This is a genomic window from Fontibacter flavus, assembly GCF_042432905.1.
Lineage (GTDB): Bacteria > Bacteroidota > Bacteroidia > Cytophagales > Cyclobacteriaceae > Fontibacter > Fontibacter flavus.
This window is the reverse complement of the sequence record NZ_JBHLWI010000028.1, coordinates 1-115,343: the sequence shown is the minus strand read 5'-3', so window position 1 is coordinate 115,343 and position 115,343 is coordinate 1. Positions and strand designations below refer to the sequence as shown.

The following is a 115,343-nucleotide window of genomic DNA, read 5'->3' as shown; positions in this document are numbered from 1 at the left end:
ATCGCCGCCAGATAATAACCTGTAGACTGCACCATCCCCGACAAAGCTGCAGTAGTCCTTTCATTCCTTGTCCTTAGCCCGATCAGGGTATAAGCCAAGGACACGCTGGAACCCAAGCTAATACCCACTAAAGCTAAGCCAATATAATTGACCCATAAAACCTCCAAAAAGAGGCTGGAAAATCCAATCAGGTACATGACTCCTAAAACCCAGACGATACCGACCTGATCCTTAAACTTGACCGCAATGATCGGCGCCAAAAATGAACCCGAAAGACCGATGATCTGCATCAAAGACACTAATAGCCCCGCCTCCACAGCACTGAGACCTCTGGCAATCATCATATCGGGCAACCAGGATATCAAGGTAAAAAACAATAGTGATTGCACACCCATAAACAAACTCACCTGCCAGCCCAATCGCGTTTTCCAGACATTTACCTTAACTTCATCCTCAGACCTATTTCCAGGGGCAACCTGGAACTTTAATTGCGGAATCCATACGATGATGCCCAGGAGCAACAAAACAGACCAGGAAAGCAAAGAGCCCCTCCAACCCAATCCAAGGTCGATGGCCAATGGTGCTGAAATTCCTGAGGCAATTGCCGCAAACAACGTCATCCCTGTGGTATAGGAGGCTGTGACGATACCGATCTTGGAAGGAAGCCTATTCTTGATCAGGGGGATTAACAGCACGTTACAGATCACTATTCCGATACCGGTCAGCCCTGTTCCCAAAAACAATATTTCGGCACTTCCCAGGACCCTGATGATGGTTCCCGCCAATATCAACACCAAAGCCAGCAAAATAGCCAAAGAATTGCCCAGCTTTTTCCCAATTGCTGCTGAAAAAAGCGAAAAAGTAGCAAACGTGAGTAAAGGAAAGGTGGTCAGAAAACCCGCCCACCCATTACTCAGACCCAAATCCTCCCGAATCATGGGAATCAAAGGGCCTACAGCGGTAATGGATGGGCGAAGGTTGAAGGCAACCAAAAGGATTCCCAGGAAAAGTACCCAGGACTTTTGATACAAAGGCTGACTGTTGGACATGTTTTATGGATATATATTCCTATGTGTAAAAACGAACCTACAAGCTCATCCCCTAATTCAAGTATTGGACTCTACCAAATCCTTGACACAATCTATCCATTTGTCCCTAGAGTTGAGACTTGGTACCAAATCCCATCTTTTCCCACCAAGTTCTTCAAACTCTTCTTTATATTCCTCACCCACTTCAATGGTTGTTTCCAGACAATCTGCAACAAAGGCAGGAGAGAATACCAAAACTTTTTTAATTCCCTTCTCGGCAAGTTCTTTGATGACATCTTCCGTATAAGGTTTGATCCAAGGATCTTTACCCAAGCGTGACTGGAAGCAAGTGACCACTTTATCCTGTGGTAATCCCAATTGATCAGCAATCAGCCTGGTCGTATGGAAACACTGCCCTCTATAACAAAACTGGTTTTTCTTGGTGTAATTGCCACAGCATTTGTCGCTAAGCTGACAATAGCCATCGACGGAACCTTTTCTGATCTGTCTTTCCGGCAAACCATGATAGGAAAAAAGATAGGTGTCGTATTCCTCTTTTTCCATCAATTCCTTACCCAATTCTGCCCAGGCTTCCAGAAACAAGGGGTGATCCACAAAATTGTTGATAAAAGTAATGTTAGGGATAATCTGCCAGGTTCTGGCAATTTCCATCACCTTATCCACCACCGAACCGTTGGTAGCAGAAGCATACTGAGGAAACAAGGGCAATACGATGATCTTCTTCACATTGGCCTTATTCAACTTCAGCAATCCTTCCTCAATACTTGGAGATTGGTACCTCATGGCAATTTCCACCTGGTATTTCTCCATATCCAGTTTCTTGACCAATTTTTCCTTCAGGTCTTCGGTATGGAAAAGCAACGGAGATCCTCTTTCCGTCCAGAGTTTCCTGTATTCCTTTGCAGATTTAGGAGCCCTGAAAGGCGCAATAATCAAATTCACCAACATCCATCTGGGAATGAAGGGAAAATCAATCACTCTCCCATCCATCAAAAATTCCCGTAAATATTTCCTCACATCTCCGGTTGCCGTGCTATCCGGTGTACCAAGATTTACCAAAAGAACTCCCGTTTTTGCTTTATTTTTAGTCATTATCCTTTTAAGACAAGTATATGTACATTTGAAAACCAAAAGTAAGCCCTTTGGTTAGAAAATACCAATCGTTTATTTGTATGGCACATAGTTAAAAATCTTATATCTGACCATATTTAGTACATAGGCTAACATGCTGCATAAAATACTTTGAATCCAAGCCCAATTGGCTTAATTTTCACTTTTTAAATCAAACCCCTTGTAAACATCATGAGCGAGACGATGACACTGGTCCTGAATCACAGGCAAATTACTCAAAAAATCACGCGAATGGCTTATGAAATATATGAGCGCAACGCTTCTGAAGAGATGTTGTTCATTGCCGGGATATCCGGTATGGGCAAGAAACTGGCAGATTATCTCGCTAAAAGTTTACAGGAAATCTCCCCAATCCAAACAAAAGTGATTGAAATCCATTTGGACAAAGGTGATATCAACCGTGATGGCGTGCAACTTTCAGAGAGCGTTGATCTTAAAAATCATAGCATCATCATTGTGGATGATGTCCTCAATACCGGCAGAACACTCATTTATGCGCTGAAACCTTTTCTGGATGCCTCAGTCAAGAAAGTGGAAATCGCTGTTCTGGTCAATAGAAGCCATAAGCAGTTCCCTGTTTCACCGGATTACACAGGACTTGAACTTGCCACCACGTTAAGTGAGCACATCACTGTTAATTTATCTAACGAAAATCACACCGTCCATCTTCACTAATATTCGACATGTCTGTACACCAATCATCCAATATCAAAAGAATCACCACGCATATCCTGCAGGAAATGAAAAACAATGGAGAAAAAATCTCCATGCTCACTGCCTATGATTACTCCATGGCCGCTCTAATTGATGGAGCGGGAATAGACATCATTCTTGTAGGTGATTCTGCTTCCAATGTGATGGCTGGTCATGAGACGACCCTACCCATCACCTTAGATCAAATGATCTACCATGCCACATCTGTTGTCAGGGCGGTGAAGAGGGCTTTTGTGGTGGTGGACATTCCCTTTGGTTCTTATCAGGGAAATAGCTCTGAAGCGCTTCGCTCTGCGATCAGGATCATGAAAGAATCCGGTGCCCATGCCATTAAAGTGGAAGGGGGTGCGGAAATCAAAGAATCAGTCATCAGAATTCTGAGTGCAGGCGTGCCAGTTATGGGACATTTGGGCCTTACCCCACAATCCATCTATAAATTTGGCACCTATACCGTAAGAGCCAGAGAGGAAGCCGAAGCCCAAAAACTATTGGATGATGCCAAATTACTGGAAGAGTGCGGCTGCTTCGCCATCGTACTGGAAAAAATACCAGCCAGCCTTGCCAAAAAAGTAGCAGAAACTGTCAGCATTCCTGTTATTGGAATCGGAGCAGGCGGAAATGTAGATGGTCAGGTACTGGTTGTCCACGACATGCTGGGCATCACACAGGAATTCAAACCAAGGTTTCTGAGACAATATGCCGATCTTCAAACCATCATCACGGAAGCGGTTCAGCATTACATACAAGATGTAAAAGCCAAAGATTTTCCAAATGAAAATGAGAGTTACTGAAAAATCAGTAACTCTTTTTATTTGATGCATTTTGAAATAAACTCATTCCTTTTTCTAATGAATTTTTTATATCTTATTTGATTGATCCTTTCACTTGACCTATGAAAAGCCCAGCCTATCATCAAATATTGTTGTCAATTTGCTTTTTTCTACTTCCTACTATAAACACCCCCGCTCAAAACCAAATAGCACTAGACAGCTTGAAGGAAGTAATTCAAACTACAAAGCTGGATAGTGTCAAAGCTGAAGCCCTGATGGACCTGGCTTGGCAAAAGATGTATTCAGATTCTCCCGGAGCGCTAAAAGCTGCCCATCAAGGTGTGGCCATATTAGGCAAGGTTAACAGCTTGCGGATCGAAGGATATGCCTATACTGTAATCGGTGTGGTGCATTGGGTGGCAGCATCATATGATTCTGCAGCTTACTATCTTAACAAATCTGCTGATGCCTACATCCGCAATAAAGACCTTCGTGGACTTTCTGCTGTATATAACAATCTCTCTCTGATCTATCAAAACAAAAGCGACTACCCTAAGGCACTTTCTTTTGCGACCAAAGCTCTTGAGACAGCAGAGCAGATCGGTAATGAACAGATGACTGCTAATGCACTTTTTACTGTTGGAAACATTTATTACCTCATGGAGGAAAACGAAAAGGCCTTAGATCGATTTAGAAAAGCCCTTTCCATTAAAGCTAAACTGAACGACAACCAAAACATCCAAAAAATCTATCTAAATCTGGGATCTACATTCCATAACCTCAAAGAACTGGATTCAGCAGCCTACTACTATGCCCAGTGTGTGCAGAAATCAGAAGTATTAGGCGATCTAAAAGCTTTGTCCATAGCTTCTACTAATCTGGGCAACCTTGCCATGGATAACAATGAACCAGGCAAAGCACTCATCCATTATCAAAAATCAGCTGAAATCTATCAGAATAACCTCCAAAATGACTACGATCACAGTCTTCTCTTGCATTCGCTCGCCAAAGCACACATGCAATTGGGGAATTACACTATGGCAGAAAACTTTGGAAAACAATCTCTAGCCCTTTCAGAAAAAATCGATGATGACAAGAGACTGGTTGCCGCTCACACAGTACTGAGTGAAATCTATGAGAAAAAAGGGGATTACAGAAATTCGCTGGCCGCCTATAAACAGGCTCAATCTTTCAGAGACAGCATCTTCAATATAGAAAAGGCAGGGCTTTTGGCAGATATTGAAACGAAATACGAAACAGAGAAAAAAGAGGCACAGATCATCCTTCAGGAAGCTGAAATAGCTGAGCAAAAAGCCAATAACCAAAGAAATTTGATCTTAATATTTTCTCTTTTCATCATCTTAATCCTAGTCTCAGTACTTTTCCTCCTCAATCAAAACCGACAGAAAAAAACTCGCCTGTTACTCATTCAACAAAAAGAAATTGAAGTGAAAGAGGCTTATATCAATGCTGCATTGGAATCACAGGAATTGGAAAGAAAAAGGTTTGCGCAAGACCTTCATGATGGCTTTGGCCAACTTATTTCAGCCCTTCGAATGAACATCTCCAATCTAAAGCATATGGAAAATGATTTGGTCACCAAAAGCAAAACAGTAGATCAAAGCGAAAAAATCTTACAGGAGATGCATACAGAAATAAGGAGTATCGCCTTTAACCTGATGCCAGCTACTTTGATCCAATTTGGACTAAAGGAGGCTGTAAATGAATTTGCACAAAGACTCAACAGCACAGGAAAAATCAAAATCTTAGCCGACACACAAGAACTGTATGGAAGACTTACGGAGCTTCAGGAAATCTCCCTTTATCGGGTGATTCAGGAATGGGTCAATAATATCATCAAGTATGCACAGGCTAAAGAAATCACCATACAATTGGTAAGACATGATGAAGAGCTTAGCGTTATAATTGAAGATGACGGAAAGGGATTTGATCCTTCCGATTTGGAGCAATCCGAAGGTAATGGATGGCGAAATATCCAATCCAGACTTCACAGAATCAAAGCAGATTTTGAAGTTGACAGTCAACCAAACCGCAAAGGATCCAATCTGATAATCGATGTACCGGTGGCGCAACTAGAAGAGGATCCAGTGATAGAATCGATAGTAAAATAAATACCCACCAGCACGGATTTATTAGAACCTCTGTGGAGTGTAACTTGCTGAAATGTTGGCAAAACTTCTCAGGACATTCAACTTCAACAAAAACATAAGGACCATGAAAGTATTTCTGGTAGATGACCACGCCATTTTATTGGATGGGATCAAGAGCATTTTGAGTCAGGAGGAACAGTTGCAGATTATTGGTGAAGCCAATAATGCGGAGGCCGCTGTAGACTTTATAAAATACCATGCAGTAGACTTATTGATCACAGATTTTAGCCTTCCGGGAATGGATGGCCTTGCTTTGGTTCGTTTGGTAAAAAAAATCAGCCCCACTACTAAGATTATCTTACTTAGCATGCATGACGAAGTCCACTTGGTCAAAGAAATCCTCAAAGAAGGCATAAGCGGTTATGTACTCAAAAATGATTCCCACAAAGAGCTCCTTCAGGCAATTGCTGCTGTCAAAGAAGGTAAAATCTACCTGAGCAATGACATCAATAAAATCATCATCAACAGCCTGCAATTCCCTGATGAGGAGCGCATGCTTACTGACAGGGAAAGGGAAATATTGAAGTTGATTGCACAGGAATGCTCCAACAAGGACATTGCCGAAAAACTTTTTATTTCAGAGCGTACAGTTGAAACTCATAGAAAAAACATCTTTCGGAAAACCAAAACCAATTCTTTGGTGGGGTTGATCAAGTTTGCTTATGCCAATAACCTGATCTAAACCCATTCCCGAATTATTCTTCCCTGAAAAAATCAGATAGCCCTTTTGTTTCCCTGAAAATAGAGGAAAGACCAAAAACAAAAAAACCTAGGCTTTCGCCTAGGCTTCGGTCAGTAAGTCACTTACTTACCTTTGGCCCCAACGACCAATGCTTTTGCAAATTCTTTTGAATACTGGGTAAAAAGATCCTTTGCGGCAGCAATGTAATCTTCCTTGCTCATTTCTACTATTCTTGGATCGAAATCAACATTCGGCGCACTCAAGGCAAAGAATTGCTTGAACAGGCTTTCAGCCTTACTCTTATCCGAATAAATATTGGCATTGTATTCTTTTTCGGACACAAACTCTCCTACCAAGCTTGCTGGTCCTGAGTTAGGCCCTCCTTTAGGTGTAATAAAATCCACAGTATTATAAGTGATTCTCATTTTTGGTAAAATTTTCATTTCTGCTGTAGTGGATTTCCTTTTAACCCCTGCGTCAAGCTTGACATCCAATTCTACAGTCGAAAAATCAATGGTTAGGTTTTGTAAAATCATTCCAGCGTTTGTTTCAGCATGGACTTTCTTCATCATACCGTAAAAAGCAGGACCTCCACCTTTCATCATAGATTTTTCATCAAACATAAATAGGGTGTTGTCTGGATAAACTTTGATTGTTCCAAATCCCACATCATCAGGATTGGCCTTGCTCTGCTTCTTATCTGTCTTGTCTGAATACTTTTCCTTTACTTTCTGAAAACTTTCCATCTTATCGACTTCCTCCATTTTCAAAATGTTCAGACCCGCCTTTTGGATTTCATTTTCGAGAATAGCATGGAAATCATTGGCCAATACCTGAAAATCTTCCACCTCCATACCTGCATTTAAAATAGTGGTAACCCTAGCCGAACCTGACTGTCTTCCGCCATACTGCCCCCCTTTACTATGGGCAGCCATGCTGTTTGCAAATGCACTCAAGCCGGATTCTTGTTGGACTTCCTTAGTTTCAACATAGGTCTCAAATGCTATTTGCATTTGTGGAATGTAAAAAGATTCTTGATTTTTCAGAGACTTGTTGTAAAAACCTTTCGCTCCAAATCCAGTAAACATTTCTTGAGCCAGCAGCGCACTTGCTGAAAACGCAAAGACTGCTGCAGATAGAATAAATTTTTTCATGATTTTTCGGTTTTCGTTGGGACAATAATTATTTGTCCAAAATTGTAAAAAGCGATATCATGAGACTATACCTTTAAAATAGTATTTTGATGTACCCACTAGTACGGATACCAAAGAAAAAAATTTCAAAACTTATTTTCTAATAACTATTTTTTTATTTAACCGACCTCCTTTTTCATTTGTCAATTGCAGAATATAAACGCCTGGGGCCAAGAAACCTGCCTGAATCTCCCTTTCCTGATTGCTGTCAACCGGGATGTTGTCAAACATCACCTGTCCCAACATGGACACCAAAGAGGCTGTGGCATTTTGTGAGGCTATAATTTTGAAATCCCCATCAGATGGATTCGGATAAACCCTTACCAAAAACGATTCCTCACTGGGACTCGGTAAATCTGATGCGAAGGCAAGATATTCGAGTCCACCGGATGTATTGCCCAGCAACAAGTCGTGACCAGCAGAAAAAGGCTGCCTTAATGACGTGATCCATGTATTTCTGCCAAATCTACTTTGACTATTTTCACCATTGAAGAGCTTTAGCTGAACAGAGACCCGCTGAGACTGATTCATAAAATCAGGTATAAACACCAACACTCCTCTTTGATCCACCGCATACATAGATGGATTGGTATCCTGAAGTACATGGACCGTCAAGTTTCGGCTGGCAGGATTATCTGAATAACCTAAAAAATCCCTACTGACTAAGCTGGCTGTTCCTGTACCAAAGTCCATCTCAAAAAGCACAAGTTCCCCGGTCTGTCTGGCCAGCAATAAATAATCCTTTCCGGCATAAGTAAACAGCTCCACATGATCCAAGGCTCTGACTCCTGTCACCGGTAAAGTCAACTCTTTCATGGTAGCAACATCATTTGAATTACCAAAAAATATCTTTCGCTGCAACTGGAAATTAACCGTATCCACTCCAGTCACCCAATAGGTGTTTTGGCGGGAGACATTCTGGTATTCAAAGTACTGAAGGTCTGTCAAATCCAGCGTCGAAAGGTTAAGGTAGTCAACTTCCACTAGTTCCCATTGATCACCCTCTACCAAAATCTTATACCCTACACCCACCACTTTTCCTTCCAGGTTACTGTTTGATGTCAATATCAACTCTCCTGCATCCCTGAAGCCTTTGAAAAACGGCCTGGTGTTTTCTCCCAAATCAAAAATTTCAGACTGTAGAAATGGTTCCGCTCCCCCACCTTCACTTGAGATCCTGAACATATTTCTGGAATAATCCGCTTCAAATACACCTGCGATAGATGAGGAATTGATACTGACAACTAAATTATCCCTCCATAAATACGAGGCATGAAAAATCGGGAATTCAGGCAATTTACCATATCCGGGCAGCTCCAGCGCAAATTCATCAAATAATGGTTCTGCATTAGTCCCTTTATTGGGGAGGTAATACAAAGTCCTGCATTCATCCCTACCTACCAATAAATCAAAAAAACCGTCTCCATTAAAATCTTCATACAAAGCGGAATGTCCTCCTGCATGTTCAATACGAAGGTTTACCTCCTCTTCGACTATTCTCCCCATCGGCAACCCCGCACAGGTAATCCCAAAACTGATCTGTCCACAGGCACAGATTTCAAACCTGCCCCATCTTGACTCAGGAAATGCAAAACCGTCTATATCGGCTACTCCCTTCCTCTCCACACTGGTATTCTTATACATCTCCAAATAATCCCCTACCACAAAATTGAAAGCCACAATATCCAGGTCTCCATCTCCATCGATATCTTTGATGACCGGGATATCCAATAAATTGGCCTGTACATTGGAGCCATTGTCCAGACGGAGGAAATTCTGAGCAACCTCCCATTGAGGGAATGGACTTCCCGCAGGACTGATATTTCTATATGCCTTTATCCCAAAAGGATTACTGGTAAAAAGGTCTTTTCTACCGTCACCATCATAATCAGCCAATACCAGAAAACCGTTGACATCTGAAGGAAAATAATAGCTCATTTCAGGAATAAACTGAAATTCTTCCCCTTCTACTTTAAATACCAAAATTCTCCTGGCATTGATATCCCAAATGACCAACTCCTCCTGACCATCCCCATTAGTATCCATTTCCTGAAATTGAGCGGCATTGATCCCAACTGCAAAAGGCATTGGTATCGCCTCTCCTTCCCTATTTAATCCACGGGTTTGGTCAAAGGAGAAAGTCTGTTGGGCATCCACCCCAAAACTTATAAAAATCATTGACCATAAAAACAGATATTTCATCTATCTCAAATTTGAATTCCTCAAATTAAACGATAGATTTTTACATAAGATGTTTTTTAAAGCTTTAATTTTATGCGTCAACAATGCTGATATGAGAACAGAACAACTTTATTCCCATTTTCTACAATCCACGGGTGTAAGCACAGACACCAGAAAAATCGACAAGGGCAATATTTTCTTTGCACTCAAAGGACCTAACTTTAATGCCAATGATTTTGCAGCGAAGGCCTTGGAAATGGGAGCATCCTTAGTAGTGGTGGACGAAGAAAGGGTTTTGATTCCAGGTGATGAGCGCTATTTTTTGGTGGATGATGTATTGAAAGCATTGCAGCTCTTGGCCAATCACCACAGAAGACAGCTGGAGATTCCTATCATAGGCCTGACTGGAAGCAACGGAAAAACAACCTCCAAAGAACTGTTGCATGCCGTGCTGAAGCAAAAATTCAAAACTTCAGCAACCGCTGGCAATCTGAATAACCATATCGGTGTACCATTGACCTTATTGTCCATCCCAAAGGACACAGAAATAGCCATCGTGGAGATGGGGGCAAACAAACAGGGGGATATCCAAGAGCTTTGTGATATCGCTGAGCCTACCCATGGCTTTATCACGAACATAGGCAAAGCTCATCTGGAAGGTATGGGCGGACCTGAAGGAGTCTTGAAAACCAAAACAGAACTGTACCAGCACCTAAGAGCCAATATGGGTACTGTTTTTATCAATTCTAAGGATCCTATCCTTTCCAACATGGCCAAGCGATTTATCAATCCGGTAATGTATCCTGCCAAAGGAGACTTTTGTGAAGTGGAATTTGTAGGAGCAGATCCATTTGTAAAATTCAAGGTGGAAGGCGATGAGCGTGAGCACTTGAGTTCTTTGATTGGTGCCTATAATTTCGGAAATATCGCCACCGCTATCACTATTGGAAAATTCTTTGGAGTAACTATGGACAAGGCTATAGAGGCTGTAGTCAATTACAAGCCATCCAATATGCGCTCGCAGTTGCTGGAAAAACGCTCCAATCTGATCATCCTGGATGCCTACAATGCCAACCCTTCCAGCATGGAAGTGGCCATCAATACTTTTGGCCAAATGACCGGCAAAAAATATAAAATGGTCATCTTAGGAGATATGTACGAATTGGGCGACAGTACAATAGAGGAACATAAGAAATTGGGCGAACTGGTCGCGAAGCATAATTTTGATAAAATCTGTTTTACGGGTAAACATATACAAGTCGCCCTGACCACTGCTCCTATAAGGTCTCTGTACTTCCCAGATCCTTTTTCATTCAGAAACTGGCTTCAGGACTCCAAACTGGAAGATCATTTGATCCTGATCAAAGGCAGCAGAGGAATGAAATTGGAGGGTTTGGTGGATTTTATTTGATATATTCAGTAGGAGAAAAACCTTGGAAATTGATTCACATTCCAACCAAATCGGTTTTGTTTTGTTTCTCATTTAAAGAACTTCATCATGAGCAAAAACTATCTTCCTTTTCTGACCGAACTCGCAAAAAACAATCACAAAGACTGGATGGATGCCAACAGGGATTGGTATCAAAAGGTCCGTTCGGAATTTTTAGAAGATGTTGAAGAGCTGTTGAAGGGCATCAGCCTTTGGGAACCTGAACTTTCTACTTTCAAAGCCAAAGACTGCGTATTCAGGCAAAACAGAGATATCCGTTTTTCGGCCAACAAAAACCCTTACAAAACCAATTTTGCGGCCTACTTTGCTGTAGGTGGCAAAAAATACAACGGCCCTGGCTATTACCTCCACATTCAACCGGGACAGAGCTTTCTGGCAGGCGGAATTTGGATGCCTCCTGCCGATATCCTCAAGAAAATCCGTCAGGAAATTGACTATTCGGGCAAAGAACTCCAGTCCATCTTGGAGGAACCTGAGTTTAAAAAATCATTTGGGGCGATGGAAGGAGAGCAGCTGAAAACTACCCCGAAAGGTTTTGATGCTGAGCACCCATTTATTGATTTTTTGCGCTTCAAAAGCTTTATCGTCTCCGCTCCCCTCACCGATAAGGAAATCAGCTCAGGCGAATTCAAAGAAAAAGCGATAGAAAATTTCAAAAAAATGAAACCTTTCCATGATTTCCTCAACAGGGCAGTGGATGAAGCGGAAAGCGGAGAAGGTTTATTATAAAAGCAAAATCCCCAAACCTGATTCTGCTTGGGGATTCTTTTATGTCTAGGGCAAGTGTTAAGCCAAAAGAAGCACTTCAATCATCACTGCTACGCCATCTTCTTTATTGCTCAACGTCACCCGGTCAGCTATAGATTTGACTTCTTCCCTCGCATTGCCCATAGCAACTCCCAGGCCTACGGCCTGCAGCATCTCCATATCATTATAATTATCCCCAAAGGCCATCACTTCATCCATGCCAATCCCAAACTTCCGTTCTAATAACAATGCAAGCGCAGAGGCTTTAGATATTGTCTTGGGGGCAATTTCGATGTATGTGTCTTTGGATCTATATAGGTGCAGCGCAGAACCTAAATGCTGTTCAGCCTGCCGATAGAAAAGTTCAATTTCCTCCGCAGCCCCCATACACATCACTTTATGGGCTCCTTTCATCCCCGACTTCCACATTTCCAAAACCTGATCCAGCTGTTTAACAGTTGGTTCTACCCTAGTGTTCCTCGCTTCCCTTTGTGCCCAATAGTCCATCTCTGGTTCATACCATTTTTCACCCTGATAAAGGCTCACGTGTATTTCGGTTCCACGTGCGATATCAACCAAAGCCTCACAATGTTCCAGTAAAATCGGTGTATCATGGACTACCTCCTCTTGCTCATCATGGATGACAAAACCACCATTATAACAAATCAAAGGTTCTCCCAATCTACCCATATCCTGTTGTAAATGGCGCATCGCATCAGGCATCCTGGAAGAAGCAAGGATGATGGGAAAATCCTTGGGCAACTTGGCAATGGCCTGAAGTAATCTAGGGGACAACACCCTATCCCCATTTAATAACGTACCGTCAATATCGGTACAGATGGCATTAATCTTCTGCATGAAGTCTTTTGAAATCTGTGGGCAAAATTATCAAAAGGGCTGGACATTTCTCTGTAAACTCCCAAGTAATCCCCTTTCCAAATCACAAAAATGAAAGTCTGCTTCAATTTTATCTCATTTGCTCACACAAAATTCGAAAGACCTATGATACAGTATAAAGATTATTTTTAATTGAAGTCAAAATCATTAAAAACCCCTGTCACGGCGCCAACTCCCATCAGGATCAGGAAAATAATACCCAGCCCAAAAGCTACTGCGTACCATAGCAGTTTTGCTTTTGCCCAGTTGGCTTTATTGGGATTTCCATTTTTATCAATGGCCCATACGACTAGCATAATCAGTCCTAAAATAGGAATATTGGCTATAAAAATGCTTAAAAACCAGTCTCCTGTATTCACAGGTGGATGTTTGAATTCTTGATTAAAGTCCATATGATTTTTGGTGTTTATTGTAAGAGATCCTCCACTTGAAAACTATATTCGCTCATGGCCATGTTGTCAGGCTGAAAAGGATCTGTCTGTATGAAGACAATCCTGATAGTCTGGTATTCATAGATTTTGGAATATTCCTTTGCATAGAGTTCGGCACATTTCCTCGCGAGGTTCTCCTCACTGTAATGCATATCCGGTCCTTTGCCATTGATAAGCCGCAACTCTATCTCAGCTTGGGTTTCACCATCAAGATGCTGCTTGGACATACTGACCTCTACCCTTTCAAAATTACCCAAGGCCAAAATTTCAGGAGAAGGGAAATATCCTACTCCAGCCATTTTTTCCATCCCCCACATGGCTCCTTTAATCAGGTTTTCGGGATCACAGGCACAGGAGGAAAGCATCCCTGCAATCAAAGCAAGAAGAACTGTTTGCTTTTTCATAAATCCCAAATTTAAGACCCTTACCGAGCTGCCACTGCCTCAATTTCAATCAAGAGATCCGGATTTGCCAAGGCATACACAGCAATGGTTGACCTGGCCACCTTATTGGGGTTTTCAGCATTATTGAAATATTCCCCATAAGCCCTGAACCAAGCATCCCAATCGATTTGGCCATTTTTATCAGGAGCAAGATAAACTCTTAAAAAGAATACCTCTTCCATGGTAAATCCTGCCTCTCCTATTGTCTCCTTGATCCTTTCCAAAATACCAATACTTTGTTCATACGTATTTCCATAACGCATGTAAGTACCTGGCTCGGCGTTTTCATCTTTTACCGGTGCTACCAATCCTGAAGTATAGAAATACTCCTTACCTTCAGGAATATAAACCCCTCTTAAAATACTTGCGTCAGGCCTATCGTACCTGACAATAAAATCTTCTTGTTCCTCTTCTTGCTGGACTTTTTCGTTTCCATCTTGCTGATTGCATGAAGCTAAAACAGCAAAGGAAAACAGCAGAACAAACAGTTTATTCATAGCATTTATTGTTTATATAAATTCAAAAAGGGCCTGCACCAACAGGCCCTACAATCAAACATTTCTGATCATTACTCAAATCACCATTATGATTGAGCCAATTTAAGGCAGTTCAAATATCCGATACCGGCCAAATTGCCTCAGACTTCTTCCTTACCGACCGTTTCCAATTCCTTTTCCTTATTCTTTACCCTAAGAATGAAATCACTCAAGACATTCATATAATTGATAAAGGCATCATATGGCGTTTCATAATGGCTGAAATACGAGTGCACAGCTCCATCAGAAAAGAACTTCGTACACATGTAATAGAAATGATCCGATGTCTGCAGGTAATTCCAGTCTCTTTGGATTTCGGGATTGTCAATCTTTTTGACCTTTGCTTCCAGCTCATAAAGCTTGGAAAAAGCCTCATTTTGCAGGTCGTTCCCCAGCCATGCGGTCAAATCCCTTTCTTCATCCGCCCAGGAAATCGGTACAGGAACATTGATTTTAGCTATTGGCTTTGCCGCTCTTGCGACTTCAGTAGTCGTACTGAAACCGAAATTGGTATGGTTAAATACGGCTGCAGGAAGACTTTTCATAAATTCAAAGATGCCTGTTTCCGCCCATTGATGCTCTCCAAAGGTTTCATAATCCATAAACAGGTTTAAAACTTCCTGTTCTTTTGGAATTGCATTGATCCAGTTGACAAATTTTTCAGTTGTCAATGGATAATCAGACCAAGTTTTATTACTGAAGCGGAAAGCAATGTCATCACTTAACTGAAAATTTTTCAACAAAATTTTCAGGTTAGGGTCAATGGCATTCTGATAAACAAAGTTTGGACTTTTCCATCCAAGGATATGCTTGGCACCTTCTGTCAACATGGCTTCATATCCCATCTCTGCCACCATTGAACCAATTTTGTCAGAATAGATCAACTCAGTATTCCTGAATACCTTTGGTTGGTATCCATTAAACAAACGCTTGATTTTTGCCTGATGACTTTCTACGCTTCTTTTAAACTCAGCAGGACTGACCAGTGAGCAAAGCGCATGGGCATCAGTCTCACTCAAGAGTTCTACTTGTCCTGTATTCACCAGTCTCTGAAAACTCTCCAGCACATCTGGGGCATAGGCTTCAAACTGGTCCAGACAAACACCTGAAATGGAAAAAGTCACTTTGAACTTCCCATGATTACTGTTGATCAGGTCTAACAACAATGCATTCATGGGTAGATAGCATTTTTGAGCGACTTTTCGGATGATGCTTTTGTTACTGTAATCATCCCAGTAATAATGGTCATCGCCTATATCAAAAAAACGATATGGCTTTATTCTGAATGGTTGGTGTACCTGAAAATAAAAGCAAATGGTTCTCATGGTTGTTCTTGGTGTAATTTTTCGTAAACAGTAACTAGTTTGGCAGCAACATGCTCCCACTTCAAATTTTTCAGTTCCTCACTTCCCAACTCCTTGAACATCTTCGCAATACTTTCATAATGAAGAAGTCCAAAAATAGCATCTGCCATGGCATCCACATCCCAAAAGTCAATTTTGATGGCATTGCGAAGCACCTCAGCTACTCCGGACTGTTTGGATATGATCACAGGGGTACTGTGTCTTACGGCTTCAAGGGGAGCGATACCAAAAGGCTCAGACACAGAAGGCATCACATAAACATCTGATATGGCATACATATCGTCCACGTCCTGTCCTTTCAAAAATCCGGTAAAATGAAAGCGTGTCCCCATTCCCAACTCGGCTACCCTTTCCACCATTTTATTGAGCAGATCTCCATTACCTGCCATCACAAATCGTACATTGGGATCACGTTCGATCACTTTTTTTGCTGCCTCCACAAAGTATTCAGGCCCTTTTTGAAAAGTGATCCTTCCTAAGAATGTGACTATTTTTTCAGGCACATTCTTTTTAATGGTAGAATGAATGATACTGGCATCCAATACCGCATTGTGCAGCACACTGACTTTATCAGGATCTACCCCATATTTTTCGATCACAATCTTTCTGGTCAAGTGACTTACCGCTACGACATGGTCTGCAGCCAATAGGCCTGCTTTTTCCAATTCGTATACCGGACCTTGTCCTCCACCTTCTCCAGCACGGTCAAATTGTGTAGCATGGATATGGGCGATTAATGGCTTTCCTGACATTTCTTTCGCAGCTATGCCTGCAGGATATGCCAACCAATCATGGGCATGGATAATATCATGTTCTTTGGATTTGGCTATCTGGGCAGCGACCAATGCATATCTGGAAACTTCCTTCATCAGGTCTTTTCCATACTTCCCACTGAATTCAAATTTGTTGGAAAATACACTCTCATCCACATCTGTACGATCGTGTAGCGCATAGTCAGTGTACTTTTTAAACTCTTCCGGTCCAAGATAAGGAACCAGGAAGCTGCTGACTTCCAAGTAGGTGAGGTTTTTCCAGATATTCTTGAATTTCTTCTCCCTATAATCTATGGTGACATCACTGGCACTCACAAAATCCGCTAAAGGTTCTTCATCTCCCCACAATTTAGGCACCACAAAAATGATATCCTGCTTGTGATGGACTAGGCCTTTGACCAGTCCATAACAGGCTGTACCCAAACCTCCGGAAATATGTGGTGGAAACTCCCACCCAAACATTAAAACCTTCATAAAAATCTATTTAAATTTTATTCACTAAATGCATAATTCTCAACAACTCACCTACACTCCAGGCTTGAGAGATAGATCCTTTTGGACGGTGCGGAGGATCTCCATCGTAGATCTCAGCCACTGTCCCCACACCATATTGGGTCATCACCCCGTCAAAGCCTTTGATGATTTTCTCCACGAAATGCTTCCCTGACTTTCCATGCAGCTTGATATAGCCATCTACAAAGTGACCTAAGAGCCAGGCCCAAACTGTTCCGTTGTGATATGCCTGATCTCTGGAGAACTGATTCCCATGGTAATATCCTTTATAACTGGGATCATCGGGGGCCAAAGAACGTAAACCCCTACTTGTCAACAACTTTGATTTGACAATTTCCAAAATGGAATCCATTTGAGCTTCCTCCAATGGGGAAAAGGGCAAAGATGTCGCGAAAATCATATTTGGCCTGATCGCCCAATCCTTATACGTACCATTGACATAATCCGCTAAATACCCTCTCTTTTCATCCCAAAAAACTTCATTAAAGGAGTTTTTCACTTGTTCCGCAAGTTCTTTTACCTCTTCATCACCAGTGAGTTCATGATAAAAACAAAGGGCATTGTACCAAAGGGCATTGATCTCTACTGGAGAACCTATCCTCGGTGTGACAGGGCCATCTGAATTAACCGCATCCATCCAGGTCAGAGCAAATCCTTCCTGTCCGCCCCAAATAAGCCCATTGTCCAACATATGAATATTGTAGTCTGTTCCTTTTCTGAAGCCGTCTATGATCCCTTTCATTTTACCCAGATACTTGGATTTAATGATTTTTGGATCCCCACCGAAATTCATGAATTGTTGCAAAGACCAGAAAAACCATAAAGGCGCATCCATAGAAGCAAGGTTTCTCATCACTCCACTGCCCACATTTGGAAAAAGCGGACCATGCAAATCAGCCACCATCGTATCCATGATATCTAAAAATGTCTGCTTGTCACCCTGAGTTAAGACCAGTCCAGGGCTGGCAACAAAGGTATCTCTCCCCCACCAGCCAAACCATGGATACCCAGCAATGACATGCGTTTTACCATCCCGTCGTTGAATAAACTGACCTGCTGAATTGATCAGACAGTTTTCAAAATTATTTCTTGGAACCCTACGGGCAAGTTCTTTTTCAAAAGCACGCTGACGGGTACTTGGATCTGCTTCAGTTAGACCCGCCGAGAAAATTACCGATTCCCCCTTCGAAATATCAAATTCAAAATATCCGGGAAAGTAAAGGTCTTCCTGATATTCATAACCCCGCTCCCTTTCCATGATATACTCAAAATTGTAATACCACTCCGGTTTTGAATGAAACTCATTGGTTTTTGAAAGCTGGAGAAATAAAGGAGAGTACTGTGGATACAGTTGAAATTCCGCACCATTGGCAACAGACTTAAATCCCTTGTTGAGCTGATCATTGGCCTTCATCAAGTGATGGTAGCCCCTGAAGGCGAGAAATGGCTTTATCTGGATTTTGGTAGGTGAGTGCGCATCTAAAAGGGTATAACGGATCATCACCCTATCCCTATTGGTGTCCAAAATCAGCTCCTTCTGCAACAACACGCCGCCTACCCTGTAGGTGAGCTTTGGGATAGGCTCTGAATCAAAATCCTCTAAATATTTATGACCTCTGGGAGAGTAATTTCCGGGAAACTTGCTGATGCCAAGATTGAAACTTGCTCCGTGTTGAATTACTGTCTCGTGAACTGTAGAAAGCATCACGTGAAGCTGCTCATCTATTTGTGGCTGTGGAACCACTAAAAGACCATGGTATTTTCTAGTGTTACATCCTATAATGGTAGTACTCGTATAGCATCCTCCTCTGTTCGTTCTGATGATTTCCCTTTCCAGGGAGTAATTAAGGTTAATTAATTGGGTCTTATCAAAGTGGATATAACTCATGTTTTAAAAATTTTGAGATTTGCATAAAAATACTTTTTTAAGCGTGAAAGAAAAATAAAATGGCACAAAAATAAAGGTTATGTTTCCATAACCTTTTGTATTTTTTTCATCAGGAGCTCAATCCTTCTTTTTGCAATTCCTCAAAGTTCTTAAGAGACTCTTCAAACTTGGACACATAAAGCTTTACGACTTTCAGGTCTACAGGTCTAATCTTCGGGAATTTTGGCGAAGCTTTAAATAGTGTAAACATGCCTTTGTTCAATTTTTAATAACAGTTAGACAAAATTTATGCCATTTGGGTTCATTGCATCACATAAAAACTAAAAAACCCCTTCTTTAAAGGGGTTTTTTAGTAGGGTGGAAGACCGGACTCGAACCGGCGACCTCTGGTGCCACAAACCAGCGCTCTAACCAACTGAGCTACAACCACCATTTTAAACATTTTCAGGGGCTTTCCCCTGAATGGAATGCAAAGGTAATGTTTCGGTTTTTTCTAAGCAATACTCAGTCCTGTATTTTTCTGGAAAATTTTAACCTTTGTCCTTTTTGTTCTTCATAGAATGTCCCGTTTTCGTACGCCAAATGTCCGGATACTATGGTATGGGTTACTTTTGACCTGAAAGTATGGCCTTCAAAAGGAGACCAGCCGCATTTGGAAAGTATATTATCTTTCTCCACTGTCCATGGATTATCCAAGTCAACTACAACCAAATCGGCATGATATCCCGGTCTCAAATAGCCTCTTTTTTCGATTTCAAATAAGATAGCGACATTATGACACATTTTTTGGGCAATTTCCTCCAGCCTTATTTTCCCGGCATGATACATATCCAGCATAGCGACCAGAGAATGCTGCACCAATGGCCCTCCTGAAGGCGCAGAGGTATACGGCTTGCTCTTTTCCTCTAAAGTGTGTGGTGCATGGTCAGTGGCAATCACATCGATATGTCCATCTAAAACACCTTGCAGGATCCTGTCCCTATCTTCTTTGGATTTGACAGCAGGGTTCCATTTGATCAGGTTTCCTTTTTCTTCATAATCCTCCTCCGAAAACCACATGTGATGGATACAAGCCTCAGCAGTAATTCTTTTTTCCTCCAAAGGAAGCGTATTGTCAAATAGACCTACCTCCTTTGCTGTACTGATGTGCAGAATATGGAGTTTGGTACCGTATTTCCTCGCCAGATCCACTACCTTTTTTGAGGCATCATAACATGCTTCAGCAGTCCTGATTTTAGGGTGAAATTTCACAGGGATATCATCTCCATATTCCTTTTTGTAATGATCCAGATTCTCTTTGATGATGTTGTCATTTTCGCTGTGTGTGGCGATCAATAGTTTACACTCTCTGAAAATCCTGTCCAGACTTTCAGGATTATCTACCAGCATATTTCCGGTAGAAGAGCCTTGAAATACCTTGACACCACAGACATTTTCAGGATCGACTTTCAGTATTTCTTCTATGTTATCATTGGTGGCACCAAAAAAGAAAGAGTAATTGGCCAGTGATTTTTCAGAGGCAATACGGAATTTATCCTCCAATAATTCAATTGTAACGGTTTGGGGAACGGTATTGGGCATTTCCATATAGGAGGTAATCCCTCCTGCTACTGCTGCCTTGCTTTCTGTGTAAATGTCCGCTTTATGGGTCAATCCAGGTTCTCTGAAATGAACCTGATCATCAATAATTCCTGGAAAAATATATTTTCCACTGGCATCAATGGTTAAATCTGCTTCAAATTCGGAGAGGTCTTTTCCCATGTTATAGATCAATCCATCCTTGATCAAAATATCAGAACGGGTAATCTTGCCTTCATTTACTATATTTGCACCGGTAATTAATATACTTTTCATCAATCTCTGTGATTTGAATGGTTTATTGATTTCTTAGACGCAAAACCCAATTGTTGGTTGTCAATAAATTCAACCCGTTTAAACACAAAAGTGTTCGATTCACAATTCTTTTCTGCACCTTTCAAAAATACTAAAACATGTCCGATAGCCCTTCAACTTTTGAAAATTTTAAATTGAATAAACAACTTTTGGAAGCTGTGGCTGATGCTGGCTATACCAAACCTACTCCTATACAGGAAAAAGCCATTCCTTTGGCCTTGGCAGGACATGATGTGTTGGGAATCGCCCAAACAGGCACGGGAAAGACAGCTGCATATGTGCTGCCCCTCTTGATGAAAGCCAAATACGCACAGGGAATGCACCCTAGGGTATTGATTCTAGCGCCCACAAGAGAATTGGTCATGCAGATTGAGGAAGCTGTCACTACTTTCGGAAAGTATACCGATCTCCGCTATGTATGTCTTTATGGGGGCTTGGGACCGAAGACGCAAATTGAAAAGTTACAGCAAGGTGTGGATATTGTCATTGCTACGCCTGGCAGATTCATGGATCTCTATAAAAAAGGAGAAATCTTCACCAAAGAGATCAAAACCATGGTGTTGGATGAAGCTGATAAAATGCTGGATATGGGTTTCATGCCCCAAATCCGGTCTATTTTGGAAATAATTCCGGTCAAAAGACAAAACCTGTTATTCTCCGCAACTTTCGGCAGCAAGGTTGAAAGGCTTTCACAAGAGTTTCTTGAATTTCCGGAACGTATAGAAGTAGCTCCTCAGGCCACCACAGCAGAGACCATACATCAGGTCAGATACTTTGTTCCAAATATTAAAACCAAGATCAACCTGTTGATGCACCTTTTGGAAGACGAGAGTTTTTCCAGAGTGATTATTTTTTGTAAGTCAAGAAAGAATGCAGAATCTGTATTCAATTACTTGGAAAGAAAAAAATTGGGAGAAATCAGGGTAATCCATGCCAATAAAGGGCAAAACACCCGGATCAATTCTATGGATGATTTCAAATCAGGTGAAGTCAGGATCCTTGTAGCTACAGACGTAGCAGCAAGGGGATTAGATGTCAGCATGGTAAGTCATGTGGTCAACTTTGATGTGCCGTTGATCTATGAAGATTATGTTCATAGGATCGGCCGCACAGGAAGGGCCGAAAACGAGGGTATGGCCGTGACCTTCATCAACCCTGCGGAAGAATACCATTTTGAAAAAATCCAGGATATCATCCGCATGGAAGTTCCTACTGTTCAGATTCCTTCAGAAGTAAATATTTCCCCTACTCCATTTGAAGAGAAACAAGGTTACGAAAGGGAAATAGATGGACAAAAAAGAAGGGAAAACCCTGACTTCAAAGGTGCTTTCCATGAGAAAAAAACCAAGCATAGGCCCAAGACAGAGCAGAAGAAAGAGAAAAGAGGCAATAAAAACTCCAAAGCCAAAAGAAACCGTAACCAGCTTAAAAGTCAGGGGAAGTATAAGAATAAATAAAGGATGAGGTGTAAGGCGGAAGGCGGATTTCAAAATTAACTTTAGAATTAAGTTCGCCACCCGCTTTTCATATCCTTAATATTAGTGAATCCTCTTCATAATACTCGAGCAATTTTCTACACAAACTTTATTCCCCTGGGGAGATGAAAGGTTTAATATGTCGTTTTGCCTTTTATCCTGTTCCAAAAATTCCGTGAACTTAGCCATCATTTCACCTTGATAATCAAACTCACAGTCAAAAGAAAATTCAATCTTTTGCAGTACGGGGTCATATTGATACTCACCTGAGTTACACTCCTCAAATCTTGTATAGATAAAAGTATTGTTATCAAACAAACTTAGATAATATCCATCTTCCACCTCAAACCAATCATAGGCAGGAGGATTCATTGAAGCATCCACCAAGTTGAATGAACGGTCAAGTTGCCAGGTTCCTATGATTTTTTTGGAATAGTCTAAAGTCTCTGGAACATTATCCTCTATCCCGCAAGCAGAAACAAAAAAAGTGATCAGGAGTACTATCGAAAAAGCTTTTGTTCTCTGCATATTTAAATTCTAAACTTCTTAAAACTACACCTAATTCATTAGATATCCAAAAAATCCTTCTTGCAGTCCTTAGCTCATCGGCATAGTGGTTTGGTTATGACCTCGACGTTTTCCATTTTCGAATTTCAAATATTAATGAAATCCTTCATTCCATTATAACTTTGCATATCCGCCTTTCGAAATCCGAAATCTTTTGTCTTAAGTCTTGATTCTCACCTCTAATCCCTCGGCGGATTGATCATAATATGTGCCCTATGTGTTCCTGGATCCATGATCCAGGGCATGGCCGGACCTGATGGTCTAAGTGGCAAACCCGTACTTGCTGCTGTGGCCCAAGGAATATAGACCACATATCTGAGGTAAGTATCTTTAACTTCCCCGGTCTTTTCATTGTAATCTGCAGCATCTGCCGTCAACACAAACAAGATTGAACCTGGATTTGGCATTTTCAGTTTGCCGCTTTTGGCTTCCGCCTCTCTGATATCAAATATTTCCTGAGAAGTCTTTCCTTCCTTCTTCAATTGTCTTCCCCTTTCCATAAAAGGGTCAAGATCTTTGTGGTAACAGGAAACATTGAATCCTGGGCTACTTGGATCATCCGACAAACAGATGAGGGTATTTGTTCCTTTTTTCAGGACTATAAAACTCCCCTGTGCATCATAGCCATATACCGATGCCCCTTCTTTCAATTCATCCGGAGCAGCCATAAGGGCAGTTTTAATCTGAATATCCTTACTGGAAATTTGTTGGGCAGAAGCAAAGCTGACCAGCATCAAAAGGGTAAATAATGGAAGGTATAATTTCATAGTAGCTAATCTAGGGTTGACTTGAAGATAGCATATTTATCTGAAAGGAAAAAGACCTGCAGAACTTACCGTCCTGCAGGTCTTTTAAGCTTGACTTTTTCTATCCAAAGGCAAATACCTTCAAGATTATCTATCCAATCTGGTATTGGTACCATCTACAGGAGTTCTCTGCTCTCTGTTGGCTAGATCCCAAGCCGTATGGAATATAAGCTTGGCTCTTTTAGTCATCAAAGGAAACTCTATTTTATCCACTGTATCGGTATGCTGATGGTAATCATCATGTACACCATTGAAGAAGAAAATCACAGGGATGTTGTGCTTCGCAAAGTTGTAATGGTCAGATCTGTAATAGAATCTGTTCGGATCATCTTCTGCATCATACCTGTAATCCAAAATCAGGTTGGTATAAGTGATGTTGTTGTATTCATTGATCACTTTCAGATGAGATGAAAGCATTTCAGATCCGATAACATAGATATAATCCTGATTTTCAGCATCCTGATACTCATAATCAATCCTACCCACCATGTCGATATTGATATTATTTACGGTGTTTTCCAATGGGAAAATCGGATTATTGGAATAGTACTCCGAACCCAAAAGACCTTTTTCTTCACCGGTCACATTCAGGAACAAAATACTTCTTTTTGGCTTGAAGCCATCTTTGGCGGCAGTTGCAAAGGCCTCCGCAATTTCCATAACCGAAACAGTTCCGGAACCATCATCATCAGCACCATTGTTGATCCTGCCCTGACTGTCAATACCGGTATGGTCATAATGGGATGAGATTACCAAAACTTCTTCTTTTTTATCCGTTCCTTCCAAGAAAGCCAACACGTTCTCTGTTGGTACAGGTTTGTTTTGCTTTTTCACCTGATACGAGACTTTTTGAGACTTGATGGATTCCGGGTTGTTCTTTGCAGCCTCTTTCAATATTTCTACAGGCGTTTCAAATAAGGCGCCCATTTTCTCTGTGCTTACCAAGAAAATCGGTTCCTGCTTGGTAGGCTGTTCAAAGCCCAATCTACCTCTTGTGCTCAAAGATTTATACCAATTGGCCATACGGTCAAAGTTGGCCTGACCTTCCATGGTCACAATCACGATACCGGCAGCACCGGCATTCATCACTTCAGGCACCACAGTCTGTGCCCTGCTACCAACTGCCCAAAGACCTACAAGTTTGCCTTTTACATCTACTTTTTTAAGGTTTTCCTCATTGGCCAAGCCTAAAAACACCAAATCAGTTTTGGCCACTTTAGTCATATCGGCATCTCCGATGAAGATAAAATCCTCATTGTTCACCAATTTTTGCTTGCCAACTGTCAAGCTTATATTTGGATAAGAAACTGAAGAAAGGTTGAATTTCTGGAAGTAACTACCATCTACAGGACCTTTTAGTCCTAATCCACTGTAGAAATTAGCCAAATATTCTGCGGCCATTTTTTGGCCTTTAGCACCAGTATCCCTGCCTTCCATTTCATCTGAAGCCAAAATACTGAGATGTTTTTCCAAGTCTGCTGCGGTGATGGTTGACGCATATTTCATTGCTGTTGCATCCTGTGCACTGGCATTAAAAGACAGCATCAGCCCAAGAGCTCCTGCAAATAAAAATCTCTTTTTCATACGTTACATTAAGGTTTATCGAATTTAGGCTCTAAACATAAAAATTATTCCTAAAACATTAAAACCGTTTATCAATTTGGGTGTTTATACCTCTATATTTATTGGGCATAAAAAAACAATATCTTTCAATAATTCATACCTTTGCACTACGAAAATTCAATGAGGATATAACCCAAATAATTCTCCTACCATATTCGATTATGAAAATTAATCTCAATCCCTCCACAAAGTTTGAAAACAGACATAATGGCCCTTCTTCAGAAGAAATCTCCCACATGCTTAATGCCATTGGAGCTGCTTCATTAGACGAGCTGATCGATCAAACTATCCCAAAATCCATTCAATTGGAAAAGCCTTTGGATCTGCCTCAGGCAAAATCTGAGGCGACGTTTTTGAAAGAGTTCAAAGAGTTGGCTTCTAAAAACAGGATCTTCAAATCATTCATCGGCATGGGCTACTACGATACCTTTGTACCGGGAGTGATTTTGAGAAATATTCTTGAAAATCCAGGTTGGTATACCGCATACACCCCTTATCAGGCTGAGATTGCTCAAGGAAGGCTTGAAGCATTGATCAATTACCAGACCATGGTAATGGAACTGACGGGCATGGAGATGGCCAATGCATCCCTTTTGGATGAGGCTACTGCAGCTGCTGAAGCCATGACCATGCTGGACGCATCCAAGCCAAGAGAAAAGAAAAACGCCAATAAGTTTTTCGTAGACGAGAAAGTATTCCCTCAGACCAAGGATCTATTGATCACCAGGTCTGCACCTATCGGCATTGAGTTGGTGATTGCACCTCTTTCTGAACTGGATCTGACAGACCCAAATCTGTTTGGTGTCATGCTTCAATATCCTAACCTAGACGGTGAAGTGATCGATTACAGCGCATTGGTAGCTACAGCTAAGGAAAATAACGTACTGACTGCATTTGCTACAGACCTTCTGAGCTTGACGCTTCTAACTCCTCCAGGGGAGATGGGTGCTGATGTAGTAGTAGGTACGAGCCAAAGATTGGGCGTTCCTATGGGCTATGGAGGTCCTCACGCTGCATTCTTTGCGACCAAAGAGGCTTATAAAAGACAAGTTCCTGGTAGAATCATCGGTGTCTCTATCGACAAGGATGGCAACAAGGCCTACAGAATGGCTTTGCAGACCAGAGAACAACATATCAAAAGAGAAAAAGCTACTTCCAACATCTGTACTGCACAGGTATTGTTGGCGGTGATGTCCGGCATGTACGCAGTTTACCATGGTCCAAAAGGCCTAAAGGAAATTGCGACAAGAACACATGGACTTGCCCAATTGACTGCCAAAGCCTTGAAAGAAATGGGCTTTGAACAGAGCAATACCAATTTCTTTGACACCATCAAAATCAAAGTGGATGCTGTGCAGCAATCCAAAATCCAGGCTTTCGCCCTTTCTGCTGAAATGAACTTCAGGTATGAAGAAGGTGCAATTTTATTGGCCTTTGATGAGGTGAAAACATTGGAAGATGTGAAAGATGTTGTGGAGGTTTTCGCTAAATCCACGAATCAAAAAACACAGCTCAACTGGGATGCCCTGATTGACAGTCTGGAAATCAACCTTCCTACAGGTTTGGGTAGAAAATCAGAATTCCTTACCCATCCAGTTTTCAATCAATATCATGCTGAGCATGAGATGTTGAGATATATCAAGAGATTGGAAAACAAAGATCTTTCCTTGGTTCATTCTATGATTTCATTGGGCTCTTGTACCATGAAATTGAATGCCACCACCGAAATGATCCCGGTTACTTGGCCGGAATTTGGTCAATTGCATCCATTCGCACCACAAGATCAGGCAGCTGGTTATTACGAAATGTTCCAAAATCTGAGAAACTGGTTGACTGAAATTACCGGTTTTGCCGATACTTCTTTGCAACCTAACTCCGGTGCACAAGGTGAATATGCCGGTCTGATGGTTATTAGGGCATATCACCAAAGCAGAGGTGACCACCACAGAAATATTGCTTTGATTCCAACTTCAGCACATGGTACCAACCCGGCTTCTGCGGTAATGGCAGGCATGAAGGTAGTGCTGGTAAAATGTGATGAGAGAGGCAACATTGATGTGGAAGATTTAAGAGCCAAAGCAGAAGAACATAAAAATGAGCTTTCTTCTCTGATGGTAACTTACCCATCTACCCACGGTGTATTTGAAGAAGCGATCCAAGAAATATGTCAAATCATCCATGACAATGGAGGACAGGTTTATATGGATGGCGCCAATATGAATGCACAGGTAGGTCTGACCAGCCCTGGTAGAATCGGTGCTGATGTTTGTCACCTGAACCTACACAAAACATTCTGCATCCCTCACGGTGGTGGTGGACCTGGCATGGGCCCAATTTGTGTAGCACAGCACTTGGCTCCTTTCCTACCTGGAAACCCTGTGGTCAAAACAGGTGGAACACAGGCAATCAATGCGATTTCCGCAGCACCTTTTGGCAGTGCTTCAATCCTACCGATCTCCTATGCATACATTGCAATGATGGGCGGTGAAGGCTTGACCAATGCTACCAAAATTGCCATCCTGAATGCCAACTATATCAAAGCCAGATTGGAAGCACATTATCCAATCCTGTACTCAGGTTCCAATGGAAGAGCAGCCCACGAAATGATTTTGGATTGCAGAGCTTTCAAAGAAGTAGGTGTAGAAGTGGAAGATATCGCCAAGCGTTTGATGGATTATGGCTTCCATGCTCCTACTGTTTCCTTCCCTGTAGCCGGTACTTTGATGGTAGAGCCAACAGAGTCTGAGACTTTGGCTGAACTTGACAGGTTCTGTGATGCCATGATTGCCATCCGTTCTGAAATCCAGGAAATCTATGACGGCAAAGCAGACAAGGAAGATAACGTATTGAAAAACGCTCCGCATACAGCAGGTTTGGCCTTGGCTGACACCTGGAACTTCCCTTACAGCAGAGAGAAAGCGGTCTATCCACTACCATATGTGAAAGGCAACAAATTCTGGCCTACAGTAAGAAGAATTGATTCTGCATACGGTGACAGAAACTTGGTATGTAGCTGTATTCCGGTAGAAGAATATGCAGAAACTACAGCAGAATAAGCTGTTTTGAATAGATAAAAAAAGCCGATTGGGGAATCCAATCGGCTTTTTGTTTGGTATAAGTGCAAGATGTAGAACAGGGCGAAAGTGGAATTTCGAAAGGCGAAAGTCGGAATTACAAAATACCCCTTCCGAAATCCCTCTTTATAGATATTTGGTCTTATATCTTGTATCTAGGGTCTCGCTTCTCCCTACTCAATCCTTCACTTCCTCATAATCGACATAATCCCCACCCTTGATTTCTTTGGATCTTTTTTCCTGATATTCCCGGGGAATATGGTCTACATTCACGTCACCTTTTCCGCCTCCTCTTCTTCTTCTTTCTTCTTCTCTTTGCAGGTCATTGGCGTGATTGACAAACTGACTCAGTTTGCTTCTTAAAAAAAACTGCAGGAGCTTAGAGAAAATCCAAGAAAGCGCAATAGCAATTAAAAGAAACTTAAATATAAATCCCATGTTTAGACTTTCAGATGTGAGAAGTTAGACATAAGACCGCATTTTTTAACAAAAAGACAGACATAAGATGTTGTTGAAAATGGTTTTTCAACCCAAATCTTATGTCTTGTATCTTTTGTCTTATGTCTTTTACAAACTTCCCTGGTTCCGTAATTATAATTTTATCTACTCAAATACAGATTCCTTTCGGCATAAATCTTCAGGAAATAATCATCCATCAAATCATCGATGAAATAGATCGCCTCTCCCGTAGACTTCATCTCAGGCCCTAATTCCTTATTGACATTCGGGAATTTGTGGAATGAGAAAACAGGTTCCTTGATAGCATAACCCTTTTTCACTGGTTTGAATTCAAAATCAGTTACTTTTTTCTCACCCAACATCACTTTTGTCGCATAATTCACGTAAGGCTCCTGATATGCTTTACAGATAAATGGAACGGTTCTGGATGCCCTAGGGTTGGCTTCGATGACATAAACCCTGTCATTTTTTATCGCAAACTGAATATTGATCAAACCAACCGTTTTGAGTGCCAAGGCAATCTTATGGGTATAGGTTTCTATCTGACGCATAACATAATCACCGAGGTTATACGGAGGGAGTACCGCATAAGAGTCTCCAGAGTGAATACCTGCAGGTTCAATATGCTGCATAATACCGATGATATAGACATTTTCTCCGTCACAGATAGCATCAGCTTCAGCCTCAATCGCACCTTCTAGGAAATGATCCAACAGGATTTCATTATTCGGAATATCTTTGAGCACATTGACAACATGCTCTTCCAGTTCCTTCTCATTGATCACGATCTTCATGCCCTGACCACCCAATACATAAGATGGCCTTACCAACAGCGGGAACCCAATGGTTTTACACAATTCCAAAGCCTCATCTGTGTTGTGGATAGTACCGAACTCAGGGTAAGGCACCTCATTTTCTTTCAGCAAGGTGGAAAATCTGCCTCTATCTTCCGCCAAATCCAAAGCCTCATAACTGGTACCAATGATAGGGATACCGTATTTGTCCATCTTTTCGGCCAATTTCAGTGCTGTCTGTCCTCCCAGCTGAACAATCACCCCAATTGGGTTCTCCTGAAGGATGATTTCATAAATATGTTCCCAGAATACCGGTTCAAAATACAGCTTATCAGAAATATCCGGATCCGTGGAAACAGTCTCAGGGTTACAGTTGATCATGATGGTTTCATACCCACACTCTTTGGCAGCCAATACTCCATGCACGCAGGAATAATCAAATTCAATTCCCTGACCAACCCTGTTTGGACCTGAACCCAGAACCACCACTTTTTTCTTATTGGATGGTACGGATTCATTCTCTTCCCCAAAAGTGGAATAGTAATAAGGAGTCTGAGCCTCAAATTCCGCTGCACAGGTATCTACCAACTTATAAACCCTTCTGATCCCCATCTCAGTGTATCGCTTGTTGAACACCTCAGATTCCAAGCAACCCAATAAATGTGCGATCTGACGGTCTGCATAGCCCTTCTTCTTGGCCATATCCATCAGCTCTCTTGGGATGTTGTTAATATTGAATTTTTCAATTTCAGCTTCAACGTGGATCAGCTCTTCAATCTGCTTAAGGAACCATTTATCGATTTTGGTCAAATCCTGAATTGTTCTGAAGGATATTCCCAATTTGAAAGCATCATAGACATGGAACAGTCTGTTCCAACTTGGATTGGCCAGGCTGTACAATAACTCTTCCTGATTTCTTAATTCTTTACCGTCCGCTCCAAGACCATTTCTTTTGATCTCCAATGACTGACAGGCCTTTTGCAGGGCTTCCTGAAAATTGCGACCAATGCCCATGACTTCACCCACAGCTTTCATAGAAAGGCCTAGGCGACGGTCTGAGCCTTTGAATTTATCGAAGTTCCATCTTGGGATTTTAACGATCACATAATCTATGGCAGGTTCAAAAAATGCAGAGGTGGTTCCTGTAATGGAATTGGATAACTCGTCCAAGTTGTAGCCAATGGCCAATTTAGCAGCCACTTTGGCAATAGGATATCCGGTAGCCTTGGATGCCAACGCTGAGGATCGGGAAACCCTAGGGTTGATTTCAATACCGATGATTTCAGAATTGTCAGGGCTGACCGCAAACTGCACATTACATCCTCCGGCAAAGTTTCCGATACTGTTCATCATGGTGATGGCATAATTCCTCATGCGCTGATACACGGTATCCGGTAAGGTCATGGCAGGGGCAACGGTGATAGAGTCACCTGTATGTACGCCCATAGGGTCAAAGTTTTCGATAGAACAGATTACAATCATGTTCCCGATATTGTCCCTCATAACTTCCAGCTCATATTCTTTCCAGCCCAAAATACTTTGCTCGATCAAGACTTCATGAACTGGAGATGCTTGCAGACCTGCTGAAAGCAATTTCTCAAAATCCTCTGCTTTTTCTACAAAAGCACCACCTGCACCACCTAGGGTATAGGAAGCCCTGATGATCAGTGGGAAACCGATTTCCTGTGCGATTTCTTTACCTTGAAGGAAGGAAGTGGCGGTATCCCCTTTACATACCCCTACACCGATTTTCTCCATCAAAGCCTTGAACTTCTCTCTGTTTTCAGCAGTATCAATAGCATCGATATCCACACCGATCATTCTGACACCAAACTTTTTCCAGATACCTGCCTTATCACAGTCGATAGCGAGGTTAAGAGCAGTTTGACCCCCCATAGTAGGAAGGACTGCATCAATATCCGGATGTTCTTGTAAGATTTTGATGATGGATTTTTTTTCGAGTGGCAGCAAATACACATTATCTGCTGTCACTGGATCAGTCATGATCGTAGCCGGATTGGAGTTGATCAAGGTAACTTTGATACCTTCTTCCCTGAGTGACCTGGAAGCCTGAGAACCGGAATAATCGAATTCACAAGCTTGTCCGATGACGATGGGGCCTGAACCAATGAGTAGAACGTGTTTGATGCTGGAGTCCTTAGGCATTCTAAATGAGGTTTTAAAGAGGGTTAAATACTGATGGCTAAATTGGTGCAAAATTAGGGAAATAATTTAAAGTAGCCCGATTGAATCCAAAAAACATCAGGAAATATGGGGATTAATTCAGAACCTACCCATTACTCTTTCATTCCTTTCCATAAAGGCCAAAAAATTCCTCCATCTGACTTTCGACATCTGACTTTCGAAATCCCTATTCAATCCGGTCCTTCAGACCTCTGATTCATCTTGGTTGCACCCTATTCCCAGGGCTTCTCCCTGGGCTGTCACAGAGCCGCCCTTCAGGCCTTTTCCAAAATCCCACTTAATGAAACCCTTAATCCCTTAAATCCTTAATGGTTCAAACTTCCGCCTTTCGACATCCGCCTTCCCTACACCCTCCACTTAAAACTTTTCTCATCAATCGCCCGCATGGTACACAAAACCCCATCCAAATGGTCATATTCATGTTGGATCAATTCGGAAATAGCCCCTTCCATTGTCCAAATTTGTTTCTCCCAGTTTTCATCGAAATATTCCAAAGTCAGGGACTGATGCCTTTTTACCTTGACAAAAAGATTGGGAAAACTCATACAGTCATCCCACAACTCAAACATCTCCTCGCTGGCATGGAGGATTTTAGGGTTGATGACAATGTAAGGTTTATCCAGATTGAGATAGAAAAGCCGCTTCATAATCCCCAACTGAGGAGCTGCAATGCCTCTACCAAAACCATATCTCCTTCGGATATCTTCCATGGCTTCATGCAGGTCTTTCACCCAATCCATGACCAAAGGAAGTTCTTCCTTTTTGACTGGCTCGCAGACTTCATACAACCTAGGATCACCTAGTTTAAGGATGTCTTCTACTGTTTTCATGGTCACAATTTAAAAAAATAAAACCAGGGCATTTACTGCTCCTGGTTTTATCTTTGGAATCCTTATCCAATTTCAATTTTTAAGACTATGAAGTGACTTGCTAATTCCCTTATCACATCCTGAAAATACTTGACACTTTTTATTCTTTTGACTTAATAATTCAACCTTGTCTTCCGCCAGGCAGGCATTTTAGGGTTGGAATTCTCGAAAATTATAATCATCCATTGCTACAGGGATTCTCCCATGGCAAATACCACTATGTGTATTCAATCATTTCGTGATTTTCTATCTCCGTAATCCACCTTTTAACTTTCGGAATTCTCCCTGTCTGACTTCTTGTATCTTATATCTCAAGTCTTAAATATGCAAAGCCCTATTATCCGTAGCTGCCAAACAAGCTTCTTTGAAGGCTTCGGTATAGGTTGGGTGCGCATGGGACATTCTGGCGATATCTTCAGCAGAAGCCCTGTACTCCATTGCCACCACTGCTTCCGCGATCATATCAGCAGTTCTTGGACCTATCATATGTACACCTAGGATCTCGTCAGTTTCGGCATCCGCCAACACCTTCACCAAGCCATCTGTATCCATCGAAGCTCTTGCTCTACCAGAAGCCATAAATGGGAATTTACCAGCTTTATATTTGATACCTTTTTCTTTCAGTTGCTCTTCGGTGTAACCTACGGAAGCCACTTCAGGCCAGGTGTATACTACGCCAGGAATCAAAAGGTAATTGATATGTGGTTTTTGTCCGGCGATGCTTTCTGCAACAAAGACCCCTTCTTCCTCTGCCTTATGCGCCAACATGGCACCTTTCACCACATCTCCGATTGCATAGATATTTGGCACATTGGTTCTCAGGTGGTCGTCTACTTCAACCTGTCCTCTTTCGGTCAATTTCACTCCAGCAGCTTCTGCATTCAGACCATCTGTATATGGTCTTCTACCAATGGAAACCAACACGTAATCACCTTTGATTTCAATGATTTCCCCTTTTCCATTATCTGCCTTGACAATGACTTCTTTTCCTTTATTCTCCACTGAAGTCACTTTATGTTTCAGGTAAAAGTCAAAACCAAGTTTCTTCAATGATTTCTGAAGCTCCTTGCCCATCGTTCTGTCCATGGAAGGAATCAAGGCATCCATAAATTCCACTACGGAAACTTTTGCACCAAGACGTCCATAAACAGAACCCAGTTCCATACCGATTACCCCACCACCGATCACAATCAGGTGCTTGGGCACTTCCTTCATTTTCAGGGCTTCCGTGGACGTGATGATGCGATCCTTGTCGATGTTGATAAAAGGCAGAGATGCAGGTTTTGAACCGGTAGCGATGATAATATTCTTGCCTTGGATATTCTCAGAAGTACCATCTTCTTTGGTCACTTTGACAGTGTTTTTGTCCACAAAGGAACCCAAACCATGGTGTACATCGATTTTGTTTTTCTTCATCAAAAACTGTATCCCTTCAACATTTTGCTTAACCACATCTTCTTTGCGGGCAATCATTTGCTTGAGGTCCACTTTCAGACCGCTCAGGTTGATCCCGTGGGTTTTGAAAGTATGGGCAGCATTATGGTAATGCTCTGAAGAGTCCAACAATGCCTTGGAAGGGATACAGCCTACATTCAGACAGGTACCACCTAATGTGGAATATTTTTCAATAATGGCGGTTTTCATACCTAACTGTGCTGCTCTGATGGCCGCCACATATCCTCCAGGTCCTGAACCGATTACTATTACGTCGTACATATTTAAGACTATTAGATGTTGGATACTAGACGCTAGACCAGTATCTTGATAAACTATCAAATTCACGTCAGTTAAAAGACATAAGGCCACTAATCAGACCTTATACCTTTTTTGGAGAAGCCTTCGCAAGAAACATTTCATTTGACAAGAAACCGCTCTTGGTTCTTGCCTCTTGCTTCTTGTTTCTTAAATCTAGCCTCTCGCTTCTCGCCTCTCGCCTCTCTTAAACTCCAAACAACAACCTCGTCGGATCTTCTAGAAGCTGCTTCACTCTTACGAGGAAGCTTACAGACTCCCTGCCATCGATGATCCTATGGTCATATGAAAGCGCCAAGTACATCATAGGACGGATTACCACCTGTCCATTTTCAGCCACTGGTCTCTCCACGATGTTATGCATCCCTAAAATAGCAGACTGAGGCGCATTGATGATCGGAGTGGACATCATAGAACCGAAGATACCACCGTTGGTGATGGTGAAGGTTCCACCAGTCATTTCCTCAATGGACAATTTATTGTCCCTGGCTTTAGTAGCCAATCTTACCACTTCCTTCTCAATCTGCTCGAAGCTCATAGTCTCCGCATTTCTGATCACTGGTACCACCAAACCTTTTGGTGCGGATACCGCAATTGAAATATCGCAGAAATCATTGTATACGATCTCATTTCCATCAATCATGGCATTGACTGCCGGCCATTCCTGAAGGGCCACACAAACTGCCTTGGTAAAGAAGGACATAAAGCCAAGGTTGACACCATGTTTCTCTTTAAACTGATCTTTGAATTTCTTTCTCAGTTCCATGATTGGAGCCATATTCACCTCATTGAAGGTGGTCAACATGGCTGTTTCATTTTTCACTGAAACCAATCTTCTGGAAACAGTTCTTCTCAAAGAAGTCATTTTCTCTCTTCTGCTTTCCCTAGAGCCAAATACTTTTGGAGCAGGAGCTGCTTCTTCCGCTTTTGAAGGAGCGGGTTTGGCAGCCGCTTGAGGAGCCACCTGAGGTTTTGGTTGTGCGCTCAAAGCATCTTCTTTAGTAATTCTACCATCTTTTCCTGTACCTTGAATATCCGCTGGATTCAGGCCTTTTTCAGCAATTATTTTAGACGCTGCAGGAGAAGCATGTCCTGTGGCATAAGTTTCTGATCCGGATGGGGCTGCTGCTGCACTTGATGCTGGTTCAGAAGAAGCATGAGCAGAAGTTGGCGCACCACCTTCTACTACTTCGATCTTACAGATCAGTCCGCCGATTTCTAAGGTATCACCTTCTTGGGCCACATGCCTCAAAATTCCGCTTGCTTCGGCAGGCAATTCAAAAGTTGCTTTATCGGAATCTACCTCTGCGATAATTTCATCCAATTCCACATAATCACCATCCGCTTTCAACCAAGAAGCCAAGGTAACCTCAGTGATGGACTCGCCCACCGTAGGGACAATCATTTCTTTGATTTCGCCCGTTTTACCTCCACCGGAAGCTGCCGAAGATTCTTTCTTTTCAGCTACTGGGGCTGTAGTACCAGCACCGGCACCTTCTTCAATCACACAGATTACTGCACCGATTTCTAAAGTATCGCCTTCTTGAGCTTTAATTCTCAATGTTCCCGCAGATTCAGCGGTCAACTCAAAAGTAGCTTTATCAGATTCCAGTTCACAGATAACTTCATCCATGGCTACCTGGTCACCGTCTTTTTTAAACCATTGTCCAATGGTTACTTCTGTGATAGATTCCCCAACTGCAGGGACTTTCATTTCTAGGCTCATTGTTTTTCTCTTTTACCCCCAAACTCACCGAAGCAAGCCCAAGGTTAATTTAATATGTTTCGATTTAAATTAAACCTAAGCCCTGTTCTCTAATGAAAACAGGGTTTAGGGGTTTTATGAAAGTTTTAATGCTTTATTGATAATGGTATTCTGTTCTTGAACGTGGACTTTATGATAACCTGTGGCAGGAGAGGCAGAAGTTTTTCTGGCAATCAGATCCATTGGTACCTCTTTGTACAACATTCTCAATATATAGTTCCAGTACCCCATGTTTTCCGGTTCTTCCTGTACCCAGACTACTTCTGCACCTTTGTAAGCTTTCAAAGCTTCAATAATCTGCTTCTTAGGAAGTGGGTGTAGCTGCTCTACTCTGATGATGGCCACATCTTTTACTTTTTCTTTTTCCCTCGCTTCTTCAAGATCATAATAAATTTTTCCGGAACAAAGGATTATACGCTTCACATCTTTAGCCTTCACGGTAGAATCCAGAATAATTTCCCTGAATCTTCCGTGGGTGAATTCTTCCAATGGAGATACTACCTTAGGATGTCTCAGCAATGATTTTGGAGACATCACCACACATGGTTTTCTAAATTCCCAAGTAAGCTGTCTTCTCAATAAATGGAAGAAGTTGGAAGGCTCGGTAATATTGGCCACTACCATATTGTATTCTGCGGATAATTGCAGGAATCTTTCAGGACGTGCATTGGAGTGCTCAGGTCCCTGGCCTTCATAACCATGCGGCAACAACATCACGATACCATTCATCTTGCCCCATTTGGATTCAGCAGAAGATATGAATTGGTCGATCATGGTCTGGGCACCATTGGCGAAGTCACCAAATTGTCCTTCCCAAATAGCCAAAGTATGAGGATTGGCCATGGCATAACCATATTCAAAGCCCAAAACTGCATATTCAGAAAGCAGGGAGTTATAGATATGGAACTGCCCCTTACTGTCTTTCAGCTCTTTCAGGAAATTATAAGGCTTGTTGGTATTGGAATCATGTACCACGGCATGTCTGTGGGAGAAAGTACCTCTTTGTACATCCTGACCGGTGATCCTTACAGTTTTGCCCTCTAAAAGCAAAGAACCATAAGCCAAAAGTTCAGCCGCGGCCCAGTTTAGGGACTTAGATGTGAAGTACATGTCTTTTCTTTGCTTCAGCTGTACTTCAATCTGCTTGATCGGTTTGAAACCTTTTGGAATGGTGGTAAGTGCATCTGCCACTTTTTCTACCATTTCCAAAGTAATTGCTGTTTCCGGAGACTGCTCAAAATCTTCAGGAGTGGATCTTCTCAGTGATTGCCATTCTTTTTCAAACTTGGTGAATTGGTAAGGAAGAGGTTTTTCTTTTACCATGTTCAACCTGTCCTGAAGCAAATTGCGAAATTCTTCATCCATCTGCTTGGCTATCTTGGCATCGATATCCCCTCTTTCTGTCAATCTTTTTACATAGATTTCTCTAGGGTTTGGATGCTTGGAAATGATGTTGTACAGCTCAGGCTGGGTGAATTTAGGTTCGTCAGACTCGTTGTGTCCATGTCTTCTGTAACATACCATGTCCACAAATATGTCCTTATCGAATTTCTGACGGAATTCAGCGGCCAATTTGGCTGCAAACACTACTGCCTCAGCATTGTCTCCATTGACGTGGATAACCGGTGCATCAATAATTTTCGCAACGTCGGTACAGTAAATGGATGTTCTGGCATCATCAAAATCCGTCGTAAAACCAACCTGGTTGTTGATGACAAAATGCACGGTACCTCCGGTATTGTAACCTTTAAGGCCTGCCATTTGGGTCACTTCATATACGATACCCTGGCCTGCAACGGCCGCATCACCATGGATCAAAATCGGAAGTGCCTTTTTGGAATTGCCTTTATGCTGGGAATCAATTTTCGCCCTAATAAATCCTTCCACCACTGGATTGACTGCCTCGAGGTGTGAAGGGTTTGGCGCTAACTTTAAATTTACTTTTTTATCTCCTGTGGTAATAATATCCGAGGAATAACCCATGTGGTATTTCACGTCCCCATCACCCATTGTCAAATCCGGTTTGGCAGTACCTTCAAACTCAGAGAAAATCTGCTCATAGGTCTTGCCCATGATGTTGGACAAAACGTTCAATCTTCCTCTGTGGGCCATACCGATCATCACTTCTTCCACTCCTAAGTCAGCTGAATGGTTGATCACCGCATCCAAAAACGGAATGGTACTTTCACCACCTTCTAAGGAAAAACGCTTTTGTCCCAAATACTTGGTATGCAAAAAGTTTTCAAAAACTACCGCTTGATTCAGTTTAAATAAAATTCTTTTTTTCTCATCCACAGATGGATTGAAAGCTAATGCCTCTTTTTCAATTTTGGTTTTCAACCAATCCAACATCTCAGGATCCCTGATGTAGAGGTATTCAAACCCTAAAGCACCTTCATAGATGATTTTTAAGGCATCTACGATTTTAGAAAGTTTAGCTGTACCAATACCGATTTCTTTACCGGCCTGAAATTCAGTATTTAAATCATTTTGATCCAAACCGAAATCAGTAATGTCCAAAAGAGCTTTTCTGTCCCTTCTCTCCCTTACCGGGTTGGTTTTAGACCTGAGGTGGGCTCTTGACCTGTAAGCATGGATCAAAGCACGTACTTTAATTTCTTTTGGTAGCTGCTCCATATCCATGATGGTTCCTGGCGTTGCCAAAGAACCATTTTTAGCAGGTTGGGCAGCAACACCATTGTTGGTTTTCGCAGCACCACCATCCTCATCTTCACCAAATTTGGTTATGGCAAACTCAAAGCCATCAAAAAATGTCTTCCAACTTGGGTCTATTGATTCAGGATTGGTCTTGTATTCAGCATATAGCTCATCGATGTAAGCCACATGCGCATTGGAGATGTAGGAGAATTTATCCATGATAGATTTTTAGCTAACTATACAAAGGTATATCGAATAAATAATGTTTGAAAACTGTATATTCGCTTATACAAATGTATTTGATTTTCTATTAGATAAGGTCTGAAAATAATCCGATATAAAATAAGGCAGTTGAAGAAAAAAGGGGGATCTTTAAAATTTTCTTTTGCATTTTCCTATTCAGCCATACTTCTTACGGAAGTCAAATATCTATAGTGTTTAGCATCATAAAAAAATTAAACCCAAAGGCATAAAAAAAGGGAGTCAAAAACTCCCTTTTCTATAATATTTAGCTTTATCAGCCTCCATAACCTGGATTTTGTACCAGATTTGGATTGGCATCCATCTCTCTTTGAGGGATAGGAAGCACCATTCTTGGATCATTGAATTGATAAAGCGTTTCAGAAGAGTTGTCTCTTACAAAACCTTTCAATCGCTTCACATCATGAACAGCATGTCCTTCATGGGCCAATTCAACTTTTCTTTCAGCCAAGATGGCTTCCAAAGTTACAGCAGTCAATGGAGCAAGACCTACTCTTGCCCTGATTCTGTTCACGTCGTTCAATGGCGTATCTCCCACTGTCGTTCCTAACCTAAAGTTAGCCTCAGCTCTGGTGAGGTATAATTCAGCCAACCTCATAACTTTGACGTTTTTGAATTGATCTCTCCATTTGGCAGTACGCAATTCCCCTGCACCGGAGAAAAACTGATTCAATCTCGCATCACCGGCTTCATAGAATGTCAAGTGCTCATCGAGGACAGCCACATCACCACCTCTTGCACCAAACTCAGGAAGAGAATAGAACAAGAACATGTCATTTGAAGGATCCTGAGGATTTACCTGAATGGCAAACAGATCTTCATTGGAATCATTATCTGTATTGAAAGCATCCATGTAAACTGGCACAAGGCTTTTGCCATTGGCAGTAGCTGCAGTAATGGCTCTATTAACAGCTTCTCTTGCTGCATCATAGCGCTCCATTTGCATATATACCCTAGAAAGCTGGGCTGCAGCCACATAATTTCTAGCCAGGAAGCTATTAGAAGCAGGAAGTAAACTCTCTGCTCTTGTCAGATCATTCAGGATTTGTGTGTACACTTCCTCAACCGTATTTCTGCTCACAAAGCTTTCATCAGTTATGGCTCTTGTAGGCGTCAACACCAATGGTACTCCAAGATTACTGCCAGTATTTCCTGCTGTATAAGGAAGAGCAAACAGCTTGATCAATTCAAAGTACATGGAGCCTCTGATAAACAAAGCTTCTCCTTCAATTCTGTCCCTATCAGCAGCATTCACCACATCCAAAGCAGAAAGTACGTTATTACTGACGTTGATGGCGCGGTATGCTGCAGACCAAGTACCTTCTACAAAAGAGTTGTTCACAAAAATCTGCTTGTTGTACATCTCTCGTGGTTGGTTGAAAGTACCTTCCCATCTTATTTCACGATTGGAACCCAGCATTTCAGAATACAGTTGAATCCTACCGCCGTACAATTGGACACTACGCATTTCAGAGTAAGCACCCAACAAAACCCTTTTCACATTAGAATCATTGCTCAAAGCCAGATCCTGGTCAATACTTTGAAGAGGGGGAAGCGTCAATTGGTCATCACAACTACTGAAAACAGCAGTCAAACCGAACAATGCGATTACTATATATTTTTTCATCTTCTTCCTATTTAAAATCCGACATTAATTCCCATTGAGAATGTTCTGGCCTGCGGAGCAGAATAGAAGTCATTTCCTTGGAACACGTTGTCCGCCAAATAATCAGCATTTACTTCTGGATCCCATCCTCTATACTTGGTGAAAGTCAACAAATTTTGACCAGTAAAGAAGACCCTGAAGCTGCTCACTTTGAATTTCTCCAACTGAGCCTTGGGCAATGAATAACCCAAAGTCAAAGTTCTCAATCTTAGGTAGCTTCCATCTGACAAATATCTACTGGAAGCATTACAACCGTTACATTCACCCAATCTAGCTTGAGGAATATTGGTGATATCACCCGGCTGTCTCCATCTTGCCATTTGGTCCCTGGTAGAGTTATCAAACCAGTCCCCGTTTGCAGCGAAGAAACCTCCACCGCCGTCGTAGATGTCATTCCCAAATACACCCTGGAACAAGAAACTCAAGTCGAAGTTTTTGAAGGTCAGGTTATTAGTAATACCTCCGATAAATCTCGGGTTCGGGTCACCCACAAACATTCTTTCTGCTTCATTGTAGTCATTGGTGGTTTCAGTTCTCTCGGCATTGGCATAATACAAGGCATCGCCATTGTTTGGATCAACACCTGCATAAGCCGGACCATAGAATACACCAATAGATTGGCCTATAAATACGCCGTTAAGGAACCTTGAAGAAGAAGGAGGAATAGATTCCTGACCTGGAGCCAATTCCCTTACACGGTTGATGTTTCTGGCAAAATTGATGGATGTATTCCAGGTGAAGTTCTGATTCGTAATATTCGCAGAGTTCAACACGAATTCAACACCATAGTTCTGCATCCTACCAATATTCTGTCTTTGTACTGAGAAACCGGAAGTAGCAGGCACAGGCACGTTCAACAATAAATCTGTGGTATTTTTGTCATAGTAATCAATCTCACCTGTGATTCGGTCTCTGAACAAGGCAAATTCAACTCCAATATCCAACTGGGCTGTTTTTTCCCAAGTCAGGTTAGGGTTAGGGATCTGTGTAGGTCTCAAACCCGGAATCAAGGCATAAGAAGCTGATCCATAAAGACCCAAGTGATCAAAATTTCCGATTTCAGCATTACCCGTCAGACCATAAGAACCTCTTAACTTCAATAAGCTAAGGGTTTCATTACCTTTCAGGAATCCTTCCTCAGAAAGAATCCATCCTACTGAAGCAGCTGGAAAGAAACCATATTTGTTGTTTTCACCGAATCTTGAAGAACCATCCACTCTGGCACTCAAAGTTGCCAAATACTTTTCATTGTACTTGTAGTTTACTCTGGTAAAGTAAGAAAGGAAAGAAAAGTTGGTTTGTGAAGAAGATCCACCGATGATTTCAGCAGCAGAAGCCAAAGTTCTCAATTCATCCAATGGAAATTCCTGACCTTCCACAAAGGTGAAATACTGATCAGATCTTTGGAAAGACATACCACCGATGGCTTCAAAATTATGACGCTCAGCAAACACCTTACTATAAGTAAAGTAATTATTGGTATTGTAGTTCAAAATTCTGGTCCACCTTGATCTACCAAAACCATTTGTGGACAAACCTAAGTTGGTTCTTGATCCAAAGAACTGCTCATCATTCTGATTGAAGATATCCACGCCAAATTCAGATCTGAATCTCAGATTTGAGGTCAACTTATATTCACCAAATACATTGGTGATATTTCTGAACGTTGTATTCAACCATTCTGCATTCTCCGAATCAATCAAGTTATTGTAGTAAGTAGCGGTAGGTCTGTCATACAATTGTCCATTCAGATCACGGATTGGCGTAATTGGTGCCAAGGCAACCAACTGAATTGGATTGTTAAACTGATTATCATCAGACAACCTGTTGTTCTGCGTTCTACTTAGACCAAAATTGGCTCCAATCGTGAATTTATCTGTAACTGTATGATCCAAATTCAAACGACCTGAAATTCTTTCAAAGTCATTTCGGATCATAATACCGGTCTGCTTGTCATAGGCTCCAGAGAAGAAGAACCTGGTCTTGTCATCACCACCCGAAGCGGAAAAGTTCACATTTGTCGTACCTGCCTTAGGATTGAAAGCCTGCTTTTGCCAGTCAGTATCAGTCTCCAATGTTCTCCAATCAGACCATCCTGAGTATCTATCCAAACGGCTATCTACAAACTGAAGATCAGAACCTGGATAATCAGCAGGATTATTGATCGGGTCAAAACCCAATCTAAGATCATTGTTGTAACCGGCTTCCCTCATCAATTCAACATATTCACCGGCATTCAAAAATTCCCTCAAACGGGTTGGCTCAGAGATACCTCTTTGAATTCCTACATTGAATTTGGTCTTTCCTTTAGCTCCGGATTTGGTAGTGATCAACACCACACCGTTCGCTGCACGGGCACCATAGATGGCCGCAGCCGATGCATCTTTCAATACTTCAAATGACTCAATATCGTTGAAGTTGATATCCGACATTGGGTTATAGTAACCAATACCGCCGCCGGTAGTCATTGGAATACCGTCAATCACATATAGAGGATCATTACCACCGGAAATAGAGGTAGTACCTCTTACTCGGATCTTGACACCTTCACCTAGCTTACCGCTTGATGATTCCACGAATACACCAGCCATTCTTCCCTGAAGGGCCTCCTGGAAGTTAGGAACTGGAATAGAGGCCAGGTCAGCTCCCTTTACTGAAGCGACGTTACCGGTAAGGTCACCTTTGGTAGTACTACCATAACCAACAACCAATACTTCTCCCAATACTTTGGAATCAGGCATCAATGTTACGTTGATTTGTTGATTGTTACCGACAACAATTTCCTGGGTAACAAAACCAACAAATGAATATGCCAGGGTTTCACCTGGACCTGCTTGGATAGAATACTTTCCATCCAAATCTGTAATCGCTCCTCGGGTAGTTCCCTTCACCAGAATGTTCACCCCTGGTAATGGGAAGTTATCCTCTCCGGAAATTACAGTCCCTGAAATTTGCCGCTGTTGCGCTGATGATTCATGAGAAACAACCAACACGAAAAGCGCAATCACAAAGAGTAGAGCTTTTCTCATAGAGATTTGGTTTAGTTTGACGATTTATTTGATAATAGAATTCAAATTTACCCAAAAAAACATCAATAACCTTTTTAAATAAGGACTAGAGGACTATTTAAAACACAAGTGCAAAATAATGGTGATATCAATTTTACCTATTTTCCTAGGTTTGAAAGATAGGAGACAAAATCAAAAAACAAACCTAAAATCAACTCCGAATCAACTAAAAATAAGGACAAAAAAAAGCAGCGCCCAAAGAGCGCTGTTTTTTTTGTATGAAGAAAGTTTACTAGTTCAATTATCTCAAAGTAGATGGCCAAGGCTTGCCTTCATTTGCAAACAATACCACTCTACCGGTCTCATTGGATCCATTTACCCAAGTGAACACCAATTCAGATCCATTGTTGCTGATAAAGTTAAAGGTATAGCTATCACCATACTTATCTGCACCGGTGAAGGAAAGGATACCACAGGCATCATTCAACCTGACGTTACCACCAAAGGTATCGCCATAACATGGCCAGAAACCAAATGTTGCATCAGAAACAGTATAAGCTGTTGAGTTAGCTACTGGAGTCAAGGTAACAGTACCTTCTATTGTACCGGCACAAGCACCATAAACTGACTGCATTTCTGAAGACTGATATCTGTAAGTACCGCCCAAATCAGTTGGACAGATCACATTACTTTGATACAGGAATGGAGAAGCGTAGAAGAAACCACCAGCTACGTCAGCAGAACGGTTGGTCCAATCAAATGTTCTTCCAAATTTGTCAGTCACATAAAGTCTTACCTCAAATGAATCACCACCTTGCATCTGTGCAGCAGTAATACCTGACGCAGACATCATTTCATTAGCAGTGATTTCAAAAGAAGTCCTCATGTAAGTTTGTGTAGGATGGTTAGGGTTTTCTGAAGCCTTCTGAAAATCAGAAAGGCTCAGCGTTTTGATCAACACATCATTTACATTACTTTCGGTTCCAGCTGGTCTGTATTCCAAACCAACACCTGGGATCAACCTTCTATGTCTTACCTTTATCTCAACACTTTGCAAAGTGTTCCCACCTTCCGCATCAACTGCCTCCAAAGTCAAGCTAATTTTGGAATTAGCCAAATCGAAGAAGTTCAAATCAGTGGACCTCTGAATAGTACGGAGGTATAAGGCGGTATCAAACGTTTTGTATGGTATATTAGGATCTACAAAGTCCACGCAAGAGGTAATGACTACCAACAGGGACATCAAGAATCCAAAACCTATTTTTTTCATTTTCATAATTTCTGTGATTTATAGATTAATACACCCAACCATTACCTTCAGGGTTGGTATCCCAGAATACACGTTCTCTTTGAGAAGCCTTTTGTTGCGCTTTGTTATTGGTTACCTCGTGATTGTTCGGATAGAACAATGATCTTGGGAAGTCGCCAAAATTTGTCAACAAACCTGGCTGCATGCCATCAGGTTGCCCTGTTCTTCTGTACAAGTTGTAAGACTCGTTACCGTTACCGAATAACGCGATCCAATACTCTCTTCCAATAAAGTACATCTTTCTGGCAGCAGGAGCTGCGTCGAACTCATTAAGAACATATGTTACGTAGTTATTAGAAGCAGTGGTATAACCTGCTGCAGCTTGGAAAGTATTGATTGCACCGGCTTCAGAAGTAGAGACAGCGAAAGCTCTAACGTAAGCAAGGGACTTTCTCATGCCACTTTCTAAATAAGCTCTTGCATCACCATTTACTCCAGACATGGTTTGAATAGCTTCCGCAATCATAAAGTCTACATAAGCAGGCAACATGATCGGTTGTATACCAGCTCCTCCTGCACCTGCACCAGCTGCTACGCCAGCACCGGCATTGTTGTCAAAGCGACCACCGGCAGGATAAACACCCCAAGCAGTTCTTCCCAAACCATCCGGTGGAATACCTTCTGCATTCAGGTGATCTCTACCCCAGTAACCTCTATCACCTGGTAAGCAAAATGGAAAACCACCTGCCAAATAATGTCCTGGTGCAATTTCACTGATACATCTCAATTGATCAGGATCAGTTGGATTAGCAGTAACTTGTCTGTAGAAATAGAATCTTGCTCTTGGATCATCGAAACCTTTCTCTTCAGTCAAGTGATACATATACCAAGTGGACTGGTAATCACCGCCACCACCTGGCTGATACTGACCTGCATATCGAGGATGTCTAGCATCAGGGTCAGTCAGGTTAGTACCATATTTGAATACAAACTCCTGTCCTGGTTGGATGAAATTGTTCTCAGCAATCAAGGCATTGATCGCTGCAGCAGATCCAGAAGCATCAACCAATTTTCTGTTTAGATGTAGTTTCAACTGCAAGGAGTTAACCAATCTAACCCAATTGGCCCAAGTACCCCCATAGTACATATCCTGAGGTGAGCCCAGTGAAGAAGCGGTAAAGTCCTGCTTAGCCTGCGTCAAATCTGCCAAAGCAGCAGCATAAACAGCTGCAGGATCATCATAGCCAGGATTAAATTCATTTGGATCCAAAGCCTGAGAATAAGGCACTGCATTGAAATAATCTACCAAAGTCATCAAGACATAGGCTCTCATGGTTCTTGCCATACCCAAATGTCTTCTGAAGTTGGCATTTTCAGCCAAAGGCTCCAGAAATTTGATATCATTCAAGATATTTGAATAAGCATTAGACCAAATACCGTTAAAGTTAACCGGTACATAAGCCTGCTCATACAAGTTGGAACCTTGGTTAAGCATCCTCGTCAATCGCATACCGTTGTTACCGGTCGCATTGAAAAAGTCTTTGAAGTCTAGCTGAACCCTGTTCAATACCAGGTTCAAATCCGCGGTTGAAGCTGTTACTGCGTTTGGATCTTCTTGAAGGTCCAAGTCGCAGGCACTTACCACCAATAAACTCAAGGCGATAAATAAGCTATATATTCTTCTTTTCATTGTCATGTCGTTTTAGGTGATTAGAAAGCAAGGGTTACTGTACCACCAAATCTTCTGGAGCTAGGACCAGTTACGAAGTCAAAACCTAAACCGTTACCCACACCAAGACCCAAAACATCTGGATCGAAGTTCATGTTTGGAGGGAAGTTCAAGGCTTTGAACCACAAGTTTGTCGCGCTCAAGGCAATAGAAGCTCTCTTGAAAGGAGTCCTGGAAGTGATACTGCTAGGAATATCATAACCCAAAGACAATTCTCTCAATCTGATAGCAGATCCATCGAATACGTTGGACTCATCAGCACCTGTATGGTATTGGTTGAAGAAGTAGTTGGAAGCAGTTACCTGAATATCATTAGGCGTTCCGTCCTGCTTCACGCCTGGAAGAATAAAGGTCAACTCTCTGTCTACCACTGGATCTTTGGTCACACCCCTTGCCAAGGTAGCCGTAACAGTGTTAGAGAAGATCACACCTTTGTGTCTGTACTCCAACATGGCATTCACAAAGAAGCCTTTGTAACGGAAGGTGTTGATCCAGGAACCGGTCCATCTTGGGTTAGGATCACCCAATTCAACCAATTCAGCAGCAGTTTGGTAATCACCTGATGGTAATACAATAGGCTGCCCAGTCTGTTCGTCTCTTGCGAAACCAGTACCTTTGATGATGTTGAACGGTTTGCCTGGAATAGCGAAGTTACCTAGGTTAGTGAAACCAGCTACTACGATTTCGTCCAATCCTTCACCCAATTCCATGGTGACGGTTCTATAAAGAGTAAAGTTCACCACTGATTCCCAAGTAAAACCACTAGGTCTGCTGATTGGCGTTACAGTACCTTGGAATTCAATACCCCTGTTTCTGATTCTACCAATGTTGATCGCTGTATTTGTAAAACCTGTAGCAGGATCAATTGGGGCATTGGTAATCAGGTTTCTGGTATTTTTCTGATACAAGGAAAGATCAAATCTCAATTTGTTATTGAACATGGTAGATTCAATACCGAATTCAAATTCCTCATGCAACTCAGGCTTCAGGTTAGGGTTACCCAATCTTGTACTTACAGACTGAGATTGGAACAAAGTACCTGCAACACTTTGGAATGCCCTTGCATTCTGCGCTAATACATTTCTAGTACTGTAAGGTCTTGGGAAACCTGCAGATGTACCATAACCGAATCTCAGTTTCAGGTCATTTACAGTGGAAGAATTCCAGTTGAAAGCCTGAGAAGGCAAGAAGGAAACGGAAGCTCCTGGATAAAGGATTCTTCTGTTGTCTTTTTCTACAGTGGAAGTCCAGTCATTTCTGGCAGACAAGTTCAAGAATAGATAATCATCATAATCCAATGTTACGTTGGCATAAACACCCATTCTTCTTTCTTCTTCAGTGAAGTTCAGGTTGGCACCGTTCAATGGATCTCTAGATGCTGCTTGTAGGAAGTTAGAATGTCTAAACAATCCAAAAGCCAATTGGCCAGTGGAAACCAAACCATCCTGCTCATATATATCATATCTAGAGTTACCACCCAATAAGGCGGAGAATCCGATTTTGTCAGAAAGCTCAGTTCTGTAATTCACAACCAAATCCTGGTTCCAGATGGTATTTCTAACGAAAACACTCTTGTAATAACCGGAGTTGATCAAGGTGCTCACACCTCCACCTCCACCTTTGTTGTACCTATTTTCTCTGCTCTCAGAATAGGTATCCAATCCTATACGATAAGTCACAGAGAAATTGTCATTGATATCATAGTTCAATGAGGTAGAGTTGAAGAAACGGTTTACTTTAGAAGAGTTTACGTAGTTTTCAGTCAACCAGTATGGGTTCAACTGGTCATTGTTAGAACGGTAGTGAACGTTACTGCCATCAACCGGGTTGGTGTAAGGCAGGTTTTTTAAGTCGTAAGAACGTGGAACATACAAGGTGTTCGCAAATGCAGAAGGAATACCTCCAGCAGGTCCTGAACCGTAAGCCGCATTCACTGGTGGCGACAACAAGTCTGTGATCGCAAAAGTGAAGGAAGAGTTTACCGAAAGTTTGTCCGTTATAGCCGAGTTGATGCCCAATCCAAAGTTATATTTCTTCAAGTCGTTACCTGGCAAGAAGCCTTGGTCATTGGTATAACCAAATGAAGCTGAATAACCTGTTTTATCAGAAGCACCAGCTACCTGTACGGAAGTATTGGAAACAATACCGGTACGGAAGAAGGCTGTGCTTACATCTTCGTAAGCTTTGAAATCGTACCTGATCGGTGTCGTGGAAGGAGTTCCATCTGCATTAGGTACGAAAAATTCAGGGAAGGCATTTCTCACTGAAGCTAGGCCAGAAGAGGCGATCGGGTGAGCAGTAGTCAAACCGATATCCAATCTTGGACCGTAGTTAGAGAAGAACAAACCTGGCTGCTGCTGGAAACCGTTACCGTAGATTTGACCATAAGAAGGCAATGATGCCGCTTGGTTACCAAATACTGACTGGTTGATGGTTACTTCAGCTGCTTTTCTCTTGTTCGCTCCTGATTTGGTGGTGATCAAGATTACACCGTTTCTACCTTGGTCACCATATAATACGGTGGCAGAAAGACCTTTCAACACAGAAACGTTTTCAATGTTGTTAGGATCAATATCCAAGAAACGGGAAGAAGTAGTGGCACCACCTGAAGTAAAACCATTTGTTGCATTTGTGTTGGTGTTAAAAGGAACACCATCCACAATGAACAAAGGCTGGTTGGAACCAGTTGCTGAGGAATAACCCCTGATGATGATGTTTGTACCGGAACCGGACAAACCGTTAGTAGCAGTGATGTTAACACCGGCTACTTTACCTTGCAATACCCTGGAGACGTCAGCTTCTGGTCTGTTTTGGATGAGTTCTTCACCCACAGAGGAAACTGCGTAACCCAAGGCTTTCTTTTCTTTCTCGATACCGATCGCCGTTACTACCACTTCTGATAGTTGGGCTGCATCCAAAGAAAGGGTTACATTGATTACAGATCTGTTGCCGATGGTCTCTTCTTGGGTCTTTAGACCAACAAAAGAGAAAATCAACACATTAGATCCAGCTGGTACTGAAATAGAGTAATTACCATCCAAATCGGTGGTAGTCCCTACTGTAGTACCTTTGACGAGAACGGATGCGCCTGGCAAGCCCATACCGTCTTCATCGGAAATTACCTTTCCGGTAATTACCCGTTGTTGCGCCGACACCTCAAACGTGAGTGCCATGGTGAAAAGCGCAATAACAAAGAGTAAAGCTTTTCTCATAAGGTATTTTAGTTTAGTTGATGCGTAAAGAAAAATTATTTATTGCACTTTTCAAAATAGACCAATTATTCTTGCCTTTGGCCTAATATTCACAAAATATTTAAATTTTAACCAATTTTAACAAATTAAATCTTATTATCACAATATCTTTTATCGGAATTGTATAATAACTTATTGAACTGAGAATTAAACGGAAAAATTTCGATTTAAACGGTTGCAAAAAGTGATTATTTGGTAATGTATATCAATTCAAAACATATCAGAAAAATCACCCTATCTTAAGCACAATGCACAGAATATAATTTTGCATTCTTGAGTTTTTATGATTTTATTATTAATGTAATTTTTTTCTTATTTTTTTACATGTTTCTCTATCAAACAGATTCATAATTATTATTTCGATAATTTTAATGCTTATTTTTTAAATATATAATACCTAGACCTGTCAGACATAGGATAAATCAAAACAACATGAATATTTATTATAAAAAATTTTAATACTATCTTAATTACAGACTCAAAATTCCCTTCTGAAACCATTATTATTGAAAAATTCAAATTATTGCCTTCAAAATCCGAAAAATGACGGTCATTTCTTCATGGTATTTGGCATTAAAGGTTTCATAACCAATCACTAGATTACTCGAAAAAGTCAAATAACCCATATCGTACAACAAAATATTATTCTGAAATCCAGACAATGGACACTTTAAACAAAAAAGGCTAACCAAATCAATGGTTAGCCTCTTATGATCAGATATAGGTCTTGCCTTTAAAAAACAAACCTAATGGACAGTGCTACTTCATCCCATCCATAGTTATAATAACCTAAGTTAATTGCCGGCTTCCAGTCCAAACTCAGGTTGATCGGGGCATCCTGGAAAGCATAATCCAAGCCTATGATACCGTCAAGACCGAAGACAGAATAGCTTTCATTAGGATCAGCCCATGGTGGCCTGTTCCTGCTTCCGGAATTCCAGGTTCCCAAATGGGCTCCGCCACCGAAGAACCAGGACAAACCTCTCACATCACGGATATCCTTATGAACTTCATAAAGACCAGTGACCATGATACCTCCCCATCGGGCATGCAAAATCCCCTCAAGTGCGGCTTCTTGACCAATAAAATGCTTTACGGTCAATCCATTCGTCACACCTGCCCTCAAACCTATACCGGTCGTATATTGGGCAAAGCTCTGATTTGTTAAACCTACTCCTGCAAAGAGTAATAATAAAAAGACTGCTTTTTTCATCATAAATAGTATTTGGATATGTTAACATAAGTTAAAACCGTGCCAAATTACGCTAAAATCAAATATTTTTTATATTTCTTTAAAAACTCAACCTGCCTTCTGGCGTAACACAAAGGTCCAGAGGAACATCGTGATTTTCTTTTGGCAACTCGTCCATAGGCGAAAAAAAGCTGATTCCAATCTTTAGGACTTCCTGGCTCAGACTGGAGAGATATTTATCGTAATAACCTTTGCCATAACCAATTCTGAAACCCCTCAAATCATAGGCCAGCAATGGAATCAATACCACTTGTATGGACTCAGGTTTTCCGGGATTTGCACCAACCGGAACAGGGATTCCCCAAGAATCGCTCTTGAATTCCCTGATATCAGTTATATCCAAGGTATCCAGGTTATCTTTCTCCTTATTGACTGCTGAAGTGTAAATATGAAAACCCTGCACTTGGAGCTTATAGAACAAAGGATAAGTATCCACTTCATGGAACCTGTCAATGGGTAAAAAAAGATGGATGTGCTTGAGATGCGGATTTTCATGAAGGAATTCCAGCAAATATTCCGTTATCTGTTCAGAATACCGGCGAATATCCTCTCTCTTCAATTCCCTTCTTTTCCTAATGTACAGATTTCTGATCGCCCCCTTATCCATTTTCCTTTTTCATAATGATAAAGTTAAAGTCAAAAGGATCAAAGAAGCCAAATAGAGATTCTACAAAATCCGGATCTGAAAGGTAAAACTTCATAAAATTCTCAATCCGTTCCTGAGGACTTCCTCCCGGATACAGATAAACTTGAATTTCTTCTCTTTGCCGGAGTTGATCACCTTGCCTTCTTTCTTCTGCTTTCCTCACTTTGGTAGCCAGTTGATCCATGATCTTTCCTGCCCTTACCCTTGCCGCTTCAAATGCATTTCCCAAACTCTTATCCAAACCTGAAGCATTTTTACCAGAAGCCTGAAATATTTCAGATAATGCCACTTTTTCTTGTTGCAAAGTAATGTCCATAGAAGCATGTTGGCTTACAAATGCCTTCTTCCACTCATCAAAGGACTGGAAAAGGTCATAATCTGTCAAACCCAATTTATCTATTTTGCGCTGCACGACCACATCCAGGACCAAAGCGAAGTTTCTCGGCATCAGAGCAGGAAACTGTTCTCCAAAATAATCAAAAATAGGCTTGAGTTGCAACCAATAGGCGACTTCAGCCGGCCCACCCAAGTAAGCCAAATTGGGTAGAATCGTCTCCTCATATAGTGGTCTCAAAACTACATTTGGGCTGAACCTCTCCGGATGCTGCTCTACCAAATGCATGATCTCTGCCTCAGTAAATAAAATGTCAGAATTGAGCACATAGAAAGTTCCGCCGGATTTTTCAATCCTTTCCCTTAACCCATCCTTCATGTAAAAGAAATTGATTTCTCTTGGATAAATCTGGCTTTTATATCCCATCTCTTCCAATTCGGCGGTGGTCCTATTCGCCAGGTCATGCGGTCTATGCCCAATCAAATCCTCTTTGATCACAGGCAAAAACATCCTCTTCAGTTCCTGATCATTACCATCTACGATCAGTAAGCCCTTATCACCAAAAAGATGGTGGACATATTTTCTTCCTGCCTCAGCCAGTGTCTCAGAACCCAAATAAGCCTCTTTAAAAAAGTCAGGAACGAAATGTGCTACCTCTTTGAAAAAGCCTTTAAAACTTTCATCCAATTTAAATGCTCCTACAGGCCCGGTTTGATCAGTCTGCCACTGATACTTCTTACCGTCTAACTTGAAATAATTGATTTCATCAAAATCATGGTCTTCCGTGGCTATCCAGTACACCGGAATAAAATGGTGTTCGGGATAAGCGACTTTCAATCTTTCTGCCAGATTGATGGTAGAAACGATTTTATAGATAAAATAAAGAGGTCCGGTAAATAGGTTCAGCTGATGCCCTGTTGTCACCGTAAAGGTATTAGCCTGTTTCAAGGCCTGAATCTGTGCCTTGGTATGCTCAGGGATAGTCATTCCCGCATTTTTATATTGACTTTCCAATACCCGCGCTAAAGTTTCTCTCTTCTCCAAAGAAAATTCCTTACCCTCAATGAGAGACTTGAAGTTTTCAACAGTCGGAAACTGGTTATAAAATTTTCTTAACTCGGGCTTTTGCTTCAGATAGTCTAAAAATAGAGGGGAAAACTGTCCGGTACACTCAGGCTCTACGGTTGATTTAATCATGGAATTCAGGGTTCAATGTGCAAGTTGAAGGTACAAAGGAATTAAACTTCCCAACAAATCATAAAGTTCGTATAATTTCTCTAATTACAAGAATGGTTGATGGAAGGTTTAATTATTTCAAAAATTATATAAGCGTGATGGATCTGGTTTGGGTTAAATTTGAAACATTAAGGTAAATCTAAGTCCGATTTCAGAATTTTGATTTTTGGAGGTTGGATTTTGAAAATTGGTTATTAGTTATTAGTAATTGGTAATTGGTAATTGAAAATTTAAAACTATGGCAAACATCAAAAAAGAAATACCGGTATTGGGCATGAGCTGTGCAGCCTGTGCGGTGGCTGTGGAAAAAGCCCTGGCCAATAGCCCAGGGGTAAAATCCGCAGCGGTCAACTATGCCAACCATGCGGCTATCGTGGAATGGGAAGAAGGGAGCATCACCCTTGAAAAAATGCAGCAAACAGTAAAATCCAATGGCTATGACCTGCTGATTGAAGATATTCAAGCGGAGGTTTTGGAAAAAATGCAGGCAGAGGCCTACAGTCAATTAAAAAGGAAAACCCTGTATGCGGGGATCCTGGCCCTGCCTGTCTTTTTGATCGGGATGTTCTGGATGCATTTGCCTTATGGCAATTACATCATGTGGGCATTGACCACACCCATTCTATTTGTATTTGGTGCTCAGTTTTTCACCCAAGCCTGGAAACTGGCCAAAAATTTCCAAGCAAACATGGACACTTTAGTAGCACTGAGTACAGGAATTGCCTATGCCTATAGCACTTTCAATACTTTCTTTCCTGAGTTCCTAACGAACAGAGGCTTGGATGCACATGTGTATTTTGAAGCAGCTGCTGTCATCATATTTTTTATCCTATTGGGCAAGACCCTAGAATCCAGTGCCAAAGCAGGCACAAGTGCAGCACTTAAAAAACTGATGGGTCTTCAGCCTCAAGAACTCACTGTATTGGAAGAGGGCAATACCATTCTTAAAAAGACAAGTGAGGTTCAAAAAGGAGAAATTATCTTGGTCAAGCCCGGCCAAAAGATCCCTTTGGACGGAGAAGTTTTGGAAGGCAATTCCTATGTCAATGAAAGCATGCTCACAGGGGAACCTATTCCTGTGTTGAAAACCAAAGGCAACAAGGTATTTGCCGGTACCATCAATCAGGAAGGTAGCTTCAATTTTAGAGCAGAGCAGGTTGGCAACCAAACCCTGCTTTCCCAAATCATTGAAAGGGTAAAGTCTGCCCAGGGTTCAAAAGCCCCAATCCAAAAAACGGTGGATAAAGTTGCCGCTATTTTTGTCCCTTCGGTCCTGATCATTGGCATACTGACCTTCTTTATTTGGGGCTTCAGTGGCGTGGAAGACGCTTGGCTTAGAGGCATGTTGGCCATGATTACGGTACTGGTCATCGCCTGCCCCTGTGCACTGGGACTGGCAACGCCTACTGCCATCATGGCTGCCATGGGTAAAGGAGCAGAAATGGGCATCCTGATCAAAAATGCAGAAAGTCTGGAAAAGGGTAAAAAAATTGATGCCCTTGTAATGGACAAAACCGGCACCATCACTCAGGGAAGCCCGGAAGTGACGAGTGTACAATTTGTAGGATCTTGGAGCGAAACCGATGCAGCAATTTTAAAGGCTATTGAATCAAAATCAGAACATCCACTAGCAAAGGCTATTTCCAATTATTTTGAAGATGAAAACACAACTATAGAAATTACGGATTTCAAAAACGAGCCCGGCAAAGGTGTCTCCGCAAAGGCAGATGGTTCCACCTATAGAATCGGAACATTGAGCTGGCTTTCGGCATTTCTTCAAAAAACAGATGAGGCTGCTATCCAATCATCACAACAACTGATGTCAAAAGGTTCCTCAGTGGTCTATGCCGCGAAGGAAAGTGAACTTATCGCCTATTTCGAAATTTCCGATCCGATCAAAGCGTCTTCAGTGGAAGCCATCAAAACCCTCAAAAATATGGGCATAAAAGTCTATATGTTGACAGGAGACCACGAGATTGCGGCAGCAAAAGTGGCCAAAGAAACACAGGTGGATGGTTATCAGGCAAGTGTCATGCCCCATGAAAAAGCAGAATTTGTCAAAAAGCTCAAATCAGAAGGTAAAACAGTGGCCATGGCAGGCGATGGCATCAATGACAGTGAAGCATTAAGTCTGGCAGATTTAAGTATCGCCATGGGGAAAGGGTCAGACATTGCCATGGAAGTGGCAGAAATCACCTTGGTGCATTCAGATTTAAAACAAATACCCAAAACACTTAACTTGACCAAAAAAACCGTGAGGATCATCCGTCAAAACCTGTTTTGGGCATTTATATACAATATCATCGGCATTCCAATAGCAGCAGGTGTTTTGTATCCTGCTTTTGGATTCCTACTGAATCCCATGCTGGCTGGAGCAGCTATGGCCCTCAGCTCTGTCTCAGTAGTCAGCAATAGCCTCCGGCTTAGGTAAACATCTCTTCTATCAGGTCCGTGTAGAAATCTTTGACATCCATACCGATGGCACGGACCTGCTGGGAGATCAGGCTAGTTTCTGTTTGACCGGGAACCGTGTTGATTTCAATAAAATAAAATTTACCGGTATCATGTTCCAGGAAGTAATCTATCCTGACTGCTCCCTTGCAGTTTAATTTCTGATATACCTGCTCAATAATCCTGTTGACTCTCTCGACCTCTTCCTGACTCATTCTTCCTGGAGTGATTTCTTCTGTCACACCTGGAGAATATTTCGCCTCAAAATCAAAAAACTCCTTACTGCTGACAATCTCTGTGGCAGGGAGTACAGTGGTTTCTCCTTTTGCATGGTACACACCAATAGAAAATTCCCTGCCTGAAACAAATTCCTCCACGAGGACCTGGCTGTCTTCAGCAAAAGCCTTGTCCAATGCTTCTTGAAGCTCCTTGGGGTCTTTGACTTTACTCATGCCAATACTCGACCCCCCATTATTAGGTTTGACGAAAAGTGGAAGCCTTAGGTCATGAAGAATCCTGTCTTTATTTTCTTCAATATTTTCAAACAGCTGAATCGACCTGGCCACAAAAAGCTCCGGAATATCCTGCACAATAGCCTTGGTATATCCTTTGTTCATGGTAATGGATGAAGTGAGGGCATCACAGGTCGTGTAGGGCAATCCGACCATATCAAAATATCCGGCCAACTTTCCATCCTCACCAGGGGAACCGTGAAGGATATTGAACACCCCGTCAAATTTGATTTTCTTTCCTTTTATCTGAATGGAAAAATCATTAAGGTCAACTGGTATCCTCTCCCCATCGGCAGTTTCATGATACCAATTTCCAGGATAGATCAGGATTTTGAAAACATCATATTTACTCCTGTCAATGGTCTTTTCCACGACTGCCGCACTTTTGAGGGATATAACGGATTCACCTGTAAATCCTCCGGTTACCAAGGCTATTTTTTTCATCATAACAACAAGGGGTTGAATACCCGAATTACCGAAATTTTAAAATAATTTCATGGAAAGTGAAGGAAAATATCTCCTTTCCTTTTCAATTCCATTTATCATTAGTAAACTTTTCCATAAGACCATTTTACTTATCTTAGCACAGGAAATAAACTCAAGTATATGATTCAATATAAATCACTCACAGTATTACTACTGATGTTGCTTTTTGGAGGGAATGCATTCGCCCAAGACAAGAAAGCTATCTCTCTTGAAGACGTATTCAAAAACAACACCTTTGCCCAAAAGTCAGTCTATGGCATCAACTGGATGAAAGACGGACAGTATTACTCCTCCCTCCAAAGGGGCCTCTCAGGCCCAAGGGTAGTCAAAATCAATGTGGCTACAGGAGAAGAAACCGATGTTCTGATTGATGGCGGTAAACTGGGCATTAATTTCTCCAGCTACTCATTCAATCCGGAAGAGACCAAAGCTTTGATCGCTTCCGAAGTAGAAAGCATCTACAGAAGATCCAGCAAAGGAGTCTATCATGTGGTGGACCTGCAAACAGGTACCGCACAAAAACTTATGAACGGAGAAAAGATCATGTACGCCACCCTTTCTCCTGACAATGATAAGGTAGCTTTTGTCAAAGACAACAACCTCTACATGGTAGAACTGAGCTCCAATCAGGTAACCCAGATTACCTCTGATGGCAAATGGAACCATATCATCAATGGTACTGCAGACTGGGTGTATGAGGAGGAGTTCTCTATGTCCAAAGCTTTTGATTGGTCACCTGACGGAAAAAAAATTGCCTTTATCCGATTTGATGAGACGGACGTTCCGGAATTCAACATGCAGACCTGGGGTAAACTTTATCCTGAAGACTACAAATTCAAATACCCAAAAGCAGGTGAAAAGAATGCTGAAGTAAGCATCCATATTTATGACCTTGCATCGAAAAACACGGTAAAAGTAGATGCTGGAGAAGAAAAGGACATCTATTTGCCAAGAATCTACTGGACTGGAGATGTGAATACTTTGGCGTTTTTGAGGCTCAACAGGCTACAAAATCAACTTGACCTGTTTTATGCCAATACCCAAAACGGTGAAACCAAACTGATCCTTCAGGAAAAATCAAACACCTATGTGGACCTGGACTACAATGATGACCTGAGGTTTTTGGAAGGGAACAAGGGGTTTATCCGTACATCTGAGCAGGATGGATTCAAGCATATCTACCACCATGACAATCAGGGCAAACTGATCCGTCAGATTACTTCCGGCAATTGGGAAGTGACCAATTTGGTAGGCATTGATGAAAAAGGTAAAAAAATCTATTTCATCTCCACTGAGGCATCTCCTTTGGAAAGAAACCTCTATGTGATCAATATGGATGGTAAAAACAAGAAAGTGCTTACTCCGGAAAAGGCAGTACTTCTGTCAATATGAGCAAGGATTTCAAGTATTTCATTGCCAACCATTCCACCGCCAACAGTCCTTTGAGAGTAACCTTAAATGAATCAACCGGCAAGGTGGTCAAGGTTTTGGAAGACAATGAAGAACTCAAAGGTAAACTCTCCAATTTTGCCCTTTCCCAAAAAGAATTCTTCAATTTCAATACTGTTGATGGCACTTCGCTAAATGGCTATATGATCAAACCGGCTGATTTTGATGAAAGCAAAAAATATCCTGTCTTGATGTATGTATATGGTGGACCTGGCTCCCAAAACGTGACCAATTCATGGGGAGGAACAAGGGATTTCTGGCACCAACATCTAGCCGCTGAAGGCTATATTGTGGTCTGTGTGGACAATAGAGGTACAGGGGCAAGAGGCCGTGATTTCAAACATGTGACTTATGCCAACTTGGGCAAATTTGAAACAGAAGACCAGATTGCCGGTGCCAAATATTTAGGGAACCTACCTTTTGTAGACAAATCCAGAATCGGTATCTGGGGCTGGTCTTACGGTGGCTATATGTCCTCATTGGCATTGATGATAGGTCATGATGTATTCAAAGCAGCCATTGCGGTAGCGCCGGTCACTACCTGGAGATACTATGACACCATCTACACAGAACGTTACCTTCAGACACCACAGCTCAATGCTGCCGGTTATGATGACAACAGTCCTATCACGCATGTCAACAAACTAAAGGGCAACTATCTATTGATCCATGGAACCGGAGATGACAATGTGCATTTCCAAAATGCAGTGGACTTGGTAGATGCTTTGGTTAAGGCGGACAAGCAGTTTGAGACCATGTATTACCCTAACAGAAACCATGGCATTTACGGGGGAAATACGACCTGGCACCTGTACAGCTTGATGACAGATTTTATTAAGAGGAAGTTGTAATTTTTATTGTACCAAGTACCAAGTACAATGTACTAAGTATGAGGATCACTTCCCTGCTTGGCACATCGTACTTGGTACTATTTTTTCACATTTCAAAAGTGAAGTGGTTTCAAGGATAATTTAAGAAATAGCATTTTTGATGTTACGCATAAAATACATATCTTATTCCACTGTTAACCCTGAAATACATCTATGAGAGAGCGATTGAATACTTCGGCACAGGCCGCAAGTCTGATATTGGTAGCCGCCGGATTGGCCTGGGTAGTATGGTCCAACGACACTACCATGAAATCCATGTTGACTTACCTCATCGTCAGCATGGTGGTCATAGAATCACTCAGTTTATATTTGATAGGAAGGGTTTACCCTGAAAGCCATACCTCTTTTAAAGTTGGAATTATCGCCACTTTATTGATTTTGTTGGGCATCAAAACCATGCTGCCGGACTTGTTTATCCCCTTGACTATAACTGTCTTTGCGGTCAATTTTCTTTATAATTTTTATACCAACAATAAGCGTCGACAAGGCGCTTTCAAACGCAAAGCAGGTAAAAAATTCCGCTAAAATAGGTTTCCTAACCTGTTCGGCATATTATTTGAACGTTAAAAAGCGTATTCAAACACCGATTATCATGTTCAAAAGAATTGTTTTTGCTTTCTTGTTTTTGTTTCCCATGACCATTTTTGCTCAGGCTAAACTGGAGAAAATGTTAAGTGACCGGGATAAAATGCACAGGGAATGGAAAGCCTCCGAAAGTAAGAAAAGCGGAATCTTCGGAAACCGAACCAAGAAAGACATGATTGAGACCAATGATTGGATGGCACGCATCATCGAAAAGGACAATCAGATCATGGACGAGCTAAAAATGCTCAGTGAAATTGAAAAAACAGAGATCACTTACGAAAAAAACGACTATAAATTTATCTCCCAAAAGCAGGAAAGGGAAATAGCCATTCTCAAAAGAGCTTTGGAAGAGAAAGACCAGGTTGTCCAAGAAAAGAAGTCCGACAAAAGAACTTATGAATGGACTACCTTGATTTTTTTCCTGTCGACCCTTGCCTTTGGTTACCTCTTTTACAAAGGAAAGAAAGGCAAAAATGCTTTTACAGAGTAATGATGATTTTCCCATCCTGCATCTGCTCTTTGGATAGTTTCAAGGCTTTGGTCTCCTGCTTGCCATTAAGGAAGTAGACTACATTAAGCTCTTCCTCTACCTGTCCATCCTCCCAGTGATATCCTCTTACAAAATGATCACCTGACTTGTACGCATAGTGTTTTTGCTTATCAAATTTGCCACCGCTTAGGTGAACATTTCCAATTTTCGGATCTGAAACCTCAAAGACCAAAGTGGCCTGCCCTTGGGCTATATGATCAATAAAAGCTTGTTCTGGCTTTTATAAATTTAGTGGATTTAAACTAAATATTCAATAAAAAAATAAGGAACGTATTCCAGAAACAAACAATGGGAATATCCGTATTATCAAAAGCCCAACAGGAAAATTAGTACCTTAACTACCCATTTTATTAAAATACCCATAATTCTCAACGGAACAAGATAGGCGCGTATTGGGACTTGACAAGGACTTTAGCAAAATGACAATAACATGCTTAGAAAATCGAGTTTTATTTTAGTTTTTATGCTCCTCTGCTTTTCTACTGTTTCCTATGGTCAAAAAAGAGAGATAGAACAAGGTGTGGATAAAAGTGAAGTTCCGGAAAAAGCTAGAGAATGGCTAAAGGATGCTTATGAAGGTATAAATAAAGTAAGATGGTATTTCCAAACTGATGGAGAAAAGGAAGTGTATGAAGCCAAACTCAGAAAAAAACAAAAATGGCATAGTGTGGAATTTTTACCTGATGGAGAAATCAGCAATATTGAAATACTGATAGAGTTTAAGGATTTGGAAAAAGAGATTCAGGAAAACCTCACCCGCTACCTGACCGAAAATTATCAGAGGTTTAAAATTGACCGCATACAAATCCAATATACGGGAAACAGCGATGACCTAGAAGACTTAATTGATGAAAACAAAGTTGGAGAGTCTCTGATCAAAAAATATGAAATTGAGTATTTCGGGAGGGAAAATGGACTGAATAAAATGTGGGAGGGACATTTTGACAGCTTGGGCAATTTTCTAGAAAAAAGAGCCATTGAGCTTAGTTCAACCGATGTCTTAGACTTTTAGCAAATGAAAAAAATATCCTTCATTCTTATCTTTTGCCTCTTTTCTTTGGCATCTGCAAATTCATTTGCCCAGAGCAGACACCTTTTTACCTCAGGATTGTTCCCGGAGGCTCAATTGAGTTATAAAATTGGCAAAGATTATTCCGTTACCCATAAAGTCGAATCACAACATGGCATGTTTGATGCCCAAAGGCTAAACAGAGAATTAGCCTACAGTCATACCTTAACTGACCTGCAATCATTCATTGGGAAGCGAATCAATCCCTTTGTGAAGGTTGATTTAGGGTATCAATATAGAATAGAAGAAGGAGAAAACACCCACAGACCCATTCAGCAGGTAACTATCTTACAAAGGGGCAATTTTTTTAGAGTTGGTCACAGAATCAGAACAGATCAAACTTTTTTCAATGAAGAATCCATGCTTTGGAGGGCGAGATATAGATATGCAGTTCAATTTCCTTTACAAGGGAGAAATCTGGATCCGGGAGAAAAGTACCTGACTGTATCCAATGAGGTCATTTATATGTTCCAGGATTCAGAGGACGATTTGGAAAACAGATTGGTCGCATCTTTGGGCTTTTATGTAGACGATGATACCAAATACGAAGTCGGACTTGATTATAGAACTGATGATTACCTGGTTCCAGATCGATTCAGAAGTCGGCTTTGGCTAAAGTTCGGCGTGTATTGGTCATTGTAAGGCTAAAGTCTTTTTTAAATCATTAATTCTAGAGTATGTAGCATATTAAAAAATAACCATTCTATTTATATAAATCCCAAATAAACAGAATCTGAAAGGATTGTCCTTTTACCCCAAGGGATATCCTGACTAAAGGCAATATAAACATGCCATTGTTCCTGTTGTTGTAGTTCCGTTAATTCAAAATAGTGGTTCTCTTTTTCCCTTACACTTCCCGCAGATTCCCAAAGGACTTTTTGTTCCGTAGGATTGTATAAGACAATAAATGCCTTATCCCATGGTTTGGCACTTGAAATCCAAGAATTGTCATTCCACCGAAATTCCATTCCCCCTTCTATTTTAACTACTGAAGCATTTTCGGGGGGAAGTAAGGAACCCCTACTGATTTTAAATAATGAGGGGTCAATTTTAAACGAATCTCCTTCAGGAATAAAACAATGTGCCTTGGTATAGGAAACACAGGAGTGGTAGGGCCTTCTTGCGCCGACTTTGAATTCCTGATAACCAAAAGCAATCGCTCGGGTTAGAACTTTCAGGAATTTTTGGGTCATAGCCATTTTGTCCTGTGAAAGTTTCTTTAATTGAGAAACATTTTGTTTTTGTCTTTTGCTTTGTTTTGGTGGTGCTTTTCTAACATAGGTTTCTCCTCCTACCTGATAAAAAACCAATTCTCCAATTTTACCCCGAAAATGCCTGGTAAGTGCGTCTATAACTTTTGCCATAGTCAAACAATTAAAAAACAGCTTAATATACTGATTAAATAGTTTTAAATCAAGCCTTAATAAAAATTTTGTTTATTCAATCATCATTCTTTCAACATCATAGCATTGAATTAAAAATGGTTTTAGAATGCATTTGTATTGGTTAAACATTGGTTAATCTAATACTTTTGGACCAAAAAAGTATCTCAAAAAGGCTATAATATCACGTAAGAAAATGAATTAATCAGGAGAGTTTGTCTAGTTATCTTAGAAACATTACCTCAAAAATTTCCCTTTTTTATTCAATTGTCTTTTTTAATTTACCTTGTCAAGATTGTTTCAAAATAGATTTGGAAATGGGATTCACACATTGTTTTTATTTTTACAGCCCTTTTGATCAGTTCGTCTGCCTCTTCCTGATTTACAGGAAAGCAGGATTTATACCTGGCCTTGCAATAAGCATCTTCCAGAAGCTTAAGCAGTCTGCATTCCTCATCGGAATTCTGGGGAAAAATGCTTGCCAATTCAGGGATAAACTTTAAGCAAGTGCGGATCATGGTCCTGACCTCATGCGTTTTCTTTTCATGTCTTTCCCAAGCCAAGACCAAAGCACGTAATCTGAGTTCTATGGACTGGTGTATGAAAAAAAGGGATAATCCCAAGTCACCTTCCTTGTTTTCAAGTTCTGCATGTTTCAAAAACAGGTCTGCTGTGGCCCATCCATTTTGAATTACGTTTTGGGCATGACTTAACATCTGGGGATAATGGTGCATGCTGTATTCCTGGAGTTCAATGGCATTGGCTTTTTTGTATATCAGATTGGCTTGAGTGAAGTGGCTTAGGAAGAAAATATTGCCATCCATTAGTTCTTTGTTCAAGAATCCGATCGTGATCGGATTAATGCAAACTTCCTGCTTGTCGCAAACAAAAAAAGTCAATAAACCCTGTATGGCTTCCATTTTGGATGGTTCTTGGTGTTTGATGACCATATAGACTTCTTTGCGGCACTTGATTTCTGAATGGTCTTCAAGAGGAATTTCAAAAAGAAAGATCATTTCAGGGTCAATCAGGATTTTGAGGGCGGTGATCAATTGCTCAAAATAGAGGCTTGGAGGATTTAAAAAATCTTCACTCTCCAGCTTTTCAGTAGGTTCAGGAACTGGATCAAATACCTGATCCAATAGTGCCAATAAGTCCTCGTAGAAAAGTAGCATTTCCTTGTCAGAGTTTGCCGAATGATCACTCTCTTTGTCCAAAGTCCAAGACTTGAACAGCTGCCAAAGTTTTTGTCTGCTAGGATCCTTAAGGTCAGGAGAGGTGAATGAATTTGGGAGGAAAGAAGAAGGTTTCATTTAGAATATCTTGTTATATCTGCTTCAGAACAATACTTGAATTCTGGATTATCATCTAGAAATTTGATTCTCTTTACAAGTGCTTCATAACAATTCAAAGCAATTGGTTTTAGATGATCACCAAAATATGCAAATGGCTCATATTTGACAGATCGTATATACTCCATGTATGTTTTTGCAACATCGTAGACGTCTAGTTCTTGGTCTTTTTCCCAAACTTTAAGAATTAGCTCAAGCATACCATATCTGCTAAAATCTAAATATGTGGTTCTTCCGGTTGTTTGCAATACTTGAAAGTATCTCAAGTCTTGAAAAATCAGCTCAATAATTATATTTTCCTTTTTCATCTTTTCAAAGTTTGTCTTTAGATTCTCTGATCTGAATTAAATGACTTCCCTCAATAGCCTTTAATAGAGCCATCAAGTCTTCATGCACTTTATTTGAGTAAAGTGATTCTGCGGCATTAAAGTGACCCAAACATTCCATAGCACATTCACCAATAAATTTTATCCAATTTTCTTTCCTTTGAATTTCAAAAAGATCATTAATTGTCTTTATGGGGTTCAGTAGTTCATCTTCAGATAAATTCAAAGGTAAAAGCTTTGGATATTGACTGAGATAAGCATTTAGATCTTCAATTTCAGGAGGACAAAAATCATTTAATCTGAGTTTTGATGGGAAATCAAAACTGTAATCTTGATAATATAAATGAAGCGATTCTAAATGCGCAATAAGATCCTTAAACTGTTGGACACTGAATAAAAACATTTGGGGGTTAGGCCCAAGCCAAACTGGTTTTTTGTCATAGTATCCTACCTTTAAAGTCTCAATGAAAGCCCTCCAAAAAGATAGATCTTCGAAGTAGAAAAAATAACCAATAAAGCTTATTGCATCTTCAACTTTAGTTTTAGCAATTGACCTGATCCTTCTTTTCTTATCTTTTGAAGATACTTTGGCATTGCGGACCATCAAAAGGTGGCAACATTCCAAAATTTTATAGATAGATTTAAATGTAAGCTCTTTTTTAAAATCAGGAATGAAATCCCCGAATTTGAAATTTTCAACTGAACATTGAGATAAAGAAATTGTAGACCATTGTCTTAGTAATTGAATATAATCACTAAGATCATAAGCATAGAAACTTTGATAAAGTGCTTCTATTGGATTTTTAATTTCATTTTCAATGAGGTGTTGGGGAAAATCAACCCATTGAAATGTTTTTTCTATTGGATCTCGAAGCAAGATATCCTTGATCTTTAATTTTTTAACCTCAAAAAAATCCTCCATTGACACACTTAAGAGAGAAGCAACTGCAATCATTTTCTCAAATTCTCTCATTACCTTTTGATGATTTTTTTCCTTTTTACCCATCCAAGTTTTCTTTTCGCAATGAATTCCAACTTCCAGTTTTCGAAGCTCCTTCTTCCAAGATTGTAAGTTCATCACTTCAGAAAATAACCGTGTTAGCTCACCAAATGGATCTATCATCGCTTGCTGATCTAATATTTCTCTTAATTCCATTGTTTTTATTATTCAAATAGTCATGTAGAATTATTGAATTTCAACAAATAAAAATTCTACTGCCTTGACTATCAAAGCTTCTCAAAATTCAACAATGGGTCGGGAATATGGTATTCTGAATGGGGATAAATTATTCAAATCAGCTAAAATCCTGACTTCCTACTAAACTTCTGATGGTAGATAAACAGATTTTTGCTAAATTGTGTATAGTTTTAAAAACAGATCAATCTTTAAAAAAACCCATGCAAAAGAATATTCATCAAGGCAGAAATGTTAAACGCTTTAGAGAGATGCTTGGCATCAAGCAAGAAGTCCTAGCCCATGAGCTTGGTGAAGATTGGTCTCAGAAGAAGATATCGCTATTGGAACAGCGGGAAATCATTGAAGAGGATATTTTAAAGCAGGTTTCTGAAATCCTCCGGATTCCTGTAGAGGCCATTCAGAATTTTGATGAGGAGCAGGCGGTTAATGTGATATCTAACACCTTCAATAAAGAGGCATTTATTGGTAATTCAGGAGCAATTTTCAACATTGATCCAGTAGAAAAACTTATTCAACTCCATGAGGAGAAGATTGCTTTGTATGAGCGGATGTTGAAGGAGAAGGATGAGATGATGGCGAAGTTGGAAAGGTTGATAAAATAGGAAGTGATTTTAATTATATTAAAAAATGAAAAAAGTAATTGTTGAACCTTTCCTTTAAATTATCAAAGGAGTTTCTTTCTTATATTGAGAGCTTTAACTTGGTAAAGTAATAGCAATTAACTGAATACAAAATATTTATTCAGAACTTGAAGCAAACCTCTCAAATCAAATAGAAAATGTTGAGAAATATCAACTATCAACGGATTTTTACCTTAATTGATACGATTAGCCTACTACATTACTCTAGTGAGCTAGCAGATATTCTATCTCAATCTTTTAATTCTATAAAGCCAAAAAGTAAAGTTCAAAGCAATGACCTATACTATTGGGTATGTGACCAAAAGGAACTAAAAAACCTCCTTTCTGAGCCGAGTGATCAAGAAACCGACCTAGACATCTTTTTGTACCTGTACATCCATATAGTACTAAAAGAATCTATCATTAAATTTCAGTCGAAACAACAGATTGATAATCTACTGAAAGTTGACAGCATGAGTACCACTAGTGTACTGGTTAGAGAAGAATTGGGATTCTCAATTTCCTCATACTTGATAAGGACGGGAGGTATGTCTTGGAGAAAACTTTCAAATAACTCTGACTCTCGCGACTGGACTTCAATCTTTTTCCTTTCAAATCTATTACCTTTTTCAGAATTACAAATTGCGGAGTTAGGGCATTGGATTGGCGAAATTGTAAAAAACAATGAAAGAGATATGGCTCTACAATCAATTGGAAAATCTATCAAAGAATGGGCAACCTATAGCACAGAAGATACAAAGAACTTTGAAGATGAAATTCCAAAGATACTGACAAACCAGTATTCTAAACAATTCCTACCTGCCATTATGCAAGGGCTACGAGCAAGGCAGGAGAAAAATCTACAATATTACATAGACCTATTTGCTGAAAATGTATCTGACGATTCAACCTATGAAATCTTACATGCCATTGGCTCAACTTTAAGGCAGGAAAACACTGAACGAAATGACTATTTCACCTATATAACTGAAAAAAGAAATTCTGGCTCACTTAAGGCAGAAGGATTTATACGCCTCTGCTCAAGGTTCAGATATTTATCAAGAGATGTACTTGAATATGTCACATCAGTTTTAAATTCGAACGACATTAACATTTATCTAGCTGCAGTTGATCTACTATTCCACAACGAGGAAATAGTAGATATGTGTTGGTACAAAAATACAGTAATGTCTATAATTAAAGTAGGAGATAAAGATCTAACGGGATGGCAACAAACACTACTTTCGGGCGTAATTGAAAAGGACACCAATTTTGCATATGAGCTATTGCATTCAAGGATTAGTAACCTAGGAGGAAGTCACTTTTTAAAAGACGCATTTAGAAATATAGCAGAAAAAGATCCCAGCCTATTTAGAACTTATTTTATCTCTTGGCTTAACTCAGACAACCCCCTTATCCACAAGGCTATCCTTCAAATCTCTGCATTATCAATGAGTGAGCAAATATTTCAGATGCCGAAAGATGTATTTCAAAACTACCGCAAAGCGGAATTGATCTACATTGGGGGAAAAATGGTAGGCTACATTTATAGTCAAAAACCATTACAACATTCATTGCTGTCTTTGATAAAGTCGATACAAACGAAAGAAGATCATTTAACTAATAATTTTACTTTTCTACTTTCAGATTACCTCGTATATAACTATAGAAGCACCTTAAAAATCATAAAAGAAGAACTTAAAAATAAGTCTCTAAATAAATTTGCTAAATCAATCTTCCAGTCAACACTAAAGGAATATGAAGCTTATTTTAAAAGCCTAGACCAAATAGACGGATTAAAGGAAATCAGACCTAACTCTAAACTTGTACAATTAAGAAGATTTTATGAAAAGAAGCAGTTTGGCAGTATACCTAAGAGAGAAAATAGCTTTCTAAATTTTGCTAAAGAAACTCAGGTAAATGCTCATCGCTGGGCTATTAGAAGACAGGGAGTATCTAAACACGAAGCTTCCGATATGGGAAAGATTTCATATGAAATGGAGTTTCCCTCCGGAGAAATCCTCAGCCCCGTTTACCAAGAGTCTATAAGAAGAGAAATGCAACTACTTAGGAAAGATGAAATTAATATTGACTGATTATATTGCTTCTTTGAAGGAAGAAAAGGAGCTCGACTCACTTATGGAAGAGCTTTTACGAGAAAAAGGATTTGAAGTGACATTTCCTCCTAAAAAGGGAGTGCGACAATACGGTGTGGATATATATGCAGTTGGGAAGGACCCTGAAGATAACAAGAAGAAGGTATTTTTAATCACCGTAAAGCAAGGAAACCTGGATAGGAAAAACTGGCATGGAACAGAACAATCACTAGAGCCATCCCTGAGAGAAATTGTATCGGTTTTCGTCAAAAACAACATTCCTAAAGCACATTCAAGTTTACCAGTCAAGATAATTATTGCTCATAACGGAATCAACGATCCGGCCATTCAACAAAACTGGGCTGGCTTTACCAAGGAATATCCAAATTTCGAATTTGAAATTTGGCAACTGGAAACAATCGTAAATATGGTTTTTTCTTCACTTATAAGTGAAAGATTGTTTTCAGATGAAGCTCGAGTGTTGTTAAGAAAAACAATTATTAATATTTACAACCCTGAATATGACTTGTCTGACTACGTAAGATTGATAGACTCGTTGATAGACAAAATTAAATATCAGAAGAAAAAAAACACTCGGATAAAAAACTTAAAAAAAATCAAACTAGTACTTGGAATTATTTTTTCATATTGTAAAAAGGAAAATGACAGTAGATTGGCGATAAAAGCTTCAGAAATTACAATTCTGAGAGTATGGAAATATTTAACTGACAAAAAGATACCCTTTAAAGATGAACAGTCACTACTTTTCATCGATCTATTGACATTTAAACTTCAAGTCAACGAATACTATTTGTCAAAAATCATTCCGGTGTGCCAAATTAAGGATGGTTTTTACCGACACAGTATCGATCCTGTTACGTATAACTTGATCGTCTATGAACACTTAGGAATTCTTGCACTAATAGGATTAGAATCATTCCTTCTTTATGAAATTTTCAAAGAAAAAAACGAACAATTAGCCCGACTTTTATCAATAAGAGTGTCTCAATGTATTACTGGAGTCATCGAAATTTTTAACAATAACAAAATCGCCTATAACCCAAGACTCGATGATCAAATCATCGAAATAAATCTTACATTTCTATTATTACATAAGTCTGATAGAATTGAGGCTATAGAAGCACTATTAGTTGGATTGATCAAAGGTATATTGGACGGAAAGCGACTGATGAACATAGCTCCACTGTTCAGCAACAATCATGAAGAACTGATCGAACTCGAAGTGAATTATTCCAAAAGAGCAGAATATGACTATAAATCCTCATCCCTGCTAACTTGCTTGGCAGAATGGACTGTCATTCTCGACAACTCGAAACTCTACAATACGATCCGGTTTGTCATAGAAAAAGAGTTTGCCGGTGTTGAACTCACACTTTGGTTTCCTGAATCTGATACAGAAAGTTTTTTCTTGACCCAATGTGCTTTACCTGATTCAGGCTACTGCCTAACCGGAATTAAATTACCAGAGAGCTTTGAGGACTTTAAACGCATAGTTTTTTCTGAATATCTTAACAACTGCCCAGAGCAAGGCTTCGCATTTTTTAGGACAGGAGTTTGGTCAATCGGATTACTCGCAAGCCGTCACTATAGAACGTATGTATTCCCTAGTTATTGGCGGCAATTAATTCAGAATAAGTCTGAACTGAAATATGATTAACTTGGATCAAACGAACTTACAACCTTCTTTAATCTTGAATTGTTGGCTTGAGGCAATCTGTCAGTTGAGTTTGTATTTGATGAATTTTTTCTTCGTACCTCCTATCTCCCACAATCTCTTGAATTTGTAATTTAACAAAATCCGTCATCCTATATGTACACCAAACGAGATTATGGTAATTTTCACCCGAAGAGTCTTGACCAGCATGTAAGTTAGAATGCCCTGAGAAATGATACTGCTGGGTAAAATATTTATAGTAGATGAATATATCCGCATACTCCTTATAGTCTGATTTCAATATACGTCGAAACTTACGCTTTTCACTTAACATAGCTATCTTTGGATTAGCCCTGTCGTCTTTACTTTCAAACAAGCTATCTTTCGAATTAACCCTTAGCTCTTCTGCTGTTTTTATTTCACCATTTATATTGCTATTCCTATACAAGTGGGCAAAATAGGTCTTCAACTGGATTAAGTTTTGTTCCCTTTTTTCTTGACTCTTATTGACAATATCATACATTGGGCATTCCTGAGGAATTAATCTCTCCACTTCATCCATTTCTAAAAGGGATTTTAAATAATCCCTATTGAAGAAATCGTACTCGTTCTTAAAAGAGGAGAAATCTGGCTCTTCAGGATCATAGAATGACATCAAATAACAAAAATTAAGAAAATCAACAAGAAGCGTCCTATAGATATGTGAAATAGAATGAAATATAAAGGACTGCTCTTTGTATACGTCCAATAAACAAATCAAGGCCTCTAAATTTGATCGAGTTCTGAGTAACAGTTTATTAAAAACCTGTTGGGGTAAATTCAAAGCTTTGCCTGAACCCACCATTTCTTTGGTAAAATCATCTATAACTACACTCAACAATACTAAAACAAAACTGAATTTTTCAATGTTGTTCGGGTTATATATTCCTTTTTTCATACCGCCTTTTGTCTCAATAAACTGAATTTTTTATTTAATTTTTGGATATCAGCATAAATAAATCCATTAACTTCTAAACTCTATTTATCACCCAGTATTCTAGGTCATTACCGCATCTACCCGAACACCTAAAACAGGAAAGGCATCAAAATACAGCTTCTCTGTTTGTCCTTCGCAGACAATCAGAATAGTCTTATTCATTGGTATAGATTCTACCTTGTATTCTGTGGGTTTGGATTTTCTGTTCCAAGCCTTTTTTTCATCAGTGACCTTGATAGCTCTTGTCTTCTTCGGCATAATCAAAATCATTCATGTTGGTAAAATCACCCAGGAAAGGAATCGCTCCATATTTCCCTTGGATATAATCCTTTTCAAAAGAGGCGTCGTTTCTCACACCTTTGATCTCTATTAAAGTATAAAGATGACTTGCTCCATATCTATCTTTTTCCACAAAATCAATTTGATCTCTTCTCAAAATATCAGCGGACAGCAAATTTGTGTCGTGGGTAGTGAAAATCAATTGGGCACCGTGATTGGAATCCGAATTGAAAAGCTCCACAATTTTCTTAGTCAGTAAAGGATGAAACCTAGCATCAAACTCATCGATGACCAATGGATTTCCTTCTTTCAATGCTCTATAAATAAAAGGACTCAGTTCAAACATCTTTCGGGTACCTTCTGATTCTTGGAAACCAAAAGCAAAATCGCTTTTCCCAATAGCCTTCAGGTTTTCGTCGAACTTGGTACGTTTTGAAACAACAATTAATTCTTTCTTTAAATCTTCTTTCACATCATCCTCGAGCTCTTCAGGAAGGTCTCTTCCCTTGAGGTCAATTGCCAAAAGGTCTTCAATCCCTAAATCAGCCTTTTTGAGGAAATCTAAAATGAAATTCTTTTTTACATTGTCATTTAATGATTCGCCTGCCAAACCATACATCCCACGGTGTCCAAGTCCACTGATAATTGAAATGGAAGCAATAGCATTTACAATAACCTTTGAAACCTTTCCAAAGCCAAAAGATGCCAAAGAGGAAAGGAATAGAGAATTACTTCTAAAAATCTGACCGTCACCATCTCCCCCTGCCAAATCAATGGCTTTTTGCCCTTCCTCAAAATGGGTTTGATTAATATCCAAGATTTGGTCGTTTTCTCTTAAGAATAAAGACTGTTCCCTCTTATTGGGCGTAGAGAATAACCACTCACTTTTGATGGAATCACTATCAGCTTCAAAACCATATCTATAACGGATATCCTTCGTCCAGAAAACCAATTGAAAAAAGGTGGGTTGATGCTCTGTCTCTGTAGAAAGTTGAAAAGCATCAATCATTGATAAGGCCTGATCTTCCTTTACAGACTCCTTAATAATCCTGATAAATGTAACCAAAGCTTTGATTACATTACTCTTTCCACTTGCATTGGCACCATAGATTGCCTTAGACTTTAATAAATTCAGGTCTTCGTCTACCGGAAGAAGATTACTTAGATCTAATCGACTGTTTTTTGATTTGATCTTAGCCGCAGACATATTTAAAGTCTGCATGTCTTTGAAGGACCAAAAATTCCCGAAGCTGAATTCTTCAATCTTAATCATATTTGATTATTTGTGATTTATTCACAAATATAAAAATAAGAAAGAAAATTTTTCCACTTTATACCAGTTTTTATCAAAGATGGAGGCTGATTAAAAACAAAACCTTACTATTAATGCTTCAAACAATCCAGTAAAGCGCTTATCAAATTCAAAGGAAAGGACTTGGAAGATATGTTTAAGTCAATTCCAATGAAAAAAATCACTTCCAATTAAAAATTCATTCTTCTATCTTCATCTTCAAATTTCCTATTGCATATATTCTATTCAAAACCATTAGCTTTTCAAGTGATCCTGATGCACTGGTTTTAGAGCATATGCCTTCACCTACAAACATGTCAATCACCCAAATTAAACCATGCCATTCTAAGCTAAGACGCTCAGCATTTTTTCTTACCAGATTATCGCTGGTTATGACTATTCCATTTTCTAGACCAGTAGCGATATAAAACACCGACTTATCTTCTGGAGAAAGACCTTTTGGAAGGGCTAAAGCTTCTATTTTTAAAAAGTCTTGCGCATCTAGATTATGAACCATCAACTTACCCACTTGCTGATAAGCTTCTAACACCTTATATTGCTCTGTAAACAACTCGTTCATTACTTCAACTGTTGTGTGAAGCTCCAAGTCGAGTCTAAAAAAATCCGAAATCAAATCCAGCTCGATCAGATCAATAAAAATACAGGCATCCGTAACAGCAATCCTCATCAGATGACCATATTTTCCTTTCTAAACTCCGCCAATTTCTGATTCTTCAAAGCAGCTGCCTTACTGATGCTGATAAACTCTTCTGCCAAGGCCCTGAATAAAAGCTGGGAAAAACGATTGGAATGCTCCATTCCTTCATAGTCCACTGGTTCAGTTACCCGAAATCCCAGTTGATTGAAAACCATGTAGAATTGCTTGAGGTAATTTTCAGAGATCAGCCCAAGATTTTTAGCCCGATAAACTAATGCCTGCATAGAAATCATACATACTTTACATTAACTATTTATGTTACATATTTTTAAAATTTGTAAATTTAGATCTATATTTGTAACACACTTTTTAATCAAACTAACATGAATCAAGATCAAATCATCGGGAAAAATTTGCAAGCTCTTCGCAAGAAATTAGGTTTTACGCAGGATCAAGTTGCCGCTTATCTTCAAGTAAATCGTGAAGAAGTGAGCTATTATGAAAATGGTAGCCGTACCGCATCTACCAAAATCCTTAGTCAGATGGCCAATTTGTATGGCGTGGATGAATATGATTTTTTTGAAGAGGATTTAGATTTGGCCAAGGTCAATCTTGCATTGGCATTTAGGGCTGAAAGCATTAAAGCTGAAGATTTGGCACAGATAGCAAAATTCAAAAAAATAGTCAGGAATTATCTCAGCATGAAAAATCTACTCAAAGATGAACCGTCTAATTCTTGATAAGTACGCTTCACAATTTCGGGCGAAAAATGGTTTTGGCAATACTGAAAGCATACATCTCAAAAGTCTGCTTCATAAGCTGGGTGTAATTGCTGTTTTTCGACCTTTAGAAATGGATGTATCAGGTATGGCCATAAAGGTTGGTGATACCAATCGCTTTATGTTGATTAATACTGCAAGAACAGTAGGTCATCAGCATTTTACGATTTGTCATGAGCTGTATCATCTTTTTGTCCAAGAGAATTTCCAATACCAGGTTTGCTCCACAGGGATCTTTAATAAGAAGGACAAGGAAGAATTCAATGCTGATTCCTTTGCCTCAAAATTTTTAATGCCCGAAGAGGGCGTAATATCCTTGATACCTGATAGGGAGCTTGCCAATAAAAAAATAAGTTTGGGCACTGTACTCCGAATTGAACAATATTTTTCCTGTTCTAGGACTGCCTTATTATATAGGCTTCAGGAACTTGAGTTGCTTAATAAACAACAACTTGAAGATTATAAACAGGGTGTTAGAAAAAGTGCCATGGATCATGGCTATTCTTTAAAACTTTATGAAAAGGATTTGCAAGAAGAAGTTATCGGTGATTATGGGGATTTGGCAAGAAGGCTTTTTGAAGAGGGATCAATATCGGAATCCCATTATTATTCCCTATTGGAAGATTTAGGGATAGATTTTTCTGAAGTAATAAAAAACGGGAATGAAGAAGCATGAAAAGATCATAATAATTGATGCTGATGTCATTTCCCATTTTATTTCAGGAGGGCAGATCCTTTTGTTGCCAAGAATATTCTCTTATCCTATTAAAGTGTTGGATAAGGTCTATGCAGAAATCTCCAGAATGCCGGGAAGGAAGACTGAAGTAGATAATTTGATTAATTTCAATCTATTGGAACTTATCCCCTTCCCTGAACATGATTTTCAAGTCAAAAAGGAATATCTGTATATCAAGAAGGTAATGTTCAAAGGAGACGGAGAGGCTGCATGTTTGGCGGTTGTTCGTTATTCCCAAAATATTCTTGCCAGTGGCAACCTGAAGGACATTGCCAACTATTGCAAATTGCATCAAATCACCTAACTCAGCACTATGGATTTTCTTTGCAAGGCCGTAGAAGAAAAACTGCTTTCCGAAACAGATTGTGATGATTTTATACAGAAAGTCCTAAAAGCGGGGAGTAGATTACCTGTAAAAAGGTGGAAGGAGTTTGAGTGCAGAAAGATTGATGTTTAAGCCAGTAGAATAAGACGTTGATATTTGAATTGATTTCAAATTAGTAGATAATCTAATCCATAAACGCTACAAGCAATCCGTCCGATACAGTCTGATTATTAGTATAGAAACAGATTCGGGGGATTTTTTTAAGTCAATTCCAATGAAAAAAATCACTTCCAATTTAAAATTCTTTCTTCTATCTCCATCTTCAAATTTCCTACAGCATACATTTTATTCAAAGCCATCAATCTTTTAAGTGACCCTGATGCACTGGATTTGGAGCATATACCTTGACCTACAAACTGGTCAATCACCCAAAGCAAACCGTGACATTCCAGTTTAAGACGTTCAGTACATTTTCTTACCAGATTGTCGCTTGTAATGACTATTCCATTTTCTAGACCAGAAGCGATGTAAAGCACCGACTTATCTTCTGGAGAAAGACCTTTTGGAAGGGCCAAAGCTTCTATTTTTAAAAAGTCTTGCGCATCTAGATTATGAACAATCAACTTACCCACTTGCTGATAAGCTTCTAACACCTGATATTGCTCTGTAAACAACTCGTTCATTACTTCAACTGTTGTGTGAAGCTCCAAGTCGAGTCTAAAAAAATCCGAAATCAAATCCAGCTCGATCAGATCAATAAAAATACAGACATCCGTAACAGCAATCCTCATCAAATAACCATATTTTCCTTCCTAAACTCCGCCAATTTCTGATTTTTCAAAGCTGCTGCTTTACTGATGCTGATATACTCCTCCGCTAAGGCCCTGAACAAAAGCTGAGAAAAGCGATTGGAATGCTCCATTCCTTCATAGTCCACTGGTTCAGTTACCCGAAATCCCAGTTGATTGAAAACCATGTAGAATTGCTTGAGGTAATTTTCAGAGATCAGCCCGAGATTTTTAGCCCGATAAACTAATGCCTGCATGGAAACCCCATATTGCTGCTTGATGGCTCCCAATTCATTCATGGACAATTTGCTTCTTTTTCCTCCCAGTTCTTCTCTTAAGGTATCCTCGGGGATCAACATAGCGGCAGCAAAAGCATGGCAGAACTTTTCCTTTTGCTTCTCTTCATACCCATTCACATCAAGAAGTAAATGTCCCAATTCATGTAAGGCAGTGAAGCGCTTCCGATCAAGTTTATGCACAAACTTGGCTTTATTGAGTACGATTAAGGGAATATCTTTTCCATTCACCCAAGTAGCGAAACCGTCGAATGACTCCTCAGATTCAATTTCTATCACTTTGACATGATGATCTTCCAAAAGTTCGATTACATTGGAAATGGCATCTGTTCCCAAACCCCAAGCCTTTCTTAAGGTTTCAGCTGCTTTTTCAATATCCTCTAGAGAATTAATGGCCATTCCATCAAGTGGATTATGAAACTTGGTTTCAATACCCAATATTTCCTCCAGCTCGATGTAGCGGCTCAGTTCATTTTTGGCTATTTCTACAATCCTATTTTTCTCTTTAACTGGGCAGGAATCCAGTTTTCTAAATTCTATTTCCCCAAATTCTATGACAGTATCGGCATGAAAATAATCTGGCCTGACATGCAGGGCTTCTGCCAAGATGCCGATCATTTCTGAGTCAGGGATTACCTGTGCCTGCTCATACTTGCTGAGTGCTTGTTTGGTGATACGATTTTCTATCCGGTCAGCCAGACCTTGCAAAGATAAGCCATTCATCAAACGGGCTGATTTGAGACGGGAGGCGAGGTATTTCATTGGTTATAAGAAGTTTGATTTTAGGTAAAAATAAGTATTTTAGTTGACAAATTATATTTTTTATCACAACCTGTCAACCAGTATTTTGGATTGAAAAAAAGAAAGTAAGATATTTCATGGCTTGTTGAGGCATATTGTATTATTTTACGTTTATATTTTAGAGAGTGAATTTTTAGTGATTCCAACAATGGCAGCGGCAGAACAAATAAAAACATTGATCAAATCATTTGGAGAAGGGGATGAATCCCGCTTCTATGCTACTGCTATGCAAATTGCCGCTTCTGAAGCTAGAAAAGGGCATGTTGCACTGGCTGAGGAATTGAAAAAATTGATTGATAAGAGTAAATCTTCCAAAGCTGTTGTCAAAAGACTACCTGTAAACACAGCCCAAAAAGAACTGAATGACCTCTTGGAATTGGTCAGTCCGGACACAAGATTGAAAGACATGGTGCTCTCCAAGGATATTCAGGAGACCTTGGCTAAAGTCATCCACGAACAAAGGCATTTGGATAAGTTATTAAGCCATAATCTGCAACCCCGAAGAAAGTTACTTCTTGTAGGCCCTCCAGGTTCAGGGAAAACTATGACTGCCCATGCCTTAGCTGGAGAATTAGGGCTCCCCTTATTTGTCATTCGGTTGGATGGCCTTATCAGCAGATACCTTGGTGAATCCATAGCCAAGCTTCGGTTGATTTTTGATGCCATGATGGATTTTAGGGCTGTTTATCTGTTTGATGAATTTGACAGCATTGGTAGCACCAGAACTCAGGCTCAAGATGTGGGGGAAATAAAGCGGGTACTGAATAGTTTTTTGCTCCAGATTGAAAAAGATAAATCCAACAGTCTGATTATTGCTGCTACCAATTTACCTGAAAGTTTGGATGCCGCCCTTTTCCGAAGATTTGATGATATCATCAATTATACTAACCCTTCGGAGGCACAAATCAAACAAATTTTCTCCGCTAGGTTAGCAGAGATAGGAGTCCTAAAAGCGATGGACCTAGACCAGCTGTCCAAAAAATCTATGGGTTTGAGCTATGCTGAAGTGCATAAAATATGCGAAGATATCTGGAAAGATTATTTGCTGTATGGAGAAAATCGTGTAACCGAAGAAAAAATAATTCAGTATATAATGGCTAGAAAGAGAACATACTAATCAAAACATATGGACGGATTTTTTAAGCATATTTTTTTAGACAATAAAGCCAGATCAATAAGGTTTACTCCCCTTGGAAGAGGCAGGTTTGAAACAAACAAAAATATCGATCAAACCAAGCACGGGAAAAATCTAAAAAATGAATTTGAAGAAGCTTTTCTAGATTTTTGGCAAGGTGAACCCGGTGATTTCGTGTATGTGGAACTTGAAACTTTTCCAAGTTTTGAACTTGATATTAAGAAATTTGAAGCAAAAGCAGGTGATATCAGAATTGCTTCTTTAAAACAGGTAATTGAGGACGATGGTCAGGAAAAAACCATCAGTTCGATCTATCTTTCCAAGAAAGGAGTTAAAGATTTCCTAGAAAAAATTTCTTCTTATTCTCAACCAGAAAGAAATACGGCAAAGGGAAATCCTAAAAATGCAAGCCTTTTATCAAATCTTGAATCCATACATCAAGCTACTCTAAAGTCCTTTTGGCAAGAACCTGAAATCCCCTTCCCTGATAATGAACAGGAAGTATGGTGGGAGGTTTGGTTAGATATAACTACCATATCAGCGGAGGCTGTCCAAGCGGAGATCAATGAACGATTACAAGCATTCGGTGTACAGATATCCTCTCGATTTTTGGTTTTTCCAGAACACTTGGTGATCCTAGTAAAGGGAAGTGCCAAACAACTGGCTGAACCACTGCTATATTCTCAATATCTTGATGAATTAAGAAAACCAGTAGAGTTATCTGATGTTTTTACTTCCATGGATATTCCTGAACAAAAAGACTGGATCGCCAACTTGGCTCAGCAATTAGAAATTCAGGATGATCCTAACTTATCAGTATGCCTTTTGGATTCTGGGATCAATGAAAGCCATCCCTTACTGGCACATTTGTCATCGATTATCCATGTGGATACAGTCGACCCTTCATGGGGGACTAATGATTCTTGGCCTTTTCCTGGCCATGGAACAGCTATGTCCGGAATCATCTTTTTTGGGGATTTATCTGAAGCCTTAGTATCTAGGGAAAGCATAAGGGTTTTCCACCGATTGGAAAGTATAAAGTTGATCCAGCAATCAAAACCAACAGATCCAGATCAATATGGCGCGGTTACAGAAGAAGCAATAGCCAGAGCGGAGACAAATCCCATCGAACAAAGAGTGTTCTGCATGGCCATTACTGCTGATGGAGTTACTCACTTTGGTAGACCAAGTGCATGGTCTGCGGCATTAGATAAATCAACCTTTGGAGAAGAAGATTGGAAGCGTTTATTTTTGGTTTCCGCGGGAAATATTTCCAATCATAGATGGCTGGAATATCCTTTATCCAATCAGGATTACAGTATACATGATCCTGCCCAGGCTTTCAATGCCCTGACCGTTGGAGCATATACTTTGAAAGATAGAATTGATTTATCTAGGTATCCAGGTGCAACGCTTTTAGCGCAAAGGGGGCAGTTAGCTCCCTCAAGCAGTACAAGCATTACTTGGGAAAAAGAATGGGCAATTAAACCAGAAGTTGTTTTTGAGGGAGGAAATGCGGCAGAATGGAATGGCGGACTTTGTGATCCTGATTCCTTGATGCCATTAAGTATTTCCAAAGGAGGAATGGCACGCTCTCTATTCTCCACTTTTGGAGAAACCTCCTCAGCAACGGCATTTGCCAGCAAATTTGCTGCAAGTATTTTGGAAAATTATCCAAAAATTTGGCCGGAAACAGTAAGGGCACTTATGGTTCATGCTGCCCAATGGACAGATCAAATGTTGGGTGACAGGAAAATTGAAGACCTTTCCAAAGTTGAAAAAATTCTATTATTGAGGACAGTAGGTTACGGTGTGCCATTTTTGCCTGCTGCCTTATACACCATACAAAATTCCGTTTCCTTAGTTGTTCAAGAAACGATTAAACCATATACTATCGAGAAAGGCACGGTCAAGGCCAATGAATGCCATGTATTCACCCTTCCTTGGCCGCAGCAACAATTGTTGGAAATGGGAAATACACAGGTTAAGCTAAATGTAACGCTCTCCTATTTTATAGAACCCAATCCAGGCAATAAGCGGTATGCCAAGGCAAACAATTACGCTTCATTCGGTCTTCGGTTTAAATTGAAGGATACTAATGAAACTTCCACTACTTTTTTGGCAAGGATCAATAAAGAGGCTAGAAAAGCCTTAGAGGAGGACTATCAACAAGAAGGTAGTGAAAACTGGGTAATCGGTCAAAAAATACGAGACAAAGGATCCATCCATAGAGATATTTGGATCGGCAATGCAGCTGATTTGGCTACTAAAAACGAATTGGCCATCATTCCAACTGGGGGTTGGTGGAAGACAAGACCCATCCATAAACGCTACAAACAATCCATCCGATACAGCCTGATCATCAGTATAGAAACAGATTCAGAGGATCTGTTTACGCCGATTTTGAATGAATTGAGGGTGGGGGTTGAAGTCTTAAATATTTCCAAATGATATGCTAAACTGGCGAGACATAAATTCCGAAAATCCTGAAATCGGACAAATTGTAATTTTATCGAATGAAAAGATTACAGATTTCAGAGAATGGACTTTGGGCCAGTTTTTAGAGAATGACGATAAAACAGACTTTGGTTTGTTAATTCAATCAAATAAAATTGTGAAGCCAGACAGTTATGCTTTATGGACACCATTTTTGGTAAAAGACCTTAGGATTCCGGGAGACTACAAAGAAGATGAATTACCAAAATTTCTTTCTGCCTTCAAAGAAATTCTAAAAAGCTATGAACATAGAATGCTTTTAATGGCCAAAAACAGCCAACTATCCGGTGGACAAACTTTCCATTTTGATTTCTATTTGAATGGCACCTATTCTAGAGCACTTTCTTTGATTGAAGGTTTTAGAGTTCTTTTAGATTCGAAAAATTATATGGCTGCATCTCATCTAATAAGGCCCTATCTAGACAATTTCCTTCGCTTATTTGCAGCCCATTTGGTCAAGAATCCGCATGAATTTGCCAATGAAGTAATGAAAGGAAAAAAAAGTGAAAGAATTCTCTGATAAAGAAAACCCGAAACAAAAGCTTGAAGACTGGTATTTGAAAGACAGAGCTTCAGTGGAATATCCATGGATAAAAGATGTTTACGATATTACTTCAGGATTTATTCACTTTAGCTCCAAACATATTTTCAATCCAATTACCAAAGCAGATACTGAAAACTCAACCATTGGAACCTATCTTACAAAATACTATTCAGAAACAGTAACTGACCTTTACCGAATTGAAGCTGTATTGTTAATGATTGAAATTTCAAACTGTATTTTGGAATATGCTTATGGTTGGGCAAGGACAAAATGAACTAGAAAAGTACAATTATTTTTTTTCCCCCGCCTTATCCCTCAACAACTGCGTAATATCAATCGGTGGTAACAGATACCCTCCCATAGGGCCCAAATTGGTAATCTGATAAATGATGTTCCGCAGGTTGTTGATCATCATGTTGAGGGTGGAAAATTGGGTCAGGTTGTTTTTAAGGTTTTCTTCGAGTTCTTCTGGATCTTGAATACGAAAGGTACCTCCACCTTCTACTACAATTTTATACCCGGGAAGTGGATTTTCTTCCTCTGCATTGATTGCAATGAAAGTAAAGAGTTTGATTTCTTTTGTTTCTATATCCTCCTTGAGTCCAAAATCTATGTCAACGGAATACGAATGAAATAATTCCTTCACATCTAATTCATCATCTTTGGGAACAATAAACTCAACGTGTGACTCCAACAACTTGAAGTCCAATAATTGTAAAGGTGAGAATTTAGCTTTCATCCTGCCATAGCAATTAGATCCCCATCCGCATGACTCACAGCCATTACAGCTTTCGAAGAAGATACTTGATTCTTTAATTTATAATATTCCTCTGTTTGTGCCCTACGCTGATGATAAGCCATTATTTCCTCTTTAAGTCTCTCCTCAAAAGCTTCTTCGGTAATCACAAACTCATCCTCTGCTAGAATCGCATGCATGGTAATTCCCAGAACCTTTTCAAGCTTGTCTATGGTCGAAAACTTAAAATCTCCTTCCCCTTTGACCCATTTACTGACCTGCTGAGGTGTGACTTCCAATTCTCTCGCAAGCCGAGCTTGACTCCAGCCCTTTTCTTCCAATGCATCCAAAAGCCTAAGAGCAACTTTAGCAGCTTGTTTAAGCGTTGCTTTATTGGCTTTCCTAAACGCTACCTTTTCCTTCCACTTGGAAGTTGGGTTTTCGGAAGCTAATGCTTTGATTTTTTCTTCAGTCTTATTCATCGTTGTCAAGGTCTAGGTAAACAAATTCAGGAGTTTCACCGTCTTCATGGAGGTATTTTTTTACCCATTCCAATTTATGTAACTCCAATTTGGTGTGTGGCCTATCAGCCATTTGATGGGTTAATTTGATGGCCCCACCAGTAATAACGAAAGAGGAACCGTACCGGATGGCATAAATGCGTAAAAATGAATTGCTTTGGGGGCCATAGGCTTTTAATGCTTGTAGTAGATATGCTTTTTCTTTTTCTCTGTTGTCCAGAGGTTTAAAATAATCCGCTAGGGATTTTCCTGTCTTATCCTCTGCCAAATCATAAAGCAACTCAAATAAGGCATCTGCATCTTCAATTGTCTGCAGTACAATTTTGTTGAGTTTGGCCTTGGGATAGTAGCTCTCATAATCTTTTTTATACTTCTTGAAGAATTCCCTAAGAAACTCCACATCTGACCACTGTTCTTGTAGTACTTCGAGCGCATCCAGGTCCTCTCCTTCGTACTTGACTGCGAAGAGGCTTCCTTTAGAAAGCTCAAATATACTAATTATTTTCATATTATCAACCTGCAGGTTTATGTTTTTGTTTTCAAATGATAACTCAACTGCATCTCCGCCGCCATCAACACCTCAATTTCCTCCACCACATACTCCTTCTCTTCCTGAGCTACCAACTCCCCCCGAAATGCCTTCGCCAAAATCGCCTGAGGCAATTGGTCAATCTTTATAAGAATAGGGAATTCTGATTCCAGGTATGAAAAATTAGATTGGGTCATGAAGCAAAATGATTCTAGAAAATAGTAATTACTAATATATTGAAAACAGGCCTTTAAAAAAATGATGGTTTGAAATTATCAAGCTTCCAAACAGTTATCCTTCATAAATAACTACCAAAAACAAAAAAACCTACAAGGCGGTGACCAACTACCAACTTGTAGGATTAAAGTAAATTTTACAGGAAATTGCTTATTTCAACCGGGCAATAGGCGTCCTTCCTCCTTTGGTTTTCTCGTCCATGCTCACTAAAATTTCAGCATCCAAAGGAAGAAAAATATCTACTCTTGAACCAAATTTGATAAAGCCAAATTCACCGGCCTGAGCCAACGGTGTACCTTCCTCCACATACCATTTGATCCTTCTGGCCAGTGCCCCAGCAATCTGTCTGACCAATAACTTGGTACCATTGGGGTGACGGACAACCATAGTGGTACGCTCATTCTCAAAACTTGACTTGGGATGCCAGGCCACCAAATATTTACCGGGGTGATATTTGAAATATTCTACCACTCCCCTGATCGGCGAGCGGTTCACATGCACATTAAATGGGGACATAAAGATGGAAACCTGCTTTCTTTTCTCCTTTAGGTATTCATCTTCTACTGTCTCCTCTATTACCACCACTTTGCCGTCTGCTGGTGCAAATACCAACTTGTCTTCGTTTGGAAGCTGGAAGATCGGGTTTCTAAAAAACTGTAATACGATCAGATAGAGAATAATACTGATCAAAAGAATTACATTGAGCACCATATTCTGCTCGGGCATTAATTTGGAAAGACCAAAATTTAAAGCTGCTAAAATGATCAACAGCCAAAACAATAAACTTTTTCCTTCTTTATGTATGGTCATCGGTTAGAAATTTAAAAGGGTGTGGAAGTTTCCTTCCACACCCCAAATATAGTAAACTTTCTTTTTTTACAATTTAGAAGCCACCTCTGAAGGTATATGTTTTGGCAACCTTATCGATAGCAACAATATAAGCAGCAATTCTCATTGGCACATCATATTTTACCGAAGCTTCATAGACATGGTCAAAAGCGTCCTTCATGATCCTGTCAGATCTTCTGTTGACCCTTTCAGCAGTCCATTTGTAACCAAGTCTATTTTGTACCCATTCAAAGTAAGAAACAGTCACCCCGCCTGCATTCGCCAAAATATCAGGAACGGCCATAATGCCTTTTTCATTGATAATGGCATCTGCTTTGGCTGAAGTTGGGCCATTTGCACCTTCTACAATCAGTTTCGCTTTGATTTTCTCCACGTTTTTAATCGTGATCACATCTTCCACAGCAGCAGGAACCAACACGTCTACTTCCAATTCCAACAGCTCCATAGGATCTGTCAGCTTTTCAGCGCCTTTAAATCCTTCCAATGTTCCGTTATTGCTGTCTCTATATTCTATTGCTTCCACGATATTGATGCCGTTTTCATTATGATAAGCACCGGAAATATCTGAAATCGCAACGATTTTCAAACCTCTTTCTTCCAATAAACGTGCAGCCCAAGAGCCTACGTTTCCAAATCCCTGTACAGCACAGGTCGCCTGAAAAGGATTGATTTTCAATTTTTGCATGGCTCCAAGTGCAGAAACCATTACCCCACGGCCTGTGGCTTCTGTTCTTCCAAGAGAACCTCCCAATACCAGTGGTTTACCGGTAACCACAGCATTCACTGTCATGCCGTGTGCCTTGGAATATTCGTCCATCAACCAGGCCATTTCTCTTGGTCCTGTACCCATGTCAGGTGCAGGAATATCTTTATCAGGTCCAAACACATCCAACATAGCAAGGGTATAAGCCCTCATCAAACGTTCGATCTCACCTTTGGACATCTCCCTTGGATTACAACGAACACCGCCTTTACCACCACCATATGGAATGTCAACTACAGCACATTTCCAGGTCATCCAAGCTGCAAGTGCTTTTACTTCATCCAAGTGAACATCAGGCGCAAAACGGATCCCTCCTTTTGCCGGGCCTAATATGTTGGAGTGAATGACACGGATCCCTTCAAAAACATGGATTTTTCCATTGTCCATTGTAATGGGAAGGGACACAATTACTTGTTTGGCTGGATTTTTCAGCACGTTGTAGACCTCATCTGAAAGGCCAAGTTTTTCGGCTGCGATGTTAAATCTCTCCATCATTGACTCCAAAGGATTTTCTTTGTCCTTAATGGGAGCCGGTTCAATGTAAGCCATATTGGGTTTATTTAGTTGAATAATTCAATTATGATACAATATTAATGAGTTTTTTAATATCCCACAGGGGATTTTAAAAGATTTTCAAAAATGCTGCGATGAACGGTGCAGATAATAATAATCCATCAAAACGGTCCATAAATCCGCCATGCCCCGGAAGGGATTTTCCTGAATCTTTTATCTCAATACTTCGCTTAAACAAGGACTCTATCAAGTCACCGTAAGTCCCTGCAATAATAATGATTGTTGCTATGCCTAACCACCTCCACTCAGGTAAGGAATTGAAGTTTTTGGCCAGTACATAAGCCACAAAAAAGGCTAGTGCTGCACCACCCAAAAATCCTTCCCAGGACTTTTTGGGAGACACCCTTTCAAACAGTTTTGTTTTCCCAAATTTTGTACCTGCAAAATAGGCCCCAGAATCACTTGCCCACAAGATAAACAAGGAACCCACAATGACCTCATAATGAAAGGACCCATCTACAGAAAACGCCGCCACATTCAACATTGAAAAAGGCACAGCCACATAAAAAATCCCCAAAAAGGTAAAGGCTACTCCGGTAAATGGCTTTTTATCTGATTTTCGATAAAGCTTGATGAAAAATACCAAGGCCGCTAATGGAAAGATCAGGAAATAATATTTATCAGCCATGTGACCCAATCCCACCAAAAAGGTCAGGGTAAAAATGGTTAGGCCAAGAAAGGTTCCAAAACTTTTCAAAGGCAACATACCGTCCAAGCCTGTCAGACGGTAAAACTCCATTTGGGAAAACCCCAAAATGAATCCAAATATTATAAAGTAGAGCCATGGACTGATAACAGATCCTGCGATAATAATGGCCGCGCCTATGACCGCGGTAATAATCCTTTGTGCAAGGTTGCTGTAATTGTTAATATTGATGCGGTCACGCATCCTAAAAGGAGATCTCATTCTTTACAATATTTATGGCCCTTAATACTTCTGCCGTAGGTACCATCACCTCATAATATCCATGAATCTGATAAACTGATTCTTTTTTGTTCAGGATCACGGACTGAATCCCATTATCTTCCAACACTCCCTTCACTATCTCAGCCCTGACGGGAGATCCGTCTTCATACACTTTCTGCCAGTTCTTCATCCTTATGCAAGCTTTTATTGATTCGTTTAAAAGCTTTGAAACTTATTATTAGTATCACCAGGCCAATCAATGCATAAGGCAAAGAAACCTGATCTGTATCTTCAATATCAAACGTAATCACTTCCTGCTTCGCAAGATAAATCAGAACAATTGTAAATGTGTTGTTCAAAATATGGGCAATAATTGGATAAAGCAAACTACCGGAGTACAAATACAGGTATCCGAAAATTGCACCAAGCAGCATACGTGGAAAAAATCCGTAAAACTGAATATGGATAGCCGAGAAAATAAAGGCCGTCAACCAAACAGCTACATGGCCATTTCCTGTATAGATCTGCAACTTAGGCTGCAAAACCCCACGGAACAGTAGTTCTTCCCCAATCCCAGCCAATAAGCCGATCACCACTACGCCAACCAGAAACTCAGTCAAGGAGTCAAAGTCTGTCAGAAATTTGGTCAGGACCATCCGTTGGTCCTCTGCTTCTTTCATATAATTTTCGATTGCAGACCAGCTTTCGGGCAACTCAATATTGGCATTCCAATCAATGATGAGACTGTTGAAAAGCAAAGACCCAAACATAATAATCAATAAAATCACCAGGCCAATGAACTTAAAACGAGCCATTTGTTGTTTCCATCCGATATCTGCTTTATCGACCAATTTGGCGATAATCCAGGAAGCCAGGATAAATGACATCCCCGAACCCAGACCTTGAATAAAATAAATCGCCATCCGGGCATTTGGATCATTGGAAGGGGAAGTAAACAAGGCTGCCATTTCATCCAAGGGTATTTTGAAGATGACAGGAATCAGGAATAATCCAATTCCCTGCATGACAATCATTACCCCAACGGTGATCAATAAGACAACAAGTAAGGAAAAAAACCAGCTTCTTTTGGAGGCTATCGGGGCTTGGGTTTTATATATCTGCATAATTGCGGTAAATTTACACGAAAATTAGAATTCAATAGTGGTTAAGATAGGAAACTTAGAATTGGGGGAGTTCCCTTTACTGCTCGCTCCAATGGAAGATGTGAGCGACCCTCCTTTCAGGGCAGTCTGCAAAGAAAACGGAGCAGACCTCATGTATACGGAATTTATCAGTTCAGAAGGACTAATCAGGGATGCTGCCAAAAGCTTACAAAAACTGGATATTTTCGAATATGAGAGACCAATTGGAATACAGATTTTTGGAAACGAAATCGAATCCATGAGGGAGGCAGCAGCCATCGCAGAGGCAGCAGGACCAGATATTTTGGACATCAACTATGGCTGTCCTGTCCATAAGGTCGCCTGCAAAGGAGCTGGGGCAGGAATCCTACTGGATATTGATAAAATGGTTTCCATGACCGCTGAAATTGTCAAAAGGGTCAATATCCCGGTAACTGTCAAAACACGCCTAGGCTGGTCCCATGATACCATCCGTATTGTAGAGGTTGCAGAAAGGCTACAGGATGTGGGCATTCAGGCCATCAGCATTCATGCCAGAACGAGACAACAGATGTATAAAGGCGAGGCGGACTGGTCTTACCTCAACTTGGTGAAAGATAACCCAAGACTGAAAATTCCTGTCTTTGGAAATGGGGATATAGACAGCCCCGAAAAAGCCAAAGAATACAAGGACAAATACAATGTAGACGGCATGATGATCGGCAGGGCTTCCATTGGGTATCCTTGGGTATTCAATGAAATCAAACATTTCCTCGAAACAGGTGAAAAATTAGCTGGTCCTGATCTGGAAGAAAGGATTCAGGTCACCAAAAAACACCTTGATTTTTCAGTCAAATGGAAAGGTGAAAAACAAGGCATCCTAGAAATGAGAAGGCATTATACCAATTATTTCAGAGGAATGCCCAACTTCAAACCTTTCCGCACCAAAATGGTTACTGCAGATACTTATGCAGAGGTTGCAGCCATCTTGGAAGAAGTAGGTGAAGTTTATGCCGATTATCAATTTTAATCAATACGAAAGGTCTTAACCTGAAGACAGCCGCCTACTTTTGCAAGAACAGCATTCAATATGACCAAAGATTTACAAGCAGAAAGCGCCCTGAAAGCATGGGGATTTCTGATGATTCTGGCCCTGATCTGGGGAAGTTCATTTATCCTGATCAAAAGGGGACTGGAAATCTTCTCACCGGGTGAAGTCGGCGCTTTTAGGATTGTGGCCGCAGGAATGGTCTTGTTACCACTATCCCTGCCAAGACTCAAACAGCTCAACAAAAGGCAGGTAAAAAATCTGATAACAGTAGGTCTTGTAGGCAGTTTCATCCCCGCTTTTTTATTTGCCAAAGCACAAACCCAGCTCAGTTCCTCATTGACTGGAGTATTCAATGCCATGACACCTCTATTTGTGGTCATCATAGGCGCTTTGTTTTTTAATGCCCGCATCACCAAGCGAAATGCCCTGGGACTGGTCATTGCTTTTATTGGAGTGGTTATTTTATTGACCGTCAAAGAAGGAACAGGATTTGGCTCTTTTACAGATATCAATGCCTATGCTTTCTATGTCTTATTAGCCTGCGCCTGTTATGGACTAAACCTGAATATTATCAAATACCGATTTGTCGAGCTCAAACCTGTAGCCATTACAGCCATTTCCTTGCTTATGGTTTTACCGGCAGCATTGGTTTATCTTTTCACTTTTACCCAGTTTTCTTTTAAACTCTTACATGTAGAAGGAGCACTTCAAGCGGCTGGATATATCAGTATATTGGGTATTGTGGGGACTGCACTTGCCCTGATTTTATTCAATGTGATGGTAAAGGTCGCCACCCCGGTCTTTGCCAGTTCAGTCACTTACCTCATCCCAATTGTCGCGATCATGTGGGGACTACTTGATGGGGAAATCCTGCTTTTTGGCCATTATATGGGCATCCTGGCGGTAATCTTTGGCGTCTGGGTGGGAAACAGGAGGTAAATCAATCTTCCTCCTCTTCTTTTTTTCTCTTGGGCACCTTTGGTTGTCCCAACCCAACGCTGCCTTTCAAACCACTGAAACTTGCCTTCCACCAATAATTGAAGATAAACCTTTCTTTATCCCTTGGAAAATAAATATTGGAGGCAATGGTTGTATTGAAGAATCCCCTCGGATTATGCGTCCTTACTGCAAACACATTGAGTACAAAAGTCAGTATCTTTTTCCTTCCACTTGCAATTTCAAGCGTTCTTTCATCCAATAAATCCATCTTCAGGTCATTGTACAGGAATTTCATAGAGCCAATGGCTTTCTCATTATCTGCTGTAAAGGACCAATCTGCTCCATTAACCCTTCCTGACCTCACCTTTACAAAAGCATTGGGAACCAGAATACTGTTCAAATGATCTAAATCAAAAGCATCTAATTGCGCTGAGATCTTCATCGGATAGGGTGGCTGAAAAGAAAGCCGCCCTTGAAGACTTATTGGCGCTTGCCCATTTATTTTAGCTGTCGCAAATAGAGAAGCCTCATTATGCAGCCCATCAAGCGCTACTTTTGAAAGCTGAAATGGGATCAAAGAAGCACTCAATTCTGTAAAAGAAAGTTGCCCTGGCACCATGCCGTTTTCAGGAAACTCATGGTAAAAGATAGAGGCATTTTCCACCAAAAAAGTGTCTACCTGGACATCAAATCCTGCTTTCCTCATCAAGGCCTGAGGCATTGGACGGAAAATCCCTTGCTCCCTTTTATATCGCTTGTCCCTGAAAAACTCTCCTTTTGCATCACGTACAAGAATTTTCGGAGCTTTGAGCATCTCATATTCGGTGAGAAGGTCCAAATCGGGATTTAGTATCAATACACTTGGCAAATGAACATTGATGACATCCGTCTGAACACCCACTTTTTTACCATACTGGTACCACCCATATCTTGGCTCAATGCTGACATCACTCAAAGCAATCTCCTGATTGGTTATGGAGACCATGCCAATGGAAACTTTATTGAGACTGTCTTTCAACAAGAGTGAAAAATCGGGAAAAGTCAATTTAAATTCCTTTTGCAGCAGGTCTTTGGTCTTGAAGTCCTGTAATTCATTGAGGTCAAGCTTTAGGTCTTCAAAAGCAAGGCTCAGCTTTTTCAGGATTTGAGGTTCTTTACTTCCATCCTTTTGAAAGAAAGCCAGATTCCCCTCGACTATTTCAAAATCGTCAATTTGAAGAGAGGAAAACAAGCCTTCTTTGATTTCCTTTTCTCCCCCATCCTTTGGATCACGTTTCACCTGATCAACAAACACTTCCATATCAGGTCTGAAAAGCCTGAGTTCTTTGATCCACAAATCCTTATTGCTTTGAATTTCTGCCAAAGATCGGATCTTGATCAGAATAGTTGGGATATGTCCCGAAAAAACAGGATTTCCGGGTTTCCCGGAAAGGTCCCTTGGAATAATCCTGAAATTATCAAGCAAAATTCCTTCGTATCGGGTATCCAGTTCCACCTTGGAAAAAGTCACCTGATGCACGCTGTCTTTTAAAGTCAACCAGAATTCATCTATCCCCAAAGCCATAGAGGTGAAAAACTCTACTATATTGCCTCTGCTGATGATAGCAGAGTCCAGCATAAAATCATAGAAAGAAAGGTCAACTCCAGTATTGATCAGTTCAGTTTGAACGCCCCCTTCCCTAAACCCAAGACTAAACAGTGCTTTTTCAGCTTCAATTGTGTCAATTTTGACAATATCAATGGTTTTGGGAAGGTTCCTTTCTCTACGTTGCCTTCTAGCGACGGGAGCATCCTGATCGTCCAGATCATTATTGATCAGTACATTGACATTGCTTCCTGAAAGTTTCACTTTCTCGAGACTCAGGGTATTTTCAAAAAGAAAAGATTCTAAATCCACTCCTCTGAAAGACATTTCAGGAATCGTCGCCCTTACTCTTGTTTTGTCTGTAAAAACATTTCGGGGAATTAACCTGACATTGGATGCTATTATTTCTTCCCTTGCGGTGTTGAAATTTATCCGGTCTGCCAGGACATTGTATTTACCATCCGCAATATTGAAAACATAATTATTCAGACGTAAATCCACTTCTTCTGAAAACAAGAATTTGAGTTCATCAGGATTCGTTTGTTCATTGATATGGAAGTTTTTGACCGCAATGGAAACATTATCCTCTGAAAAAGTCCTGATTCTTTCCCTGATATAATTCTCATAATTCAAAGTTCCTCTTTGCAGTACCAGTGATTTGACCTTAACTTCTTTAAAATAATTGGTCAATAACTGAAGGATTTCCTGTTGATCAACCTTCTCCTCCTCCAAATCCTCAACTACCGGCCTGTATCGGAATATCCCGATTTTGGGAGAGGGAACGAGAATCCTGTTTACATTCAGAACTTCATCAAAATAGGCAGACTTGATGTCCACTCCTTCTGCTGAAAAATGCGGGACAAAAATATCCAAGGTGGTACTTTTTCCATATCTATCCAAAGTACTTTGAATCTGGTTGGGATCAGCAGGCTTTAAAGCAAACCCGTCAATTTGAATCCTGGATAGCTTGGTATCCAGAAACACCCTGTCCGCTTTAAAAACATGTAGATTATCCGCAAGTTTCAAAGCGTAATCCTGTAATTCCAGCTGTAAATGATCAGCCCAAAAAAAGCTTTTCGCCTCAGAAATTTCCGTTTTTTCATCCAGGGCAAAGTTTTCCAGTACCATATTCACCTTACCAAAGGATAAACTGTCCTGCCGCACCCTGATCTTATTATCCACCACCAAAGAACCCTCCTTGATTTCAAATCTCTTGACGTAGATTCCTTCCAGATACTCTGAATAAAAAGCGCTGAGGTCAAACTCCTTTTCCGTTGATTTGGCTTGTATATCTTTAAGGATTATTTCAGGATTTTCGACCAAGATACCCTGAACATCTACAATCCCTTCATTATAGATCTTTTTCAGATTGGCATTGGTAATACTCAATTGCGGCACATCGATATCCAATAAGGTTATTCCTTTTATTGTATCCTGTTCTTCAACGGGAAACAGTTTAAAACCTTCAATCCTAATTTGATCTTCATAGGAAGAAAGGCGAACAAAATCTCCCTTGACCTGATGGATACTGTCACCAAGAATCAGGTCAACGTCATAGAGATCTACAGTAGCATGATCAGCATAAAAAAACCTGTTTTTCTTTTCAGATTCATTTGGGCCAACATAAAAATCCGACATGTTAAAATCAATTCTTTCCGTCTTGATCATATAGCTATCAGGACGCAATATGTTGCGCTGAGCAAAAACTCCCTGCTCAATTTCCAAGTCTTTGATTTGAATGGAAACCAAAATACCTTCAATCAAGTCATAAAAATCAAACGGCTTTACATCCTCCTGCTTCTTTTTTCTTTCTCCTACATATAGACTGAAAACGGGCTTATGCAGTGCCAATTTCCCCACTTCCACCTCCGTGGTATAAAAAACCTTATTGATATCCGCATCACTGAGTAAAAGATCTTCCAAACTCACTTCAAAATAGGTCTCAGAGTACCGATCGAAGTCCGGAGTTATTTTCGCATTTTTTGCCTGAATATATTGATCCAGCGAAGAAACACTGATTTTTTGAGCTTCAATGGTATGTACACTATCCGCCAGTAGAATTTCAAAATTGTCGATTTCAAAAGAAAAGCCTTCCGCATTGAAAGGTGTCTCTGGTATCCTTGATTGCAACAGTTGTACATTCTGGAGATAGAGCGCCGAATTTTCTGCCTTGATACTTCTTTGAGCGATAAAGTTCTTGATCAATAAATCCGCATTATCCACCTGAAGCTTTTTAATCCTAATCTCATTGAGCTTAGAGCCTAAAAATGATTTCCTGATCTCCTCTTGCAGTATTTCCAGGGGAGATTCCTCAAATTCCATTTCTTCAGTATCGTCTATCTTCAGACGGAAATCCACACTGGGTTTGGTCAGGGAAATATTCCCGAATACAAGTTCTTTTTTCCGGAAAAGGTAATTGATCCCTGTTATGCTCATTTCCGGCACATCCACATTGTAATAGGCTATGTTTTCCAATTCCTCAATCCTTTCATCCAAGGGATTAATTTTTAACCCTTTAAAGGAAATCCCTCTTTGAATAAACAGGATATGAAAATTCTGAAAGTCTATCTCATATTTCCCCTCAGAGGATTGTTTGACTTTTTCCTTCAGGTAATTCCGTAATAAAAAATCTGAACCAAAAAACAAGATCACCTGCAATAGCCCAAGCACCAGAAAGACAGACCATATAATCCTGAAAATCCTACTTCTGAAAAGCTTTGATACTTTGATATGTTTCTTGGGTGCTTTCATAAAATCAACTACACTAGTAAAAGTAATATAAAAGGACTGGAAAAAAGGAAAATGTCTATGCTGATTTACGTAAATCAAAAAAAGAGACAGTCTGTAACACGCCTTTCAGCTAGTCAAACTGCCTCAATGATAGTTTTCAACCCAAATGTAATTGCTGTAGGAGAAGGACTCGAACCTCCACGGGGCAGTTAGGCAACACTAGAGCTCTTGGTGCGCTTTATCCTTCCGATAGCTATCGGAATCCCCACCCCCGAGACAGGAGGGCTTGTCTGCCAATTTCAACATCCTACAGTGTCGCTTTGATTGCCTTTCTTTTAAAGACAGGTCAAAATTAATAAAAGAAGTTAATTGTTAAAATTTTACTAATGATTTTATTATTTTTTTACATTTTTTTTATTTCAAACAGATATTTAATACCAATTAAGCAATCCATGCTCTTGATAAACATCTTTGATTAAGGATTTTTCAATGTGATTTGAGAAATGATTTGACCTAAAAATCAAAAAAGCTGTGAAATACAATTTCACAGCTTTAGTCAATTAACAATAAACCCAAAATAACCTGATGTAGGAGAAGGCTTTGAACCTTCAGGGATTTTATTCCCTTATCCGATCGTATCCCTACATAATAAAAGGATGATTTTTACCCCTTTTTGCAATGCAAATTTAACTCGAAAAGACTAATTCTAAAAATTTGACAAATATCAAGCTGAATTTTTACACTATTTTTATTTTTTAAATCAAATAATGAAAAATCATTATACACGATCGATTGCGAAAGGTACAAAATTGAAAACTTGATAATAGATTTTTGGTTTCCTGCCTTGGTTTTGATCAATCAAAGGCCAAAAACAGGCTTAATTTTTAAGTATTTCAAGTAAAAACTATATTATTTGATAAAATTAGTCTTCAAATTTGACATAATTCTCCCATTTCTCAAGTACCGCAGCAAAGTCTTCCGGCAGTGGACTTTCGAAATACAATCTTTTCTTGGTCACTGGATGGACAAAGCCCAAAGACATGGCATGTAGGGCCTGTCTCGGCATCAGGTTAAAACAGTTTTGCACAAAAGTCTTGTACTTTGCAAACTGGGTACCTTTCCGGATTTTATCTCCCCCATACATGGCATCGTTGAACAGCGGATGCCCGAGAAACTTCATATGTGCGCGAATTTGGTGCGTTCTTCCTGTTTCCAAATTACATTGAATCAAAGACACATACCTTAACCTCTTCAGGACTTTCCAATGGGTAACGGCGTGCTTGCCTTGCGATCCATCAGGAAACGCATCCATTACTTTCCTGTCTTTTGCACTTCTGCCCACATGGGCCACAACCGTCCCTTCATCCTGTTCAGGCTCTCCCCATACAAGAGCCAGATAAGTCCTGTCTATGTGGTGGTGAAAAAACTGATTGGCCAGATCTGACATGGCCAACTCAGATTTGGAAATCACCAAAAGTCCAGAGGTATCCTTATCTATACGGTGAACCAGTCCTGGCCTTCCTGTATTTCCGGGCATGGTGGGAAGTTGGTTGAAATAATACACCAAGGCATTGACCAAAGTACCTGTCCAGTTTCCATGAGCCGGATGGACAACCATTCCCGCAGGTTTGTTCACAACCAATAAATGCTCATCCTCAAACAGAATATTTAAAGGAATCTTCTCCGGTACTACTTCAGTATCTCTTGGTGGTTTTTCCAAAAACACCTTGATCTCATCAAAAGGCTTTACCTTATAATTAGACTTGGTAGGTTTGCCATTGACCAGGACATTTCCGGCATCAATGGCATTCTGCACCTTATTTCTGGTGGCATTGGCCACTTTGTCTGTCAAAAACTTATCGATCCTAGTCAGTGTCTGACCCTTGTCTACTGTAAAACTATGATGTTCAAAGAGCTCAACCTCTTCTTCTTCGTCAAAATTTTCCGGTTCAAAATCCGTTATCATAGCACAAAAATAAGGGCATTTGATAAAGTTTTTGATATTTGTGTAAGAATAAGCTAAAACATGCTGATACCACAGGAAATCTCAACACAGGAATTGGATTATCCTTTATGGAAACAAAAAGGAATACAAGTATTCATCAGAAGGTTGGATCAGGTACACACCTTGGCTTCAGGCAATAAATTTTTCAAACTTAAATACAACCTGGAACAAGCCCGAAAAGAAGGAAAAAACACACTCTTGACCTTTGGAGGGGCGTATTCAAACCATATTTACGCTACGGCTGCTGCGGCAAAGGCATCAGGTTTTAACAGCATCGGCATCATCAGAGGAGAAGAAACACTCCCCTTGAATCCCACGCTGAATGCGGTACTGGTGCAGGGAATGGTGTTACATTATATCAGTAGAGAGGAATACAGGAGAAAAAAGAACCTGGACTTTTTGGATCAACTCAAATCATCATTTGGGGATTTTTACCTGGTTCCAGAAGGAGGAACCAATGAACTGGCTGTCCGGGGAACTTCCGAAATTCTCAATAAAACAGACTCAGGCTATACCCATTTCGCAACATCTATCGGGACAGGAGGTACCTTTGCAGGCCTTGCCAAATCAATTGGAGCCCAGCAGCAACTGCTTGGATTCTCTTCATTAAAAGGAGAATTTATCCATGGAGAAATTGCCAGCTTATTGGATCAATTCAATATCCTGCCAAAAGGCAGAATTGAAATTTTCGATACTTACCATTTTGGCGGATATGGCAAAGCCAATGATGACCTGATAGGTTTTATCCGATGGTTTTACCGTGAATTTGGCATCCCCTTAGATCCGGTATATACTTCAAAAATGATGTATGGCCTGATAGATCTGATCAATAAAGATTATTTCCTTGAAGGTTCAAAAATAATGGCCCTGCATACAGGAGGTTTGCAGGGAATCGCAGGATTCAATCAACGTTTTGGACTATCGCTACCTTTATGATTCCTTGGAAATGTAGTAATCCTCTTTTTCCTGTGGAACGATTTGGATAACATTGGCAAGTGCGAGCCTAACGAGCGTTTTGGAAGCCAAAAACTTGGGCAATTTCGCCAGTTGCTGAAATTCACGAAGGGTAAGTTTACCTTTTTCAGCCAAAGCCTTCATCAATACAGTTTCTTTCTCACCATAGGTAAACACCACATCCTTTGACTGCTTACTTCTTTTGAGGTATTCCCACATTTCTTTACTCGCCTGAATACTCCTATCCGCAACCCTTACATATGCCTTCCTTCGGTTTTCATCTGTCAGAAAATGTGGACGGGAGTCAGATTTTGGTATAGAGAAAACAGCCACTCCTTTTTTAGCGCTCAATTTGACTATTTCAACTTCATATGAAAGCATAGGCTTAATGTGCTCTTTGATGGCCTTCTCCATCACAAAGACCTCTTCTTCTATAAAGCGCTGCCCAGATACGGTCCCATCATCATCCACTCCAACCAACAAATAGCCCCCTTCGGTATTTGCCATGGCAATGATCTCCCTGACGATTTTCTCAGGAAAGGCAGCCTTTTTCTTGAATTCAAGCTTCAATCCCTCACCCTGCTGGGCCAACTTGTTTATTTCCTGAAGCGTCATGATGAAACCAATTATTGGAATTTGAAATTTGAACCTTGGAATTCTGACCTTTGACTTTGATAATCGCTAATTGGAATTTGAAGTTTGGATTTTGAATTTTGAAAATTGGTAATTGGTAATTGATAATTAGCAATTCCTAATTCCCCACCCCTCTCTTCAACTCCTCCAGTCTATTCTTCAGCCCTTGCCATTCATCCCTCAAGCGCGCAGCCTCCATAAAGTTGAGTTCTTTGGCAGCCTTTTCCATATTTTTCTGAGTTTGGACAATCAGTTTTTCCAATTTCTCTTTGCTGAGGTATTGGACTACCGGATCGGCTGCTACCAAAGCTTCTGCATCTATTCTTTCATCATAATTTTTGGCATTGCGCTTAGAATCAGCCACTTTGGTTTGTCCCAGGATCTTCTCTTTGGACTTCACCACAGTTTTTGGAACAATACCATTTTCCTCATTATAGGCCAATTGAAGACTTCGACGCCTTTTGGTTTCATCAATGGCCATTTTCATGGAATCAGTTACCTTATCGGCATACATGATTACTTTACCGTTTTCATTACGTGCTGCACGTCCTATGGTCTGCACCAAACTCCTCTCATTCCTCAAGAATCCCTCTTTGTCAGCATCCAAGATAGCCACAAGGGAAACTTCAGGAAGATCAAGCCCTTCTCTTAAAAGGTTTACTCCCACAAGCACATCAAAAACCCCCAATCTCAATTCTCTCAATATTTCCACCCTGTCAAGTGGTTTGACTTCTGAGTGGATGTAACGGCTTTTGACCCCGGCTCGTTCTAGGAATTTCTGCAGCTCCTCTGCCATTCTTTTGGTCAGTGTGGTCACCAATACCCTATCTCCTTGCTTGACCCTTTCATCGATTTCATCCAACAAATCATCAATCTGATTTGCACTTGGCCTGACATCTATAATAGGATCCAACAAACCTGTAGGCCTGATGATCTGCTCGACGACCACACCCTCTGCTTTATTGAGTTCATAGTCTGCCGGTGTAGCACTGACATAAATCACCTGGTTCATCAGCGTTTCAAACTCATCAAAGTTCAAAGGCCTATTGTCCATTGCTGAAGGCAATCTAAATCCAAAATCCACCAAATTCACCTTTCTTGCCCGGTCTCCTCCCCACATACCCCTGACCTGAGGTATCGTTACATGACTTTCATCTATGACCATCAGGTAATCATCAGGAAAATAATCCAACAAACAGAATGGCCTGGTCCCAGGCTGTCTTCTGTCAAAATACCTGGAATAATTTTCCACACCTGAACAATACCCTAATTCACGGATCATCTCTAAGTCAAATTCTGTCCTTTCCTTGAGTCTTTTTGCCTCAATCAGCCTCATGTCCTTTTCAAAAAAGGAAACTTGGGCCATCAGGTCGTCCTGAATTTCATGAATGGCCGTATCGATGACATCTCTTCCTGTTACAAATAGGTTGGCAGGAAATATGGATATCAATTTTTCATCTGAAATCTTCTTTCCGGTAGCAGGATCTATACGTTGTATAGCCTCGATTTCATCTCCCCAGAAATAAATCCTATAAGCAAAATCCGCATAGGCCACAAAAATGTCCACGGTATCTCCCTTTACCCTAAAAGTACCCCTTGTAAGTTCCTGATTGGTCCTACTGTATAAAACATCAACCAATTTAAAGAGCAACTGATTTCTTGGAATCCTATCACCTTCTTGAAGTCGGATCACATTTTTCCCAAATTCATCCGGATTACCAATACCATAGATACAGGATACCGATGCCACTACCAATACATCCCTTCTTCCTGACAATAAGGCTGAAGTCGCACTCAGTCTTAATTTTTCAATCTCATCGTTGATGGAAAGATCCTTTTCAATATAGGTGCCTGTTGTCGGAATAAATGCTTCCGGCTGGTAATAATCATAATAGGATATGAAATATTCCACGGCATTTTCTGGGAAAAACTGCTTGAACTCCCCATACAACTGTGCTGCTAGGGTCTTATTATGACTCAGGACCAAAGTAGGCTTTTGTACTTGCTGTATCACATTAGCCACAGTGAATGTTTTCCCGGAACCCGTCACCCCCAAAAGCACTTGAGCGGGTTCTCCTTCCCGGATACCTTCTGTCAATTGTCGGATGGCCTCTGGCTGATCTCCTGTTGGCTGAAATTCTGATACAAGTTTAAAGTCCATAGTATTTTACTTGTTAGCATTGTATAACAAGAATCAACGGGCAAATAGTTTTCATTACCCAATCTTTATGCTTTTGGGAGTGGTTTAAATCTCTCCCAGTTGTAATACAGAAAATTGGTTCTCAATAAAATCACCAAAATCAAAGGAATTATGCTCGGATGCAGGGACTGTACGCCAAAAATCCAGAACACCAAAGCCACATTAGCCAAAACCAGGGCAAAAAGAAGGTACTTTTTCACCCAAGGTTTGATGCTTTCCCTAATAAGGGCAAAGGCCAACACCAAATGCCCAGGAAATGCCCATAGGATATTCCAATTACTTTTGGTCTGTGAATGGAAAGTAAAAAACCAAAGGAGTACAATCAGCAAGCCCAACAAACCCAAAACAGTAAAAAAGGCGATATCGAATCCTTTAAACAGTCTTTTCTTCTTAAATCCAAAAAAGGTCAGGATTATTGTGCCTATTGCAAACAGCCACCACATTACATAAGGATTGAAGAAGTCCATTTGGGATGTCCGCTCGGGAAACTCCAGGACCACATGATTCGATTTTACCAAAGGCCTTGTTGGCCCATCCCCCACTATCTGTGCTCTGGCAAATGCCGCTTCCATATAATCCGGCAAAAACTGCTTTTCCCTCTCTTTGGCATCCACATCAATCACAGCTCCCAAAGCCAGGTCAATCCCAAAATCAGCCCAAGGCAAGGGATAGACATACTCGTCAATCAAATTCCTAAAGGTTTTTTGCTCAGGGCTGGGTTCTTCATTCCAATCCAGGTTTTTCCCTAGAATAGTCTCAAATACATCCCTGATCCTTGTCGCACAATTGTCATAGAAAAAATCATATCGGTAAAACCGGTTCTCAGGCAAATAATTGACCTGGAGAAACTGCACCAATTGCCTGGCCTGTTCAGGATTCAGGTCAAGTACCTGCTCCCTCACATTTCGGTTAAAGTAATTGTACTCATACAAAAATCGCTCATAGGTCGACACACTCAGCATATAATCTAAGGTCCTTTGGGTAAACTTGACATAGAAAAAAGGGGTGTTGAAATCAAACGTCCCATAGTTGAAAACGATATCCTGATTGTTTTCCTTATCCAAAACCCTGATGGCACTATGGCCAAAAGCTGAATACAATTGATCGCCCGGATCACAGGTCAATAAACTGATCTGATAATCCTGGGCATTGGCCATAAAAATAATCGAATAAATAAACGGATAAGTGAGTATAAATTTTTTCAAAAGGGAACGCATGCAATTAATTTTAAGGATGATCAAAACTTTTTGTGGCAATGACTTTTTTGACGAAACATATCCTGCTCAGTTTCTTTCGAGCGCTACGAATTTACTGGATTCTGGCATTATTTTGCTGGATAGGAACGATAATATCCATAGAAAGCATGGCACAGATCCTTCTGGAGCCTGGTGATTTCAGGACAATCGCCTCCGGAGACTATAACAACCCGGCAATTTGGCAAACCTGGGATGGTGCAGATTGGCTGGCTGCAACTGTAAAACCGGAACGGGGAAACAACATTTTCATTGATCAAAATCATGAGGTTCGGCTCACCTTGAATGAATCCGCAAAAAACGTATACCTATTCAGTGCAGCAGGTCCCGGAAGAAAACTCAACCTTCAAAACTTTGAATTGCATGTCTATGGTGCATTACGGGGACTCAGAAAAGAAGCTGAAGTATTTTTCATCAATACCGTCACCAGTGCATTAATTGATTGGATCTATCCCGAATCCGGAAGGATTGCATTCAAGGGAACTTCCAGGATCGTCGTAGACCGGGCATCCTGGAGTGCGAATACCACCAATAGTAGATTCACGGTAGTTTTTGACCCAAATCCTGGTGAAATCCTGACAGTAAATTCAGCTTTCAAGGCCAACGCTTTTATTATCCAATCAGGAACAGTGATCCAAACAGTAAATACTATTGGCATTCCCGCCTGCTCCACTTTTTCCTTCAACAACCAAGCGATGTTCAACGGTACGGGCCCTTATGGAGATTTCATTATTGAAAACGGAGGTACCTTGATTTCCCAATGTTCAGCCCCTTTGGCGCAAATTGTGAGAAGGTCTGAAACCATTCCGGGTGCATTATTTCATGTGAAGCCCGGAGGAAATCTGATACTTTTGGGAAACAACCCTTTGATTGATGCCGCCAATTTTTTGTTTGAAGGAACAGTTCATTACAGTGCTGCGATGGGAAATCAACATTTCATTAGAACCGTTTTTCCCAGCTCTGGTGATCCTTCAATTTATCAACATCTGGTCTTTGAAAATCCCTCCATTAAAATCCTTCCTGCAAATTTCACGGTAAATGGAAATATTAACCGGTCTGCCGAATCTAATATGTTCAATTCCGGTACCCGGATCCTTTTCTCAGGAACCGGCAACCAACAGATCGTGGGATGGGAACTGAATATAGACGAGGTCGAGATCAACAAACCCTCAGGTATTTTAAACATCCATTCAGATATGCGGATCAGGGGCAATTTGACCATGATCAATGGTGAGGTGAATTTCAATGGTTTTGACCTTTACCTCAACACCGAAAACCTAGGAGAATTGCTTTACCAAGGTGGTACTTGGCTCAACCTTCACCACCTACACTATCACCATTTGCCCAATACGCTGACAGACCTTAATGCTACCTTTCCTTTTAGCGATACTTACCAAGGTGGTATAAGGAAAATCCAGTTGTTGGGAGCATCTCCGGGAGGAAATTTGAGTATCCGAAAGATTGAAATCCCAGGAGCCAATTGGGACCCTATGTTTGATGATATTGACGGTACACGAATTTTATATCAATTGAACAGCTATTTTGAGTTTTCCGGCACGTCAACCGGCACAGACGGTATAGAAATGCGCATTTCTGCAGAAAACCTGATCGTAGACCAAGTCGATGACCTTAGGGTTGTCAGCAATGGAGAAGCTGCTCCAGGGCTGCACCTCCCTGGCCTCGACCCAGCCAAGCTTTGGGCCAGGAGATCATTGGCATTTGAAGACCTGAATGGCACTACTTTTACCATTGGCAGCTTCAGGGAATTATCCATCCTACCAGTCAATTGGTTGGAGATGCAGGCAACTTGGAGGAGTGGGAAAATTCATGTTTACTGGACGACAGCCCAGGAAAAATCAAATGAAGTTTTCCATATCTTCAGATCGCTGGAGGGCTTGGATAAATTTGAAAAGATTGGGTCTGTGTATTCCAAAGGTGACCATGAGGGCGTGCAGAACTATCACTTTGACTATACCGAAAAATTATTGCACCCTAATGTATATTTCCAGATCCAACAGGTTGATCTGGATGGCACCAGCAGCTTTAGTAGGGTATTCAGACTTCAAAACTGGCAGGCACAAAGCACTGCCTACCCTACAATTTGGCCAAACCCCTATGTTTCAGGCAGGATTCAGGTCCAACTGCCCGATCATTGGGTATCCGGTCAAACCAGGCTGAAAATCTACCAAGACAATGGAGTGTCTGCCTATTCTGATCGCTATTCCCCAGAAAACCTGAACCGTGCAATCGACATGCTCCGGCCAGGCTTGATATTCCTGGAATTTGTCAATGGTAATGAAAGACATGTGATTAGGCTAATCAAAAAGTAAAACATCCAAATGACCATTTATCAAATTAAAAAGGCTAGGTAAAAGCACCTTCAGGATATTTTTATAAATTGTTTGTTGAACCCAAACTCAACCTATGACCATTCTTTTTGTCTTTGTCAGCATTATCGTTCTGATATTGTTCATCACCTGGCTAAAATTCAACCCCTTTTTGGCCTTTCTGATTTCCTCCATTTTGGCAGGTTTCCTTTTGGGAATTCCACCTGAGCAGATTGCGGGATCTGTCCAAAAAGGTATGGGAGGACTCCTGGGAGATCTGGTCATTGTCATTGTCATGGGGGCCATGCTGGGCAAATTGGTAGCCGAAAGTGGCGCAGCCCAAAGGATTTCAGATGTGCTCATGTCCATTTTTGGGGTCAAAAATGTTACTTGGGCCATGATGGTCACCGGCCTGGTAGTGGGGATTCCTTTATTCTACAATGTGGGCTTTGTACTTTTGGTGCCCTTGGTATTCACCGTATCCTATCGGTACAAGCTTCCTGCTGTTTATGTAGGGATACCTATGCTGGCAGCTTTGTCCGTTACGCATGGTTTTTTACCTCCACATCCTTCCCCTGCTGCATTGGTAGCCCAATTTGGCGCCAACATGGGATTGACTTTGGCTTATGGACTGATCATTGTCATTCCGACCATCATCATCGCAGGACCATTCTTTGCCAGATTCTTGAAAAATATTGATGCCAAACCTTTGGAAACTTTTCAGGCCAAACCGAAACCTGAAGAGGAATTACCCGGAACCTTCAACAGTTTCTTCTCTGCTTTGTTCCCGGTTTTCTTTTTGGTAGGCACTTCCATTCTCATGCTGCAGATGTCGGAGGAACACACACTATATCCATATATCAAATTTGTAGGTGATCCCGGCATGGTCATGTTGATATCCTTATTGATCGCTACCTACTCTCTGGGATTGCGCATGGATTACAAAATTCCGGACCTGATGAATATCTATGTGGAAGCCACCAAAGACATTGCCATGATTGTGTTGATCATTGCCGGTGCAGGAGCCTTGAAACAGGTATTGATGGATTCGGGCGTAAGCCAAACCATCGCCGACTCCCTTCAAGGTTGGGATGTACATCCTTTGATCCTGGCATGGAGCATTACAGCGATTATCAGGGTTTGTGTAGGTTCTGCTACTGTGGCAGGTCTCACTACTGCGGGAATTATTGCACCAATGGTCAGTGGGGGCAATGTTGATCCCAATTTACTGGTTTTGGCGATTGGAGCAGGTAGCTTGATGTTCTCCCATTTCAATGACGGTGGTTTTTGGATGTTTAAGGAATATTTCAATGTCAGCATCAAAGACACCATCAAGTCATGGTCCCTTATGGAAACGCTGGTAGCGGTAGTTGGATTGATCGGTGTGCTGATTTTGGAAATGTTCATTTGACAATTTCCAATACCAGACTTTATATAAAAACCCTTCTCTTTATAGAATAAAATCTGTTAAAAACCCTTAAAATTAACCGATTACAATAAAAAATTACCATACATACTATTGTTAAGCTGATTTTTTAAGTATATTGAACGAAGATTTTATTAATCAGAAACTGAGTTTTCTTTTTTATTCCCTCATTTAAACTAACTATTCATGAAAAGACTTTCATTAGTACTCCTGATGTTCTGGTTTTCTTTTCTGCCAAGCCAAGCACAAAGCGACGGCAGCGGCTCAAATCAGCATTTACCGGATCCGGTAAAAGTAACCACAGTGGAAGGCATTACAGAATATCAACTGGCCAATGGGCTCAGGGTATTGTTATTCCCAGACCAGACAAAAGAAACCATCACCGTCAACATTACTTACTTGGTGGGTTCCAAGCATGAGAATTATGGGGAAACAGGTATGGCCCATCTTTTGGAACACTTGGTGTTCAAAGGAACTCCCAGACATCCCAACATTCCACAGGAACTCACAGAAAGAGGCGCCAGACCAAATGGAACTACTTGGACTGACCGTACCAATTATTTTGAAACCTTCCGGGCGACTGAGGAAAACCTAAGGTGGGCCTTAGATCTCGAGGCAGATAGAATGGTCAATTCATTCATTTCCAAAGATGACCTGGAAAGTGAGATGACCGTGGTTCGAAATGAGTTTGAAGCAGGAGAAAACTCCCCTTGGAATGTACTCCGTCAACGTATCTTGGCCACCGCCTATGAATGGCACAATTACGGCAAAACTACCATTGGAGCAAGATCTGATATAGAAAATGTACCGATTGATCGCTTGCAGAATTTTTACAGGACTTATTACCAACCGGACAATGCTGTTTTGGTGGTAGCAGGAAAAATAGATGAAGATGCCACTATTGGAATGGTCAATGAATATTTCGGTCCCATTCCTAGACCGGAAAGAGAGCTTCCGAAATTCTACACCCGGGATCCTGACCAAGATGGGGAAAGAACTGTCACCGTCCGTCGAGTGGGCGATGCCCAGATTGTAGGGACGGCCTTCAAAACTGCAGCCCTTTCCCATGAAGATGCCGCGCCTTTGGAGGTACTGTCCATGGTTATGGGCGACAATCCATCAGGCAGGTTATACAAAGAACTGGTAGATTCCCAAAAGGCAAGTTATACCTATGCTTTCAACCATCAGTGGAAAGACCCGGGAATCATGATGGGTTTTGCAGAAGTACCCAATGAAAAATCTCTTGAAGAAGCCAAAATAGGCATGATCGCCGCCTTTGAAGGTGTAATTTCCAATCCCCCAACTGAACAGGAAGTCAATAGAGCCAAAAATGCCATTCTGAAAAGGATAGAACTGGCTTTCAACTCCTCTGAAAGGATCGGTTTGCAATTAAGCGAGTACATAGGTTCTGGCGACTGGAGATTGCTTTTTGTCCATAGGGACAGAATCAAAGATGTCACGGTGGAAGATGTACAAAGGGTGGCAAGGCAATATCTCAAAGAAGACAATAGAACGGTTGGTATGTTTGTCCCAGTTGACAAACCCGACAGAACCGCTATACCTGAGGCCGTCAATATTGCAGACCTTGTGCAGGATTACAAAGGTGGAGAAGGCATAGCTGCAGGGGAAGCATTTGACCCAAGCCCGGCAAACATTGACAGTCGTACTTCCACTCATGAATTGGCCAACGGGATGAAAATGGCTTTCTTGAGTAAAAAAACCAGGGGCAGTTCTGTCAATTTCAATTTCACTTTCAGGTTTGGCAATGTAGAAAACCTGAAAAACAAAGGATACATTGGAGATTACACAGCCCGACTATTGGATAAAGGAACCAGCTCAAAAACAAGAGAGGAAATCAAGGATGAATTCGACAAGCTAAAAGCCAATGTCACCTTCTACGGCAGTGCAAGCAGTCTTTCCATCTATGGCGAAACGGTAGGCGAAAATCTTCCTGAAGTCATGAACCTGATCAAGGAAATCTTGCATACAGCATCATTCCCACAAGCTGAATTGGAAAAGATGATACTCGAAAATGTAACGGATATAGAATCCCAAATGAGTGATCCAATAGCACTTGCTTCCAATCACATGACAAGACATATCAACCCATATCCTGCAGATGATCCTCGTTACGAGCAAACTTTCCAGGAAAGCATAGCCTCACACAAGGCCATGAAAATTGCTGATATCAGGGATTTCTATAAAACTTTCTATGGTGCGAATTATGGCACTTTGGGAATTGTGGGGGATTTTGAAGAGGAAAAATTACTTCCTATCCTTAGGGAAATGTTGGAAAACTGGAATAGTCAGGCCCTATACAGCAGACTGGAAGGCAAATTGAGCCAAAAAGCACCTATCAATGAGGCCATAGAGACTCCTGATAAGCCGAATGCTTTTTTCCTCACCATGCAACAGTTTGAAATGAACGATTCCCATGAGGATTATCCGGCATTGGTTTTGGGTAATTTCATGTTGGGTGGTGGTTTCCTCAACTCACGACTGGCAGTTAGAATCCGACAAAAAGAAGGCCTGAGTTATGGGGTAGGTTCAGGATTCAGCGCTGGTGCCATAGAAAGTAGCAAGTTTCCAAGGGTATGCCATTTATGCGCCAGAAAACCTTGAGAAACTGGAGGCTGCCTTCAAAGAAGAAATTCAAAAAGTTCTCGAAGAAGGTTTCACTGCCGAAGAAGTGGCCGCAGCGAAGGCCGGCTGGCTTCAGAACAGGTCAGTCAACCGCTCTCAGGACAATTACCTTGCGGGAACCCTCAACGGCAACCTCTTCTTGAAGAGAACTGTGCTTTGGGAGCAAGAACTGGAAGACAAGGTAAATGCTCTTACTCCAACACAAATCCAGGAAGCCATGAAAAAACACATTTCCTTGGATAAAATTTCGATCGTAAAAGCTGGGGAGTTCAGCAAAAACAAATAATCAAAATGAACAAAATTGAAAGGAAGGTCCCAAAAAGGCCTTCCTTTTTTTATTGCTGAAATGGAAAAATTCAGGAAAATAGCCATATTGCTATAGTTCCACATAATCAATTTCAAAACATGAAAACTGCTGAAGAAAACTTTGCCACATTGGGTCTAACCTTACCTCCTCCCCCAAAACCGCTAGGTGTATACAAACCATGCATGGTTGTTGACAACTATCTATACCTTTCCGGACATGGTACTGTCAAAGAAGACGGCACTTTGATTATAGGGCGCATAGGAGAAGACATGAATATTGAAGAAGGTAAATTGGCTGCCCAACAGGTAGGATTGGCCATGTTGGCCACCATCAAAGCCAATCTAGGCTCGTTGAATAAAGTCAAAAAGGTCATCAAAGTCCTGGGAATGGTCAATTGTACACCTGACTTTGAAAGACATCCTTATGTCATCAATGGTTGCAGTGAGCTATTTGCAGCTGTTTGGGGTACAGAAAATGGCATCGGAGTCAGAAGTGCCGTTGGCATGGGATCTCTGCCTGACAATATTCCGGTGGAAATTGAGGCACTTTTCGAATTGGATGATTAAGATCAAAATTCAATAAGATCTTTTGGTAATTAAAAATTAGTTAATTGATAATTGTAAATTTTTATGTTCACTATCGATGCCCATCTTGACCTAAGTATGAATGCCCTGGAATGGAACAGGGATCTGAGAAAATCTGTTTCTGCCATTAACCAAAGGGAACAGGGACTCACCGACAAGCCTGATAGGGCCAAGGCAACGGTATCTCTTCCGGAACTCCGCCAGGGAAATATTGGTCTTGTAGTGGCCACTCAGATTGCCCGTTTTGTTGATGAAAACAACCCTCTTCCTGGTTGGCATTCTCCTGAACAGGCATGGGCCCAGACCCAAGGTCAATTGGCCTGGTACAAAGCCATGGAAGATGCGGGAGAGATGGTGCAAATTACAAATCTGGAAAGCCTCGAAAAGCACTTACATCTTTGGCTGCATGAATTGCCCTGGAACACCAAACCCGTCGGATACATTTTATCCCTTGAAGGAGCTGATTCCCTGGTTAATCTATCTTATTTGGAAAGAGCCTATGCTAATGGCCTTAGGGCCTTAGGTCCAGCACACTATGGCCCCGGAAGGTATGCTAATGGCACTGATTCCAGCGGAAAAATGGGCAAAAATGGTCTTGAACTCCTAAAAGAGATGGAAAGGCTGAACATCATTTTGGATGCTACCCATCTTTGTGATGATGCTTTTTGGCAGGCTATGGATCATTTCAATGGGCATGTTTGGGCCAGTCATAACAATTGCAGAGCCTTGGTCAACCACAACCGTCAGTTTTCCGATGATCAGATCAAGGCACTGGTAGAAAGAGGTGCTGTTATCGGAGGCGCATTGGATGCATGGATGATGGTCCCCAATTGGGAAAGGGGAAAATCTGACCCAAAAAGCATGGAATGTAATTTGGACAAGATGATTGACCACTTAGACCATATCTGTCAGATTGCCGGCAATGCGGATCATATTGGGATCGGCTCAGATCTAGATGGGGCATTTGGAAAAGAACAATGCCCTTATGATTTGGAAACCATTGCTGACCTGCAGACCCTCCCGAATTTGTTGTCCAAAAGGGGCTATAGTCCCAAAGATGTCGAAAAAGTGATGTTCGGAAATTGGGTGAGGTTCTTAAGAAAAGCATGGAAAATATCTAAAACACCTCAAGAAGAAGCTCCCGTTCAATAAATCCCAAGCTGCACTACGAGGTAAATCAACAGCATAGCAGAAAAGGACAGGACCAACGTCCCAAGGCTTAGGGATTTATTTCCCTGTTTAGTACTCAGACCGGACAATTGGGTTACTGCCCAAAAAAAGCTGTCATTGGCATGGGATATAGCCATGGCTCCCGCACCAATTGATAAGACCACAAACACCCTCAGACCTTCCGCATCCAAACCCAGTGCCGAAAGCAAAGGCGCAACAATAGAAGCAGTCGTCACCATCGCAACTGTAGAAGAACCCTGAGCAGTTTTCAGAGCGAAAGCAATGAGGAAAGGTAATAGAATACCTGTTCCGGTATTGATAAAATAGCTGCTGACCAGATCTGCTATCCCTGAATTTTGAAGCATTTTACCAAAAACTCCACCAGCCCCTGTAATCAGGATAACAGGAGTAGCCATGACCAGTGCTTCCCCAAGCCATCCCGAAGATGCCAGCATCTGTCTGTCCAGTTTTTTAGGAAGCAAAAATGATAAGCCAACCCCAAAAGAAAGCGCAATAATCGGACTTCCGATAAATTGCAGCAATTGAATGAATGGCCCCTCTCCAAATGGTAGAGTTGGATATTTGGCAATTGAAGCAAGGATGATCAAGACCAATGGGACGATGACCGGTAAAAAAGAGGAAATGATATGTGGTTTATGCACATTTTTCAGTCCACTTTCATCAATGGCAATCTGTACCCGCAAAGGCATCTCTGATGCAATCCATCTCGCAAAGAAATAGGAAGGAATCAGTGCCAAAACACTGATGATCAGTCCCCAGAAGATTACCCCTCCCAAGTCTGCCCCCAACATCCCAGCTGTCGCAATTGGTCCCGGCGTAGGCGGCACCATACAATGGCTGGCTATGACACCTAATGCTAAAGCAACTGTAGTGACAGCATATGGAATCTTTCCTTTAAAAGACAGGACCCTATTGATAGGATTCAACATGATAAAAGTACTGTCCGCAAAAACAGGAATAGATAGCAGGTAGCCACAGACCATCATGGCCAAGGTTACAGATTTTTTCCCTATCCAGCTTAAGACCTTATCCGCAATCACCAATGCTCCCCCTGATTTTTCCAAAAAGGTACCCATGATGACACCGAGCAAAATCAACAGACCAATATTGCCCAATACCCCTCCAAAGCCATCCGATATGGATTGCAAAATCAGGTCATGGGACATGCCCGACAAGAGCCCATAAATGATTGCCGTCACAAAAAGCACCAAAAATGGATGAATCCCCAACCTAACAATCGCAAACAAGATAATGGACAGTGAAAAAAGCAGGATTAGAATTAATGTCATGGGTTTCTCAAATAGGTAGCAAAGTCTTCAAACACCTTTCTATCAAGAGAGTAAGATAAGGGAAACAGCCTAAAAAACAAAAGCGGGAAGTTTTCTCTCTAAAACCAAGGCCTATAGAAGCATAAACTAAAGTCTCTGATTTTCAGGATATCACTCCTACTTCTAGGGTTCAATTTTATCCCTAAACAGGTTTTGGCATGGTCTTGGTGATTTAGAATAAAAAAAAGGAGGTGACTATGAAAACTTTCAGAAAAATAATTGGCCTATTCTTATTTGTCAGTCTTTTATTTGTGATGGATGGCTACGCGCAAGGCCGTGGTAAAGGCAATGGAAAAAAAGGCCCACACAAGGAATACCGACACCATCCCGGCAAACACCAAGGAAGACAGCAACAGGCCTACAGGCAACAAGGTCCTCCACCTTGGGCACCGGCCCATGGCTACAGGGCAAAGCAGCATGTCTATTTCCCGGACTACCATGTATTCTATGATGCCAGAAGAAGTGGATACGTGTTTTGGAATAATGGTGCATGGGTGTTTTCAGCAGCCGTACCAGCCTTTATTGCCAATGTTGACCTGGGCAATACAAGAGTTCAGGTGATGAGCGACATTCCCCTAAATGCCCGTCCTGAAATTTATTATGAGGACTATTACCGCACTTACCCCCCTAGAAGGGTTAGCGCCAATATCAATATCCATATCCCATTTTAATCATTATTCCCACAGATATCTAATTCCCGTCAAAGCCAAATTGACGGGATTTTTTTTTTATTCTTTTCAAAAGGAAAAACTTTTGATAGTGATATTGCCGAAGCCATCTGGAATCGCTAATTTTTGGCCATGAAGATCAGCTATTTGGAAAATTACGAAGCACTCAGCAAAAAAGCTGCAGAACTGGTAAAAGATGAAGTACTCAAAAAAAGCAATTTGCTTTTTTGCGCAGCCACAGGAAACTCCCCAACTGGAATGTATGCCGAAATGGCCAAGAGCAAAGCCTTGTTCCAAAACATGACGGTGGTAAAAATGGACGAGTGGGGCATCATCCCTTTGGACCATCCCGATTCCTGTGAGAGCTACCTCAAAAAGCATCTCCTTGAACCTTTGGAAATAACAGAGAACAGGTATATCACATTCGTGACCACTTCCCATCTGATCGAAGAAGAGTGTGAAAGAATGGAAAATTTCATCCAACACCATGGCCCAATGGATATATGCATTCTAGGTTTGGGTAAAAACGGCCATATCGCTTTCAATGAACCTTCTGAGTTCCTTCAGCCAGGTTTCCACAAAGCCATCTTAGCGGAATCCACCATACAACATGACCCAGAGTTGTCCAAAGGATCCGAACCTGCATATGGTTTATGCCTGGGAATGCAGGGCATCATGCAGAGCAAAAAAATAATTTTCCTCATTACCGGAAAAGGGAAACAGGATGCCATTCAGCAAATCCTGGAAAGACAGATTTCAACACAATGTCCCGCTTCTTTCTTGTGGATGCATCCAAATGTGGAGTGCCTGATCGACATGAGCAGTCTCAGCGCCTAAAAAAACAAAAGCGGGAAACTTTCTTTCGAACGTTTCCCGCATCATAACCTGGTAAACCTTAGTTTGCCAAACTATGTCAAGCTACAGTTATCGTGAGTCATTTCAGTTTCCCGATTTAAAACTACTTTTAGCTGATATAACGGTCCATGATTGGCCGCATCGCTTGATTTTTCAAAGCATATACAGATTCCGGAATTTCAGCATTACCTGTTTAAATCGATATCTTTCGAATCAATTTTTTCCTGATCTAATCCAGCATGTCAAAGTAGTCCGAAATTTTACTTTCGCTCTCTTTTATCTCTCACTTGATACAATCAAATTTAGCTATCAAATTATTGATAACCAATAATTTGTGAAATTATTTATGAACAATTTTTCAACAGAAAATCCTACTTTTTGCACATCTTATCCACAATGTTATGATTTGAATTGGACATCATGTGAAATTTTTTTAACAGACTTGCTGTTTTTGAAACATTAACGTTCAAGATATGCCTTCAACAGTTCAGTTCAACTTTGACAATACTTACCAACATCTCCCTGCTTCCTTTTACAGTGAGGTAAAACCCGCCTTTATCCAAAACCCACAAATGGTAATGTTCAATGAAGACCTTGCCGGTTTTCTTGGCCTTCGGCTTTTGGACAAAAACCCTGAAGCTTTGGCTGCCATTTTTGCGGGCAATACCCTACCGGAAGGAGCATTCCCCTTGGCACAAGCCTATGCGGGACATCAATTTGGGAATTTCACCATGCTGGGAGATGGAAGGGCTATCTTGTTGGGTGAGCAGATTACGCCTCAAGGAGAAAGGTTTGACATACAACTGAAGGGCGCCGGACGTACTCCTTACTCCCGAAGCGGAGATGGGAAAGCCCACCTGAGTGCCATGCTCAGGGAATACCTGGTTTCGGAAGCCATGCACCACCTGGGAATTCCCACCTCAAGATCTTTGGCCGTGGTACTGACTGGAGAGCCGGTTTACAGGGAAAAAGTAAGACCAGGCGCCATCCTGACCAGAGTGGCGCAAAGCCACCTACGTGTGGGCACTTTTGAATATGCCAGAAATTTCCACGAAGGAAAATACCTCAAAGACCTGCTCCAATACAGCATTGCAAGACATTTTCCGGAATTAGAGGATTCTGATCATCAGGCCTTGGCCTTCTTTGAAGCGGTGATGAACAAGCAGCTTGAACTGATTGTCCATTGGATGCGTGTAGGTTTTATCCATGGGGTGATGAACACGGACAACATGAGCATTGCCGGGGAATCGATTGATTATGGCCCCTGTGCTTTTATGAATGTCTATAATCCTTTGACGGTTTACAGCTCTATCGACGAACAGGGAAGATATGCTTATGGCAACCAACCTTATATTGCCCATTGGAATTTGGGGAGCCTGGCATCTGCCTTACTGCCGGAAATAGCCCCAAGTACAGAGGAAGCTGTAAAAATCGCGCAGAAATCCATCAGCCACTTCCCAAAAGCCTATGAAAACAAGTGGTTGGAAATGATGGGCCACAAACTGGGCATCGAAAGCATACGCCCTACAGACAAAGCCCTGATCGATGACCTGCTCCATTGGATGCAAAAAAACGAGGCCGATTATACCAATACCTTCTTATACCTCCGAAGAAGGAAATTTCCCGAAGGAAGTATCTACCAACAGTCCGACTTCAAAGAATGGCTACATCAATGGCAGGAAAGAATTAAGGCCAATCCAGAAGTTGCCCAACAGTTGATGGACAAAAACAATCCAGCTTTTATTCCTAGAAACCATCTGGTGGAAAAGGCGCTGGAATCGGCAAGTAACCAAGGAGACATGCGGGAATTTCAGGACCTGCTCACAGTACTTCAAAATCCTTATGAAGATAGAGCGGGACTTGAGGCTTACCAAGAGGCGCCTGCCGAAGTAGACAAAGGATATAGAACATTCTGCGGCACTTGATGTTGCTTTTAAGCGAAAAGATTTTGGCTAATCCAATCTAATTGGTTAGTTTAGAAACTGATCAATTTAGGATTATGAAAAAAACCATCTTTTCGCTTGCCCTATTTTTTTGGACAAGTTTACAGCATTTTGCCCAAGAAAGGGAAATCATCCCTTTGAATGAGCACTTTTATCCCTTGAGCCTAGGGGCCGGGCTACATACTTACAACAATGTCAAGACCCTTTCAAAAGATGGAGAGGTGATGGAAAAAATTTATACCCTGGAGAATACACCCGTAGAAATCAGGAAAACCAGGTACGGAAGCCTTGATGCACCGGATCAAAAATCCAGTCAGATATCCAAATACAGTCCCACGGGTGAACTCGTATCACTTGAACTCGTTGATTCTGCCATCGGCGTAAAAGTAATCCAAGTAATGACCCCCGAAAAGTTAATCCTCGAATTGACCTGTCTTAACGATGCCTGTGAGGGAATTTTCTACCCAGATGGGGAGGAGAATGGAATTGAGGTGGACAGAGATGTCCTGAGGCCAAGCCCTACTTCCAGAGAGATTTGGCAAAAATTTATCATGAAGGAATTAAAATATCCACTGACCGCCCGTAGATTGGGAGAACAGGGTACGGTTTGGGTAGGCTTAAAAATAGATCAGGAAGGTTACCTTTTGGACAAGGCAGTCATGAATCCCAATGAAGTGCACCCCTCTTTAACCGAAGAAGTACTGAGAATTATGGACCGTTACCAAGGAGGTTTTTTCCCTGCCCAGGATTTTTCGGGAAGTACCATTGAAGCTTGGCTGTATTTGCCGGTGAGGTTTGTCTTGGGGTGATGGTAAACAAAAAAGATTCGGATTTTGAAAATGGTTGACGAGTCGCGGCTAAGAAACGTTGGGCATTTCGAAGCGATTACCTAGCTGTCAGAACAAAGGTTTGCTCGGGGAATAAACCTTTCCGGTGTCACTGGCCGCCCAATATTTTCTTAGGTGCTGTTATATGCGGTTCTTCCTTTCAAAGGAATTGGATATCAAAGTTTTATGTTCAATTCCAACCTACCCCCAAATCCAAGTTCAACAATTTTTTGTAATGTTGAAATACGTGCTTCTTTTATGTTGTTCTCTATTTTTGAAATGTAGGACTTTGTCGTTCCAACTTTTTCTGCAAGTTCTTCCTGAGTCATTCCTAATTCAATTCGTGTATCATGAATTAATGCCCCAATTTTGAAGGCTTCATAACCTGCCTCAAGTTCCTCTCGCTCT

Annotated in this window: 95 protein-coding genes, 1 tRNA gene and 2 pseudogenes (1 of these 98 running past the window's edge); 39 read left to right on the top strand and 59 right to left on the bottom strand. The window is 40.8% G+C overall.

Annotated elements, in window-relative coordinates:
* Window positions 1-1,049: the 5' portion of a CynX/NimT family MFS transporter gene (locus ACFFIP_RS10200; RefSeq protein WP_382387519.1), read on the bottom strand. It extends 130 nt beyond the left edge of the window; the window shows 1,049 of its 1,179 coding nt (coding positions 1-1,049); the start codon lies at window positions 1,047-1,049; its stop codon lies beyond the left edge, outside the window.
* Between the two features lie 57 nt (window positions 1,050-1,106).
* A complete protein-coding gene (hemH, locus tag ACFFIP_RS10195; protein ID WP_382387518.1) occupies window positions 1,107-2,141 on the bottom strand; it encodes a ferrochelatase in 1,035 nt (344 codons plus the stop codon).
* 210 nt (window positions 2,142-2,351) lie between these two features.
* Between hemH and ACFFIP_RS10190 the strand changes: the two genes are divergently transcribed.
* The 4 genes from ACFFIP_RS10190 (at window position 2,352) to ACFFIP_RS10175 (ending at window position 6,517) form a co-directional block, all read left to right on the top strand.
* Window positions 2,352-2,855: a phosphoribosyltransferase family protein gene (locus ACFFIP_RS10190; RefSeq protein WP_382387517.1), complete on the top strand. Its 504-nt coding sequence runs from the start codon at window positions 2,352-2,354 to the stop codon at window positions 2,853-2,855.
* A gap of 8 nt (window positions 2,856-2,863) precedes the next feature.
* Window positions 2,864-3,685, top strand: a complete 822-nt coding sequence (gene panB, locus ACFFIP_RS10185) for a 3-methyl-2-oxobutanoate hydroxymethyltransferase (RefSeq protein WP_382387516.1) — start codon at window positions 2,864-2,866, stop codon at window positions 3,683-3,685.
* 200 nt (window positions 3,686-3,885) lie between these two features.
* A complete protein-coding gene (locus ACFFIP_RS10180) occupies window positions 3,886-5,796 on the top strand; it encodes an ATP-binding protein (protein WP_382387515.1) in 1,911 nt (636 codons plus the stop codon).
* A gap of 103 nt (window positions 5,797-5,899) precedes the next feature.
* A complete protein-coding gene (locus tag ACFFIP_RS10175) occupies window positions 5,900-6,517 on the top strand; it encodes a response regulator (RefSeq protein WP_382387514.1) in 618 nt (205 codons plus the stop codon).
* Between the two features lie 122 nt (window positions 6,518-6,639).
* On the opposite strand, the gene ACFFIP_RS10170 is transcribed toward ACFFIP_RS10175, so the two are convergent.
* Window positions 6,640-7,671: a hypothetical protein gene (locus ACFFIP_RS10170; protein ID WP_382387513.1), complete on the bottom strand. Its 1,032-nt coding sequence runs from the start codon at window positions 7,669-7,671 to the stop codon at window positions 6,640-6,642.
* 132 nt (window positions 7,672-7,803) lie between these two features.
* A complete protein-coding gene (locus tag ACFFIP_RS10165; RefSeq protein ID WP_382387512.1) occupies window positions 7,804-9,912 on the bottom strand; it encodes a T9SS type A sorting domain-containing protein in 2,109 nt (702 codons plus the stop codon).
* 91 nt (window positions 9,913-10,003) lie between these two features.
* On the opposite strand from ACFFIP_RS10165, the gene ACFFIP_RS10160 reads away from it, so the two are divergent.
* Window positions 10,004-11,302 carry a UDP-N-acetylmuramoyl-tripeptide--D-alanyl-D-alanine ligase gene (locus ACFFIP_RS10160; RefSeq protein WP_382387511.1) on the top strand — a complete coding sequence of 433 codons (1,299 nt, stop codon included), beginning with the start codon at window positions 10,004-10,006 and terminating at the stop codon, window positions 11,300-11,302.
* A gap of 87 nt (window positions 11,303-11,389) precedes the next feature.
* Window positions 11,390-12,070 (top strand): DUF2461 domain-containing protein, encoded by a 681-nt coding sequence (locus ACFFIP_RS10155; protein ID WP_382387510.1) that lies wholly within the window; start codon window positions 11,390-11,392, stop codon window positions 12,068-12,070.
* A 57-nt stretch (window positions 12,071-12,127) separates the two neighbouring features.
* On the opposite strand, the gene ACFFIP_RS10150 is transcribed toward ACFFIP_RS10155, so the two are convergent.
* From ACFFIP_RS10150 to ACFFIP_RS10105, 10 genes are all read right to left on the bottom strand, one after another.
* Window positions 12,128-12,946: a Cof-type HAD-IIB family hydrolase gene (locus ACFFIP_RS10150; protein WP_382387509.1), complete on the bottom strand. Its 819-nt coding sequence runs from the start codon at window positions 12,944-12,946 to the stop codon at window positions 12,128-12,130.
* Window positions 12,947-13,113: 167 nt separating this feature from the next.
* Window positions 13,114-13,377, bottom strand: coding sequence for a hypothetical protein (locus ACFFIP_RS10145; RefSeq protein WP_382387508.1), 264 nt, complete (start codon window positions 13,375-13,377; stop codon window positions 13,114-13,116).
* Window positions 13,378-13,391: 14 nt separating this feature from the next.
* Entirely contained in the window at window positions 13,392-13,820 is a 429-nt protein-coding gene (locus ACFFIP_RS10140; protein WP_382387507.1) for a hypothetical protein, read from the bottom strand.
* 20 nt (window positions 13,821-13,840) lie between these two features.
* Window positions 13,841-14,356, bottom strand: coding sequence for a RidA family protein (locus ACFFIP_RS10135; protein WP_382387506.1), 516 nt, complete (start codon window positions 14,354-14,356; stop codon window positions 13,841-13,843).
* A 140-nt stretch (window positions 14,357-14,496) separates the two neighbouring features.
* Window positions 14,497-15,720 (bottom strand): glycoside hydrolase family 57 protein, encoded by a 1,224-nt coding sequence (locus ACFFIP_RS10130; RefSeq protein WP_382387505.1) that lies wholly within the window; start codon window positions 15,718-15,720, stop codon window positions 14,497-14,499.
* Window positions 15,717-17,006: a glycosyltransferase family 4 protein gene (locus tag ACFFIP_RS10125; protein WP_382387503.1), complete on the bottom strand. Its 1,290-nt coding sequence runs from the start codon at window positions 17,004-17,006 to the stop codon at window positions 15,717-15,719. Before ACFFIP_RS10125 ends, ACFFIP_RS10130 begins: the two co-directional genes overlap by 4 nt.
* Before the next feature lie 10 nt (window positions 17,007-17,016).
* Window positions 17,017-18,933 carry an amylo-alpha-1,6-glucosidase gene (locus tag ACFFIP_RS10120; RefSeq protein ID WP_382387502.1) on the bottom strand — a complete coding sequence of 639 codons (1,917 nt, stop codon included), beginning with the start codon at window positions 18,931-18,933 and terminating at the stop codon, window positions 17,017-17,019.
* A gap of 109 nt (window positions 18,934-19,042) precedes the next feature.
* Window positions 19,043-19,183 carry a hypothetical protein gene (locus ACFFIP_RS10115; protein WP_382387501.1) on the bottom strand — a complete coding sequence of 47 codons (141 nt, stop codon included), beginning with the start codon at window positions 19,181-19,183 and terminating at the stop codon, window positions 19,043-19,045.
* A gap of 105 nt (window positions 19,184-19,288) precedes the next feature.
* Window positions 19,289-19,364 (bottom strand) — tRNA-His (locus tag ACFFIP_RS10110).
* A gap of 73 nt (window positions 19,365-19,437) precedes the next feature.
* Window positions 19,438-20,787, bottom strand: coding sequence for a dihydroorotase (locus ACFFIP_RS10105; RefSeq protein ID WP_382387500.1), 1,350 nt, complete (start codon window positions 20,785-20,787; stop codon window positions 19,438-19,440).
* 137 nt (window positions 20,788-20,924) lie between these two features.
* On the opposite strand from ACFFIP_RS10105, the gene ACFFIP_RS10100 reads away from it, so the two are divergent.
* Window positions 20,925-22,283: a DEAD/DEAH box helicase gene (locus ACFFIP_RS10100; protein WP_382387499.1), complete on the top strand. Its 1,359-nt coding sequence runs from the start codon at window positions 20,925-20,927 to the stop codon at window positions 22,281-22,283.
* Window positions 22,284-22,364: 81 nt separating this feature from the next.
* Here ACFFIP_RS10100 and ACFFIP_RS10095 read toward each other — a convergent pair whose 3' ends face one another.
* The 3 genes from ACFFIP_RS10095 to ACFFIP_RS10085 form a co-directional block, all read right to left on the bottom strand.
* Entirely contained in the window at window positions 22,365-22,829 is a 465-nt protein-coding gene (locus ACFFIP_RS10095; RefSeq protein ID WP_382387498.1) for a hypothetical protein, read from the bottom strand.
* 218 nt (window positions 22,830-23,047) lie between these two features.
* Entirely contained in the window at window positions 23,048-23,635 is a 588-nt protein-coding gene (locus ACFFIP_RS10090) for a hypothetical protein (RefSeq protein ID WP_382387497.1), read from the bottom strand.
* Between the two features lie 126 nt (window positions 23,636-23,761).
* Window positions 23,762-25,258, bottom strand: a complete 1,497-nt coding sequence (locus tag ACFFIP_RS10085) for a M28 family peptidase (RefSeq protein ID WP_382387496.1) — start codon at window positions 25,256-25,258, stop codon at window positions 23,762-23,764.
* Between the two features lie 200 nt (window positions 25,259-25,458).
* On the opposite strand from ACFFIP_RS10085, the gene gcvP reads away from it, so the two are divergent.
* Window positions 25,459-28,353, top strand: a complete 2,895-nt coding sequence (gcvP, locus tag ACFFIP_RS10080) for an aminomethyl-transferring glycine dehydrogenase (RefSeq protein WP_382387495.1) — start codon at window positions 25,459-25,461, stop codon at window positions 28,351-28,353.
* Window positions 28,354-28,548: 195 nt separating this feature from the next.
* Here gcvP and ACFFIP_RS10075 read toward each other — a convergent pair whose 3' ends face one another.
* The 14 genes from ACFFIP_RS10075 to bshC all read right to left on the bottom strand — a co-directional run bounded on the left by ACFFIP_RS10075 (window position 28,549) and on the right by bshC (window position 53,466).
* Window positions 28,549-28,809 carry a DUF4834 family protein gene (locus ACFFIP_RS10075; protein ID WP_382387493.1) on the bottom strand — a complete coding sequence of 87 codons (261 nt, stop codon included), beginning with the start codon at window positions 28,807-28,809 and terminating at the stop codon, window positions 28,549-28,551.
* Window positions 28,810-28,970: 161 nt separating this feature from the next.
* The gene (carB, locus tag ACFFIP_RS10070; protein WP_382387492.1) at window positions 28,971-31,790 is read right to left on the bottom strand and encodes a carbamoyl-phosphate synthase large subunit; all 2,820 of its coding nucleotides are present in this window, start codon (window positions 31,788-31,790) and stop codon (window positions 28,971-28,973) included.
* Window positions 31,791-32,173: 383 nt separating this feature from the next.
* Window positions 32,174-32,659, bottom strand: a complete 486-nt coding sequence (locus ACFFIP_RS10065) for a peptide deformylase (RefSeq protein WP_382387491.1) — start codon at window positions 32,657-32,659, stop codon at window positions 32,174-32,176.
* A gap of 357 nt (window positions 32,660-33,016) precedes the next feature.
* On the bottom strand, window positions 33,017-34,414 hold the full coding sequence (gene lpdA / locus ACFFIP_RS10060; protein ID WP_382387490.1) for a dihydrolipoyl dehydrogenase: 1,398 nt from the start codon (window positions 34,412-34,414) through the stop codon (window positions 33,017-33,019).
* A 223-nt stretch (window positions 34,415-34,637) separates the two neighbouring features.
* Window positions 34,638-36,176 carry a 2-oxoglutarate dehydrogenase complex dihydrolipoyllysine-residue succinyltransferase gene (gene odhB, locus ACFFIP_RS10055; RefSeq protein WP_382387489.1) on the bottom strand — a complete coding sequence of 513 codons (1,539 nt, stop codon included), beginning with the start codon at window positions 36,174-36,176 and terminating at the stop codon, window positions 34,638-34,640.
* A gap of 114 nt (window positions 36,177-36,290) precedes the next feature.
* Complete coding sequence (locus tag ACFFIP_RS10050) at window positions 36,291-39,092, bottom strand: 2-oxoglutarate dehydrogenase E1 component (protein WP_382387488.1); 2,802 nt, start codon at window positions 39,090-39,092, stop codon at window positions 36,291-36,293.
* 298 nt (window positions 39,093-39,390) lie between these two features.
* The gene (locus ACFFIP_RS10045; protein WP_382387487.1) at window positions 39,391-40,761 is read right to left on the bottom strand and encodes a RagB/SusD family nutrient uptake outer membrane protein; all 1,371 of its coding nucleotides are present in this window, start codon (window positions 40,759-40,761) and stop codon (window positions 39,391-39,393) included.
* Window positions 40,762-40,772: 11 nt separating this feature from the next.
* Window positions 40,773-43,829: a SusC/RagA family TonB-linked outer membrane protein gene (locus ACFFIP_RS10040; RefSeq protein WP_382387486.1), complete on the bottom strand. Its 3,057-nt coding sequence runs from the start codon at window positions 43,827-43,829 to the stop codon at window positions 40,773-40,775.
* A 280-nt stretch (window positions 43,830-44,109) separates the two neighbouring features.
* Window positions 44,110-45,084 (bottom strand): hypothetical protein, encoded by a 975-nt coding sequence (locus ACFFIP_RS10035; RefSeq protein WP_382387485.1) that lies wholly within the window; start codon window positions 45,082-45,084, stop codon window positions 44,110-44,112.
* A gap of 19 nt (window positions 45,085-45,103) precedes the next feature.
* The gene (locus ACFFIP_RS10030; RefSeq protein ID WP_382387484.1) at window positions 45,104-46,747 is read right to left on the bottom strand and encodes a SusD/RagB family nutrient-binding outer membrane lipoprotein; all 1,644 of its coding nucleotides are present in this window, start codon (window positions 46,745-46,747) and stop codon (window positions 45,104-45,106) included.
* Window positions 46,748-46,767: 20 nt separating this feature from the next.
* Window positions 46,768-49,998, bottom strand: coding sequence for a SusC/RagA family TonB-linked outer membrane protein (locus ACFFIP_RS10025; RefSeq protein WP_382387483.1), 3,231 nt, complete (start codon window positions 49,996-49,998; stop codon window positions 46,768-46,770).
* A gap of 772 nt (window positions 49,999-50,770) precedes the next feature.
* Complete coding sequence (locus ACFFIP_RS10020) at window positions 50,771-51,253, bottom strand: hypothetical protein (protein WP_382387482.1); 483 nt, start codon at window positions 51,251-51,253, stop codon at window positions 50,771-50,773.
* 76 nt (window positions 51,254-51,329) lie between these two features.
* Entirely contained in the window at window positions 51,330-51,896 is a 567-nt protein-coding gene (locus ACFFIP_RS10015) for a 5-formyltetrahydrofolate cyclo-ligase (protein WP_382387481.1), read from the bottom strand.
* A complete protein-coding gene (gene bshC / locus ACFFIP_RS10010) occupies window positions 51,889-53,466 on the bottom strand; it encodes a bacillithiol biosynthesis cysteine-adding enzyme BshC (protein ID WP_382387480.1) in 1,578 nt (525 codons plus the stop codon). Before bshC ends, ACFFIP_RS10015 begins: the two co-directional genes overlap by 8 nt.
* A gap of 277 nt (window positions 53,467-53,743) precedes the next feature.
* On the opposite strand from bshC, the gene ACFFIP_RS10005 reads away from it, so the two are divergent.
* Window positions 53,744-55,936: a heavy metal translocating P-type ATPase gene (locus ACFFIP_RS10005; RefSeq protein ID WP_382387479.1), complete on the top strand. Its 2,193-nt coding sequence runs from the start codon at window positions 53,744-53,746 to the stop codon at window positions 55,934-55,936.
* Here ACFFIP_RS10005 and ACFFIP_RS10000 read toward each other — a convergent pair.
* A complete protein-coding gene (locus ACFFIP_RS10000; protein ID WP_382387477.1) occupies window positions 55,929-56,915 on the bottom strand; it encodes a D-alanine--D-alanine ligase in 987 nt (328 codons plus the stop codon). The genes ACFFIP_RS10005 and ACFFIP_RS10000 overlap by 8 nt on opposite strands.
* 195 nt (window positions 56,916-57,110) lie before the next feature.
* Between ACFFIP_RS10000 and ACFFIP_RS09995 the strand changes: the two are divergent.
* The 3 genes and pseudogenes from ACFFIP_RS09995 (at window position 57,111) to ACFFIP_RS09985 (ending at window position 60,368) form a co-directional block, all read left to right on the top strand.
* Window positions 57,111-59,254: pseudogene (locus ACFFIP_RS09995) on the top strand (S9 family peptidase).
* Window positions 59,255-59,446: 192 nt separating this feature from the next.
* Window positions 59,447-59,818, top strand: a complete 372-nt coding sequence (locus ACFFIP_RS09990) for a hypothetical protein (protein ID WP_382387476.1) — start codon at window positions 59,447-59,449, stop codon at window positions 59,816-59,818.
* Between the two features lie 67 nt (window positions 59,819-59,885).
* On the top strand, window positions 59,886-60,368 hold the full coding sequence (locus ACFFIP_RS09985) for a Clp protease ClpB (protein WP_382387475.1): 483 nt from the start codon (window positions 59,886-59,888) through the stop codon (window positions 60,366-60,368).
* On the opposite strand, the gene ACFFIP_RS09980 is transcribed toward ACFFIP_RS09985, so the two are convergent.
* A complete protein-coding gene (locus ACFFIP_RS09980) occupies window positions 60,358-60,600 on the bottom strand; it encodes a hypothetical protein (RefSeq protein ID WP_382387474.1) in 243 nt (80 codons plus the stop codon). The genes ACFFIP_RS09985 and ACFFIP_RS09980 overlap by 11 nt on opposite strands.
* Window positions 60,601-60,858: 258 nt before the next feature.
* Here ACFFIP_RS09980 and ACFFIP_RS09975 point away from each other — a divergent pair, with 258 nt between their 5' ends.
* Together ACFFIP_RS09975 and ACFFIP_RS09970 are read left to right on the top strand one after the other, a co-directional pair.
* Entirely contained in the window at window positions 60,859-61,440 is a 582-nt protein-coding gene (locus ACFFIP_RS09975) for a hypothetical protein (RefSeq protein WP_382387473.1), read from the top strand.
* Between the two features lie 3 nt (window positions 61,441-61,443).
* The gene (locus ACFFIP_RS09970; protein WP_382387472.1) at window positions 61,444-62,139 is read left to right on the top strand and encodes a DUF2490 domain-containing protein; all 696 of its coding nucleotides are present in this window, start codon (window positions 61,444-61,446) and stop codon (window positions 62,137-62,139) included.
* A gap of 65 nt (window positions 62,140-62,204) precedes the next feature.
* Here ACFFIP_RS09970 and ACFFIP_RS09965 read toward each other — a convergent pair whose 3' ends face one another.
* The 4 genes from ACFFIP_RS09965 to ACFFIP_RS09950 all read right to left on the bottom strand — a co-directional run bounded on the left by ACFFIP_RS09965 (window position 62,205) and on the right by ACFFIP_RS09950 (window position 65,713).
* Complete coding sequence (locus ACFFIP_RS09965; RefSeq protein WP_382387471.1) at window positions 62,205-62,861, bottom strand: DUF6266 family protein; 657 nt, start codon at window positions 62,859-62,861, stop codon at window positions 62,205-62,207.
* A gap of 299 nt (window positions 62,862-63,160) precedes the next feature.
* The gene (locus ACFFIP_RS09960) at window positions 63,161-64,192 is read right to left on the bottom strand and encodes a HEPN domain-containing protein (protein ID WP_382387470.1); all 1,032 of its coding nucleotides are present in this window, start codon (window positions 64,190-64,192) and stop codon (window positions 63,161-63,163) included.
* Window positions 64,189-64,539 carry a hypothetical protein gene (locus ACFFIP_RS09955; protein ID WP_382387469.1) on the bottom strand — a complete coding sequence of 117 codons (351 nt, stop codon included), beginning with the start codon at window positions 64,537-64,539 and terminating at the stop codon, window positions 64,189-64,191. Before ACFFIP_RS09955 ends, ACFFIP_RS09960 begins: the two co-directional genes overlap by 4 nt.
* A gap of 4 nt (window positions 64,540-64,543) precedes the next feature.
* The gene (locus tag ACFFIP_RS09950; protein WP_382387468.1) at window positions 64,544-65,713 is read right to left on the bottom strand and encodes a hypothetical protein; all 1,170 of its coding nucleotides are present in this window, start codon (window positions 65,711-65,713) and stop codon (window positions 64,544-64,546) included.
* 242 nt (window positions 65,714-65,955) lie between these two features.
* Between ACFFIP_RS09950 and ACFFIP_RS09945 the strand changes: the two genes are divergently transcribed.
* The 3 genes from ACFFIP_RS09945 to ACFFIP_RS09935 all read left to right on the top strand — a co-directional run bounded on the left by ACFFIP_RS09945 (window position 65,956) and on the right by ACFFIP_RS09935 (window position 70,149).
* The gene (locus ACFFIP_RS09945; RefSeq protein ID WP_382387467.1) at window positions 65,956-66,357 is read left to right on the top strand and encodes a helix-turn-helix domain-containing protein; all 402 of its coding nucleotides are present in this window, start codon (window positions 65,956-65,958) and stop codon (window positions 66,355-66,357) included.
* Between the two features lie 176 nt (window positions 66,358-66,533).
* Window positions 66,534-68,471 (top strand): hypothetical protein, encoded by a 1,938-nt coding sequence (locus ACFFIP_RS09940; RefSeq protein WP_382387466.1) that lies wholly within the window; start codon window positions 66,534-66,536, stop codon window positions 68,469-68,471.
* Window positions 68,452-70,149, top strand: coding sequence for a hypothetical protein (locus ACFFIP_RS09935; RefSeq protein ID WP_382387465.1), 1,698 nt, complete (start codon window positions 68,452-68,454; stop codon window positions 70,147-70,149). The genes ACFFIP_RS09940 and ACFFIP_RS09935 overlap by 20 nt, the downstream gene beginning before the upstream one ends.
* Before the next feature lie 28 nt (window positions 70,150-70,177).
* Here the strand turns inward: ACFFIP_RS09935 and ACFFIP_RS09930 are convergent, their stop codons facing one another.
* From ACFFIP_RS09930 to ACFFIP_RS09915, 4 genes are all read right to left on the bottom strand, one after another.
* Entirely contained in the window at window positions 70,178-71,083 is a 906-nt protein-coding gene (locus ACFFIP_RS09930; protein WP_382387464.1) for a hypothetical protein, read from the bottom strand.
* 262 nt (window positions 71,084-71,345) lie between these two features.
* Window positions 71,346-72,674: an AAA family ATPase gene (locus ACFFIP_RS09925; RefSeq protein ID WP_382387463.1), complete on the bottom strand. Its 1,329-nt coding sequence runs from the start codon at window positions 72,672-72,674 to the stop codon at window positions 71,346-71,348.
* Between the two features lie 217 nt (window positions 72,675-72,891).
* A complete protein-coding gene (locus tag ACFFIP_RS09920; RefSeq protein ID WP_382387462.1) occupies window positions 72,892-73,380 on the bottom strand; it encodes a PIN domain-containing protein in 489 nt (162 codons plus the stop codon).
* On the bottom strand, window positions 73,380-73,634 hold the full coding sequence (locus ACFFIP_RS09915) for a hypothetical protein (protein ID WP_382387461.1): 255 nt from the start codon (window positions 73,632-73,634) through the stop codon (window positions 73,380-73,382). Before ACFFIP_RS09915 ends, ACFFIP_RS09920 begins: the two co-directional genes overlap by 1 nt.
* 99 nt (window positions 73,635-73,733) lie before the next feature.
* On the opposite strand from ACFFIP_RS09915, the gene ACFFIP_RS09910 reads away from it, so the two are divergent.
* The 3 genes from ACFFIP_RS09910 to ACFFIP_RS09900 are packed head-to-tail and all read left to right on the top strand — an operon-like array spanning window position 73,734 to window position 75,169.
* Entirely contained in the window at window positions 73,734-74,090 is a 357-nt protein-coding gene (locus ACFFIP_RS09910) for a helix-turn-helix domain-containing protein (RefSeq protein WP_382387460.1), read from the top strand.
* The gene (locus ACFFIP_RS09905) at window positions 74,071-74,805 is read left to right on the top strand and encodes an ImmA/IrrE family metallo-endopeptidase (RefSeq protein WP_382387459.1); all 735 of its coding nucleotides are present in this window, start codon (window positions 74,071-74,073) and stop codon (window positions 74,803-74,805) included. The genes ACFFIP_RS09910 and ACFFIP_RS09905 overlap by 20 nt, the downstream gene beginning before the upstream one ends.
* Window positions 74,792-75,169, top strand: a complete 378-nt coding sequence (locus tag ACFFIP_RS09900; protein WP_382387458.1) for a hypothetical protein — start codon at window positions 74,792-74,794, stop codon at window positions 75,167-75,169. Before ACFFIP_RS09905 ends, ACFFIP_RS09900 begins: the two co-directional genes overlap by 14 nt.
* Window positions 75,170-75,474: 305 nt before the next feature.
* Here ACFFIP_RS09900 and ACFFIP_RS09895 read toward each other — a convergent pair whose 3' ends face one another.
* Complete coding sequence (locus tag ACFFIP_RS09895) at window positions 75,475-75,981, bottom strand: PIN domain-containing protein (RefSeq protein ID WP_382387457.1); 507 nt, start codon at window positions 75,979-75,981, stop codon at window positions 75,475-75,477.
* Complete coding sequence (locus ACFFIP_RS09890) at window positions 75,981-77,036, bottom strand: helix-turn-helix domain-containing protein (RefSeq protein WP_382387456.1); 1,056 nt, start codon at window positions 77,034-77,036, stop codon at window positions 75,981-75,983. The genes ACFFIP_RS09895 and ACFFIP_RS09890 overlap by 1 nt, the downstream gene beginning before the upstream one ends.
* 187 nt (window positions 77,037-77,223) lie before the next feature.
* On the opposite strand from ACFFIP_RS09890, the gene ACFFIP_RS09885 reads away from it, so the two are divergent.
* Genes ACFFIP_RS09885 through ACFFIP_RS09870 form a run of 4 tightly spaced genes read left to right on the top strand, consistent with a single transcriptional unit; the run spans window position 77,224 to window position 81,524 of the window.
* Window positions 77,224-78,192, top strand: coding sequence for an AAA family ATPase (locus ACFFIP_RS09885; RefSeq protein WP_382387455.1), 969 nt, complete (start codon window positions 77,224-77,226; stop codon window positions 78,190-78,192).
* Between the two features lie 9 nt (window positions 78,193-78,201).
* Window positions 78,202-80,661, top strand: a complete 2,460-nt coding sequence (locus ACFFIP_RS09880) for a S8 family peptidase (protein WP_382387453.1) — start codon at window positions 78,202-78,204, stop codon at window positions 80,659-80,661.
* Window position 80,662: 1 nt separating this feature from the next.
* Window positions 80,663-81,226 carry a hypothetical protein gene (locus ACFFIP_RS09875; RefSeq protein ID WP_382387452.1) on the top strand — a complete coding sequence of 188 codons (564 nt, stop codon included), beginning with the start codon at window positions 80,663-80,665 and terminating at the stop codon, window positions 81,224-81,226.
* Complete coding sequence (locus tag ACFFIP_RS09870; protein WP_382387451.1) at window positions 81,210-81,524, top strand: hypothetical protein; 315 nt, start codon at window positions 81,210-81,212, stop codon at window positions 81,522-81,524. The genes ACFFIP_RS09875 and ACFFIP_RS09870 overlap by 17 nt, the downstream gene beginning before the upstream one ends.
* A 15-nt stretch (window positions 81,525-81,539) precedes the next feature.
* Here ACFFIP_RS09870 and ACFFIP_RS09865 read toward each other — a convergent pair whose 3' ends face one another.
* From ACFFIP_RS09865 to ACFFIP_RS09825, 9 genes are all read right to left on the bottom strand, one after another.
* Window positions 81,540-81,989 carry a preprotein translocase subunit SecB gene (locus ACFFIP_RS09865; RefSeq protein WP_382387450.1) on the bottom strand — a complete coding sequence of 150 codons (450 nt, stop codon included), beginning with the start codon at window positions 81,987-81,989 and terminating at the stop codon, window positions 81,540-81,542.
* On the bottom strand, window positions 81,986-82,468 hold the full coding sequence (locus ACFFIP_RS09860; protein ID WP_382387449.1) for a helix-turn-helix transcriptional regulator: 483 nt from the start codon (window positions 82,466-82,468) through the stop codon (window positions 81,986-81,988). The genes ACFFIP_RS09865 and ACFFIP_RS09860 overlap by 4 nt, the downstream gene beginning before the upstream one ends.
* Window positions 82,461-83,015: a hypothetical protein gene (locus tag ACFFIP_RS09855; protein WP_382387448.1), complete on the bottom strand. Its 555-nt coding sequence runs from the start codon at window positions 83,013-83,015 to the stop codon at window positions 82,461-82,463. Before ACFFIP_RS09855 ends, ACFFIP_RS09860 begins: the two co-directional genes overlap by 8 nt.
* A gap of 17 nt (window positions 83,016-83,032) precedes the next feature.
* Window positions 83,033-83,233 carry a hypothetical protein gene (locus ACFFIP_RS09850; protein ID WP_382387447.1) on the bottom strand — a complete coding sequence of 67 codons (201 nt, stop codon included), beginning with the start codon at window positions 83,231-83,233 and terminating at the stop codon, window positions 83,033-83,035.
* A gap of 190 nt (window positions 83,234-83,423) precedes the next feature.
* A complete protein-coding gene (locus ACFFIP_RS09845) occupies window positions 83,424-84,083 on the bottom strand; it encodes a phosphatidylserine decarboxylase family protein (RefSeq protein WP_382387446.1) in 660 nt (219 codons plus the stop codon).
* A 73-nt stretch (window positions 84,084-84,156) separates the two neighbouring features.
* Window positions 84,157-85,434, bottom strand: a complete 1,278-nt coding sequence (locus ACFFIP_RS09840) for a Glu/Leu/Phe/Val family dehydrogenase (protein ID WP_382387445.1) — start codon at window positions 85,432-85,434, stop codon at window positions 84,157-84,159.
* 73 nt (window positions 85,435-85,507) lie between these two features.
* Complete coding sequence (locus ACFFIP_RS09835; RefSeq protein ID WP_382387444.1) at window positions 85,508-86,365, bottom strand: phosphatidate cytidylyltransferase; 858 nt, start codon at window positions 86,363-86,365, stop codon at window positions 85,508-85,510.
* Window positions 86,349-86,555, bottom strand: coding sequence for a putative signal transducing protein (locus ACFFIP_RS09830; protein WP_382387443.1), 207 nt, complete (start codon window positions 86,553-86,555; stop codon window positions 86,349-86,351). Before ACFFIP_RS09830 ends, ACFFIP_RS09835 begins: the two co-directional genes overlap by 17 nt.
* Entirely contained in the window at window positions 86,530-87,489 is a 960-nt protein-coding gene (locus ACFFIP_RS09825) for a CPBP family intramembrane glutamic endopeptidase (protein ID WP_382387442.1), read from the bottom strand. Before ACFFIP_RS09825 ends, ACFFIP_RS09830 begins: the two co-directional genes overlap by 26 nt.
* A gap of 37 nt (window positions 87,490-87,526) precedes the next feature.
* Here ACFFIP_RS09825 and dusB point away from each other — a divergent pair, with 37 nt between their 5' ends.
* Window positions 87,527-88,516 carry a tRNA dihydrouridine synthase DusB gene (dusB, locus tag ACFFIP_RS09820; protein ID WP_382387441.1) on the top strand — a complete coding sequence of 330 codons (990 nt, stop codon included), beginning with the start codon at window positions 87,527-87,529 and terminating at the stop codon, window positions 88,514-88,516.
* A gap of 60 nt (window positions 88,517-88,576) precedes the next feature.
* Window positions 88,577-89,476 carry a DMT family transporter gene (locus ACFFIP_RS09815; protein WP_382387440.1) on the top strand — a complete coding sequence of 300 codons (900 nt, stop codon included), beginning with the start codon at window positions 88,577-88,579 and terminating at the stop codon, window positions 89,474-89,476.
* A gap of 1 nt (window position 89,477) precedes the next feature.
* Here the strand turns inward: ACFFIP_RS09815 and ACFFIP_RS09810 are convergent, their stop codons facing one another.
* Both ACFFIP_RS09810 and ACFFIP_RS09805 read right to left on the bottom strand, forming a co-directional pair.
* Complete coding sequence (locus tag ACFFIP_RS09810) at window positions 89,478-93,812, bottom strand: DUF748 domain-containing protein (RefSeq protein ID WP_382387439.1); 4,335 nt, start codon at window positions 93,810-93,812, stop codon at window positions 89,478-89,480.
* Window positions 93,813-94,713: 901 nt separating this feature from the next.
* Complete coding sequence (locus ACFFIP_RS09805) at window positions 94,714-95,757, bottom strand: RluA family pseudouridine synthase (RefSeq protein WP_382387438.1); 1,044 nt, start codon at window positions 95,755-95,757, stop codon at window positions 94,714-94,716.
* A gap of 60 nt (window positions 95,758-95,817) precedes the next feature.
* Between ACFFIP_RS09805 and ACFFIP_RS09800 the strand changes: the two genes are divergently transcribed.
* A complete protein-coding gene (locus ACFFIP_RS09800) occupies window positions 95,818-96,732 on the top strand; it encodes a 1-aminocyclopropane-1-carboxylate deaminase/D-cysteine desulfhydrase (protein WP_382387437.1) in 915 nt (304 codons plus the stop codon).
* Here ACFFIP_RS09800 and ACFFIP_RS09795 read toward each other — a convergent pair.
* From ACFFIP_RS09795 to ACFFIP_RS09785, 3 genes are all read right to left on the bottom strand, one after another.
* Complete coding sequence (locus ACFFIP_RS09795) at window positions 96,727-97,365, bottom strand: AlbA family DNA-binding domain-containing protein (RefSeq protein WP_382387436.1); 639 nt, start codon at window positions 97,363-97,365, stop codon at window positions 96,727-96,729. The genes ACFFIP_RS09800 and ACFFIP_RS09795 overlap by 6 nt on opposite strands.
* A 136-nt stretch (window positions 97,366-97,501) precedes the next feature.
* Window positions 97,502-99,544, bottom strand: coding sequence for an excinuclease ABC subunit UvrB (uvrB, locus tag ACFFIP_RS09790; RefSeq protein ID WP_382387435.1), 2,043 nt, complete (start codon window positions 99,542-99,544; stop codon window positions 97,502-97,504).
* 65 nt (window positions 99,545-99,609) lie between these two features.
* The gene (locus tag ACFFIP_RS09785) at window positions 99,610-100,800 is read right to left on the bottom strand and encodes an Lnb N-terminal periplasmic domain-containing protein (protein ID WP_382387434.1); all 1,191 of its coding nucleotides are present in this window, start codon (window positions 100,798-100,800) and stop codon (window positions 99,610-99,612) included.
* Here ACFFIP_RS09785 and ACFFIP_RS09780 point away from each other — a divergent pair.
* The 8 genes and pseudogenes from ACFFIP_RS09780 to ACFFIP_RS09745 all read left to right on the top strand — a co-directional run bounded on the left by ACFFIP_RS09780 (window position 100,799) and on the right by ACFFIP_RS09745 (window position 109,275).
* Window positions 100,799-100,975, top strand: a complete 177-nt coding sequence (locus tag ACFFIP_RS09780) for a hypothetical protein (RefSeq protein ID WP_382387433.1) — start codon at window positions 100,799-100,801, stop codon at window positions 100,973-100,975. The genes ACFFIP_RS09785 and ACFFIP_RS09780 overlap by 2 nt on opposite strands.
* Window positions 100,947-103,166, top strand: coding sequence for a T9SS C-terminal target domain-containing protein (locus ACFFIP_RS09775; RefSeq protein ID WP_382387432.1), 2,220 nt, complete (start codon window positions 100,947-100,949; stop codon window positions 103,164-103,166). The genes ACFFIP_RS09780 and ACFFIP_RS09775 overlap by 29 nt, the downstream gene beginning before the upstream one ends.
* A gap of 94 nt (window positions 103,167-103,260) precedes the next feature.
* Entirely contained in the window at window positions 103,261-104,574 is a 1,314-nt protein-coding gene (locus ACFFIP_RS09770; RefSeq protein ID WP_382387431.1) for a gluconate:H+ symporter, read from the top strand.
* Between the two features lie 201 nt (window positions 104,575-104,775).
* Entirely contained in the window at window positions 104,776-107,211 is a 2,436-nt protein-coding gene (locus ACFFIP_RS09765) for a M16 family metallopeptidase (protein WP_382387430.1), read from the top strand.
* A pseudogene (locus ACFFIP_RS09760) lies at window positions 107,189-107,239 on the top strand (hypothetical protein); the annotation flags it as partial. The gene ACFFIP_RS09765 and the pseudogene ACFFIP_RS09760, both read left to right, overlap by 23 nt.
* 39 nt (window positions 107,240-107,278) lie before the next feature.
* Window positions 107,279-107,518 (top strand): hypothetical protein, encoded by a 240-nt coding sequence (locus tag ACFFIP_RS09755; protein WP_382387429.1) that lies wholly within the window; start codon window positions 107,279-107,281, stop codon window positions 107,516-107,518.
* 119 nt (window positions 107,519-107,637) lie between these two features.
* The gene (locus ACFFIP_RS09750; RefSeq protein WP_382387428.1) at window positions 107,638-108,105 is read left to right on the top strand and encodes a RidA family protein; all 468 of its coding nucleotides are present in this window, start codon (window positions 107,638-107,640) and stop codon (window positions 108,103-108,105) included.
* A 63-nt stretch (window positions 108,106-108,168) separates the two neighbouring features.
* Window positions 108,169-109,275, top strand: coding sequence for a dipeptidase (locus ACFFIP_RS09745; RefSeq protein ID WP_382387427.1), 1,107 nt, complete (start codon window positions 108,169-108,171; stop codon window positions 109,273-109,275).
* Here the strand turns inward: ACFFIP_RS09745 and ACFFIP_RS09740 are convergent.
* Complete coding sequence (locus tag ACFFIP_RS09740; protein WP_382387426.1) at window positions 109,269-110,603, bottom strand: GntP family permease; 1,335 nt, start codon at window positions 110,601-110,603, stop codon at window positions 109,269-109,271. The two genes, ACFFIP_RS09745 and ACFFIP_RS09740, sit on opposite strands and share 7 nt — an antisense overlap.
* Window positions 110,604-110,839: 236 nt before the next feature.
* Here ACFFIP_RS09740 and ACFFIP_RS09735 point away from each other — a divergent pair, with 236 nt between their 5' ends.
* From ACFFIP_RS09735 to ACFFIP_RS09720, 4 genes are all read left to right on the top strand, one after another.
* Complete coding sequence (locus ACFFIP_RS09735; RefSeq protein WP_382387425.1) at window positions 110,840-111,313, top strand: hypothetical protein; 474 nt, start codon at window positions 110,840-110,842, stop codon at window positions 111,311-111,313.
* A gap of 129 nt (window positions 111,314-111,442) precedes the next feature.
* Window positions 111,443-112,147, top strand: a complete 705-nt coding sequence (locus ACFFIP_RS09730) for a 6-phosphogluconolactonase (RefSeq protein ID WP_382387424.1) — start codon at window positions 111,443-111,445, stop codon at window positions 112,145-112,147.
* Window positions 112,148-112,638: 491 nt separating this feature from the next.
* The gene (locus ACFFIP_RS09725) at window positions 112,639-114,090 is read left to right on the top strand and encodes a protein adenylyltransferase SelO (RefSeq protein ID WP_382387423.1); all 1,452 of its coding nucleotides are present in this window, start codon (window positions 112,639-112,641) and stop codon (window positions 114,088-114,090) included.
* Window positions 114,091-114,164: 74 nt separating this feature from the next.
* Window positions 114,165-114,917, top strand: a complete 753-nt coding sequence (locus ACFFIP_RS09720) for an energy transducer TonB (protein WP_382387422.1) — start codon at window positions 114,165-114,167, stop codon at window positions 114,915-114,917.
* Between the two features lie 194 nt (window positions 114,918-115,111).
* Here the strand turns inward: ACFFIP_RS09720 and ACFFIP_RS09715 are convergent.
* Window positions 115,112-115,343 (bottom strand): helix-turn-helix domain-containing protein (locus tag ACFFIP_RS09715; protein ID WP_382387421.1); only part of this gene is annotated, 232 nt, incomplete at its 5' end.

Excerpts from the sequence above, each read along its gene's own strand:
- ACFFIP_RS09940 (WP_382387466.1), top strand. The coding sequence starts at position 66,534 with ATGTTGAGAAATATCAACTATCAACGGATTTTTACCTTAATTGATACG.
- odhB (WP_382387489.1), bottom strand. The coding sequence starts at position 36,176 with ATGAGCCTAGAAATGAAAGTCCCTGCAGTTGGGGAATCTATCACAGAA.
- panB (WP_382387516.1), top strand. The coding sequence starts at position 2,864 with ATGTCTGTACACCAATCATCCAATATCAAAAGAATCACCACGCATATC.
- ACFFIP_RS10045 (WP_382387487.1), bottom strand. The coding sequence starts at position 40,761 with ATGAAAAAATATATAGTAATCGCATTGTTCGGTTTGACTGCTGTTTTC.
- ACFFIP_RS09865 (WP_382387450.1), bottom strand. The coding sequence starts at position 81,989 with ATGAAAGCTAAATTCTCACCTTTACAATTATTGGACTTCAAGTTGTTG.
- ACFFIP_RS10120 (WP_382387502.1), bottom strand. The coding sequence starts at position 18,933 with ATGAGTTATATCCACTTTGATAAGACCCAATTAATTAACCTTAATTAC.
- ACFFIP_RS10155 (WP_382387510.1), top strand. The coding sequence starts at position 11,390 with ATGAGCAAAAACTATCTTCCTTTTCTGACCGAACTCGCAAAAAACAAT.
- ACFFIP_RS10040 (WP_382387486.1), bottom strand. The coding sequence starts at position 43,829 with ATGAGAAAAGCTCTACTCTTTGTGATTGCGCTTTTCGTGTTGGTTGTT.
- ACFFIP_RS09810 (WP_382387439.1), bottom strand. The coding sequence starts at position 93,812 with ATGAAAGCACCCAAGAAACATATCAAAGTATCAAAGCTTTTCAGAAGT.
- ACFFIP_RS09970 (WP_382387472.1), top strand. The coding sequence starts at position 61,444 with ATGAAAAAAATATCCTTCATTCTTATCTTTTGCCTCTTTTCTTTGGCA.
- ACFFIP_RS09745 (WP_382387427.1), top strand. The coding sequence starts at position 108,169 with ATGTTCACTATCGATGCCCATCTTGACCTAAGTATGAATGCCCTGGAA.
- ACFFIP_RS10075 (WP_382387493.1), bottom strand. The coding sequence starts at position 28,809 with ATGGGATTTATATTTAAGTTTCTTTTAATTGCTATTGCGCTTTCTTGG.
- ACFFIP_RS09720 (WP_382387422.1), top strand. The coding sequence starts at position 114,165 with ATGAAAAAAACCATCTTTTCGCTTGCCCTATTTTTTTGGACAAGTTTA.
- ACFFIP_RS09875 (WP_382387452.1), top strand. The coding sequence starts at position 80,663 with ATGCTAAACTGGCGAGACATAAATTCCGAAAATCCTGAAATCGGACAA.
- ACFFIP_RS10125 (WP_382387503.1), bottom strand. The coding sequence starts at position 17,006 with ATGAAGGTTTTAATGTTTGGGTGGGAGTTTCCACCACATATTTCCGGA.
- ACFFIP_RS09895 (WP_382387457.1), bottom strand. The coding sequence starts at position 75,981 with ATGAGGATTGCTGTTACGGATGTCTGTATTTTTATTGATCTGATCGAG.
- ACFFIP_RS10025 (WP_382387483.1), bottom strand. The coding sequence starts at position 49,998 with ATGAGAAAAGCTTTACTCTTTGTTATTGCGCTTTTCACCATGGCACTC.
- ACFFIP_RS09835 (WP_382387444.1), bottom strand. The coding sequence starts at position 86,365 with ATGAGATCTCCTTTTAGGATGCGTGACCGCATCAATATTAACAATTAC.
- ACFFIP_RS10095 (WP_382387498.1), bottom strand. The coding sequence starts at position 22,829 with ATGCAGAGAACAAAAGCTTTTTCGATAGTACTCCTGATCACTTTTTTT.
- ACFFIP_RS10190 (WP_382387517.1), top strand. The coding sequence starts at position 2,352 with ATGAGCGAGACGATGACACTGGTCCTGAATCACAGGCAAATTACTCAA.
- ACFFIP_RS10140 (WP_382387507.1), bottom strand. The coding sequence starts at position 13,820 with ATGAAAAAGCAAACAGTTCTTCTTGCTTTGATTGCAGGGATGCTTTCC.
- ACFFIP_RS10065 (WP_382387491.1), bottom strand. The coding sequence starts at position 32,659 with ATGAAAACAGTAGAAGACATCCTTAAACTAGGTGATCCTAGGTTGTAT.
- ACFFIP_RS09920 (WP_382387462.1), bottom strand. The coding sequence starts at position 73,380 with ATGAGGATTGCTGTTACGGATGCCTGTATTTTTATTGATCTGATCGAG.
- ACFFIP_RS09855 (WP_382387448.1), bottom strand. The coding sequence starts at position 83,015 with ATGAAAATAATTAGTATATTTGAGCTTTCTAAAGGAAGCCTCTTCGCA.
- ACFFIP_RS09770 (WP_382387431.1), top strand. The coding sequence starts at position 103,261 with ATGACCATTCTTTTTGTCTTTGTCAGCATTATCGTTCTGATATTGTTC.
- ACFFIP_RS09935 (WP_382387465.1), top strand. The coding sequence starts at position 68,452 with ATGAAATTAATATTGACTGATTATATTGCTTCTTTGAAGGAAGAAAAG.
- ACFFIP_RS10150 (WP_382387509.1), bottom strand. The coding sequence starts at position 12,946 with ATGCAGAAGATTAATGCCATCTGTACCGATATTGACGGTACGTTATTA.
- lpdA (WP_382387490.1), bottom strand. The coding sequence starts at position 34,414 with ATGTACGACGTAATAGTAATCGGTTCAGGACCTGGAGGATATGTGGCG.
- ACFFIP_RS09845 (WP_382387446.1), bottom strand. The coding sequence starts at position 84,083 with ATGACCATACATAAAGAAGGAAAAAGTTTATTGTTTTGGCTGTTGATC.
- ACFFIP_RS09740 (WP_382387426.1), bottom strand. The coding sequence starts at position 110,603 with ATGACATTAATTCTAATCCTGCTTTTTTCACTGTCCATTATCTTGTTT.
- ACFFIP_RS09880 (WP_382387453.1), top strand. The coding sequence starts at position 78,202 with ATGGACGGATTTTTTAAGCATATTTTTTTAGACAATAAAGCCAGATCA.
- ACFFIP_RS09890 (WP_382387456.1), bottom strand. The coding sequence starts at position 77,036 with ATGAAATACCTCGCCTCCCGTCTCAAATCAGCCCGTTTGATGAATGGC.
- ACFFIP_RS09805 (WP_382387438.1), bottom strand. The coding sequence starts at position 95,757 with ATGATAACGGATTTTGAACCGGAAAATTTTGACGAAGAAGAAGAGGTT.
- ACFFIP_RS10030 (WP_382387484.1), bottom strand. The coding sequence starts at position 46,747 with ATGAAAAGAAGAATATATAGCTTATTTATCGCCTTGAGTTTATTGGTG.
- carB (WP_382387492.1), bottom strand. The coding sequence starts at position 31,790 with ATGCCTAAGGACTCCAGCATCAAACACGTTCTACTCATTGGTTCAGGC.
- ACFFIP_RS10175 (WP_382387514.1), top strand. The coding sequence starts at position 5,900 with ATGAAAGTATTTCTGGTAGATGACCACGCCATTTTATTGGATGGGATC.
- ACFFIP_RS10130 (WP_382387505.1), bottom strand. The coding sequence starts at position 15,720 with ATGAGAACCATTTGCTTTTATTTTCAGGTACACCAACCATTCAGAATA.
- ACFFIP_RS10105 (WP_382387500.1), bottom strand. The coding sequence starts at position 20,787 with ATGAAAAGTATATTAATTACCGGTGCAAATATAGTAAATGAAGGCAAG.
- ACFFIP_RS09730 (WP_382387424.1), top strand. The coding sequence starts at position 111,443 with ATGAAGATCAGCTATTTGGAAAATTACGAAGCACTCAGCAAAAAAGCT.
- hemH (WP_382387518.1), bottom strand. The coding sequence starts at position 2,141 with ATGACTAAAAATAAAGCAAAAACGGGAGTTCTTTTGGTAAATCTTGGT.
- ACFFIP_RS10145 (WP_382387508.1), bottom strand. The coding sequence starts at position 13,377 with ATGGACTTTAATCAAGAATTCAAACATCCACCTGTGAATACAGGAGAC.
- ACFFIP_RS09850 (WP_382387447.1), bottom strand. The coding sequence starts at position 83,233 with ATGACCCAATCTAATTTTTCATACCTGGAATCAGAATTCCCTATTCTT.
- ACFFIP_RS10090 (WP_382387497.1), bottom strand. The coding sequence starts at position 23,635 with ATGAAATTATACCTTCCATTATTTACCCTTTTGATGCTGGTCAGCTTT.
- ACFFIP_RS09910 (WP_382387460.1), top strand. The coding sequence starts at position 73,734 with ATGAATCAAGATCAAATCATCGGGAAAAATTTGCAAGCTCTTCGCAAG.
- ACFFIP_RS09950 (WP_382387468.1), bottom strand. The coding sequence starts at position 65,713 with ATGGAATTAAGAGAAATATTAGATCAGCAAGCGATGATAGATCCATTT.
- ACFFIP_RS09775 (WP_382387432.1), top strand. The coding sequence starts at position 100,947 with ATGGCACAGATCCTTCTGGAGCCTGGTGATTTCAGGACAATCGCCTCC.
- ACFFIP_RS09965 (WP_382387471.1), bottom strand. The coding sequence starts at position 62,861 with ATGGCAAAAGTTATAGACGCACTTACCAGGCATTTTCGGGGTAAAATT.
- ACFFIP_RS09915 (WP_382387461.1), bottom strand. The coding sequence starts at position 73,634 with ATGCAGGCATTAGTTTATCGGGCTAAAAATCTTGGGCTGATCTCTGAA.
- ACFFIP_RS09750 (WP_382387428.1), top strand. The coding sequence starts at position 107,638 with ATGAAAACTGCTGAAGAAAACTTTGCCACATTGGGTCTAACCTTACCT.
- ACFFIP_RS10035 (WP_382387485.1), bottom strand. The coding sequence starts at position 45,084 with ATGAAAATGAAAAAAATAGGTTTTGGATTCTTGATGTCCCTGTTGGTA.
- ACFFIP_RS10170 (WP_382387513.1), bottom strand. The coding sequence starts at position 7,671 with ATGAAAAAATTTATTCTATCTGCAGCAGTCTTTGCGTTTTCAGCAAGT.
- ACFFIP_RS09815 (WP_382387440.1), top strand. The coding sequence starts at position 88,577 with ATGACCAAAGATTTACAAGCAGAAAGCGCCCTGAAAGCATGGGGATTT.
- ACFFIP_RS09785 (WP_382387434.1), bottom strand. The coding sequence starts at position 100,800 with ATGCGTTCCCTTTTGAAAAAATTTATACTCACTTATCCGTTTATTTAT.
- ACFFIP_RS09830 (WP_382387443.1), bottom strand. The coding sequence starts at position 86,555 with ATGAAGAACTGGCAGAAAGTGTATGAAGACGGATCTCCCGTCAGGGCT.
- ACFFIP_RS09990 (WP_382387476.1), top strand. The coding sequence starts at position 59,447 with ATGAGAGAGCGATTGAATACTTCGGCACAGGCCGCAAGTCTGATATTG.
- ACFFIP_RS09800 (WP_382387437.1), top strand. The coding sequence starts at position 95,818 with ATGCTGATACCACAGGAAATCTCAACACAGGAATTGGATTATCCTTTA.
- ACFFIP_RS09885 (WP_382387455.1), top strand. The coding sequence starts at position 77,224 with ATGGCAGCGGCAGAACAAATAAAAACATTGATCAAATCATTTGGAGAA.
- ACFFIP_RS10135 (WP_382387506.1), bottom strand. The coding sequence starts at position 14,356 with ATGAATAAACTGTTTGTTCTGCTGTTTTCCTTTGCTGTTTTAGCTTCA.
- ACFFIP_RS09765 (WP_382387430.1), top strand. The coding sequence starts at position 104,776 with ATGAAAAGACTTTCATTAGTACTCCTGATGTTCTGGTTTTCTTTTCTG.
- ACFFIP_RS10165 (WP_382387512.1), bottom strand. The coding sequence starts at position 9,912 with ATGAAATATCTGTTTTTATGGTCAATGATTTTTATAAGTTTTGGGGTG.
- ACFFIP_RS09985 (WP_382387475.1), top strand. The coding sequence starts at position 59,886 with ATGTTCAAAAGAATTGTTTTTGCTTTCTTGTTTTTGTTTCCCATGACC.
- ACFFIP_RS09900 (WP_382387458.1), top strand. The coding sequence starts at position 74,792 with ATGAAGAAGCATGAAAAGATCATAATAATTGATGCTGATGTCATTTCC.
- ACFFIP_RS09930 (WP_382387464.1), bottom strand. The coding sequence starts at position 71,083 with ATGAAAAAAGGAATATATAACCCGAACAACATTGAAAAATTCAGTTTT.
- ACFFIP_RS10005 (WP_382387479.1), top strand. The coding sequence starts at position 53,744 with ATGGCAAACATCAAAAAAGAAATACCGGTATTGGGCATGAGCTGTGCA.
- ACFFIP_RS09825 (WP_382387442.1), bottom strand. The coding sequence starts at position 87,489 with ATGCAGATATATAAAACCCAAGCCCCGATAGCCTCCAAAAGAAGCTGG.
- ACFFIP_RS10000 (WP_382387477.1), bottom strand. The coding sequence starts at position 56,915 with ATGATGAAAAAAATAGCCTTGGTAACCGGAGGATTTACAGGTGAATCC.
- ACFFIP_RS10160 (WP_382387511.1), top strand. The coding sequence starts at position 10,004 with ATGAGAACAGAACAACTTTATTCCCATTTTCTACAATCCACGGGTGTA.
- ACFFIP_RS09905 (WP_382387459.1), top strand. The coding sequence starts at position 74,071 with ATGAACCGTCTAATTCTTGATAAGTACGCTTCACAATTTCGGGCGAAA.
- gcvP (WP_382387495.1), top strand. The coding sequence starts at position 25,459 with ATGAAAATTAATCTCAATCCCTCCACAAAGTTTGAAAACAGACATAAT.
- ACFFIP_RS10050 (WP_382387488.1), bottom strand. The coding sequence starts at position 39,092 with ATGGATAAATTCTCCTACATCTCCAATGCGCATGTGGCTTACATCGAT.
- ACFFIP_RS09840 (WP_382387445.1), bottom strand. The coding sequence starts at position 85,434 with ATGGCTTACATTGAACCGGCTCCCATTAAGGACAAAGAAAATCCTTTG.
- ACFFIP_RS09735 (WP_382387425.1), top strand. The coding sequence starts at position 110,840 with ATGAAAACTTTCAGAAAAATAATTGGCCTATTCTTATTTGTCAGTCTT.
- bshC (WP_382387480.1), bottom strand. The coding sequence starts at position 53,466 with ATGATTAAATCAACCGTAGAGCCTGAGTGTACCGGACAGTTTTCCCCT.
- ACFFIP_RS09795 (WP_382387436.1), bottom strand. The coding sequence starts at position 97,365 with ATGACGCTTCAGGAAATAAACAAGTTGGCCCAGCAGGGTGAGGGATTG.
- ACFFIP_RS10020 (WP_382387482.1), bottom strand. The coding sequence starts at position 51,253 with ATGATGAAAAAAGCAGTCTTTTTATTATTACTCTTTGCAGGAGTAGGT.
- ACFFIP_RS09725 (WP_382387423.1), top strand. The coding sequence starts at position 112,639 with ATGCCTTCAACAGTTCAGTTCAACTTTGACAATACTTACCAACATCTC.
- uvrB (WP_382387435.1), bottom strand. The coding sequence starts at position 99,544 with ATGGACTTTAAACTTGTATCAGAATTTCAGCCAACAGGAGATCAGCCA.
- ACFFIP_RS10085 (WP_382387496.1), bottom strand. The coding sequence starts at position 25,258 with ATGAAAAAGAGATTTTTATTTGCAGGAGCTCTTGGGCTGATGCTGTCT.
- ACFFIP_RS10115 (WP_382387501.1), bottom strand. The coding sequence starts at position 19,183 with ATGTTTACACTATTTAAAGCTTCGCCAAAATTCCCGAAGATTAGACCT.
- ACFFIP_RS09860 (WP_382387449.1), bottom strand. The coding sequence starts at position 82,468 with ATGAATAAGACTGAAGAAAAAATCAAAGCATTAGCTTCCGAAAACCCA.
- ACFFIP_RS09780 (WP_382387433.1), top strand. The coding sequence starts at position 100,799 with ATGCAATTAATTTTAAGGATGATCAAAACTTTTTGTGGCAATGACTTT.
- ACFFIP_RS10100 (WP_382387499.1), top strand. The coding sequence starts at position 20,925 with ATGTCCGATAGCCCTTCAACTTTTGAAAATTTTAAATTGAATAAACAA.
- ACFFIP_RS10015 (WP_382387481.1), bottom strand. The coding sequence starts at position 51,896 with ATGGATAAGGGGGCGATCAGAAATCTGTACATTAGGAAAAGAAGGGAA.
- ACFFIP_RS09975 (WP_382387473.1), top strand. The coding sequence starts at position 60,859 with ATGCTTAGAAAATCGAGTTTTATTTTAGTTTTTATGCTCCTCTGCTTT.
- ACFFIP_RS09960 (WP_382387470.1), bottom strand. The coding sequence starts at position 64,192 with ATGAAACCTTCTTCTTTCCTCCCAAATTCATTCACCTCTCCTGACCTT.
- ACFFIP_RS09955 (WP_382387469.1), bottom strand. The coding sequence starts at position 64,539 with ATGAAAAAGGAAAATATAATTATTGAGCTGATTTTTCAAGACTTGAGA.
- ACFFIP_RS09925 (WP_382387463.1), bottom strand. The coding sequence starts at position 72,674 with ATGATTAAGATTGAAGAATTCAGCTTCGGGAATTTTTGGTCCTTCAAA.
- ACFFIP_RS09945 (WP_382387467.1), top strand. The coding sequence starts at position 65,956 with ATGCAAAAGAATATTCATCAAGGCAGAAATGTTAAACGCTTTAGAGAG.